The organism is Massilia sp. CT11-137, assembly GCF_047302885.1.
In the GTDB taxonomy this organism is placed as follows: domain Bacteria; phylum Pseudomonadota; class Gammaproteobacteria; order Burkholderiales; family Burkholderiaceae_D; genus Telluria; species Telluria orientalis.
On the sequence record NZ_JBKYMP010000001.1, the window covers coordinates 2345133 to 2457238 of the forward strand.

Consider the following 112106-nt stretch of genomic DNA (forward strand, 5'->3'; position numbering starts at 1 on the left):
TGGTCGACGACCTGGCCGATTCGGGCGTCACCCTGATGCGCGTGCGCGAGCACCTGCAGGAGAACTACCAGGACGTCACGGAAGTGCGTTCGGCCGTCATCTGGGTCAAGGGCACGTCGTCGATCAAGCCGGATTACCACCTGGTCGACCTGCCGCACAATCCGTGGATCCACCAGCCGTTCGAGGATTACGACGGGCTGCGTCCGCACCAGCTGTCGTCGTGGCTGAAGAAGTTCGAGCAGAACTGATTCACGCAGATGCGAAAACAAAAGGGCGGTGCCGTTGGCATCGCCTTTTGCTTTGTGGGGTGGGCACGGGGTGCCCACCCCACGATCCTATGATCGGTTAAGATTCCCTGATCGCAGAACAATAACAATTCATCCATGACCCAGAGCTTCTTCCAGACCTTCATCCTGCTGCTGCTGGTCACCGACCCCTTCGGCAACGTCCCCCTGTTCGTGACGGCGCTGAAGGACGTGGCCCCGGCCCGCCGCCCGCGCATCGTCGTGCGCGAATGCGCCATCGCCTTTCTCCTGCTGCTGCTGTTCATGTTCTTCGGCCGCCACTTCCTCGCGGCGCTGCAACTCACCGACATCTCGCTGCGCATCGGCGGCAGCGTCATCCTGCTGATCATCGCGATCCGCATGATCTTCCCGCATCCGGACGGCGTGCTCGGCCGCAGCGAAGGCGGCGAGCCGTTCATCGTGCCGCTCGCGATTCCCGCGCTGGCCGGGCCGTCCGCGCTGGCCACCGTGCTGCTGTTCACGTCGCAGTCGGTGGAGGAGGTGATGGTGCACGTGGCCGCGCTGGCGGCCGTCGCCATCATCTGGCTCGCCGTCTTCCTCGGCGCCGAACGCCTGCAGAAGGTGCTGGGCACCCAGGTCATGACGGCGTTCGAGCGCCTGATGGGCCTGATCCTGACCGCGATGTCGATCGAGATGCTGCTGGGCGGCGTGCGCGCCTTCGTCAAGACTTTATAACCTCAAGGATTCAACATGACCCCGATGATCCGCGCCGGTTTCCTCGGCCTCGCACTCGCGCTGTCCCTCGCCGCCTGCAAGCGCCGGGAAGAGGCGCCGGCCGCCCCGGTGAAGGCCGACACCTCCACCATCAGCTTCCAGAAGATCGACACGACCGCCGGCACGGGCGCCGAAGCCAGGGCCGGCTCCCACGTCACCGTCAACTACACGGGCTGGCTGTACCTGCCGGACGCGCCCGACCACCATGGCGAGAAATTCGACAGCTCCATCGGCCGCAAGCCGTTCACGTTCCGCCTCGGCAGCGGCATGGTGATTCCGGGCTGGGACCAGGGCGTCGACGGCATGAAGGTGGGCGGCAAGCGCACGCTCGTCATTCCCGCCGCGCTGGGCTATGGCGCGGAAGGCGCGGGCCCGATCCCGCCGAACGCCAACCTGATCTTCGACGTCGAACTGCTCGACGTGCAATAAGCCGCAGCGCATGCACGCGTGGATGCACCATCCGCAGGGCGAGCTGGCCGAGGCCCTGCACGGCATCGGCTTCTATTCGACCGTGGACGAGCCGTGGCCGCCGGCGCAGCCGCAGCTGAACCGGTTCCCGGCGATGGTGTACTGCAGCCTGAACTTTTTCACGGAGGGCGCCGCCGCGCTGCCCGGCGACGACGGCGAATTGCGCGCCATGTCCGACCTGATCGTGTCCGGGCCGCGCACGCGGCCGATCGCGTCGCTCACGCTGGCGCCGCTGCGCACGGTGGGCATCGTGCTGTATCCGGATGCCTTCGCGTTGCTGACGGGGCTCTCCCCGGCGGCACTCCAGGACCGCAACGACCCCGCCGACGGCCTGCTCGACGACACCTGGGCGGACTGGCCGCAGGCATTGCGCGCGTGCGCCGACGACGCCGCGCAGGCGGCGTGGATCGAAGCGCGGCTGGGCGAGCGCTGGCACGCCGTGCGCGGACGCTGGGATGCGGAGCTCGGTGCGAGCCTGCGCAGCATCGCCGCCACCGCGCCCGAGCTGGGCGTCGGCGCGCGCCAGACGCAGCGGCAATACCGGGCCCGCGTGGGCCTGAGCCCCGCGCAGGCGCGCCGCCTGCAGCGCATGAACGCGGCCGTGTACGCGTTGCGCGACCCGCATGCCCCGGCGCGCTCGCTCGCGGACCTGGCCGCGGAACTGGGCTATGCCGACCAGGCCCACATGGCGCGCGAACTGCGCGAGCTGGCCTTCCTGCCGCCGTCGCGGCTGGAAGCGCACATCGAGACCGATCCCGAATACTGGCCCTATCGGCTGTGATGTCGGGTTTATACAAGCCGGGCTGACGTCCGCCGGCGACAATCGTGCCTTTCCGAACGAGGCACGACCATGAAGATCACTTTTCTCACCTACGGCACCGAAGGCGATACCCGGCCGCTGCTGGCGCTGGCGCGCGAAGTCGCCGACCGGGGCCACGAGGCGCACGTGCTGGCCGACGTCGCGGGCGCCCCGCGCGCGCAGGCCCTCGGCATTCCGTTCACCGCACTGGCCGGCGACATGCGCGGCGCGTTCCAGCCGGGCGGCGCGTTCGGCGCGCTGCTGAAGGATGGCGCCAGCATGTCCCGCCTGATGCGCGCCTGCGCGACGCTCGCGCGCGACAACACGCTGCCGTGGATGGAGGCGGCGTGTACGGCCGCGCGCGGCAGCGACCTGATCGTGTATTCGGGACTGGCCGGCTTCGTCGGCCTCGCGGTGGCGGAGGGGCTCGGCATCCCGTGCATCGGCGCCGCGATGTGGCCGATGACGCCCACGCGCGAATTCGCGCCGCCGTTCCTGAACATGCACCGCCTGCCGGGCTGGGCCAATATGCTGGCCCACCGCGCGTTCGAACGGATGGCGTGGTCGATGTTCGGCCCGGAACTGAACCGTGCCCGCGCGCGGGTGTTCGGCACCCCGCCGCGCCAGCAACCCTGGCGCGACATGCCGCTGCTCGTCGGCTGCTCCCCCACGTTGCTGGCGCGCCCGGCCGACTGGCCGCCGAACGTCGCGGTCACGGGCGTCTGGCAGTTGCCGGCGGGGGAGGGCTTTACACCGCCGCGCGCGTTGCTGGACTTCCTGGAGGCCGGGCCCGCGCCCGTCTACATCGGCTTCGGCAGCATGGCGGGCATCGCCCAGGGCACCCTGGTCGATGCGATCGCGGCCGTGGCCAGCGGGCGGCGCGTGCTGTTCCATCCGGGCTGGAGCGGCATCGATTCATCCGGCCTGGCGCCCGACGTGTACGTGCTGGACGACACGCCGCACGACTGGCTGTTCCCGCGCACGGCGCTCGTCGTGCATCACGGCGGCGCGGGCACGAGCCACGCCGCGGCGCGTGCGGGCGTGCCGTCCGTCGTCGTGCCGTTCGCCGGCGACCAGTTCTTCTGGGCGCGGCGCATGGCGCTGCGCGGGATCGCCGCGGCCTGTCCGGCGGCCGGGCTCGACAGCGCGCGCCTCGTGCAGGCCGTGGCCGCGGCATCGCAGCCGGCCATGCGGGAGGAAGCGCGGCGCGTGGGGCAGGCGATGCGGGAAGAGGACGGCGTGCGGACGGCCGTCGATCTGCTGCTGGGGGCGCACATTTGCACAAATGCTAAATAAAATTGCACTTTGGAAATCCGAATGGCTATAATTTCCAGATCAATTATAAAAACCGAGAGAGTCCATGAGCCATTCCCGTGCAGTCGTTTTCATCGATCCCGCCATCGCCGGCTGGGAAGACATCGCCGCCTCCGCAGGCCACGCACGCGTCGTCGTGCTGGATGACGAACAGGATGGCCTGCTCCAGATCGCCGCCGCGCTGGCGGCCGAGCGCGACCTGGCCGCCATCCACATCGTCTCGCACGGCAGCGCCGGCCGGATCGTGCTGGGCAGCACGGTCGTGACCGCCGGCGTGCTCGCGCATCATGCCGGCGCGCTCGCGACGATCGGCCGCAGCCTGGCCGCGGCGGGCGACATCCTGCTGTACGGCTGCGAAGTCGGCCAGGGCGCGGCCGGTGCAGCGTTCCTGGAGCAGCTGTCCGACTACACGGGCAGCGACGTGGCGGCGTCGACCGGCCTGACCGGTGCGGCCGCGCTGGGCGGCGACTGGCATCTGGAAGCGCACGTGGGCACGATCACGGCCCGGCCGCTGGCGGCGCCGGCCTTTGCCGGCACGCTGGCGCTCGTCGGCGGCACCGTCAATAACGACCGCCTGGCCGGCACCGCGGGCGCGGATTCGATGACGGGCGGCGCCGGCGACGACGTCCTCGTCGGCAGCGCCGGCAACGACACGATGGATGGCGGCGCCAATGGCGCGTACGGCGACACCGTCGATTATTCGGCCGGCCCGGCGGGCGTGTCGGTCAACCTGGCAGCGGGCACCGCCAGGGACAACTGGGGCAATACGGACACGCTGACCGGCATCGAGCACATCACCGGCTCCGCATTCGCCGATACGCTGGTCGGCTCGGCCGGCCAGAACTGGTTCCGCCCGGGCAAGGGCAACGACACCGTCAACGGCGGTGGCGGCGACGACGTCGTCATGTACGAGGGCATCACCACCAGCGTCACCATCAACCTGCGGACGGGCGTCGCCACCGGCGCGGACGTCGGCACCGACACGCTGACCGGCATCCGCAACATCCACACGGGCGCGGGCGCGGACATCATCCAGTTGTCGGACCAGGGCGGCTACGTGTTCGCGCGCGGCGGCAACGACAGGATCACGGGCGGCAACGCGAGCGACACCTTCTTCGGCGGCAGCGGCAACGACACGATCGACGGCGGCGCCGGCCGCGACACGGCCAACTACATGGACGATACCTATGACGGCACCGTGAACGTGGCGGTCACGGGGCTGGGCGTCAAGGTCAACCTCGCCACCGGCATCGCGACGGACAACTGGGGCCACACGGATACGCTCCTGAACATCGAAGACGTGTCCGGGTCGCGCTTCGGCGACGCCATCACGGGCAATGCGGTCGACAACAACCTGCGCGGCGAGGATGGCAACGACACGATCTCCGGCGATGCCGGCAGCGACTGGCTCGACGGCGGCAACGGTGCCGACAGCCTGCTGGGCGGCCTCGGCTTCGACCAGCTGACGGGCGGCGCCGGCAACGACACGCTCGACGGCGGCGCCGACCGCGACCGCGTCACCTATTTCAACGACTACGGCACCATCGCGCCGACGGGCAAGGGCGTCATCGTCAACCTGGCGACCGGTAGCGCGACCGACAACTGGGGCAACACGGACAAGCTCGTCAGCATCGAGGACGTGTCCGGTTCGCGCTATGCCGACACGTTGACCGGCAACGCGGCCGACAACAGCCTGAACGGCGACGACGGCAACGACACGATCTCCGGCGATGCCGGCAGCGACTGGCTCGACGGCGGCAACGGTGCCGACAGCCTGCTGGGCGGTCTCGGCATGGACCAACTGTCGGGCGGCGCCGGCAACGATACGATCGACGGCGGCGCCGACCGCGACCGCGTCAACTATTTCAACGACTATGGCACCATCGCGCCGACGGGCAAGGGCGTCGTCGTCAACCTGGCGCTAGGCACCGCGACCGACAACTGGGGCAACACGGACAAGCTCGTCGGCATCGAGGACGTGTCCGGCTCGCGCTACGGCGACGTCCTGACCGGCAACGCGGCCGACAACAGCCTGAACGGCGACGACGGCAACGACACGATCTCCGGCGATGCCGGCAACGACTGGCTCGACGGCGGCAACGGTGCCGACAGCATGACGGGCGGCGCCGGGTTCGACCAGCTGACGGGCGGCGCCGGCAACGACACGCTCGACGGCGGCGCCGACCACGACCGCGTCAACTACAACTACGAGTACCCCGTCACCGGGCTCACCGGCAAGGGCGTGACGGTCAATCTCGCAACGGGTGTCGCCATCGACAACTGGGGCAATACGGACAAGCTCGTCGGCATCGAAGAGGTGACCGGCTCGCGCTTCGCCGACGTCATCACGGGCGATGCGCAGGATAACTACCTGTGGGGCGAAGAAGGCAACGACAGCCTGGCAGGTGCAGGCGGTTCGGACATGCTGACCGGGAACAGCGGCAACGACACGCTGGACGGCGGCGACGGCCGCGACCGCGCCAATTACTCGGACGACTACCGCGGCCCGGCACCCACCGGCAAGGGCGTGGCGGTGAACCTGGTCACGGGCGTGGCGACCGACAACTGGGGCAACACGGACAAGCTCGTCGGCATCGAGGACGTGTCCGGTTCGCGCTATGCCGACACGCTGACCGGCAACGCGGCCGACAACAGCCTGAACGGCGACGACGGCAACGACACGATCTTCGGCGATGCCGGCAGCGACTGGCTCGACGGCGGCAACGGTGCCGACAGCCTGCTGGGCGGCCTCGGGATGGACCAGCTGTCGGGCGGTGCCGGCAACGACACGATCGATGGCGGCGCCGACCGCGACCGCGTCACCTATTTCAACGACTACGGCACCATCGCGCCGACGGGCAAGGGCGTCATCGTCAACCTGGCGACCGGTAGCGCGACCGACAACTGGGGCAACACGGACAAGCTCGTCGGCATCGAGGACGTGTCCGGTTCGCGCTACGGCGACGTCCTGACCGGCGACGCCAACGACAACAGCTTCTACGGCGACGACGGCAACGACACGATCTCCGGCGGCGCGGGCAACGACTGGCTCGACGCCGGCGCCGGCAACGACAGCCTGCTGGGCGGCATCGGTACGGACCAGCTGTCCGGCGGCGCGGGCAACGACACGATCGACGGCGGCGATGGCCGCGACAACGTCACCTACGACAACGACTACGGCAGCATCGCGCCGACCGGGAAGGGCGTCGTCGTCAACCTGGCGACCGGTGTCGCGACCGACAACTGGGGCAACACAGACAAGCTCGTCGGCATCGAAGCCGTCGCCGGTTCGCGCTATGGCGACTTCATCACGGGCAACGCGGGCGACAACGACCTGTTCGGCCAGGACGGCAACGACACGCTGGCGGGCGGCGATGGCAACGACTGGCTCGACGGCGGCAACGGCAGCGACGTCCTGCAGGGCGGCAGCGGCGTCGACGCGTTCGCGGGCGGGACCGGCAACGACACGATCGACGGCGGCGACGGCCGCGACCTCGTCTCGTACACCAACGACTACGGCGCACTCCCGATCAGCGGCGTGGGCGTGAAAGTCAACCTGGCCACCGGCGTCGCGACCGACAACTGGGGCAACACGGATACGCTCGTCAGCATCGAGGACGTGTCGGGTTCGCGCTTCGCCGACAAGCTGACCGGCAATGGCGCCGACAATGCCCTGATGGGCGGCGCCGGCGACGACGTGCTCGCGGGTGGCGGCGGTGCCGACCGGCTCAACGGCGATGCCGGCGACGACACCCTGGACGGCGGCAGCGGCAGCGACACGTTGAGCGGCGGCGACGGCAGCGACACGTACTACGTCGACAATGCCGGCGACATCGTGATCGAGACCAACGCATCCGCAGCGGGCGGGATCGACGAGGTCGTGGCGTCGGCCAGCCATGTGCTGGGTCTCAACGTCGAGAACCTGACCCTGCTGGGCGGGACCATCAACGGCACCGGCAATGCGCTGGGCAACCTGATCATCGCCGGTTCGGGCGTGAACGCGATCGACGGCGGCGCCGGCATCGACACGCTGTCGTTCGAAACGGCCACCACGTCCGGCACGACCGGCGTGGCGCTGGCATTGGGCGCGGCCGGCGTGAAGACGACCGCGGCGGGGATTTCCGGCGCGGACACCGTGGTCAACATCGAAAACCTGATCGGGTCGGACTACAACGACACCTTGTCCGGCAACGCCGGCGTCAACGTCATCCATGGCGGCGAGGGCAACGACGTCCTCAACGGCATGGGCGGCAACGACGTGCTGTTCGGCGGCGCGGGCAGCGACGCGTTCGTCTTCACGACGGCGCTGAGCGCCACGGCCAATGTCGTCCGGATCGAGGACTTCTCGAAAGGGGAGGACAAGCTCCGGCTGGAAAACGCGATCTTCACGAAGCTGGCGGCCACGGGGACGCTCGGGGCCAACAATTTCAGGGTGATCGGTTCGGCGGCCCTCGATGCGGACGACTACATCCAGTACGACAAGGCCACCGGCGCCCTGTACTACGACGCGGACGGTTCGGGCGCGGGCGCGGCCGTCAAGTTCGCCATCGTCGGCGTCAACCTGGCGCTGGCCAGCACCGACTTCATGGTGATCTGAGGCAGGGCAGGCCGGTTCGCGCGGACTTCCTGGGTATATACTGGACCATCGTTGCCCGATGACCAGTCCAGGAACCGTGGGTCCCCAATGAACCAGTCGCTCTCCCGCCCGACGAGGATCAGCTACTACCTGATCATCCTGTTGCTGCTGGCGACGCCGGCGCTGCTGGCCTGGCAGCACTACGGGATGGTCAGGACCATCGAGATCTCGCCCGGCCAGCCGCACGGCGCCCGGGTCGCGGACGACCGGCCCGAATTGGGCGGCAACTCGGTGGGCATCCTGGAGCGCACCCCCGATGCGATCGTCATGCGGTGCGCGCTGGGCACGGTCGCGACTTACGGCTTCTGCAAGCTGCAGTTCCTGCTGGGCCGGCCCGGCAAGGGGATCGATCTGTCCGGGTTCGACTCGATCGATTTCGACCTGCGCTACACGGGGCGGCCGCCGCGTATCATCAAGCTGCACCTGATGAATTTCGAGCCGGAGTTCTCCACCCCCGGCGACTGGAATTCGCAGCGCTTCAACGAGGCGGAAATCGACTTGTCGCGGCAGGCCACCCCGTTCACGATTCCGATGAACGTCCTGCGCACCGCCGACTGGTGGCGCAGCACGCACAGGATCCCGCTGTCCAAGAGCTACCCCCGGCTGGACCGCGTGACGGCCGTGGAATTGTCGACGGGCGCCGTCCCGCAGGGGCAGACCATCACGCTCGAGGTGCGCTCGCTCCGCTTCCACGGCAAGTGGATCTCGAAGACGGCGCTGCTCATGGGCCTGGTGTTCGCCTGGATCGCCTGCGGCATCCTCGGCCTGTCGCTGGGCCTGCTGCATTTCCGGGACAGCCTGTCCGCCACCAAGTCGCGCCTGGAACACCTGGCCGCCGTCGACCGTGAACGCAAGGCGGCCGAGGCGGCGCGCGAGGCGGCGCTGGCCGAGGCCGTCGGCCTCGCGCGCCAGCGCAGCAATTTTCTCGCGCAGATGAGCCATGAATTGCGCACCCCGCTCAATGCCATCATCGGCTATGCGCAATTGCTCAAGCGCGACAGGCACCTGTTGAACGACCGGCAGGCCACCGGCCTCGCCACCATCCACGAAAGCGGCCAGCACCTGCTCACCCTCATCAACGACATCCTGGACCTGGCGCGGGTCGAGGCCGGCAGGATGGTGCTGTATCCGGCCGCCGTCCACCTCGGCACATTCCTGCAGGTGGTCGTCGACATCATGCGCGTGAAGGCCGAGGAGAAGGGCCTGGCGTTCGAGTACGCGCTCGCGCCCGATGTGCCGGCCGCCGTGACGATCGACGAGACGCGCCTGCGCCAGGTGCTGCTCAACCTGCTCGGCAACGCGGTGAAATTCACCGATCGCGGGACGGTCTCGCTGCGGGTGGCGCGCGTGCCGGCGGCAAGCGCGGACGACGCCAGCGTACGGCTGCGCTTCGAGGTGGCCGACACCGGCATCGGCATGAGCGCGCAACAGCTCGGCCGCCTGTTTCGCCCGTTCGAACAGGTGGCCGACGTGCCGCGGCGTGCCGGCGGCACGGGCCTGGGCCTGGCCATCAGCCAGCAACTGGTGCGCCTGATGGGCGGCACCATCGGCGTTTCCAGCGAACCGGACAAGGGCAGCACGTTCTGGTTCGAACTCGCCGCGCCGGTCGCCACCGGCAGCCCGGCCAGCGCGCCGTCGCAGCGCACGATCATCGGCTATGAAGGCGAGCGCAAGCGCGTGCTGATCGTCGACGACGTCCCGCAGAACCGCGCGATGCTCGTCGACCTGCTGCAGGCCGTGGGCTTCGTCGTGGCCGCGGCCGAGAACGGTCTCGAATGCCTCGCCCTGCTCGACAGCTTCAAGCCCGACCTGATCGTGATGGACGTCATGATGCCTGTCATCGACGGCAACGAGACGACGCGGCGGATCCGCCAGATGCCGGCGTGGCGCCGGGTGCCCGTCATCGCCGTGACGGCCGGCGCGAGCCGCGAGGACGAGGCGCGGTGCCGGGAAGCGGGCGCCGACGCCTTCGTGCCCAAGCCGGTCGAGCACGACGTCCTGCTGCGCGCCATCGGCACACAGCTGGGCCTGGCGTGGATCACCGGCCCGGCTGCGCCGGACGCGCCCCCGGAGGAGGACGAGGCCGCGCTCGTCGTCCCGCCCACCGAAGAGATCGAGGTGCTGTGGCAGCTGGTGCGGATCGGGAACATGCGCAAGATCCGCGAGCAGGCCGGCTACCTGCGGACGCTCGACCCGTCCTATGCGCCGTTCGCCGACCACCTCGATGCGCTCGCGCGGGGCTATCACTCGAAGGACCTGGCCGCGTTCGTGGCCCGCTACCGGACCGAGGACGTCGTGCGGCCGGCGGTTTGACGACAAACAAATACACTGTGTCGGAAAAATTTACATCAATGCAATTATTCAGAAACAAAAATTCGGCAAAAACGAAACAAGCGTTTGATTAATTGAAGAAATAACTCTTGGTTACAGTTAATGGCATACCCCTTGCTTGACTGCGGATGAGCCTGCCGGTGCCCGGCGGGATCTTCAACAATCGACAGGGAGTCCGCTTTGAGAACGCTTTCCGCCATTGCTGTAGCCATCGGCGTGCTGACCACGTCGCTGGCGTACGGCGCCACGACCTCCACCCAGTTCCACCTCGACCGCGACGCGCGCATCGTCGACCTGGGCCTCGCGCCCCAGTCGGAAGTGCGCCAGATCACGCTGTCGCTGGCGGTGAAAAACGCCGCCGCGATGGACGCGAACGCGGCGTCGATCGTCGACCCGTCCAGCCCGAACTACCGCAAATTCCTGACGCCGGCGCAGGTCGGCAGCCTGTACGGCCAGGACGCCACGTCCATCGCCCAGGTGGTGAACTTCCTGCAGTCCCAGGGCCTGACGGTCACGAAAGTCTATGCGAACAACCTGCTGATTTCCGCGAAGGGCACGAATGCGCAACTGGCCGCCGTGTTCGGCAGTCCGATCCATGCCTACCAGTCGCTGGGCCGCAAATACGAGGCGCCGGCGGGAACGACTGTCGTGCCCGCCAATTTGTCCGGCATCGTCAAGGCCGTGCACGGCCTGAACGGCCGTCCGCTCTTCCACAGCAATATCGTGCGCCAGCCGGCCTCGGGCGTGGCGACCGGCGAATCGAAGCTCGTGCCGAGCCGTATCCCGACCGCGAACGCCGCGGCCGCATCCTTGCCGGGCGAGTACACGGTACGGGACCTGGCCACCAGATACAACGTGACGCCGCTGTATTCGGCCGGCGTGACGGGCGCCGGCAAGACCATCGGCATCGCCACCCTGGCCGGCTATCGCCAGTCCGATGCGTACGGCTACTGGAATGCGCTGGGGCTGAACGTGGCGCCCAACCGCATCACCGACGTGCTGGTCGACGGCGGCCCGCTGCCGGATGACGGTCCGGGCAGCGACGGCGCCGGCGAGACCACGCTCGACATCGAGCAATCGGGCGGCGTGGCACCGGGCGCGAACATCCGCGTCTACCTGGCGCCGAACCAGGGCAATGGTTTCCTGGACATGTTCGCCACGGCCGTCGACGAGAACATCGTCGACACGCTGTCCGTGAGCTGGGGCGCCGCGGAGGTATTCAATGACCCGGGGGACCTGGCCGTCTTCCACGCCGTGTTCGTCCAGGCCGCGCTGCAGGGCATTCCCGTGATCGCCGCCTCGGGCGACGCCGGCGCCTTCGACATCAACAGCGCGCTGCCGTATCCCGCCTGCACGACCCTGCTGACGACCGATCACCCGGCGTCCGACACGGCCGTGCTGGCCGCCGGCGGCACGACCCTGCCGCACACGCAGGTGCACAAGTACGGCAACATCACGATCCCGACCGAGCGCGCGTGGGCGTGGGACTACCTGCGCAACTACATCACGCAGTACTACGGCCAGACCACGTATTACACGGATTACTTTCCAGTGGGCGGCGGTGGCGGCGTGAGCGTGGACTTCGGCCGGCCGTCGTACCAGAACAACCTGGCCGGCGTCGCGTCGACCTCGGCGGCGCAAAGCCTGTACTGCAAGGCGTCCGTGCTGGGCGATCCGGGCACGGGCTACGAATGGCTGATCGACCTGCCGCCCGCCGTGCCGGGCCGCAACCTGCCGGACGTGTCGCTCAACGCCGACCCGTACAGCGGCTACCTCGTGTACTTCGAAGGGAAGTGGGGTTCGGGCAGCGGCGGCACGAGCTTCGTCGCGCCGCAACTGAACGGTATCTTCACCCTGATCGCGGCCGGCAAGAACGACCGCCTGGGTCTGCTGCATCCGCAACTGTACGGCGCCTTCAAGACCTATGGCTACGGCGCGAAATCGCCGTTCCGCGCGATCACGGCCGGCACCAATCTCTACTACAAGAGCACGAACACGTTCAATCCGGCGACGGGTCTCGGCTCGCTCGACGTGACGAACCTCGCGCGCGCATTCGGCGTGAATTTGTGAACCCTTCAGGAACAACCCAATGAAATCGATCAAGCACATGCTGTTCGGCCTCGTCCTCGCGACCTGCGCCGTCTTCAACGCCTCCGCCACGCCGACGTACAGCGACATGTTCTTCGTCGTGCCCGAGTTCGGCCCGGCCACGACCCAGACCTGGGACTTCGGCATCTCGGCACCCGGCGCCCTGGCCGGCGAGACGTTCGAGTTCGACTTCCTGTTCAACACGCCGCCCGAACCCGCATGGTTCTCGTTCGTCGTGTTCCCGGACCTTGCCGGCTCGATCGCCTTCACCGACCTCGGCTTCTTCGCTGGCGACCTCTTCACGCCGATCGACGCGCTCAGCCTGAGCCTGGCGAGCGAGCTGGCGCAAGGTGCGGGCTGGATCACGAGCGGCACGTATGACCTGCGCCTGGCCGGCACGTTCCTCGTCGACGGCGCCGGCTTCACGGGGCGTGCGGAGTCCGACATTCCGGAACCCGTGAGCCTGGCGCTGGTGGGGCTCGGCCTGGCAGGGATGGCCGGTGTGCGGCGGCGCAAGGCGGTTGCGTAGGTGCGCCGCTAGGAAGCTGAGCCATAACTGTCCAAGTGTTTCTGCTGTGAGACAATTTGGTTGCCCAATGTGACAATTATGTCGGGCATGTAATGCAGTATCTTTGGTGAATGGAGATGTCACTTGGCAATATCGGCTCATGCAGGGAACCAGTCGGCCCAAATTCAGGTGCGTCGCCCTGCATGGGCCGACATGCAGCGGCACTATCCTTCGAAAGCAATTTCGACCCCGACGTTATATGACCAGATGATCGGAGGACGTTTCAAGAAATTGTATGAGCAGCCGGCTTATACAAATACATGTGCCGTGCGCATGTCCTATGCGTTGAATCGCAGCGGACTGAAGCTGGCGAAACATCCTGACGAAGGGGCGAGCGTCGAGGGAGGAGACGGGTATACCTACTGGATTCGGGTCGCTAATCTGAAGGCTTACCTGATCGATCGGTTCAAGGGAGCCGACGAGGAGCTGCATCTCCCCGCGATTCCGTCGTCACTCCTCGATGACAACGCGGCCATGAGCAAGCAGTTCAAGGAACGCGTCCGGCAAGCGGAGGCATGGTTGACTTCGAAGTTGAGTGGACGCAATGGGATTGTAGTGTTCGATGTTTCTGGATGGCGTGATGCAAGTGGCCACTTTACGTTATGGGATGGGACGGCGACGACGCTTGCATACGCAGATCCTCACGACGATCCGACCAATAATCTGTACTATTTTTGGCTTACCGAACTGCGTGAATCGAAGTCCATCGTCCAGACGACGAAAGTGCGGTTTTGGGAGTTGAAATGAGACGGTTATGGGTGATTGCCGCGTTCTTGATGGCTTGCGCGTCAAATGGTTGGGCTGCAGAACTCTGTCCTCGCACGGATCTAAGCACGGAATGGTCGGAAAAATGCTTCCAGGCTCAGGGCGCCGTGCGGAAAGTGAAGGACCAGTTCGTCGATAGACTACGATCGGGCGGCGGTGCAACCAGGATCCTCGTCTCGGAAACGCGAGAACTGCTGGCCATTGACCGCCACGGCCGCGTCATCCTCCCGAACATTGCCTACACGGGAGATTTCGACCTGCCGAACCCCGACGGGATCGGACGGTTTGCTTCAGTGACTTCCCTCAAGCACGGAACGAAAACACAATGCGGATATTTCCGAGAGGAGAATTTCAAAATCATTGTCGCCGCGCAGTTTGATTATTGCGAAGCGTTTGTCGATGGGACGGCACAGGCCTGCGTCGATTGCGTGGCGTATTGTGACGACGAGGAGTGCCATGGCAAGACCCTGGTCGGCGGGCGAGGTGTCGAGTTGGACACCGAGGGCAAGATCCGTCGGCGTTTCGATTTGCCGAACGTGGATGCGGTGTGTGGGCAATCCGGTGGCGCGCATATTGAAAAACTCATCAATGGCATGGCGATGCTGCACTGTTCAACAAAGAAGAGTGGGCCATTCGATCGGCTCCGCTAATTGTTCAGGAATAGAGGATGGCAGGAGAAATCATAAGGAAGGGCGACCCGACAAGCCATGGCGGAACCGTGTTGGAAGGATCGTTGACCGACATTTGCCATGGTATGCCGATAGCGTACATCGGGCATAAGGTGCATTGCCCCAAATGCCGTGGCGATTTTCCTATCGTCGAGGGTGTCATTACGACGACGTTCTACGGAAAGGGTGTGGCGATCGCCGGGATGAAAACCTCCTGCGGTGCAAGCCTCATCCCCACGCAATTTACTGACATTGTGGAATATGGCGGCGGCGCCCAAGTCAATGACATCGGTCGGCAAGCTCGGGAAAACTCTGCTGTGGCCGGGACGCAGAGCAAAACGGCATCGGACACTGGTCACGAGGCGGAGGGCCGGGACAAGGTGGTGAAGCGGTTATTCTGGACTTACGGTATGTCAGAGTTGCCGCTGGAGGATGTGTCCAGGCATTACGTCGATTTGAATCTGCACGTTGAGACCGGAAACTATTCGCCAGGGGAAACTGTCGACATCACGCTAAAAAACGATGACGGATCAGAACTCATGGCGGGTGTGCAATCCCTGAATTTGACAGCAGTTGTCGGACCGGATGGCTCAGCCAAAATACGAGATGTGTTCAAAGGAAAGACGGTTCAGATTGGCGTCATCGGGTAACACGTTATCGACGGCGCTACATGCCTCTGATCGCACATAGCGCCGTCGCGCCCCACTTTACTCGACCCCGCTGCCCGACCCTTCGACGAGCACCGGCGCCCGATAACCCGCCGGCTTGTCGCCGACCCGGGACCCGCCGTACATCATCCCCTGCATCGCGTTCGTGAAGAAATAGTAGGGGAAGGGCGTCACGGGCCTGCTGGCCTCGTCCAGCCGCCTGGCCAGATCGAAGGGGAGTTCGAAGTCGAGCGCCCCGAGGTTTGTGTCGAGCTGCTCCGGCCGCGACGCGCCCACGATCACGCTGGCCACGCCCGGACGGTTCGCCACCCAGTTCAGGGCGACTTGCGCCGGCGGCCGGCCGATTTCATTGGCCACTTGCTCCAGCGTGTCGAGGATCTGGAAGTTGCGTTCCGTGAGGTGCTGGAAGGCCGGGTTGCCATTGCCTTGCATGGCGGCGAGGCGTCCATCGGCGAGCGCATCGCGGCGGTAGCGTCCGGCCAGCAGGCCGCTCGCCAGCGGGCTCCATACGGTGATGCCCATGCCGAGCTCGGTGGCCAGGCGCGTGTATTCGTGTTCGATGTTGCGCTCGACGAGCGAATACTGCAGTTGCAGTGCCGAGACCGGTTCATGGCCGCGCCATTCCGCCAGCGTCTGGGCGCGCGCCGCATACCAGGCGGGCACGTCCGACAGGCCGATGTGGCGAATCTTGCCGGCACGGACGAGATCGTCGAGCGTGCGCATCACTTCTTCCACCGGCGTCAGCTGGTCCCAGGCGTGCACGTAGAACACGTCGAGGTAATCCGTCTGCAGGCGCTTGAGCGAGCCTTCGACCGCGCGCAGCAGGTTCTTGCGGCCGTTGCCGCCGCCATTCGGATTCGCGGCCGCCAGGTTGAACGTGTATTTGCTCGCCAGCACGAGTTCGTCACGCGAGCCGCTGGCCTTGATGAATTCGCCCAGCCACGTTTCGCTCGTGCCGTTCGTGTACACGTCGGCCGTGTCGATGAAATTGCCGCCGCGGTCGCGATAAAGATTGAAGACCGTCTCGGCCGCCGACTTGTCGGCGCCCCAGCCCCATTCCGTTCCGAACGTCATCGCGCCCAGCGACAAACGGCTGACGCGCAGGCCCGTACGGCCAAGGGTGTAGTAGACCGGCTGATTCATTTCGTTCTCCTCGTTGGTGGATGAACAGAAGAATAACGGGCGCGATAAGGGAGAAAAACTGGGATAATCTTCAATCCTTATTAAGTGCTGCTTCATAATGAAACTGACGCAACTGGATGGCCTGCTGGCGTTCGCCACCGTGGCAAAGCAGGGCAATTTCACGGCCGCGGCCGCGCTGCTGGAAGTGACCCCGTCGGCCGTCAGCCAGACGGTGCGGCAACTCGAGGAACGGCTGGGCGTGCGGTTATTGAACCGGACGACGCGCAGCGTGAGCCTGACGGAAGCGGGCGAGCAATTTCTCTCGCGCGTGGGCCCGGCAGTCGCCGAGCTCGCGCAGGCTGCCGCCGAGCTGGACGACTACCGCCGCGGCGCCAGCGGCACCTTGCGGCTGAACATGTCGCACATCGTGTACGTCGCCTGGCTGCGTCCGCTTCTGCCGGGCTTCCTCGCGCGTCACCCCGGTATCAAGGTCGAGCTCGACCTGGACGACGGCTTCGTCGACATCGTGGCCGGCGGATTCGACGCGGGCGTGCGCCTGGGCGAGTCGGTCCAGGTCGACATGGTGACCGTGCCGCTGACGCGGCAGGAGAAGATCTGCATGGTCGCCTCGCCGGACTATGCGGCACGGCGCGGCCTGCCGGCCTCCATCGAGGAATTGCAGCAGCACGACTGCATCCGGTTCCGCTTCCGCAAGAGCAATGCGATCTACCGGTGGGAGTTGATGCGCGACGAGCAAATGATCGAGGTGGAAGTGAACGGGCCGTTGATCGTGACGAGCAGCATCTCGATGGCCAGCTCGGCACTCGACGGCATCGGCATCGCCTACGTGTTCGCCCGGCAAGTGGAAGCGGACATCGCGGCGGGCCGGCTCGTGCCTGTGCTGCCGGCGTGCTGGCCGACGTTCACGGGGTTTCATTTGTATTACCCGACACGAAAACAAATGCCCGCGAAGTTGCGGGCATTTATCGACTACTGCGCGGAGCAATTGCACTAGTTTATTTCCCCAGCTCATTCCATGGAGCGACGGTCCGACGGCTTGCGTGGTGTCAAAAGGCTTATTCGGCCCGTATAGGAGTATCTCATTTCGTGTCATTCCGGGCCATGTAACATTTAATTGTTACTGCGTAATGCAACGCCTGTTTCAGTGCCGTTTGGTAATTCAAGCGAACACGTCCATGTTAAATAGCGTCAGAGTGTTTTTTCAGGGCGAATTCAACCGCAATGTTGTCACCCTGGTGACGGGAACGGGGCTCGCGCAGCTTATTCCGCTTGCGGTCACACCGATCCTGTCGCGCCTTTATCCGCCGGAGCAATTCGGTGTGCTCGCACTCTTTGTCTCGGTCGTGTCAAGCTTGTCCGTGCTGGCCACGGGCCGTTATGAATTCGCGATCATGCTGCCGCGTAAGGATGTCGACGCCACCAATATTGCGGCATTGTCGATCACGATCAGCCTGATTGTCGGCGCCAGCCTGTTTGTAGTCGCCTGCCTATTGCACAAGCCGATATCGACAGCCCTCGAAAACGAATCGATGTCGGTGTGGCTGTATATCGTTCCCTTGGCAGTTTTTCTGAATGGTATTTACTCGACTCTAAAATACTGGAGCAATCGCCACAAACTGTATTTTTTGATGGCGCATCGGCAAGTGCTTCATAGCGCCGGGACCTCGGCCGTGCAGCTCGGCCTCGGGTTGCTCCACGCCGGCGCCGGCGGACTGGTGATCGGAAGCGTGTCCGGCCAGGCCCTGGCGGCGGGCATGATGGCGAGCATGGTGCGGCGCCATTCTCCACGGTTCTGGCGCGGCATTAACAAACGCAAGATGCTGGCGCTGGCGAAGCGTTACCGAAGCTGTCCGCAATACCTGGTCCCGGCCCATACGCTGGGCGCGGTGTCGGTCCAGCTGCCCACGATATTCATCAATGCCGCGTTCGGTCTGGCGGCGTCCGGATATTTCATGCTGGCCGAGCGGGCGGTCGGGATGCCGCTGTCACTGGTATCGGGCTCGATCGGGGATGTTTTCAGACAGGAAATCAGCGAGGCTTTCCTGGCCGGGCAACGTTGCAGAGAAATATTCATTTCGACACTCAAAAAACTTTTGACAGTTGCGACACCTCCTTTTGTACTCCTGTTGTTTTTTGCCCCTTCTTTGTTTGCGCTGGTATTCGGTGAAAAGTGGCGTGTTGCGGGCGAATACGCCCGGTTGATGTGCCCGATGTTTTACCTGCGTTTCATCAGTAATCCTTTGAGCCTGGTTGCGATAATCGCGCAGAAGAATCGATTCGAATTTGTTTGGCAGGTAGGTATGTTGCTATGCCTGATGGTCGTGGCGGCAACACATTATGTCATTCACCTGGACGCGAAAACATACATCGTCGGCTTCGTGATTATCTACAGCGTATTTGATCTCGCGAACCTTTTTGCTTCATATAAATTTGCCTGCGATGGCGACTGGCGGAAGTCCGGCAGCCGAATGCCTTGATCGGCTCCGCAGTTTCAATCGTTGTTTGATGACGGAGGCAAGGCAATGGATGCAGTCATTCAAGAGTTGAACGGGACAAAAGGCGAGAATACGCAACACCGGTCCGCTGCGCTGCTGAACAAAGCCGAGTATCGAAACCTGTGCGCAGCCGAGCCGTCGATCCCGATTTTTTCGAATGCCTGGTGGCTCGACGCGGTGGCGGGGCCGGACGGCTGGGACGTCGCGCTCGCGAAGGTGAATGGGCGGATCGTCGGTGCCATGCCGTTCTGCATGACCCGGCGCTATGGCATGAAGGTGATCCAGCAACCGCCTTTGACACCGGTACTCGGGCCGTGGATACGGAGCGACCAGGGCAGCCCCATTACCCGACTGAGCAACCAGCAAAAAATCATGCAGTCGCTGATCGAGCAGCTGCCCTGGTTCGACCATTTCAGCCAGGCCTGGAACAAGGATTTGTCGAACTGGCTGCCGTTTTACTGGAACGGCTTCAGCCAGTCGACTGAATACACCTACGTCGTTCCCGGGCTGGACGACCTCGATGGCGTCTGGAGCAGGTTCGATCCCACCCGCCGCAAACATTGCAGGACAGCTGTCGAGCGGCACAATCTGCGGGTGCGCGACGACCTGCCGCTCGACGCCTTCCTGGCCCTGCACCGGATGACGATCGAAAGCCGCGGCGTCGCGCAGGCGTTCACCGACGATTGCCTGCGCCGCCTGGATGCCGCGTGCGTCGAACACAAGCGGCGCAAGCTCCACATCGTTGTCGACGAGGCTGGCCGGCATTGCTCCGCGACCTATACGGTCTGGGACAGCAATTGTGCGTACGCGTTGTTAAAGGGTTCCGACCCCGACATGCACCACACCCAGGCGCCCAGTGTCTGCCAATGGGAAGCCATCAAGTTCAGTGCCACGGTTGCCCCGAAATACGATTTTCTCGGGAACATGAACCCGTCGATCGAACCCTATGTCCGCAGCTTCGGGACGGAGCAGACGCCGGTATTCACCATCACCAAAACCCCCTCGCGCCTGCTGCGCCTGCGCCGCGGCCTGATCGCGGCGCTCGCCGGCGGACACCAGGAACGCTTCATTCACCGAAAGCCAGCCCGATGACGACCATCCCGCCCAAGGCGCCTGCACAGGCCACGAGCGACATTGCCTCGCCGAAGGACACGTACCGCCGGTTCTGCGCCCAGGAGCCTTCGCTGCCCCTGTTTTCGCGCGACTGGTGGCTGGACGCGGCAGTGGGTCGGAACGGCTGGGATGTCGCGCTCGTCAAGAAAGGCAGCGAAGTGCTCGCGGCGATGCCGTATGCGATCCGCAGCCGCTATGGCATGAACATCGTCACGCAGCCCGCGCTGACGCCCATGCTCGGCCCCTGGCTGCGGCCGACCGGAGGCAGGCAGGCGGCGCAGCTGAGCAACGACAAGGAAGTCATGCAGGCGCTGATCGATCAGCTGCCCCGTTTCGATCACTTCGCGCAGACCTGGCATCCCGGCGTCAGGAACTGGCAGCCTTTCTTCTGGAACGGCTTCCGGCAAACCACGTACTACACCTTCGTTCTGCCCGAGTTGACGGACATGGACAAATTGTGGGCCGGGTTCGAAGGCAAGACCCGCCGCGCCATCACCAAGGCCCAGAAGCAACACCAACTGCAGGTCCGCAGCGACGTCCCGCTCGACCTGCTTCTCGACCTGAACCGCAAGACCTTTGCGCGCCAGGGCCTGCCCCCGCCGTATCCCGACGACTTCGTCCGGCGCATCGACGCCGCCTGCCGGGAGCGCGGTTGCAGCAGGGTGTTCTGCGCGATCGATCCCGACGGCGCCCCGCATGCGGCCTGCTACATCGTCTGGGACGAGCACAGCGCCTACGGCCTGATCTCGGGCACCGACCCCGCCTACCGCGGGAGCGAGGCCAACAGTCTTTGCGTATGGGAGTCGCTCCTCCACGCCGCCGGCGTGACGCGCGCATACAACTTCGCCGGCTCGATGATCGAGCCTTTCGAAGGCTACCTGCGCGGCTTCGGCGGCAACCATGTCCCGTATTTTCACGTCAGCAAAACCCCGTCGCGGCTGCTGACCCTGCGCCAAGGCCTGCTGTCACTCACGGGGAAACACTGATGCTGCGTATCTCACTGCCGGAAAGCCAGCGTCCTGAGCGTAGCTGGATCTGCGACGTCCTGCTCGGAGAATTCCTGGGGCTCGAGGTCGAACTCGCGTTCGACCACGGGGACACGGTGCGCATCAGCGCGGCCGGCAGGACGCTGCGTTTGCCGGACGTCTTCTTTGCCGGGGCGGCGAGCCCGGACGCAACGCCGCAGCGCTGGATCGTCGCCCGCAGCGGTCTCGATGCGCGCCTGTGCGAGGCCAGCGTCCCGGTGCTGTTCGGCGCTCCCGGGTTCACGATCGACGCCGGCGGCAATGCCGCGCTGGCGCTCGATGTCTTCGGATCGGCATTCTTCATGCTCGCGCGCTACGAGGAATCGGTGAGTCCCGCGCGCGACGGACATGCGCGTTTCCCGGCCAGCCAGTCGCTCGCCGTGCGCCAGGGTTTCCTCGACCGCCCGATCGTGGACGAGTACGTCGAGATCCTGTGGGCGGCCCTCCACCGGCTGTGGCCTACGCTCGTCAGGAAGCGACGCGTCGCGCGCAAGCTGATCAGCTGCGACGTCGACCTGCCGTTCGATCCGGCGTGCGCATCGATCGGGCGTCTCGGCAAGCGGCTGGTTGGGCGCGCGGTACGGGAGCGGTCGCTGAGTGCGTTATGCGCAACCGCCGGCAACTACTGGGCCGTCAGGCGCGGGAACCCGGCACGGGACTCTTACTGGCAGGCGTTGTCGTGGATGATGGATGTGAACGAGAAGGCCGGCAACCAGGTCACGTTCAACTTCATTCCCGAGCGGACCGACGGCGCCATGGACCATGCGCCGGGCATCGACGATGGGCGCATGCGCGCGCTGCTGCGCGCCGTGCACGCGCGCGGCCACCTGGTCGGCATTCACCCCGGCTATCGCACCTACCGGCATCCGGACACGTTTGCGCGCTCGGCCGCGGCCCTGCGGCGCGCCATCGACGAGGAAGGTATTCGCCAGGACGAACTGGGCGGGCGCCAGCACTACCTGCGCTGGGACGTGCGGACCACGCCGCAGTTGTGGGCAGCGAACGGGCTGACGTACGACAGCACCCTGTCTTACCCGACGGTCGCCGGGTTTCGCACGGGAACCTGTCACGAATACACGATGTACGACCTGGTCGGGCGCCGGCCGCTGACTGTGAAGCAGCGGCCGCTGGTCGTCATGGAAAACGCGGTGATCGACGACCCGAACATGGGCCTGGGCCATGGCGACCAGGCACTGGCCGCGATGCGGCGCTACAAACAGAGGTGCGCCCGTGTCGATGGCGACTTCACGCTGCTCTGGCATAACTCATCGTTCGCTGGCGAAGACGACCGGGCGATGTATTGCGACCTCATCCAATAGGCGAGCCGAGCATGTCCGCCACCTGTGCTCCCTCGGCCAGCATCGCCAGCACGCCCGGCAAGGCGGGGCCGGCGCGGCTCGCGTTCCTGCTGCTGTTCCCTGGCTTTTTTTTCTACCAGACGCTGATCGGCATGGGGGTGATGGGGGCCTTCGTGGGCGGGTATTTTTCGGTCGTTTCCATCGGGCTGTTTCCGCCGCTCGCCTATATGTATTGCCTGGCAATCAGGGCGTCCGGCTACCGTATCGCGCCGACGGATCTGCAGTTCGGCTTTTTCCTGTTCTATTTTTTGGTGGTCGTGGCGATCAACGCGGCCTTTGGCGCCAATCCCACGATCGTGAAGACGCACCTGTTGTCGATTCTCTACTTCATCAACATCTACCTGATCTTCAAACACAGCGACTTTTCAGAGCGCAAGACGATCGCGTCGACGCTGGCCGCGCTCCTGCTGATGTCGGCGACCGTATTCTTCTTGTCGCGGGACGGCAGTTTCCAGCCCGGGAAGTTCGGCGATCCGGCGAGTCCGGACAGTGTCGCGACCTACCAGGAGCTCGCCCGCTCCTACGTCCTCACCTTCGTGACGGTCATCTGTTTCACCCGCGTGCTGGCGGCCCGGCTGGTCCTGTATGCCATCGCTGCCGCGGCCCTGTTCCTGAACGGTGCGCGCAGCGAGCTGGTGGCGGCGCTGTCCCTGTTTCCGATGATCGAACTGTATCGCGCGAAGCACTGGCTGCCCTTTCTGTACCTGGTGCTGCTCGTGTCCGGCCTGGCCAGCATCGATCCCAAGTTCCTGGCGACGCATTTTCCTGAAAGCCGGGTGTGGGAATTATTCAACCTCTCCCAGTCGTCGTCAGCGAGCGCCAGGCACGAGCTCACCGAACACGCGCTGCGCACGATCGCGGATAACCCGGTACTGGGCGCATACGCCAGTTATCCGCCTGGCGGGTATTCGCACAACATCCTGTCGGCCTGGGTCGATCTCGGCTTGTTCGGCTTCGTCTACATGCTGTTCATGCTGGGACGCACCGCGGTCGGGCTGTGTTCCCGCGGTTGGCTGGCACGGCCCAGGTCAGGCCAGTTCCTGCTGGCATGGTCACTGATCTGCATCTCGTTGCTCCTGCTGGTGACCGCCAAGACGTTCGACGACATGTTCACCGGCGCCGCCATGGGTGCTTACGCGAACTATCGAAACACCAGGCGGCCGCCGGGAAGCCGCCGATAACGTGGAAGGGGAGAGACCTTGATCAACATTCACCTGTATCCGTCGCCGTTCCTGAACGAGAGCCGGATCCTGCGCGAGGCCTGTACGCTGTCCCGGTTGGCGCTGTTCGACCGCATCGACCTGGTCGGCGTGGGACGGGAGGGCCTACCGGCGCTCGAGCATCTACAGGACAATATCCGGATCGTGCGCGTCGGACAGCGCAGCGGCGACCGCCTGATTGGCAAGCTGAAGCGCACCGGTGACTGGACCCGCGCGGTCTACCTGCGCTATCGCGACGACAAACTCGGGTGCATCAATTGCCACAGCATCGCCACACTGCCCCTCGGCGTCCTGCTGAAGCGCGCCACCGGCGCCAGGCTGGTGTATGACGCCCACGAACTGGAGACGGAGACCAATGGCCTCGGCGGTCTGCGCAAGTGCCTTACCCGGTGGGCCGAACGCGCCCTGATCCGGCACGCCGATCATTGCATCTTCGTCGGGCAAGCGATCGAACAATGGTATGTGCGCAAGTACGCTTTGCGTAACGTTACGGTGCTTTACAACTGCCCGCCGCGCCGCAGCGTGAACCCGGCCGATTATTTCCGCAAGGCGTATCCGATCGACGCCGGCACGCCGATCTTTCTCTACCAGGGCTTCATCGGCGAGGGCCGCGGGATCCGCAACCTGGTCGAAGCGTTTGCCGGCCTGGCCGGACGCGCGGCGCTGGTCGTGATGGGGTACGGCCCGCTGGCGGACTGGATTGCCGGCGAGGCGGCGCGCCATGGGGACATCCATTACCACCCGGCGGTCGCGCCGGAGCGCCTGCTCGATTACACCGCGGCGGCCGATTTCGGGCTGTCCGTGATCGAGGCCACGTCGCTCAGCTACGAGTACTGCATGCCGAACAAGCTGTTCGAGTACGTGATGGCGCGCAAGCCGGTGCTGGTCTCGCCGACCCGCGAGCAGAGCGAGTTCGTGCGCAGGCACGGGATCGGCGAAGTGACGAGCGACGCCTCGGCGGCGGCGATCCGCGACGGCGTGCTGCGTCTGCTCACGCGCGACCAGCGCGACCTGCAGGATGCGCTGGTGCGGACCGCCGACGAATATTGCTGGGAAGGGCAGGAGGCGAAGCTCGAGATCGTTTATCTGCATGCGCTGGGCATGCGTTCGCGCAGGTACGGCCAGGGCCACCAGGGCGAGGTGCGGCATGATCTCTGTCATTGACTACGGCGTCTGCAATCTCGGGTCGATGCTCAACATGCTGCGCAAGGTCGGCGCCGAGGCGGAGCTGGTATCGACCGCCGCGGCGCTCGAGCGGGCCGGGAAGCTCGTCCTGCCTGGCGTGGGCGCCTTCGACAATGGCATCGGCGCCCTGCGGGAGCGCGGGCTGGCCGAAGCACTGCGCAAGCGGGTACTCCAGGACAAAGTCCCCCTGCTGGGCGTGTGCCTCGGCATGCAAATGCTGGGCCGGCGCAGCGAAGAGGGCGGCATGGAGGGCCTGGGCCTGATCGATGCCGAAGTGCGCCGCTTCCGGTTTGCGCCGGACAGCAGGAACAAGGTCCCGCACATGGGCTGGAACCTGTTGGCGCCGCGCCGCGACGGCCCGCTGCTGCGCGAGCTGGCGACCCGCTCACGATTCTACTTCTGCCACTCGTACCACCTGGTCTGCGCCGATCCCGGCGACGTGCTGGCCACCGCCGACTACGGCGGCGAGTTCGTCGCGGTGCTCCAGCACGACAATGTGTACGGAGTGCAGTTTCATCCTGAGAAGAGCCATCGCTTCGGCATGGCGCTGCTGCACAACTTCGCGGAGCTGTGATGTTGCACCCACGCGTGATTCCCTGCCTGCTGATGCGCAACGGCGGCCTCGTCAAGACGGTCAAATTCAAGAACGCCCGCTACGTCGGCGACCCGATCAATGCCGTGCGGATCTTCAACGAGAAGGAAGTCGACGAGGTGGTGTTCCTCGACATCGGCAGCGCCGGCGCGCGCACCGCGCCCGACTTCGATTTGCTGGCCGACATAGCCAGCGAAGCCTTCATGCCGTTTTCCTACGGCGGCGGCATTACCAGCGTCGGGCAGGTGAAACGGCTGTACGCGCTCGGCGTCGAGAAAGTCGTGCTCAACACCGCCGCGGCCGACCAGCCGCGCCTGGTGTCGGAAGCAGCCGCGCTGGCAGGCAGCTCCGGGGTCGTGGTGTCGATGGACGTACGCCGCAGCTGGCTGGGCGCTTATACGGTCTGCGTGGCCGGCGGCACGCGCGACCTGAAGCGCGAACCGGCCGCATATGCGCGCGCCATGGAACAGCTCGGCGCCGGCGAAATCCTCCTCAACGCGATCGACCGCGACGGCATGCGGGAAGGCTACGATCTCGAGCTGGTACGGCGGGTGAGCGAGGCGGTGTCGATCCCGGTGGTGGTCGCCGGCGGCGCGGGAGAGGTGCGGCACTTCCGCGAAGCCACCGAAGCCGGTGCGTCCGCACTGGCAGCCGGCAGCATGTTCGTTTTTCACGGCAAGCACAACGCCGTGTTGATTACGTATCCCGAGTACGAAGAACTGGACAAGGTATTCAAATGACGTCGATTACGGAACACTACAACTATTCGGCCGTGCCGGACCAGGCCCTCCGGGTTTGCACCCGCTGCATCATGAACACGGCGGCGGACCGCAGCATCAGCTTCGATGAAATGGGCCTGTGCAGTCACTGTCAGCGCTACGACCGGCTGGTGAGCGCGCGCCGGCTGCAGGGCGAGCAGGGGCGCGAAGCGTTGCAGGCGCTGATCGAGCGCATCAAGGCAGCCGGCCGCGGACGCGAGTACGACTGTATCGTTGGCGTCAGCGGCGGCGTGGACAGTACCTACGTGGCCTGGCTGGTCAAGCAGCACGGGCTGCGCCCGCTGGCGGTACACTTCGACAATGGCTGGAATTCCGAACTGGCGACCCGGAACATCGAGCTGGTGCTGCGCAATCTCGGCATCGACCTGCATACCCATGTCGTCGACTGGGAAGAGTTTCGCGACCTGCAGCTCGCCTTCCTCAAGGCGTCGACACCGGATGGGGAGATCCCGACCGACCATGCGATCGGTGCCTTGCTGTGGAAACAGGCGGCATCGCGGGGCATCAAGTACATCATATCGGGGATGAATTTCGCCACCGAATCGATCAGCGTGCCGGAATGGTCGTACGGGCATTCCGACTGGCGCTTTATCAAGGACATCCATCGCCGCTTCGGCAGCGTAAAGCTGAAGACCTACCCGCGCTTCAGTCTGTTCTACCTGTTTTACGCCAACATCCTGCGCGGCACGCGCATCGTGTCCATCCTCAACTACGTCGATTACGACAAGGACGAGGCCATGGCTTTGCTGAGCAGCCAGCTTGGCTGGAAGGGCTACGGGGGCAAGCACCACGAATCGATCTACACGCGCTTCTACCAGGGCTATATCCTGCCGCGCAAATTCGGCGTCGACAAACGGTATGGCCACCTGTCGGACCTGATCAATGCCGGACAGATCAGCCGGGCGCAGGCGCTTGCGGAAATGCAGCGGCCGCCCTACCCGGAAGAGCTGCAGCAGCAAGACCTGGCCTATGTGGCGAAGAAGCTGCGCCTGTCGACAGAGCAGTTTGCGAGCATCATGGGTGCGCCGGTCAAGTCGTTCAGGGACTATCGCAACCTGTACGGCGTGGTGCAGTTCCTGCGCAATGCGGTCAATGCGCTGCGCAAGCGCCACCTTTACCCACGCTAGGCAGGGACGGCGCTTGCCACGATGCTTGCAATCGGTGCCCCGACTAGGCGTCGTTGTCGTCGGTCGAGGTTTCCAGCCGAACTTCGCCGAGGCCGATGAGGGCGCCTTTCGGACCCTCGTCACCGTCTACCCGTACAAATGAGACGGAGAGCAGGCCGATCCTGGACGCCGCTCCGGCAAATACGGCGCGTCTGATCCGGTAACGCAACCGGACAGGATTCCCGTGGTGCGCGGCGCCGCTGATTTCGAAGGCGCCGAGGGTACCGATGGCAATGGACTGCGATTTGCTGGAAGCGTCCGGCGAGAGGTTCAGGATGACGCGATAGTAGTAGCCGCCCAGTTTTCCAGCGTCGGTGATCACGACGTTATCGAGAACAACCTGGACGGAACGATAGCGTTGCGGGCTGGCGCGCAGGGAGGTGGCGGCCCCGGTCCCGATTTGCGCCAGGGCCCGCATGTGTTCCGAGTCTACCGGCAACTGCACACTGATCGACCTGTCATCCAGGTTGACATCGAGCGCGCCGCCGATCGCGAACGTCTGATCGCTCGTCTGCCGTGACGGCGATATCCTGAATGAACCGAGCGGCGGCTGCGTTCCCACGGTGTCGTTCGGCGTCGCCTGCACGAGATCGGGGGACGAGAGCGAGGATCGGGCCGACGGCAGCCTGGTCGGGAAGCTCTCGTTCTGGTAGCGGTATCCCAAAGTCGTCCGCGTGCCGTAGGTGGACGACCGCGGCATCGTCAGCGAACTCGTGTAGATATGCGACCCGGACCAGTAAGCGCTGCCGAGGGCCGGCATCTTCCGTCCGTTGCCGGCACTCACCCAGGCCACCCAGAGCCGGTCGACATTGGCATGGTGCAGCCAGAAAATCGGGTCCGTCGGCGACAGCATATCGGACATCACGCCGCCAATGATGTTGTGGACCAGGTTGTGAGGTGCCGATTCGAAACTGGGCTCGAATGCGTTGGCGCTATTCGTCGGGAAGTTAATGAGGCTTGAAGAAAACGGCGCCATGCTCAGGGCTTGCCGTACATTATTGTTGACACGGGAAACGTAGAGTGGATTGCCCCCGTTCGGATTCGTGAATTCGGCTGGCAATGCTGGGTTCGTATAGTAATCCCAATACGGGAGAACAAGTTGAGAGTCGCCCGACACTGCGCGTATCTGGCGCTCGAAATAATAGATGTAGCCACGGTGCCATGCGAAGAAATACGGAATGGAGTGCGGGCAACGGTTCAGGTGAATATTCGTCCAGAAAGACCAGCTCTTGGGATCGGTGGCCGTCGTGTTGCTTTTCATTAGCTTCACCGCTCGCAGGAATGCATCATAATGCGGCGTCGTCTTGAACGCCTGCCATTCCGGGCGAACCATTAATGTCGTCTGGCCAAATGCTTTTGGGAGCATTGCCGATGCGCCGAGCAACATCACGGATCGCTGCATAAAATTTCTTCTGCCCATCAGATCATGCCTCATCATGAGCTCCTTGAAATACCTACCTATCTCGAATTGCCTCGCCCTTTGCAAAATTATTGGCAATCTATTTCCGCCAATTGCATATCATTTCTACTGAAATGCAATCTTTACGTTATTCTCACTATGTGCGGATTTTTTGATTGGCTTCATGTGTTCCAGAAGCGTGATTTGACTTGATGAATTGCGTGCCTGTGCACTTCGAATTCCGATTACACTGACGTTTTTTCGCAATTCACGAAAGCCGTATGAAAACACCCTACGAGCCTGCGCTTCGTAGGGTGTGACAATAGAGCGGTCCCGACAGGTTTAGTTGGCGTTCGTCTCGTAGGCGCCCATATCGATGTGATAGCCGCGAGCCTTGCCGTCGAGGTCGGTCTGGGGCGCGTAGGTGGTCTGGCCCCTGTTGATGGCCGGCGACGTGGTCTTCAGGCGATAGTTGCCGCCACCGTTGGAGAGGTAGCTGACGAACTGCGGATCGGTGCCGATGATGCCGGTCCTGGTGGCGCTGCTCGGGCTGGCCAGGTCGAAGTTCGTGCGGTTCGCATAGACCAGGTTGTTGGCGACGCTGTTGCCTACGTCTTCGGACGCGATCGGACCCTGGATGCCGCCGCCGTTCGCATAGATGATGTTGTTGTGGATCTGGATGCCGCGGGTCGGGCAGCCGTTGTTGTACGCTTCCTTGCAGCCGCCGAAATACACGCCATAGCCGCTGTTGGCGAACAGGGTGTTATTCATGACCAGGATGTTGTGGTCGTCATGGCCCATGTTGATGCCCTGGCTGGTCCCGTTGACCACGTTGTTGATGATCTTGCCCGACGACGAGTGGTAGATGCCCTGGATCCAGCCGCAGCCGCCGCCGACATTGTTCACCCTGTTGCCGATGATGTCATAGTTGCTGTAGGCCTTACCGCGGCCCTGGTCGGCGACGATGCCGCCGCCGCCGCGGTTGTCGCAGCCGGAGGCCATCGCAACGTCGTGGATCCAGCTGTTCTTGACCGACGAATTGCCGCCGTTCAGATAGATGCCGACACGCGCGGTGGTGCTGCCGGCGCCATTGATCTGGAAGCCGTCGATATCCGTATAGCCGCCCCGGGCGGTCCACATCGTATAGGCGCTGCCGGCCGGACGCAGGATCGCGCCGTACTTCGTGTCCGAAACGAAGCGGATGCGCGCGGACGAAGTGCCATTCACGGTCGAGGTGATGGTCTCGGTGTAGGTGCCGGGCGCCACGTGGACCGTATAGCCGGGCCGTGCCAGGTTGGCGGCGCGCTGGATGGTGCGCAGCGGGGCGCTGCTCGACGTGCCGGTGTTCGTGTCCCTGCCTGCGGTCGACACATAGAGGTCGGCGGCCGAGGCGACGGTACAAGTCATCATTGCGACTGCAAAACCAGTCATCAGGGGGGCGGTCAATGCGCTGTTTGCGAACGAAAAAGTTTTCAAGGGAAAGCCACTCATCAATAAACGAAGGAGTAACTTTGACGAGGGGAAACTGCCAAAGTTCAACGTTTCGCGAAATAAATTTCCCTCAGTAATAGTTTTTCTACAGAAGTTTCTGGTGCGTTATATGTGTGGTCTGATCAAAAACTCGGATGGCCCTGACGCCGTGTTCGACAACAGCGGCGTCCTTTTGAACCGGCGAGCATGGCGCTGATTGACAATCGATAAAGGCCGCGCTGGCGAAGCTCGGGAAAATAGATGAGGTTCCCCGCTTCGGATCATTTTTCGGAATATACATGGCTCACCACACTGAATCGACTCGCATTCAATTGCAAGGCAGAATCGCCACCTGGCTGAGACGACCGCTCGCCCATAAGCTGCGTTCGCTTTCGAACAAGACAGCGGGTGGAGTGAGCTGGATGGAGGACCAGCTGTTCGAAAAATGGCACGGCCTCGACTGCAGCGGCTTTATCGATGGGCAAGAACTCGAAACCAGTTATTCGTCGGCGCGCGCGCACTCACGGGCCTACCAGGCCGTTACCTGCGTGGCGATTCGGGCATTGCTCAATGAGGCAATGAAGACCGGCATCGTATTCGACCAGTTCGTCGATCTCGGCTCGGGCAAGGGAAAGGCGTGCTTTTATGCTGCCGCCAACTACCGGTTTCGACGGTTCGTCGGCGTCGAGTTTTCGGAGCCGCTGGTGCAGGCGGCGGACCGTAACGTCAGGAAATTTGGCGCCGATAATATCTGCTTCGTCAATGCTGACGCAGCCAGTTTCTCACTTCCGGCCGGAAATAATCTGGTCTACCTGTTCAACCCATTTGGCGAGGCGATTCTGCTCGAATTCCTGAAAAACAATATGGACAAGTTCAGGCGGAGCCAGTCGATCATCGCGTACGCCAACGACAAGCACCGGTTGTGCCTCGCAAAAGCCGGTTTTGTCACGCTCTTCAGGAACCAGGATTCCCAGAGCTCGCTGCACCAATACCTGTAAAGCAAAAGCGGCCTCGAAGGCCGCTTCTGATTTGTCGTACTGCTTACTTGCCGAGGATAGACACGACGTTGTCCGCCCCCGGCGCCCCGAATGCCTGCTGCTTGAGAACGTGCAACTGGTCGCGCACCTGCGCCGCCTTTTCGAACTCGAGGTTCTTCGCGTGGTCGACCATGAGTTTTTCGAGGCGCTTGATCTCTTTCGAAATCTGCTTCTCGCTCATGCCCTCGACCTTGGCCGCTTCCTCCGACAAGCCGTTGTCGTTCAGCATGGCCTTCTGCGCGGCCGCGCTGTAGACGCCGTCGATCATTTCCTTGATCTTCTTCTGCACGCCCTTCGGGGTGATGCCGTTCGCTTCGTTGAACGCGATCTGCTTGGCACGGCGGCGTTCCGTCTCGTCGATCGCGCGCTTCATCGAATCCGTGATCTGGTCCGCGTACAGGATCGCCACGCCGTTCAGGTTACGTGCCGCGCGGCCGATCGTTTGGATCAGCGAGCGTTCCGAACGCAGGAAGCCTTCCTTGTCGGCGTCCAGCACGGCCACGAGCGACACCTCCGGCAAGTCGAGACCCTCGCGCAGCAGGTTGATGCCGACGACGACGTCGAACGTGCCCAGGCGCAGGTCGCGCAGGATTTCCACCCGCTCCACCGTGTCGATGTCGCTGTGCAAGTAGCGCACCTTGATGCCGTGGTCGGACAGGTATTCCGTCAGCTGCTCGGCCATGCGCTTGGTCAGCGTGGTGACCAGCACGCGCTCGTCCTTCTTGATGCGGTCCGTGATCTCGCCCATCAGGTCGTCCACCTGCGAACGCGCGGGCTTCACGATGACCTGCGGGTCGACGAGGCCCGTTGGGCGCACGACCTGCTCGACGACGTTGTCGGCTTTTTGCTTTTCGTAGTCGGCCGGCGTCGCGGAGACGAAGATACACTGGCGCATCTTGCTCTCGAATTCCGAGAACTTCAAAGGCCGGTTGTCGAGCGCCGAGGGCAGGCGGAAGCCGTAGTCGACGAGGTTCACCTTGCGCGAACGGTCGCCGTTGTACATGGCGTTGAGCTGGCCGATCATCACGTGCGACTCGTCCATGAACATCAGCGCGTCTTTCGGCAGGTAGTCGATCAGCGTCGGCGGCGGTTCGCCCGGCATCGAACCGGACAGGTGGCGCGAGTAGTTCTCGATGCCTTTGGTAAAACCGACTTCGGCCAGCATCTCGAGGTCGAAGCGCGTGCGCTGCTCGAGGCGTTGTTCTTCAAGCAGCTTGCCCTGCTGGCGGAATTCCTCGAGGCGGTCGCGCAGCTCGGCCTTGATGGAATCGACGGCCTTCAGCACGGTGGCGCGGCCGGTGACGTAGTGCGAGCCCGGGTACACCGTGAAGCGAGGGATCTTCTGGCGCACTTTACCCGTCAGCGGATCGAACAGTTGCAGCGATTCGATTTCGTCGTCGAACATCTCGACGCGGATCGCGAGCTCGGCGTGTTCGGCCGGGAAGATGTCGATGGTGTCGCCGCGCACGCGGAACGTGCCGCGCGCGAAGTCCATTTCGTTGCGCGTGTACTGCATCTGGATCAGGCGCGCGATGACGTCGCGCTGCGCGACCTTGTCGCCTGTGCGCAACGTGAGAATCATCTTGTGGTACTCGTTCGGATTACCGATACCGTAGATGGCCGAGACGGTCGCGACGATGACGACGTCGCGCCGCTCCATCAGCGACTTCGTGCACGACAAGCGCATCTGTTCGATGTGCTCGTTGATCGACGAGTCCTTTTCGATGAACAGGTCGCGCTGCGGCACGTACGCTTCCGGCTGGTAATAGTCGTAATACGAGACAAAGTACTCGACGGCATTCTGCGGGAAGAACTCGCGGAACTCCGCGTACAGCTGGGCCGCGAGGGTCTTGTTCGGGGCGAACACGATCGCCGGACGGCCGGCTCTAGCGATCACGTTGGCCATCGTATAAGTCTTGCCGGAACCGGTCACGCCGAGCAGCGTCTGGTACATCAGGCCGTCCTCGATGCCTTCCACCAGGCCATCGATCGCCGTGGGCTGGTCGCCCGCGGGCGGGAAGGGCTGGTGCAGCTTGAACGGGGAATCCGGGAACGTGATGACGGTAGGTGCTGGTGAATTTGCAACCGATAAATCTGCCATTGGATCAGACCTTTGCTAGAATGAGAATCCGCCTGCGACCGAGCAACTCTCGAGGTCGCTGTCTATACAACCGCTGCGAAACCCAGCCGACAAACCAAGTTTATCACGATGAATTCCCCAGCTACTGCCAGCATCTTCAGCGCCATCGCCATGGCTCCCCGCGATCCGATCCTCGGCATCACCGAGGCCTTCAATGCAGACACCAACCCCGCCAAGATCAATCTGGGCGTGGGCGTCTACTACGATGACAACGGGAAAGTGCCGCTGCTGGAATGCGTGCAGAAAGCGGAAGCGAAGTTGATGGAACAACCGACGCCGCGTACCTACCTGCCGATCGAAGGCCTGGGTGCGTACGACAAGGCTGTGCAAGAACTCGTATTTGGTGCCGACAGCGCCGTAATTCAAGAGAAACGTGCAGTCACGGTGCAAGCCCTGGGCGGCACCGGCGCACTGAAGATCGGCGCCGACTTCCTGAAGCGCTTCTCGCCGGAGTCGCAAGTCTACATCAGCGACCCGAGCTGGGAAAACCACCGCGCCCTGTTCGAAAGCGCCGGCTTCACCGTCAACAACTACGCCTACTACGACGCAGCCACGCACGGCGTCAACTTCGAAGGCATGCTGGCTGCGCTGAAAGCGATGCCGGAAGGCGCCATCGTCGTCCTGCACGCCTGCTGCCACAACCCGACCGGCGCCGAGCTGAACGCCGACCAGTGGGGCCAGGTGATCGAGGTCGTGCGCGCCAACAACCTGATCCCGTTCCTCGACATGGCCTACCAGGGCTTCGGCGACGGCATTGCCGAAGACGGCGCCGTTGTCCGCCGCTTCACCGCTACCCCGGGCCCGCTGCTCGTGTCGAACTCGTTCTCGAAGTCGTTCTCGCTGTACGGCGAGCGCGTGGGCGCGCTGTCCGTCGTCGCATCGACCGCGGAAGAGGCTGCCCGCCTGCTGTCGCAGCTGAAGCGCATCGTCCGCACCAACTACTCGAACCCGCCGACGCACGGCGGCAAGGTCGTCGCGACCGTCCTGTCCACGCCGGAACTGCGCCAGCTGTGGGAAGACGAGCTGGCCGGCATGCGCGTCCGCATCAAGCAGATGCGCGACGAGCTGGTCAAGAAGCTGGCCGAAAAGGCACCGGGCTCGGACTTCCAGTTCGTGCGCAAGCAGGTCGGCATGTTCTCGTACTCGGGCCTGACGAAGGAGCAGGTCGAGAAGCTGCGCGCCGAATCGATCTACGCCGTGGACACCGGCCGCATCTGCGTGGCCGCGCTGAACTCGAAGAACATCGATCGCGTCGTTGACGCCATCGCAAAAGTTCTCTAAAATCGCGGCCTTCCGTTAAGCAATTATTGTTAGCGGATCAGGGGCATTGAAGAGCCGTCGCGAGCGGCAGCAGTTCCGGTCGAGAAGCGCAGCCGTACTTACGGTACGGCGAGCATCGCAGACCGGAACTGCAACGCGCAGCAGGCTATTCAAGCCCCCACCAATTCCCTGATAGCTCAGTCGGTAGAGCGACGGACTGTTAATCCGCAGGTCCCTGGTTCGAGTCCAGGTCGGGGAGCCAGATTTTCGCACGGTTGGCCTGCCAACTTTGCAAGCCGTTGGTGAGCGGCTATAATACGAACACCTATTCCCTGATAGCTCAGTCGGTAGAGCGACGGACTGTTAATCCGCAGGTCCCTGGTTCGAGTCCAGGTCGGGGAGCCAGAATTTCGGAAGGGGCATCGAGCGATCGATGCCCCTTTTTCGCTTCAGATAGACCCTGTTGCTGTCGCAATGGGCACGGACCGGAGTTTGTTCATGCCGATCTCGCTTTCGCTCCATATTTGTGCCTACCTCGATGTCCTCGGCGGTACGGATCTTTTCAAATGCGTGGACATCGAGGCATCCGAGAGGTTTGTTTCGATGCTGTCCGAGCTGGAGCGCCGCCTGAACGGAATGCGGCGTGACGGTACCCCGGTGGTCAGGGCGTTTACCGATAACGTGTTCGTCGCCTATCCTTTGCGAACCGCAGGAAAATTTTCGATCGAGCAGCAGGTTGGATACTTCCTGACCGAGATCGCCAATCAAGTCGAACAGATATTTATCCACTGTGAACTGCCCATGCGCGGAGCAATCACGGTTGGCAATCTTCACATCGATGATCAGACGGTGATCGGCGAAGCCATGGTGCGCGCTGTCGAGTTGGAGAAAAAGGCGAACTTTCCCCGCGTGTTGTTGGACGATGATGTGGTCAGGATGCTGCCGACGATGCCGCTAGCTCAAGAAACCCTGGTCTACGAAGCGGCGGACGGCGCCAGGTCTCTCAACTATCTTGGCTTACGTTTCTGGGGGCTCAAGTATCATCGCGAACTGATCGAGCGAAGAATCGGCGAGGTGTCCAAAAATCCGCGCGCGCAGGAAAAGTATCAATGGCTGCTCGACTATCATGGCGATATCGAGCGCCGAGTATCCGACCTCGGGCTCGTGCCTCCGAGGCCAGATCCGGCCTGATCATTGCTTCACGTTGCCTTGAATAGCGCGCGTCGTGGATGCGCGATGTCGTTGGCGCTTATCGGGCGCTGATGGGCTTCACCTTGCCCGCCGCCTCCAGCGCCCGCGCGCGCGCCGTGTCGACGTCGTCGGCCGTCGCCAGCGCCACGCCCATGCGGCGGCGCGCGAAGGACGCCGGCTTGCCGAACAAACGGATGTCGCTGCCCGGCACGCGCAGCGCGTCGGCCACGCCTTCGAACGCGATGCCCGCTTCCTCCAGCTGGCCGTAGATCACGGCGGACGCACCCGGCGCGCGCAGCGCCGTGTTCACGGGCAGGCCGAGGATCGCCTTGGCGTGCAGCTCGAATTCGCTCTGCACCTGCGTCGCCATCGTCACCATGCCGGTGTCGTGCGGGCGCGGGCTCACTTCCGAGAACCACACCATGTCGCCCTTGACGAACAGCTCGACGCCGAACACGCCCTGGCCGCCCAGGTTCGCCGTGACCTTCCCGGCGATCTCCTGCGCGCGCCGCAGCGCGAGCGGAGCCATCGGCTGCGGCTGCCACGATTCGACGTAGTCGCCATGGACCTGCTTGTGGCCGATCGGCTCGCAGAAGCGCGTTTCGACGTTGCCGTCTGCACCGATCGCGCGCACGGTCAGCAAGGTGATCTCGTAATCGAAGTCGATGAAGCCTTCGACGATCACGCGGCCCGCATCCACACGCCCGCCGGACGCGGCGTAGTTCCAGGCGCGCTCGACGTCGGCGGCGCTGTCCAGCTTCGACTGGCCCTTGCCCGAGGACGACATCACGGGTTTCACGACGTTCGGAAAGCCGATCTCGGCGCAGGCGGCCCTGAGCTCGTCGAGGCTGGACGCGAAGCGGTACGGCGACGTGGCCAGGCCCAGCTCCTCGGCGGCGAGGCGGCGGATGCCTTCGCGGTTCATCGTCAGCTGCGCGGCGCGCGCGGTCGGGATGCAGGTGATCGTCCCGGCCGCTTCCAGTTCGGCCAGCTTCGCGGTCGCGATCGCCTCGATCTCCGGCACGACGAGGTCGGGCTGCTCCCGCTCGATCAGCGCGGCGAGGGCGGCGCCGTCCGTCATGTCGATGACGTGCGCGCGGTGCGCGACCTGGTGGCCGGGTGCGTTCGGGTAGCGGTCGACGGCGATCACTTCGATGCCGAGGCGTTGCAGCGCGATGATGACTTCCTTGCCGAGCTCACCGGAGCCGAGCAGCATGACTTTGGTTGCGGAAGGGGAGAGGGGAGTGCCGAGGGTGGTCATTGGTCAGTGGGGGGGCAGGTCGGGAAGAGGGCGACTATAGCAAACAGTATCGCCGGGCGCACGCCGCGGGCGTGATTTGGCAATTCCCGGATTCCTGCTATAATATTGCCTCAATTCCCTGATAGCTCAGTCGGTAGAGCGACGGACTGTTAATCCGCAGGTCCCTGGTTCGAGTCCAGGTCGGGGAGCCAGAATTCGAAAGGCCGCGTACTCATTTTATTGAAGCGCGGCCTTTTTCATTTCCGCCGCACGATGACGAATCAATCCCCGCTCGCCGCCCGCGACGCCGCCCGTATCGACCGCTACGCCGCCACCGCCGACACGGACGGCTGGCTGCACCCCGTCCACCAGGCCCTGATCCACCACCGCCGCTGGCTGCGCATGCTGGCGCCGCGCGCGGTCGGCGGGGAAGAGCGGCCGCTGCCGGACGTCGTGCGGCTGGAAGAAGCGATCGCCCGCGTCGACGGCAGCGTCGGCTGGACCGTCACGCTGTGCGCCGGCGCCGGCTGGTTCGCGGGGTTCCTGCCGCCGCACCTGGCCCGCGCGATCCTGGCCACGCCCCGCGCCTGCCTGGCGGGCAGCGGCGCCCCGACGGGTCACGCGGACCGCGAGGGTGACGGCTGGCGCGTCGAGGGGGAATGGGACTACGCGAGCGGCGCGCCGATGGCCACGCATTTCACGTTCAACGCCTTCCTGCGCGCGGACGGCCGGCCGCTGCTCGCCGCGGACGGCCAGCCGCGCATCCAGGCGTTCGTGGTGCCGAAGGAGATCGTCGAGATCGTGCCCCGCTGGCGCAGCATCGGCCTGCGCGCGACGGCGTCGCACGCCTACCGCATCCGCGGCGCGTGGGTCCATGCCGACCACGGCTTCGTGATCGACCCGGCCGCCGCGCGCGAGCAGGGGCCGCTGTACCGTTTTCCATTTCTCCCGTTCGCCTTCGTCACGCTGGCCGCGAACGTGGCCGGGATGGCGTCCCACTTCGTCGACCTGGCCCATGCCTGCATCGCGCGCCGGCGCAACCGGTTCGGCGCCCGGAACGAGCCGTTGATCGACGTGCCCGCCGTGCGCGCCGTGCTGGATGATGCCCGCGGCAGGCTGGATGACGTGCGTGCGCGCTTCTACGCCTTGCTCGACGCGACGTGGTCCGACGTCGTCGCCGGCGCCGACGTCGCGGACGAGCAGGCCGCGCAAATGCAGGCACTGGCACAGGAGTGGGTCGCCGCGTCGCGCCACGCCGTCGACACGCTGTACCCGTACTGCGGCCTCGTGGCGGCCAGCGCGGACAGCGCCGTCAACCGCGTCTGGCGCGACTTCCATACGGCGTCGCAACACGCGCTATTGCTGCCGCTGAGCTGAGCCGCTATAATGCGGCCTCCTTTCCCTGATAGCTCAGTCGGTAGAGCGACGGACTGTTAATCCGCAGGTCCCTGGTTCGAGTCCAGGTCGGGGAGCCAGAATTCAAAATGGGCGTCGAGAAATCGATGCCCATTTTCGTTTTTGCCCGCCCCAGCAGGAAACAAAAAAACGAGCGAAAATAACGACTTACGTTATCCCGAGATCGTTTCCCAATGTCTACTGCAGCTTCGCCAACATTCCGCCGCGGCGCCGACGTCAACCCGAAACCGCTCGGCGTCGCGTTGTTGCTCATCGTCCTCGGCGCGTGGTATCTCGCGCACACCGTCGGTGCGAAGCACGCCGCGCTGTTCGTCGTCGGCGCGCTGCTCGGCCTCGCGCTGTACCACGCCGCATTCGGCTTCACGTCCGCGTGGCGCGTCTTCATCGCGGACGGCCGCGGCGCCGGCCTGCGCGCGCAGATGATCATGCTCGCCGTCGGCGTCGCGCTGTTCTTCCCGGCGCTGTCCGCCGGCACCCTGTTCGGCAATCCCGTCAATGGGCTCGTGTCGCCGGCGGGCACGTCCGTGATCGTCGGCGCGTTCATGTTCGGCATCGGCATGCAACTGGGCGGCGGTTGCGCGTCCGGCACGCTGTACACGGTCGGCGGCGGCAGCACGCGCATGATCGTGACCCTGCTTGCGTTCATCGCCGGTTCCGTCATCGCGACGGCGCACATGCCGTTCTGGACGTCGCTGCCGCAACTGAAACCGGTCTCGCTCGTGAAGACGCTGGGCCTGGCGCCCGCGCTGCTGCTCAACTGGGCCGTGTTCGCGCTCATCGCGTGCGTCACCGTCGTCGTCGAGAAGCGCCGGCACGGCCGCCTCGTCGATCCGACCGTGCGGCCCGCGCACGCGTCGCCGTGGCTGCACGGGCCGTGGCCGCTGGTGGCCGGCGCCGTCGCGCTCGTCGTGCTGAATTTCGCGACGCTCGCACTGTCGGGCCGCCCGTGGGGCGTGACGTCCGCGTTCGCGCTGTGGGGCGCCAAGGCCGCGCAGGCGGTCGGCATCGACACGGCAAGCTGGACGTACTGGTCGACGAAGGCGAACGCCGCCGCGCTGGCCGCGCCCGTGTCGCACGACGTGACATCCGTGATGGACATCGGCATCGTGCTGGGCGCGATGCTGGCGGCGGCGCTGGCGGGCCGCTATGCGCCCGTGTGGCGCGTGCCGCTGCGCTCGCTCCTCGCGGCCGTCGTCGGCGGACTGATGCTCGGCTATGGCGCGCGCCTCGCGTACGGCTGCAACATCGGCGCCTACTTCAGCGGCATCGTGTCGGGCAGCCTGCACGGCTGGCTGTGGCTCGTGGCCGCCTTCGTCGGCAATGTGTTCGGTACGCGGCTGCGTCCGCTGTTCGGGCTCGACGTGGAACGGGTGCAACAGAGCGGCTGCTGAGTTCGCCATTGCAGTATCATGCAGCCTCGGTACCAATTGTTCCGGGGCTGCTTATGACGTTCTGCGTGCGCAGTAAAAACCTGGTTTCACAGCATATCGAAGTTGCACTCGTCTACAAGGACATGCTGGGGCTGGACGAGGCCCTGGCCTATCTGGCGCGGGAGGGCGTCCCCGGCGACATCGCCGAGCGCGTCCTGCTCACGGACCAGCGGCGCCAGGCCGATCCCGTCCGGTTGCCGCTGTTCCGCTGTCGCCGCAAGAACCACGTGCACGATGCCATCGTCGAGGCCGCCCTCAAGATCGAACGGCGTTTGGGCACGGACTACGCGCTCGCACTGATGCGGCAGGAGAACGTGCCGGACGCCGTCGCCGCCCGCGTCACCGCGCCGCGCCCCCGCCAGATCCGTGCGCGCAAGATCGTCCATTCGACGGCGAGCCCGTAAAGACGGGCGCCGTTCAAATCGGGGGATCGTCTGCAAGCTTCGTCCAGCCGGCCTACAATCGATCCTTTGCCGTCGGGATCGAGCATGCAAGCAGCAGTCAATACAACACCTCTCGAGCAGGACGGATTCCAGGATGGATTACCAGCGGGCCCGCGCGCCTGGGCCATCCTTGCCCTCGCGCTCGGCGTGGGCATGTCATCCCTCGATACCGCCATCGCCAACACCGCATTGCCCGCGATGGCGCAGCAATTGCACGCCACGCCGGCCGACTCCGTGTGGATCGTGAATGCCTACCAGCTGGCCATGGTCGCCACCTTGCTGCCGATCGCGGCGCTGGGCGAAACCATCGGCTACCGCCGCGTCTACGTGGCCGGCATGGCCCTGTTCACGGTGGCCTCGCTCGCGTGCGCGCTCGCGTGGTCGCTGCCCGTGCTGATCGCCGCGCGCCTGTTCCAGGGCCTCGGGGCCAGCGCCATCATGGGCGTCAACACGGCGCTGCTGCGCGCCACGTATCCGGCAAAACTGCTGGGACGCGGCTTCGGCACCAATGCCCTCGTCGTCGCGGTCGGCTTCGCGCTCGGGCCGAGCCTCGCGTCGATCATTCTTGCCGCATCGTCGTGGCAATGGTTATTTGGTATTAACGTCGTGCCCGGCATCGTCGCGTTCTTCATGGCGCGCAAGGTGCTGCCGGAAACGCGCCGCGCGACCCACCGCGTGGACCGGCTCGCCGGCCTCTACAACGTCGTCGCGTTTTCGATGGCCGTGCTGGCGCTGGGCGATGCCGCGCACCGCGTGGACATGAAGACGTTGCTGCCGGAGGCATTGATCGCCCTGGTGTTCTTCGTCCTGCTGCTGCGCCGCGAGCGTGGCCATCCGGCGCCGCTGTTGCCGGTGGACCTGTTCCGCCGTCCGTTGTTCGCGCTGTCGACCATCACCGCCATCTGCACGTTCGCCGCGCAGGCGCTCGCATTCGTCGCGCTGCCGTTCTTTTTCGAGACGACGCTCGGCCGTTCGCCCGTCGAGACGGGCTTCCTGATGACGCCGTGGCCCGTGATGGTCGGCGTGATGGCGCCCGTCGCCGGACGATTGAGCGACCGGTATTCGCCGGGGCTGCTGGGCGGCATCGGCCTGTTGATCCTCGCGGCCGGCCTGGTCACGATGATGAGCCTGCCGGCAGCGCCGTCCGCCTTCGACATCGGCTGGCGCATGGCCCTCTGCGGCATCGGCTTCGGCTTTTTCCAGGCGCCGAACGTGAAGGCGATCATGGGCAGCGCGCCGGGCTCGCGCGCCGGCAGCGCCAGCGGCATGGTCGCCACCGCGCGCCTGACGGGCCAGGCGACGGGCGCCGCGCTCGTCGCGTTCTGCCTTACCATCTCTCACGTACGCGGACCATGGTTCGCGCTCGGCATCGCCGCCGCGTTCTCGTTCGCGGCCAGCGTGGCCAGTTTCTCGCGCCTGGTCGTCGCGGCACCGGCCGTGTGAGCTTCACCATTCAAGAAAGAAAACAGATGACACGACGTTTCAAGATCGCCGCCATCGCGGGCGACGGCATCGGCAAGGAAGTCCTGCCGGAAGGCCTGAAGGTATTGGCGGCCGCGGCCGAGCGCTTCGGCCTGCAGCTCGAGTTCACGCATTTCCCGTGGGCCAGCTGCGACTGGTACATCCAGCACGGCGAGATGATGCCGCCGGACTGGAAAGCGCAATTGTCCGGCATGGACGCCATCTATTTCGGCGCCGTCGGCTGGCCCGCGCTGGTGCCCGACCATATCTCGCTGTGGGGCTCGCTGCTCAAGTTCCGCCGCGAATTCGACCAGTACATCAACCTGCGCCCGGTACGCCTGTTCGAAGGCGTGCCGTGCCCGCTGGCCGGCCGCAAGCCGGGCGACATCGACTTTTTCGTCGTGCGCGAAAACACGGAAGGCGAGTACACGAACCTGGGCGGCGTGATGTTCCCGGACACCGAGCGCGAGATGGTGATCCAGGAATCCGTGTTCACGCGTTACGGCACCGACCGCGTGCTGCAGTATGCGTTCGAGCTCGCGAACGCGCGCCGGCGCAAGCATGTGACGGTGGCGACCAAGTCGAACGGCATCGCCATCAGCATGCCGTGGTGGGACGGCCGCGCGGACGCCATCCACGCCGAGTACCCGGACGTCACCGTCGACAAGCAGCACATCGACATCCTGACGGCCCGCTTCGTGTTGCAGCCCGACCGGTTCGACGTCGTCGTGGCGTCGAACCTGTTCGGCGACATCCTGTCCGACCTCGGCCCCGCGTGCACGGGCACGATCGGCCTGGCGCCGTCTGGCAACCTGAACCCGGACCGCACGTTCCCGTCGCTGTTCGAACCCGTGCACGGCTCTGCGCCGGACATCGCCGGCAAGGGCATCGCCAACCCCATCGCGATGATCTGGTCGGGCGCGATGATGCTGTCGTTCCTCGCCGCCGGCCCCGATCCGGATCCGCGCTGCGGCGAGGCGCACGATGCGATCGTGGCCGCGATCGAAGACGTGCTGAAGAACGGACCGCGCACGGGCGACCTGGGCGGCACGGCGACGACGGTCGAGGTGGGCGACGCCATCGCGGCGCGCGTGCGCGGCTGATCATGCTTTAAACGGGCACGGCCGCCCCGATATACGAAACATGGCGCGCCGTTCCCGCATTCCCGACTTCGATTTTCCTGCCCAGCCCGCCGCGGCGGACAGCCCGTGTCCGCTGTGCGGCCGGCCGCTCGGCACGGTCAACATCGACCGGCATCACCTGATCCCGAAGTCGCTGAAGGGCAGGGAGCAGTTCCCTATCCACAAGATTTGTCATCGCAAGATCCATGCGACGTTTTCCGAGCGCGAGTTGCTGCGTACCTATCACACGTGGGATGTGCTCAAGGAGCACGGCGATATTCGGGCGTTCATCGAGTGGGTGATGAAGAAACCGCCGGCGTTTTATGCGCGGACGTTCACGTCGAATACCAAGAAGAGCCGCTGAGCAAAGTCTTCTATTATCAGGATGACATCGATTGTGTCGCACGATTGAATCGGACCTCTCCCCCGTCGTGCTTGGTGTTACAATCAGTTCTTACTTTTTTGCAATTCTGGTTCCTTTTTCAATGCCGCTATCCCCGCAGTTGCAATGAACCAAGAAGACGCCAACGCCTGCTCGGTTCTCCTGATCGACGACGAACCCTTTGCCGAGGACATCATCTCCCACGGCATGAAGGGATGCGCCTCGTATGCGCTGCGCTATGCCCGCGACCCCGGCATGGCGGTCGAGCTGGCCAAGGAAATCGGCGCGACGGTCGTGCTCGTCGACCTGCGCATGCCCGAGATCGACGGCTTCGAAGTCACGCGCCGCCTGCGCGCGGACAAGGACACCGAGCACATTCCCGTCATCCTGCTGTCGTCCGAAGAAGATCCCGAGATCAAGGCGAAAGCGTTCGCGCTCGGCGCCAACGACTACCTCGTCAAGTGGCCCGATCCGCGCGAACTCGTCGCGCGCGTGCGCTACCACAGCGATGCGTGCATCGCGCGGCGCCAGCGCGATGCGGCGTTCGTGTCGCTGCGTCTCAGCCAGGAGCAGCTGGCCGCCAGCCAGTCGGCGCTGTACCAGGCGCAGAAGATGGAGGCGATCGGCCAGCTGACGGGCGGCGTCGCGCACGATTTCAACAATGTGCTGCAGATCATCGGCGGCAATTTGCAGCTGCTGAAGCTGGTGGGCAACCTGAACGATGCCGGCAAGGCGCGCGTCGACATGGCGCTGGCCGGCGTGGGGCGCGGGGCCAGGCTGTCGTCGCACCTGCTCGCCTTTGCCCGCCGCCAGCCGCTGCAGGCCGTCGTGATCAATCCTGGCCATTTGCTGCGCGAGATGGACGACATGATGCGCCGCGTGCTCGGTCCACGCGCGCGCGTCGTGACCGACATTTCGGCAAGCCTGGGCAGCACGCTCGTCGATCCGAACCAGCTCAACAACGTGCTGCTGAACCTTGCGATCAATGCGCGCGATGCGATGGCGGGCGGCGGCACGCTGACGATCCGCGCGGCCAATGCCGGGCCCGACGGCGTGTTGCCGACCGAAGTGCCGCGCGGCCATTATGTGCTGATCGAAGTGGCGGACACGGGCAAGGGCATGGCACCCGAAGTGCTGGAGCGCGCGTTCGAGCCGTTCTTCACGACCAAGCCGACGGGACAGGGAACGGGCCTGGGCCTGTCGATGGCGTACGGGTTCGTCAAGCAGTCCGGCGGCGAGATCGTGCTGAGGAGCGAGCCGGGCAAGGGCACCAGCGTACGCATCTACCTGCCGCGCAGCGAGGCCGAGCCGCAGCACGCGGAACAGGCGCCGACGGCGCCGCTTCTGGGTGGCATCGAGACGATCCTCGTCGTCGAGGACGAGGAAGACGTGCGCAGCACGACCTGCGGCATCCTGTCCGCGCTCGGCTACAAGGTGCTGGAGGCGCCGGATGCGGCGAAGGCCGTGGAGATCGTGGAGCGCGGCCAGCATATCGACCTCGTGTTCACGGACGTGATCATGCCGGGCCCGGTGAGCAGCCTGCAACTGGGCGAGGTGGTGCGTGCGCGCCTGCCGCAGGCGCAGATTCTATACACGTCGGGCTATGCGGAGGGCGTGCTGGCGCACGAAGGGAAGCTGGAGGCGTCCGTCAACCTGTTGCAGAAGCCTTACCACCCGGACGCGCTCAGCGCGCGCATCCGGCATTTGCTACGCCGTAGGGCGGACACCCCTGTGCCCGCGCGTAACGATGCGTGACGCGAACATTCGCGTGGGCACGGATCGTTACTTGTTGGGCTTGACGTAGCGCTGCGACCCCGGCGGCGGTTCGTTCAGCACGGCCCAGAAAATGCCCAGGTCCGCGATCGCGCGCACGAATTCCGTGAAATCCACCGGCTTGACGACGTAGGCATTCACGCCCAGCTCGTAGCTGCGCACGAGGTCCTGTTCTTCCTTCGACGACGTCAGCATCACCACCGGCAGGGGCTTGAGCCCGTCCGTGCTGCGGACTTCGCGCAGGACTTCCAATCCATCCACTTTCGGCAGCTTCAGGTCGAGCAGGACGACGGCTGGATTGCCGGCCGCGCGCGACGCGTATTCGCCGCGGCGGTGCAGGTAGTCCAGCGCTTCGGCGCCGTCGCGCACGATGATGACCTGGTTGGCGAGCTGGCTCTTGGACAGCGCGATCAGCGTGAGTTCGAGATCGTTCGGGTTGTCTTCGACCAGCAGGATGGGTTTGAGCATGGATGTCTTCGTAAACTTTCAATGAGATGAGTCTGGCTTGGGCAGCGCGAACGAGAACGTCGCGCCTTCGCCCTGCACGGAGTCGGCCCAGACGCGGCCGTTGTGGCGCTCGACGATGCGGCGCACGTTCGCCAGGCCGATGCCCGTCCCCTGGAAATCTTCCATCCGGTGCAGGCGCTGGAACACGCCGAACAGCTTGTGCACGTATTCCATGTTGAAGCCGGCGCCGTTGTCCGCCACGTGGAAGACCGTCTCGTGCGGATGGTCTTCGGCAGAGATGCGGATCACGGCCGGATCGCGCTGGCCCGTGAACTTGACGGCATTGGCCAGCAGGTTGAACAGGGCCAGATGCAGGAACGTCGGGTCGGCCCAGGCTTCCGGCAGCGTGCCGATGTTCCACTCGATGTTGCGGCCGCGCGTTTCCAGCGCCAGCTTGTCGCGGCAGGAGGCGACGAGGTCGTGCATGTCGACCGTCGTCGGGCGCAGCGAGGCGCGGCCCATCTGCGAGAAGGACAGCAGGTCGTCGACGAGCTTGCCGGCCAGGCGCGCGGCTTCCTTGATGTTCTTGAGGAAGCGCTGGCGCTGCTGGGCGTCCTCGTCGCCGGCCGATTCGAGCAGCAGGTCGGCAAAGCCGACGATGTGGCGCAGCGGCGCGCGCAGGTCGTGCGACACGGAGTACGAGAACGCTTCCAGTTCCTTGTTCGCGCGGCCCAGTTCCTCGGCCAGTTCGGCCATCTGCTCCGCGCGTTCGAGCGCGATGCCGAGGAGGGCGGTGCGGAATTCCAGCGCCATCTCGATCTCGCCCTGGTGCCACGGCTGGCTCGTGCCGACGATCGTCTCGCGCCACGCTTTGAAGCTCGTGCGCGGCGACAGCTGCGTGGGCGGGGCGCCGGACCCGGCGCCCCGCGTGGGCACTTTCCCGTGCGGATTGCCCGCCCACTCGATCGTGTGTACCCACTCGGGACGGAACCACAGCAGGTAGTGCTTGTGGATGCGCGAGATCGGCATCGCGAGCAGGCCGCTGGCGTTGCGCGCGATGCGCGCCGCCGGCGGATACTGCGCGGACAGTTTATCGCTGTGGAACACGTCGCCGTGGTCGTGCAGCGTGAGCCAGTCGACGAGGGCGCGGATGTCGTCTTCCTCCGGCGTGTCGCCGTACGTGAGGACGCGGTCGTCGACCATGATCGCCACGCCCGACGCGCGCGCGAAGCGCAGCAGGTCCGGGAACACATTGGCCAGGTTCTCGACGAAGTCGCTGCCCTGCGTGAGGCCGGCCAGCATCGACACCATCGTGCGCCGCACTTCGAGGCGGAACTGCAGGTCGGCCGCGTCCTCGCGCGATTCGATGCACAGCGCGAGGATCTGGCCCAGCTGCTCGCACGCCGTGCGCTTTTCGAAGGTGACCGGGGTCGGTTCTTCGTTATGGCACGAGACCAGGCCCCACAGCTTGCCCTTGACCATCAGCGACACGGACATCGACGCCAGCGTGTTCATGTTGCGCATGTATTGCAGGTGCACGGGCGACACGCTGCGCAGCGCCGCGAACGACAAATCGTTCGGCCGGCCCGTGACGGGGTTCAGCGCCGGCACGAGCGGGGCGGGCACGTAGGTCGCGTCCTGGATCAGGCGGATGCGCGACAGCCTGTACAGCTCGCGCGCCTGCGCCGGGATGTCGGACGCGGGAAAGTGCTGCCCCATGTACGAGCGACAGCGTTCGTCGCGCGCTTCCGCCATCACGTGGCCGTGGCCGTCCGCGTCGAACCGGTAGACGAGCACACGCCCGAAACCCGTCACGGAGCGGATGTGCTGGCACGCCAGGCTCGCCAGCGCTTCGATGCCCGTCGCGTCGTTCACCTTCAGCAGGAAGTCGCCGATCAGCGGGTACAAGTGGCGGAAATCCGCCGCTTCCGCGCGGTCGACGGCTTCGAATTCGGCGATGGTCACGCCATCCCATTTGTGGGCCAGCACGTCGAAGTGGTGGCCGTTGGCCGTCGTGATCGTGCCTGCGTAGTACGGGCGCGGGCCCAGGTCGGCCGCCAGCTCGGGCGCGATACGCTGCGCCGCCGCGGCGCCGATCACGGCCGCCAGCGGCTGCCCGACGGCGTCCCCCGCCGCGACGCCGGTCCAGTCGCCCAGGTTGGCGCTGGCCTGCAGCACGGCCAGGTCGGGCGCGAGCGTCAGCAGGAAACCGTGCGGCTGGATGCTGCCGGGCGTGCGGATCGGTTCCTCGTCGCAGGTCGACAGGTCGAGGACGGTGGCGGCCTGGGTCATGGGTGGTCAACGGCGTCGGAAACGTCGGGTTGCAAGTGCAGCATTTTACATTGAAAAGTTGGGCGTCCGTCCGGCGTTCATACAACGATACCTCATCGATTCGCGCGAATCCGGCGAATTGCGCGGGTGTGTTGATGGCCTTGTCGCCGTAGAAATGGGAAATTCGACGACAGCCGTCATTACCTGGGAGGTAATCGCCGCGCCGCACGCCGCCGGGCACACTGGCTCCAACGTCAACCACCGAAGGAGACCATCATGACCCTGCAGCGACACACCCGCGCCTACACCGCCGCCCCGAACACCATCATCGCCGGCGACGTCAACCTGTACTACCGCGACTGGGGCCGCGGCCGGCCCGTGCTGTTCGTGGCCGGCTGGTCGATGTGCTCCGATTCCTGGGGCTACCAGATGATGGCGTTGTGCCGGCAGGGCCTGCGCTGCATCGCCTTCGACCGGCGCGGCCACGGCCGCTCGTCCGACCCGGGCGGCGGCTACGACCTCGACACGCTGGCCGACGACATCGCGGCCGTCATCGAAGCCCTCGACCTGCGCGACGTCGTGCTGGTCGGGCATTCGATGGGCTGCAACGAGATCGTCCGCTACCTCACGCGCCACGGCAGCGCGCGGGTGACGCAGGTCGCGCTGCTCGGGCCGATGACGCCGGGCATCACATTGTCCGCATCGAATCCGCACGGGGTCGACCCCGCGCTGCTGCAACAGTTCCGCAGCACGCAGCTGCTGCACGACTTCCCGCGCTGGATCGAGGAGAACGTCGAGCCGTTCGTGCCCGGCGCCGGCCCGCGCATGCGCGACTGGCTCGCGCAGATGGCCCTGCAATGCTCGCTCCAGGCGCTGCACGATTGCCACCTCTGTGTGGAGGCGTCAAGCATGGAGGCGGAACTGGAAGCCGTCGACGTGCCCGTGCTCGTGATCGCCGGTGCACTCGACGTCTCCGCGCCGCTGGAGCTGACCGCGCGCCGCACCGCCGCCCTCGTGCCGGACTGCCGCCTCGTCGTCCACGAAGACGCCGCGCACGGCATGTTCCTCACGCACGTGGAGCAGGTCAATGGCGAGTTGCTTGAGTTCATCCGTGCGGAGGTCTAAATTGACGCTTTTACATCAACAGGGGATCACGATGCAGGATGGACACGCGGACGCGCGCGGCGACGGCTACTTCAGCGACTTCGGCTCGGCGCTGCGCTACTGGCGCACGCGGCGCGGCTACAGCCAGCTGCGTCTTGCCGTGGATGGCGGCGTCTCGCAGCGGCACCTGAGTTTCCTGGAGAGCGGACGGGCGCAGCCGAGCCGCGACCTGGTCCTGAAACTCGGCATCGTGCTCGACGTGCCATTGCGCCAGAGAAACGCGATGCTGCTCGCCGCCGGTTTCGCGCCCGCCTACCAGGAGCGCAACCTGTCCGATCCGGAACTGTTGTCCGTGATGCAGGCGCTCGACTTCATGCTGCGCCAGCAGGCGCCGTTTCCGGCCCTCGTCGTGGACCGGCTGTGGAATCTCGTGATGTTCAACGAGCCCGCCGCCGGCTTCATGAAGTGGCTGCTGGGCCTGCCGCCGGACGCGGCCATCCCGCGCGACGGCTCCATCAACGTGCTGCGCCTGATGCTCGACCCGAACGGGCTGCGGCCGCGCCTCGTCAACTGGGAGGCCGTGTGCGCGGACAGCCTGTTGTGGATCCAGCGGGAAGCGATGGCGGACGGGCCGGGCAGCGAGGCGACGGCGCTGCTGGCCGAACTGTCCGCGTTGCCCGGGATGGCGGGACTGTCCGACGGCCACGTGCCGAACCTCGACCGGCGCGCGCTGCCGTTCCTGCCGCTGACGATCGCCCACGAGGGTGTGGAACTGAACCTGTTCACGACGATCACGACGCTCGGCACGCCGCACGACGTCACTGTGCACGAGTTGCGGCTGGAATCGTTTTTTCCGGCCGACGGTACGACGGCGGCATGGTTCCGCGAAAATTTTGCGGTGTAATAACACTCATCAATTCCGGTGATTTTTGGTGAAGATGCATCGTCAATGCAAGTTTTCTTGCCCAATAAAATCCTAAAATTGACAATGTGAAATTCGTTAATCGCAACGCGCGCAAGGCTTTTTCCTGCGGTGTATGATGACCCGGTTTTGACCCTATTCCGAGCGCATTCAGCCGTAGTAAATGAACGACCTGACCCCCACGCAATCCTGGCCCGACGAGCGACGCTACCAGTACCTGATCTCCGGGATCAGCGACTACGCCATCTACATGCTCGATCCGAACGGTTACGTCAGCAGCTGGAATGCCGGCGCCAACCGGTTCAAGGGCTATGTCGCGCAAGAGATCCTGGGCGAGCACTTCTCGCGCTTCTACACGCCGGAGGACCGCGAAGCGGGGAAGCCCGCGCGGGCGCTGGCGCTCGCGCTGGCGGAGGGCAAGTACGAAGCCGAGGGCTGGCGCGTGCGCAAGGACGGCTCGCGGTTCTGGGCCCACGTGGTGATCGATCCGATCTACAACGAGGAGGGCGTCCTGCTCGGCTTCGCGAAGGTGACGCGCGACGTCACCGAGCGCAAGCGCGCCGAGGATGCGCTGCGGGAAAGCGAGCAGCGCTTCCGCCTGCTCGTAAACGGTGTCACCGACTATGCGCTGTTCATGCTGTCGCCGGAAGGCACCGTCACCAACTGGAACCCAGGCGCCGAGCGCATCAAGGGTTATCGCCAGGAAGAGATCGTCGGCAGCCATTTCTCGCGCTTCTATACGCCGGAGGACCAGGCCGAGGGCATCCCGAAGCGCGCGCTGGACACGGCCGCCGCGGTGGGCCGCTACGAGTCCGAGGGCTGGCGCGTGCGCAAGGACGGCTCGCGGTTCTGGGCCCATGCCGTGCTCGACGCCGTCCGCGGCGACGACGGCGAACTGCTCGGCTTCGCCAAGATCACGCGCGACCTGACGGAAAAGAAGAAGGCCGACGAGGCGCTGGAAAAGGCCAGCATCGCGTTGTACCAGGCGCAGAAGATGGAATCCATCGGCCAGCTCACGGGCGGCGTCGCGCACGATTTCAACAACCTGTTGTCGGTGCTGTCCAGCGGCATCGAGGTGCTGAACCTGCAGCGGGGCGAGGGCGATGCGCGCACGCTGGAATCGATGCGGCGCGCGATCGACCGCGGCGCGCGCCTGACGCAGCAACTGCTCGCGTTCGCGCGCCAGCAACCGTTGCAGGCGGAAACGCGCAACCTCAATGCCGTCATTCGCGGCTTCGAGACCGTGCTGCGCCGCGCGGGCAATCCGTCCATCGATTTCGTGATCGACCTCGACCGCAAGGCCCACAATGCGCTGATCGACAGCGCCCGCTTCGAATCGGCGCTGCTGAATCTCGTCGTCAACGCGCGCGACGCGATGCCGGAGGGCGGCCGCCTCGTCATCGCGACGGGCAATATCGTGGCGGACGGCCAGCATCCGGCCGGCCTCGCGCCGGGCGAATACGTGCGCGTGACCGTCAGCGACACGGGCACCGGCATGCCGCCGGACGTCGTGGCGCGCGCCTTCGAACCCTTCTTCACGACGAAGGAAGTGGGCAAGGGCACCGGCCTGGGCCTGTCGCAGGTCTACGGCTTCATCAAGCAGTCGGGCGGCGAGGTTGCCATCGACAGCATGCCGGGCGAAGGCACGACGATCGCGATCTACCTGCCGGCCGTCGTCAATCCCGCCGAGGAGGCCCAGGCCGAGCACACGGAGCGCGTCCTCATCGTCGAGGACGAGCCGGACCTGATGGACGTGGCCGCGTCGCTGTTCACGAGCATGGGCTACGAGGTCGTCACGGCCGCCAGCGGGCAGGAAGCGATCGACGTGATGGAACAGCGCGACATCGACATCCTGTTCACCGACGTCGTGATGCCGAACGGCATGAATGGCATCGAGCTGGCCAGCTACACGCGCGAGCATTATCCGGCCACCAAGATCATGCTCGCGTCCGGCTATCCGCTGCCGGCCCTCAAGCAGCGGCATGGCGTCGACCTCAACGAGTTCGCGTTCGTCAACAAGCCGTATCGGCTGTCGGACCTGGCGCGGACCTTGCGGTCGGCCATGTAAGGTCTACAACCCGAAGATGATGTCGCTGATCCGCTCGTAGACCGGGTCGGCCGACGGCCCGTTGTTCGGCCAGTTCAGGATGTCGAAATGGTCGTAGCCGCGGTAATTGCCGAGGAAATTCCACGTCCCCCTGACGGCCTTGCCGTCGTAGTCGCGCACCGGATGCCCGCTCGGCGCGCGCATGCTCACCGTGTTGACGACGCCATCGTTCGGAAACCAGGCGCTGTCGATGCGCACGCGGCCCGGCGCGTTCTGCGTGTACGACCCCATGCCCGGCTGGGCCAGCGAGCCGACGATCCATTCGCCGGCGAACAGCTTGAAGTACGGGATCATGTCCGCGCGCGGATACTGGAACTGGACGTTCTGTACGGGCGCGAGCACGCGGTCCGTGCCGTTGCAGCACCAGGCGCCGGCTTCGGTCGCCAGCGTCCCCACCGAAAAATAATAGACCGACGGCGACGTCAGCGCCCAGCGGTTGAATTCGCGCGCGCCGTCCGGCGCCAGTTCCCAGTGGGCCAGTTCGTTGTCGAGGATGTCGCGCAATGGACTGCGCAGGTTCGGCAGCACGTCCACTACGGCATCGCGCAACGTGGTGCCGTCGTGTGGCGCGGAGATCGTCACGACGCTCCTGATCCAGCCGACCTTGCCGCCTTGATAAAGTTCGCCGCCGCCCTCGTCGCCGTCGGGCGAGCCGTGTTCCAGCAACTGGACCAGGGCGCGGATCGTCGTGCCGCCCTGGCTGTGGCCGATCATGTGGACCGGGTGCGCGGCATCCCATTGCGGGTAGAACGCGAGCGGGTAGTTTTCCGGATTGTTGGCGGGGTCCGCGGCCCAGCATTTGCCGGCCGGCTTCTGCGCCTGGCCGGGATAGCCGTAGCGCGCCACGTGGTGGGCGCCATAGTCGACGCAGCCCCCCTTGATCTGGGCATACAGCTCGGCGGCGCGGTCCCAGTTCGACGCGATTGCGCCCACCTGGGCCGTGAAGACGGTATGCGGGCCGTGGTAGACGGTCAGGTGCGCGGCGATGTTGCCGTAGCCGCCCCAGTACAGGAAGCTGCCGAGCGGATGCGATTCCGGCCCGAAGCCGAGGACGCCGTGCACGAGCACGACGGGATCGTTGTTGGTGGCGCGCGCGGGCGTGCCCAGCAAGGCGGCAAGCGCCAGCAGCGCGCAGGCGCAGGACTTCGTCAGTCGCAACATGTGACTCTCCATTGGACGTGGCGAGCCCATTGTCGGTTTGATATGCGGCACGGAGTTTGCGCTGCCTCGACCGGGACGGCGAATGGCGTGTTGCAGTGCAACAGAATGGCGCAGGTGTCGTTTGCGCGCTGCGTAGGTGGGCGCCCTGCGCCCACGCGGGCGTATGCGGCTCGTTGACGTTACGCGTGGGCGCGGGGGGGCCCCGCACCCAGCGATCAGTTCGCCGCCGTCATGCCCGCCGCATTGCCCACCGCGCCATCGCCCGGCGTGGCCGGGGCCGGCGTATTGGATGCCGTGACGGCAGCCTTCTCGGCCAGGTCCGGGTTCCACACGACGTGCTCGTCCACCGAATACAGGCGGCACGGCTTGTCGCTCTTGGCCGAGCAGGTGGCCAGGGCGCGGGCTTCCGGATCCTCGCCTTCCTCGGCCCAGCACCAGGCGCCGCTGGGCGACACGGCGAACGCGCGCGGCGTCATCTTGGTCAGGTATTCGCGGTAGGCGCGCTTGCCGTTCTCGGACAGGAACGGCACGGCCTCGACGTCTTCGATAACGGCGAAGTTCGTCGCCTGCGGCTGTGGCGGTTCCGGCACCTTGTACACGACCCTGGTCGGCATGCCGATCTGCTGCAGGAAGTGCATCGTGTCGGCCAGCCATACCTTTTGTCCGTCGCGGCTGGCCAGCATTCCATGCGAATCTCGCTTGAACGGGGCGTACTCGACGAGCTGGGCGCGGCCGCCGGCCTGTTCGAACGCGTCGTGCATGCGCGCCACGAGTTCCGGCGAGAACAGCGAATCGTTCTGGCCGTACATCCACAGGCTCGGCAGCTTGTTCTGCGACCCGTACTCGGCGAAGGCCGACACGAGGGCCGAGCGCCAGCCGCAGCCGTTGCTGTCGTCGCGCAGGCCGCCCGCGAAGTTGATCAGGCCGCGCACGCCCGGCAGGTCCTCGGTGCCGAGCGCCATCGTCGCGAGGCCGCCGTACGACTGGCCGGCGACGACGATATGGTCCGCGTCGACCCACTTCTGCGCACGCGCGTATTCGAGGGTGTCCTTGATGTCCTCGGCCTGGGTGTAGCCGTTGGCCGTCATGTCGCAGCCATGGTCGCGGTAATAGCCCGTCGAGTTGGCGAAGCCCTGGCGCATCGGCACCATCACGGCATAGCCGCGTTCCACGAAGGCGTGGGCCATGTGGTAGAAGCGGTCGCGCGGCTGCAGGTTCGGGTGACCCGGATCCTTGCCGTGGTTGACGATGATGAGCGGGAAGGGCCCTGGGCCGTTCGGCTGGAACACGGTCGTTTCCAGGCGGGCCTGATGGTCCTGGCCGGCCGGGATCAGGACGATGTGCTCGTTGATCCGATAGTCGAGCTGAAGCTCTTGTTCGATGGCGAGACCCGGCAGCAGGGCCAGGGCGGCGATGAAGGCGGACGTCAGTTTGCGAACGGAAGGGCGGACTTTAAGCATGGAAGACTCTGGAGCGACACCGGGTTTGCACTTTTCCCCGAGAACTGATTGCCTCGCGGAATGAATTGATTCTAAGCACGGTGATTTCTCAGAGCAATGTCCAATTAACCAAATCTCGAACTAAATCTTCACGTGTGGCCACATTTGCCATAACAGGCAGATAATCTGGATGGCCAACGATTGGGATACCCATGTTTAACTGACATGACTACCGACGACCCCGACGACCGTTTCCTGCAAGCGCTGCAAGGCAGCGCGCGCGCCTGGCGCCTCGCGCTCGAACGCCACCTGAAGGCGAACGGGCTGACGATGGCCGGCTGGAACGCGCTGACGGCCGTGGCCGACAGCCCCGAACCGCCGTCGCAGCGGGAACTGGCGCGCCGGCTCGGCGTGGACGGCGCCACGCTCGTGACGACCCTCGACCGTCTCGTCGCGGGCGGCCTCGTGCGGCGCGGTTCGGAGCCGGGCGACCGCCGCGTCAAGCGCATCGCGCTCACGCCGCAGGGCGAGGCGGTGGCGCGCCGCGTCCACGCGGAAGCGGATGCGCTGCGGCGCCTGACGGTCGCGCGGCTGGATGCCGGCGCCATGGCGGCGGCGGCGGCCGTGCTGGAAGACCTGCGGCGGCTGCTGGAGAACCCATGAGCGACGCCGACTACGCGCCGCGCCAGTGGCATCCCGACGAGCGCCCCACGCTGCCGGGCGGACCATCGTTTCCGAAGCACTCGACGCCGCGCCGCGTCGCCTATTTCCTGATCGGCACGCTCGTGACCATCACGGGCGGCCTCGGCAACGCGCTCGTCACCGTCAACCTCGTCAACCTGCAGGGCACGCTGGGCGTCTTCGCGGCCGAAGTCAACTGGCTGCCGACGGCCTACGTCATGACCAATGTGTCGATGAACCTGTTGCTGGTGAAATTCCGCCAGCAATTCGGCCTGCGCGCATTCACCGAGTTCTTCCTCGTGCTGTATGCCCTGATCACGTTCGCGCACCTGTTCGTCAACGACCTGGGCTCCGCGATCGCCGTGCGCGCGGCCCACGGCATGGCGGGCGCGGCGCTGTCGACGCTGGGCCTGTACTACAGCCTGCAGGCTTTCAAAAAGGAGTGGCGGCCGCGCGGGATCGTGATCTCGACCGGCATCGCGCAGCTGGCCCAGCCGATCGCCTACATCTTTTCCAGGAGCCTGCTGCAGATCGCGGAATGGCGCGGACTGTATCTGTTCGAGCTCGGGCTCACGCTGGTCACCCTGGCCGCCGTGCTGTGGCTGAAGCTGCCGCCGGGCGACCGCTTCAGGGCGTTCCGGCCGGCGGATTTCCTCACGTTCTCGCTGTTCGCGCCCGGCATGGCGCTGCTGTGCGCGGCGCTCACGTTCGGCCGCGTGCTGTGGTGGACGGAGAATGCATGGGTGGGCATCGCGCTGGCCGTGTCCATCGTGCTGCTGCTGGCCGCGATCTGCGTCGAGCACAACCGCGACAACCCCCTGCTGAATATCCGCTGGCTGACCAACGGCATGATCCTGCGCCTGTCCATCGCGCTGATGCTCGTGCGCGTCGTGCTGTCGGAGCAGAGCGTGGGCGCCGTCGGCTTCCTGCGCCTCGTGGGCCTGAACAACGACGAGATGCAGACGCTGTTCATCGTCATCCTGCTCGCGACCATCCTCGGCATCGTCGTTTCGGTGCTGGTCACCCGGCCGCCGCACCTGATGGCGCCGCAGGTGGTGGCGCTGTTGATCATGGCGCTGGGCGCATGGATCGATTCGAACGCGACCAACGCCACGCGCCCCGCCCAGATGTACGTGAGCCAGGGCCTGCTGGCGTTCGGCGGCGTGATGTTCCTCGGGCCATTGCTGCTTACGCTGCTCGGGTCCGTGATCGCCAATCCCGCGAACCTGATCAGCTTTTCCGTGCTGTTCGGCCTGACGCAGAACCTGGGCGGACTGATCGGCTCGTCGCTGCTGGGCACGTTCCAGGTGATGCGCGAAAAATACCACTCGTCCGTGCTGGCCGAGCAGCTGAGTTCGCTCGATCCGCTCGTCGCCGCGCGCATCCAGCAGTACGGGGCGGCGTACGCGCGCCAGCTCGCGGACCCGTCCGCGCGCACGCGCCAGGGCATCTCCGTGCTGACGCAGACGGCCGCGCGGGAAGCCAACATCCTCGCCTACAACGACGTGTTCCTCCTGATTTCCATCATCGCCACCCTGTTGGCCGCGTGGATCTTCGGCCGCTCGCTGTGGCTGAAATACGTAGCGCCGCCACCGCCGGCGCCGGTGCCGGTGCCGGCGCCGCCCGAGCCGACCGATTCGCCGATCGCCGTCCCGTCCGGCGACCGCCGCACGGCGCCGCGGCCGCCCCAGCCGACGCCGGCCGTCCCAACCTGAACCGAGCCCCGACCATGCCGGAAACGACGCCAACCCAACAAACATCGAACCGCCACGTCATCGCGAGCGGCCTGCTGTTCGCCTTCATCGCGCTGATCGGCGTCCTGATCGTGCTGTATGCCTGGAACCTGCCGCCGTTCCACAGCGCGCTGCAGACGACGGAGAACGCGCTCGTGCGGGGGCAGGTGACGATCATCAGTCCGCAACTGTCCGGCTACATCGTCGAAGTGGACGTGCAGGATTACCAGGTGGTCCACCAGGGCCAGCTGCTGATGCGCATCGACGACCGCATCTACCAGCAGAGACTGGACCAGGCCAAGGCCCAGCTGGCGACCACGCGCGCCGCGCTGGCGAACTTCGCGCAAAGCCGCGGCACGGCCAGCGCCACCATCCAGCAGAACCAGGCCGCCGTCGCCAACGCGGCCGCCCAGGCGCAGCGCGCGAATGCCGACCTGAAACGCGTGGAAGAACTGGCGGCCGACGGTTCGCTGTCCGCGCGCGAACGCGACGCCGCCCGCGCCACCCGCGCGCAGACCGTCGCCGCCGCCGAGCAGGCGCGCGCGGCCCTCGAGATCTCGCGCCAGAACCTGCGCACCGTGGAGGTCAACCGCGCGTCGCTGGAAGCGGCGGTCGCGAACGCGGAGGCGGCCGTGCGGCTGGCCGAGATCGACCTGTCGAATACCCGCATCGTCGCGCCGCGCGACGGCCAGCTGGGGCAGGTCAGCGTGCGCCTCGGCGCGTTCGTCAACGCCGGCGCGCAGCTGACGGCGCTCGTGCCGCAGGCGATGTGGGTCGTCGCCAACATGAAGGAGACGCAGATGGCCGACGTCCGGCTGGGCCAGCCCGTTACGTTCACCGTCGACGCGCTGAATCACGCGAAGCTGCGCGGCCACGTCGAGCAGATCGCGCCGGCCACGGGGTCCGAGTTTTCCGTGATCGTGCCGGACAATGCGACGGGTAACTTCGTCAAGATCGCCCAGCGGATTCCGGTCCGCATCAGCATCGACCCGAACCAGGAACTGGCCACGCGGCTGCGGCCCGGGATGTCGGTGGTGGCCAGCATCGACACGAAGGCCGGTAGGGTGGGCGCCCCTGCGCCCACGCGTACGCCCGGGTCCACGGGGAACGCTCGATGAAGCGGGTGCTCATGCTCGCCACCTGCGCGGCGCTGCTGGCCGGCTGCCGCATCCCCGTGCCGCCGCCGCCGCAGGCGACCTTGAGCGTGCCGCCCGCGTGGCGGGGCCAGGTCGGGCCGGGCGCGCCCGTCGAACGGGACTGGTGGCATGCGTTCGCCGATCCCGCGCTGGACCGCCTCGTCGCGCAGGCGCTGGAGCGCAACAACGACGTGCGCACGGCACAGGCGCGGCTGCAGGAATACCGGGCGCGCGTCCAGGTGGCGCGCGCGGCCGAGCAGCCTGCCTTGTCCGTTGGGTTCACGCCCACGCGGGCGCGCGTGATCGGGCCGTTCGGCACGCCGATCGATACGACGTCGCTGCAGGGCGCGTTCCAGGCCGCCTATGAGCTCGATCCGTTCGGACGCACGGCCAACCTGACGGAAGCGTCGCGGCTGGACTACGCCGCGCAACAGGCGGCGGCGGACGCGACGGCGCTGTCGGTGGCGGCGAACACGGCGTCCGGTTATTTGAATCTGCGCGGCCTCGACGCCCAGCTGGACCTCGCCCGCGCCACCCTGGCATCGCGCCAGCGCTCGCTGGACCTGGCGCGGCGCCAGTTCGAGGTCGGCTACAGCTCGCGCCTGGAATTGTCGCAGGCCGAGGCGGAATACCGTGCGACGGCCGCCGTCGTGCCGCAGCTGGAGCGGGCGATCGCGCAGCAGGAAAACGCGCTCGACATCCTCGCCGGCGCCAATCCCGGCCCCGTCGGACGCGGTACCGAACTGACGCGCCTCAACGCGCCCGCGATCCAGCCGGGGCTGCCGTCCGAACTGCTGCGCCGGCGTCCCGACATCGCGGCGGCCGAACGCGCGCTCGCCGCGGCCGACGCGAGCCTCGCGGCCGCGCGCGACCAGATGCTGCCTTCTCTGCGCCTGACGGCGTCGCTGGGTGCGTACGCGAACGATTTGCCGACGTTGCTGTCGTCCCCGACAAGGTTGTGGAGCGTGGGCGGCAGCGTGCTGGCGCCGCTGTTCGACGCGGGCCGGCTGCGCGCCCAGGCCGAGATCAGCGCCTCGCTGCGCGACCGCGCCGTGTTCGCGTACGAAGCCGCAGTACGCAATGCGTTCGCCGACACGGAGAACGCGCTGACGGCCGTGCGGCGCCTGCGCGAGCAGCTGGACGAGGCCGAGGCGCGCCGGGTGGCCACAAGCGAGGTGCTGAGGATCGCCCACAACCGCTACCGCAACGGCTATTCGTCGTACCTGGAAGAGCTGGACGCCCAGCGCAACGCCTTCGCCGCGGAGAACGCCGCGTTGCAGCTGCGCGCCGCCTGGCTGCAGGCCCACGTCGACCTGTACCGCGCGCTGGGCGGCGGCTGGCATCAATAACGACCATGGAGGAGCGCACATGATCAAGATCGGAATCATCGTCGGGAGCACCCGGCCGGGCCGCAAGGCGCTGGACGTGGCGCGCTGGGTGCTGGACATCGCGGGCATGCGCGCGGACGCCGTGTTCGAGCTGGTCGACATCCAGGATTTCAACCTGCCGCTGCTGGACGAGCCGGTGCCGCCGGCGCTGGGACAGTACACGCAGCCGCACACGCAGGCCTGGGCCGCCGCCATCGCCGGCTTCGACGGCTACGTGTTCGTCACGCCCGAGTACAACCACGGCACGTCCGGCGCGCTGAAGAACGCCATCGATTTCCTGTACAAGGAGTGGAACAACAAGGCCGCGGGCTTCGTCGGCTACGGCAGCGCGGGCGGCGCGCGCGCCATCGAGAGCCTGCGCCTCGTGATGGGCGAGCTGATGGTGGCCGACGTGCGCGCGCAGGTGATGCTGTCGCTGCGCACCGACTTCGAGAATGGCACGACCTTCAATCCGGCCGGGCACCACGAGCAGTCCGTGGATGCCATGCTGGACCAGGTGGTGGCGTGGAGCCGGGCGCTCAGGACCGTGCGGCCGGATGCGCCCGTCACCTCGGACGATGCGCCGCATACCGGCCAGCGCATGGGCAGCCAGTGACGGCCTGGCGGCGGCGTTACAATCGCCGTCCATGACCGCTTCATCCTCTTCCACAAGGCGCGCAACGTGCGCCGCCTGCCTGCGCGCGCAGAGCGCCTGCATCTGCCACTGGGTGCGGCCGCTGTCCAGCCGTGTCGACTTGCTGATCCTGCAACATCCGCTCGAGGTGCGCAACGCCAAGAACAGTGCGCGGCTGCTGCATCTGTGCTTGCCCGGCAGCCGCCTCGAAGTGGGCGAGACGTTCGCTGATCTGCAGGCGCTGCTGCACGCGGATGGGCGGGTGCCCGTGCTGCTGTATCCCGAAACGCCCGGCTTCGTGCCGCCCGTGCTCGCACCGGCGCCGCCCGAACGGCTGCGGCTCGTCGTGCTGGACGCCACCTGGCGCAAGAGCCGCAAGATGCTCCATGTAAATCCCGAACTGCAAAAGCTGCCCCGGTTGGCGCTGCACGACGTGCCCGCGTCGGCTTATCGGATCCGCAAGGCGCATGCGCCGCACCAGTTGTCGACACTGGAAGCGGCCGCGCTGGCACTTGGCCAAATGGAAAGCGACGCCGACGCGTACCGGTCTCTACTGCAAGCGTTTGACGGTTTTGTGCAACAACAAGCTGCTCTTTTTTTGTGCTTGAACCCATCCTGACATCGGCGTACTATACTGTATAAACATACAGTACTTAAGGAGCGCCGTGTGAATCGGGTCAACAAAGCAAACGCAAGTCGGGCGGTCAGCCAGGTGGTGTTGCCGTTCCCGCAAAAGTCCGCCGAGGTCGTGCCCATCCACGGGCCAATCAAAGGTCGTGGCGCCGTTACCAATCTTCAAGGCCGCTACGAAGTGAACGGCCGCGAGCGGTTCGACGACGGCTGGACCGTGCCTGGCGTAAAGGACGAGGCACCGGCGCCCCTCAAGACGACCGTCACTGACGAGATCGCCAAATCGATCCTCAGCCGCAACACGTCGCCGGATATCCCGTTCAGCGTGTCGCTGAACCCGTACCGGGGCTGCGAGCACGGCTGCATCTACTGCTTCGCGCGGCCGACGCACGCCTACCTGGGCCTGTCGCCGGGCCTGGATTTCGAGAGTCGCCTTTACGCGAAGGTGAACGCGGCCGACCTGCTGCGGCGCGAGCTGGCACGGCCGGGCTACGTCCCGGAAAACATTGCCATCGGCGTCAACACCGACGCGTACCAGCCTTGCGAACGCGAGCGCCGCCTCACGCGCGAGGTGCTCGAAGTGCTGGGCGAATGCAACCACCCGTATGGCCTGATCACGAAGTCGTCGCTGATCGAACGCGACATCGACCTGATCGCGCCGATGGCCGAGAAGGGCCTGGCCTGCGCCGCGATCACCCTGACGACGCTGGACGGCGAAATCTCGCGCACGCTCGAGCCCCGTGCGGCCGCGCCCGCCCGCCGCCTGCGCGCGATCCGGACGCTGACGGAAGCCGGCATCCCCGTCAGCGTGAGCGTCGCGCCGATCATCCCGTTCATCACGGAACCGGAAATCGAGCGCATCCTGGAAGCCGCGAAGGACGCCGGCGCCGTCGGCGCGCACTACACGGTGCTGCGCATGCCGTGGGAAGTGAACCCGCTGTTCCAGCAATGGCTGCACGCCCACTTCCCCGACCGCGCCCAGCGCGTGATGAACCGCATCCGCGACATGCGCGGCGGCAAGGACTACGACAGCGACTTCAGCAAACGCATGACGGGCGAGGGCATCTGGGCCGACCTGATTCGCCAGCGCTTCACGAAGGCCATCAAGCGCCTGGGCCTGGATGGCTATATGGGGCGCTTCCACAAGCTGGACGGCTCGCAGTTCAAGCGGCCGCCCGTGGTGCCGAAGACGATCGTCAAGCCTACCAGCGCGGCGGCGGCGCAGTTGGATCTGTTTTAAAGGGCCGGAATCAACGACAGCACGTGCGCCGCGACGGCGCGCCCGTGCAGGTTGAGTCGGTTGCGCGCAAGGCATTCATGGACGGCCCCGGCCTTGCGGGCAACGCCGAGGCTCGGCACGTTGCCGTCGGCGACGACGATTTCGACGCGCGACTGGCCCAGGTGCTCGAACGCATGACGCGACAGTGCCCGGATGGCCGCCAGCGCCGCGCCCTCGCCCTGGGCCGAGGTACGCACCCAGTAGCCGAGGTTGCAGAAGCCGTGCAGGCGATTGAACTGGTTGAGGCCGGCCGCGCCGACGTAGTGCCGGCCGTCCGGCCGGAAAATGCCGAACTCGTGCGCGCTGCCATCGGCACGCGCGGCATCGCAGAACGCGATCCAGGCCAGCGCATCGGCATCGTCGTAAGCGGCATGGGCCCAGGGCATCCACGGTCCGAGGCTCGCCATCGATTCGCGGACGGCCGCCGCCATCGCCGGCGCGTCGTCCGGGACGAGGGGGCGCAGCAGGAAACCGTCGGCGTGGATGGGCTGTGTCATGTCAGCATGATAACCGGTCGGTTGTAGGGATGCGGGGTCTCGGCTACGATTGCGTTCCTTATAGCGGTGGATCGGCAGGCGGGATATGGTGGAGCAGGGCAGCACGGTGCAGCGCATCGTCTTCGTGGGCGCGGAATCGACGGGCAAGTCGACGTTGTCCGAGCACCTGGCACGTGCCTACGACACGGTCGCGGTGCCCGAGATCGGCCGCTTCATCTGGGAAGAAAAACAGGGCAAGCTGGGTCCGGACGACTACGTCGAGATCGCCGTCAGGCACCGCGCCGCCGAGGATGCGGCGATGGCGCAGGCGCGGCGCTGGCTGTTCGTCGACACGAATGCGCTGACGACACTGCTGCTGGGCATCGAGTTCCGACAGGTCGGCGACCCGCCGCCGGCCGAGCTGCTGCGCTGCGCCGACGAATGCCGCGCGCGCTATGCCCACACGTTCGTCTGCGCGGACGACATCCCGTACGAGGAACAGGACGTGCGCGAGAACGAGGCGTGGCGCGGGCGCATCCAGCGACTCGTGCTCAAGGATCTCGACGCCCGCCGCATCCCGTACACGGTTGTGCAAGGCAGCGTGGAAGAACGGGCGCGCCAGGTGCGCCGCGTGCTCGACCAAGCCGCTTAAACGATCGTGCCCGGCAACTCGATGCCGTGCAGGCGCCGGAACAGCTTCAGCGCGAAGCCGTCCGTCATCCCGGAAATATAGTCGGTCGCCCCGAGCAGGCGCGCGTACGGCGTCGTGCCGCGGCTGAATTGCTGCGGGATGATTTGCGCGATCTTGCGGTCGGCCGCCGACCGGACCGCTTCCGGCTTGACGAGCGCCGGCACGATCTTGCCCAGCAGCCCGCCGAGGATCTCGAAACCGGCCGCCTCGATCTGCAGCACGGATGGCGTCGCATAGATCCGCTCGCGCGACAGCGTCGCGATCGCCTTCAGTTCGGGCGCGAAGCGCGATGCCCCGGCGAGGTCTTGCTCGAAGCGGCCGTCCATGATCGCGTCGTAATGCTCGCGGAAGACCTCCAGCGCGGCGCCGATGAGATGGCCGATGGCGCGGGCGCGCAGGTATTCCACCCGGCCCGTGTCGTCGGCCAGTTGCCGGTAGGACGGGCTCGCGGCCGCGCCGTCCGGGAAGGCGAGGGGCCACAGCAGCTGGCGCGCCTCGTCGAAGGACACGCGGCCCAGCCGGTGACCATCCTCCAGGTCGACGATGCCGTAGCAGATGTCGTCCGCCGCTTCCATCACGAAGGCGAGCGGATGGCGCGTCCAGGCGCCCGGGCCCTTGCGCACGAGGCCGACCCGGGTGGCGACCCGTTCGGCCGTTGCCGCGTCGTCCGCGAAGTAGCCGAATTTCTTTTCGCTGATCCTGTCCCTGGCCGACGGCACGTCGGAGGCGCGCGGGTATTTCATGAACGCGGCGAGCACGGCACAGGTGAGCTGGAAGCCGCCGTGGTCGACGGCATTTTGCAGACGCGTGACGAGGCGGAAGCCCTGGGCATTGCCCTCGAAGCGCAGGAAATCCTGGCGTTCGCGCTCGTTGAGGTCGGTCAGCCAGCGTTCCTTGTGCTCGGCGAACCATGACTGGATCGCAGCTTCGCCCGAATGGCCGAATGGCGGGTTGCCGATGTCGTGGGCGAGGCAGGCGGCCGCCACGATGCTGCCGAAGTCCTGCGGCGCCATCGACAACGCCGGCTCGCGCTCCTTGATGAATTCGCCGCACAGCATGCCCAGCGAACGGCCCACCGACGACACTTCGATGCTGTGCGTGAGGCGCGTGCGCACGTAATCGCTGTCCGATAGCGGGAACACCTGCGTCTTGTCCTGCAGGCGCCGGAACGCGCTCGAATACACGAGCCGGTCCCAGTCGCGCATGTATTCGGTACGGCTGCCGCCGTCGCCCCGGTCATCCTCGCGGCCCAGGCGCATCGTCGACACCAGGCGGTCCCATTCCATCGGCATCTTGTCTCCAGAAATTGTTCGATGGTGCAGTGTAGCGCCATCGTGCACAAAATGGTTGACATCATCAACTTCGTTATATATCTTACGATGTATCTTACGATATAGGGAAGCGATCATGCCACACCATCATCCACATCATCACCACCACCATCATCATGACCACGAGCACGCGGGCTTCGCGCCGCACCACCGGCATGGTCCCGGCGGTCCCGGCGGTCACCATGGCCGGGGCCGCGGTCCGGGCGGCTTCGGCTTTTCCGACGACGGCGGGCTGCCGCGCGGCCGCAAGCTGTCGTCGGACGACCTGCAGTTGCTGCTCCTCGCCCTCATCGCCGAACAACCGAGCCATGGCTACGAGCTCATCCGGGCATTGGAAGCCCGCTCGGGCGGCTTCTACGTGCCGAGCCCCGGCATGATGTATCCGGCGCTCGCCGCGATGGAAGACCTGGGCTGGGTGACCATCGAGCTCGAAGGCACGCGCAAGCGCTACGCCCTGTCGGACGACGGCCGCGCCCATCTGGACGCGAACCGCGAACACGTCGACATGCTGCTCGCCCGACTGCAGGAGGCCGCGCGCAAGATGGAATTGATGCGCAGCGCGCTCGCCGAAGGGGAAGAGGGGCCGGGCGGACGCGGTGCGTTCAGTGCCGAGTTGCACGACGCGCGCCACGCACTCAAGCGGGCACTGGCCTCGCGGGCGGGCGCATCCGCCGAGGAGCAGCAGCGCATCGCCGCCATCCTGATGCGCGCGGCGGCCGAGATCGAGCAGGGCGGCGCAGCAGGCTGAAGTTCAGCCCGCGAGTGCACCAGGCAGCCGCCGGGGCGTGCCGCGACGCATTCGCAGCCCCGGACGCTCGACCGCCACGTACAGCAGCGCCGCCATGGCCAGCGACGCCCCGTTGTACAGCACGAATGCGCTGAACGGTGCGTTCGCCGCCAGGTCGCCCGCCACGCCGTCGAGCCACGCAACCACCTGGCGATGCGTCAGGTACAGGCTGAACGCGAGCAGGGCGAGCATGCGGACGCCCGGCAGCGCCCGGGCCAGGTCGCGCAGCACGGGCCACCCGATCAGGTAGCCGCTGAGCACGAAGAACAGGTCGACACCCATCCAGCCATGCTGCCCGGGGCCTGTGACGTCGATGCCGTGGCTGGACAGGTGGTACAGCATGACGACGCCGATGGCGATGGCGCGCAGCAGGTCGAGGCCGGGCGCGCGGGGCGACGACGAAGCCGGAATGGGTGATGGATGCATGGCGCGCAAGTCTACCTGAGCGCAAGGCGTCAAGACTCGGCAATCATCACCGCGTCGTCGGCGCGTGCGTTGGCGGTCGCGACCAGCCTGGCGTATGCTGGCGCCGACTCCATTTCTCCTGTTCACATCATGTCTCGGGATACGATCGTCGACACCAGCAAACTACTGAGCTACGTGCTGCGCCATCGCCCGGACAGCATCGGCCTTCAGCTCGATGCCAACGGCTGGGCCGATGTCGACGCGCTGCTGCAGCGTCTGGCCGAACATGGCAGGCCGGTCGCGCGCGAACTGCTCGATCGCGTCGTCGCGAACAACGACAAGCAGCGTTTCGCGTTCGATGCCACCCGTACCCGCATCCGCGCCAGCCAGGGGCACTCGATCCAGGTCGACCTGGCCCTGCAGCCGGCGCAGCCGCCGGACGTGCTGTACCACGGCACGGCGAGCCGCTTCCTGAAGTCGATCCTCGCGTCGGGCCTGCGTGCCGGCAACCGCCAGCACGTGCACCTGTCGGGCGACGTCGGCACCGCTCGCCGCGTCGGTGCACGCTACGGCTTTCCCGTCATCCTGCGCGTCGACACGGCCCGCCTGCGCGCGGATGGCGCCGTGTTCTACCGCTCGGACAACGGCGTCTGGCTGACTGGTCCCGTGGCGCCGCGCTACCTGCGCGTGCTGGACGGGAACGACCGCGGCGGCGATTGACGAGCGGCTCAGCGCTCGCTGGTCGCCGCCGCCAGCAGTTCGGCCGTGTCGTCCGCCCCCATCCTGCGCGCCGCGTCGAGGATCGCATTGCCGTCCGCGTCCGGGCGGAACGGGTCGGCGCCGCGCGCCAGCAGCAGGCGGACGATATCCCCGCGGTTGAACATCGCGGCGAACATCAGCGCCGTCTTGCCGTTCGGGCCCGCGTGGTCGACCGCCGCGCCGTGGTCCAGCAGCAGGGTCGCGATCGCCAGGTCCCCCTTGAAGGCGGCGCCGGCCAGCGGGGTCTGGCCGGCGTCGTTCATGATTTCCGGATCGGCGCCGTGCTCCAGCAGTACCCGCGCCGCGTCCGCATGGCCGTGGTAGCAGGCCAGCATCAAGAGACTGTCGCCGCGTTCGTTGCGCAGGTTGGGCGGCAGGCCCTGGCCCAGCAGCGCCGCGAGTTCGGCGGCCTCGCCGGTGCGCGCGAAGTGGAAGACCTTGCGCACGAAGGCCAGCGTGTCTTCGTCGAGTTCGCTGGCCGATGGCGGATGCGGCGGTGGTTGCATCATGGTCTCCTGTGCGTGAAAGCTCGACAGGATTAGAACATAAAGCTGCCGCGCGCACCGCGGCGCCGGGTTCGCGCGATATCAAATCCGGCGCTGGAACTCTTCCAGGTGCCGTTCGATCTCAAACACATGCGGGTCGGGCTTGCCGAGTGCGCGCAGGGCCTTGGCCAGTTCCAGCAGGTATTCGCTGTTCGGTCCGCTCGGGCCGCGCGCGGTGGCGATCTGTAGCGCAATGTCGCGCTCACTCGCCGGGCCGAGGTACGCGGCGTTCTCGTGCGTGGCGATGTAGACGAGGCCTTCGGTGGCGCTCCCATCCTCGAAGCGGATGTCGGTCGCCAGGCGCAGGTAGCCGTTCTTTTCGCGGTAGTCGAGGTGCGCGAATTCCTCGGGCGTGACGAGGTAGGCCATGCCGTGGCACGTCGCGTCCGGGTCCGGCACCAGGGTCACGACCCGGCCCGGCGCAGTCTCGGTGCCGCGGTGGTCGTGCGAGCCTTGCCAGAAGCGCCGCGTCCATCCCGTGATGCTGGCGGGGCGCCGCTCGATGTAGGGGAAGTCGGCCTTGAAGATGAGGGAGCCGTAGCCGAACAGCCAGACGCTGGCGTGGTTGTCGAACCTGTCCATGCGCTGGTTGATCGCGATGGTGTTATGGGACATCGATGAAAGGAGGTTGCGTGGAGGAAGCTGCATTCTAGCGCGGCCGTTCGGCGGCGTCAGGCGCGCGGCCGCAATGCGCCCGCGGGATTGTCGGCCGCGCCGACCCAGTCGAACAGGAACGCGATGAAGGCGGCCGCGGCCGGCGACAGCGACCGCTGTTCGCGTGTGTAGACAAAGAAGCGGCGCGTCAGCACGGGCGCGTCGAGCGGCAGCATGCGCAGGCCGTGCAGGCGCACGAGCGGGGCGGCGTAAGGCATGCAGACGGTGACGCCCAGGCCGGATGCCACCAGCGCCAGCGCGGTGGTCATGTACGTGACTTCGTGGGCCGGCCGCAGCGTCAGGTCGCGCAGCGTATCCGCGCCGCCGGCCTTGGCGTCGGCGGCGCCGGTGCTCATGTCCGCCAGCAGCCGCTCCGTGAACTGGCCGCGCAAGGTGATCAGCGGATGCGCGGCCAGGTCGCTCCAGCCGAGCCGGCGGCGCTTCGCCAGCGCATGATCGGGCGGCAGCACCGCTTCGAACGGCATCTCCATCAGCTCGCGTGCTTCCAGTTGCGGGGCGCCGTCGCGTTCCGGGCCGATGCCGAAGTCCGTCTCGCCGGACAGCACGCGCGTCGTGACGGCCTCGACCGGGGAATCGGACAGGCTGATGCGGATGTCCGGGTAGCGCGTGCGCCACGCGGCGATCACCTGCGGGAGCAGGGTGCAGGCCATCAATTGAGGCACGGCCACGCGCACGATGCCCTTCCTGAGTTGCGCCTGGTCCGCAATGTTCGCAAGCGCACGGTCGAGATCGTCGATCATCTGGCTGAATAGGGGGTACAGCTCGTTCCCCGTTTCGGTCAAGGCGATACGCCGCGTGCTGCGGTCGACGACGCGGACGCCGAGCGTCTGTTCCAGCTCTTTGATCAAACCGGACAAGGCCGACTGTGTAACGTGCATGTACTGCGCGGCAAGCGTAAAGTTACCGGTCTTTGCCAGGGCAACGAGAGCGCGCATCTGGCGCAGGGTAGGATTCATCAGAAAATCCGATAAATAGAGCGGAAAATATTGTTTGTATGATAGTCCGTTTTAATTTTTAATGGCGGAAACACTTAATCGTTGAAGGAAACGCCATGAAACTCGCTACCCTGAAGTCGGGCGGGCGCGACGGCACGCTCGTCGTCGTCAGCCGGGACCTGGTCACCTGCCAGGCGGTCCCCAGGATCGCCCGCACCCTGCAGCAGGCGCTGGACGACTGGGACCACGTCGCGCCGAAGCTGCGCCAGGTCTATGAGCAATTGAATGCCGGCACGGCCGCCGGGGCGGAATCCTTCATCGAGGAAGAGTGCGCGTCGCCGCTGCCGCGCGCCTACCAGTGGGCCGACGGCTCCGCCTACATCAACCACGTGGAACTCGTGCGCAAGGCGCGCGGCGCGCAGGTGCCGCCGTCGTTCTATACGGATCCGCTGATGTACCAGGGCGGCTCGGATGCCTTCGTCGGCCCGTGCGACCCGATCGCCGTGCTGTCCGAGGAGTGGGGCGTCGACCTGGAAGCGGAAGTGGCGGTCGTGACGGGCGATGTGCCGATGGGCGCTACCGTGGAGCAGGCGGCCCGGGCCATCCGCCTCGTCATGCTGGTCAACGACGTCTCCCTGCGCAACCTGATTCCGAAGGAGCTGGAAAAGGGCTTCGGCTTCTTCCAGTCCAAGCCGGCCAGCGCGTTCTCCCCGGTGGCCGTGACACCGGACGAGCTCGGCGACGCCTGGCGCGACAGCAAGCTGCACCTCCCGCTGCTGGTGACGTTGAACGATCGGCCGTTCGGCCGTCCCAACGCGGGCGACGACATGACGTTCAGCTTCGCGCAACTGGTCGCGCACGCCGCGAAGACGCGCGAACTGGCAGCCGGTTCCATCATCGGCTCGGGCACGGTGTCGAACAAGCAGGGCAGCCTGCACGGATCGAGCATCGCCAACGGCGGCGTGGGGTATTGCTGCCTGGCGGAGCTGCGTATGTACGAGACGATCGAACAGGGCGCGCCGGCCACGCCTTTCCTGCGCTTCGGCGATACTGTCCGTATCGAGATGCTCGATGCCGACGGCGCCAGCGTGTTCGGCGCCATCGACCAGGAGGTAGCACACTATCACGGGAGGAAGGAATGAAGCTCTATACCTATTTCCGCAGTTCGGCCGCATACCGGGTGCGTATCGCGCTCAACCTGAAGGGGCTGAAGTACGACGCGGTTCCGGTGCACCTTTTGCGTGGCGGCGGCGAGCAGCTGCAAGAGAACTACGTCAAGATGAATCCCAGCGGTCTCGTCCCCACCTTCCAGGACGACTACATCACGCTGACGCAGTCGATGGCCATCCTCGAATACCTCGAGGACGAATACCCGCAGGTGCCGCTGCTGCCGAAGGATGCTTCCGGCCGCGCGCGCGTGCGCGAGCTCGCGCAGATTATTGCCTGCGACATCCATCCTGTGAACAATTTGCGCGTGCTGCGCTACCTCGTCAAGGACCTCGGCCTGTCGGAAGAGACCAAGACGCAGTGGTACCGCCACTGGCTCGTGGGCGGCCTCGACGTGCTGGAGAAACACCTGGCGCGCGACCCGAGCGCGGGCCCGCTGTGCCACGGCTACCTGCCGACGATCGCCGACTGTTTCCTCGTGCCGCAGGTGTTCAATGCGCAGCGCCACGGCATCGACGTTGCCGTCTATCCGAACATCGCGCGCATCAACGCGGCGTGCATCGAACTGCCCGCCTTCGTGGCGGCGCATCCGTCCAACCAGCCGGACGCCGAGTAAAGCGCACCGGCTGATCGAAGACGCGGCGCTGCTCAGTGCCGCGTCTGCGAGCCAAGCGTCGAGCGATCCGGCTCGGCCGGCGTGGAAATCTCTTCCAGCGTGTGGTCGATGCCGGCCGAATGCTTGGCCGCCATGTCGCCAAGGGAAACGATGCCGATCACTTCCTGCGACTGCTCGTCGACGACGGGCACGCGGCGGATCTGCACGTCGCCCATCTGGCCCAGCACCTCGTCCACCGTCTGGTTCGGCGCGCAGGTGCGCACGTCGGTGCTCATCACGTCGCCCACGCGTGTCCGATCCGGGGCCTGGCCGGCCGCCGTCGAGCGGACCGTGATGTCGCGGTCGGTGATCATGCCGACGAGCTTTTGGCCATCGAGCACGGGGATCGACCCCACGTTCAATTCATCCATCATCTGCGCGGCGCGCTGCACGGTTTCCTGTGGCGAAATGCTTTGCACGTCGCGGGTCATCACATCCTGAATGGTCTGCATTTGAACTCCTCCTGATGTTCACACGGCGATGCATGATGCACGCTTTCGCGAAGATCGGACGCTACGTTGACTCGCGGAACAGTCCGTAAATACAGGTCTTGTGCGAAGCCGGCTCGGCTACAATCTGCGGCTCTTTGACTCGCAACGACACCATGCCCATTCCCGCGCCCATCCTCGAAGCCTCGCAGCGCGCCGACGCCTCCTGGCGCCCCCATCTGATCACCGGTCTCGACGCGATGATGCGCGCAACGCCGGATTACCTGCCGGACCTCGCCAACGATCAATATCTGCCGACCGGCGGCCGCCTGTTCGCGGCGTTCGCACTGCCGCTGCCGAACGTGCGCTACGTGCTCGTGGGGGAGGGGCCGTATCCGCGCGAGGAGAGCGCGACCGGCGTGTGCTTCATGGATGGTGCCGTCGGACCATTGTGGTCGGAGACGGGCCTGTCGAAGCCCGTCAACCGCGCGACGTCGCTGCGCAACTTCATGAAGATGCTGCTCGTGGCCGAGGGCCGCCTGAGCGAGGACGACACGGGCGGCGCGGCATTGGCCCCGGTCGCGAAGGCGGCGCAAACGGATGGCTCGATCCAGACCCTGGCCGAGCTGCAGGACAACCTGCTCGGCCACGGGTTCCTGTTATTGAATGCGGCCCTCGTGTTCCGCAAGCACGTGCCGCCGGTCCAGGAAGCGCGTGCGTGGGTACCGTTCCAGCGCGCCGTGTTCGCCGCACTGGCGGAACGGGCCGACAAGCCGACGCTGGTCCTGTGGGGCAAGATCGCGGAGCAATTGAACAAGGTGCCGGAGACGGCCGGCCTCCCGCAGATCCACGCCGAGCACCCGTACAACCTGTCGTTCATCCGCCACGAAGGCATGCAGACATTGTTCGGCCCGATGCATTTGCTGCACCGCCGTTAAATTCGGGGTCAGAGCACATTTTTGCGCAATTGATCCAATGCCATTCGACTGGATGAGGGCAGCCACGATTTCGAGGCAGCTACCATGTCGTCCGCTGACCGAAGCGCCAATGGCCGGCGCGAATCTTGGCGGGAAGCCATTGCCAAAAAAAGGGCTCTGACCCCGAATTGTCGTTGCGTTTGCTGCACTGCGGCTAAAAAAGAGGGGGCCAAGCAAAGGCTGGCGAAATACGCTATACTTGACTAAATCGATCAACTAATCAGGTTTTTCTCAACGTCCCGCAGGACAGGTGAAAACGTGACGGGTTGAAGAGAAGCAAGATTTTAACACTGTCTGGAAAACCAACCGGGGTTCTGATGCGTCTGACCACCAAAGGCCGTTTTGCCGTTACCGCGATGATCGACCTCGCCCTGCGCCAGGGCAATGGTCCGGTCACGCTGTCGGGCATCAGCCAGCGCCAGGCTATTTCGCTGTCGTACCTGGAGCAATTGTTCGGCAAGCTGCGCCGCCACGAGATCGTCGAGTCGGTGCGCGGCCCGGGCGGCGGCTACAGCCTCGCGCGCAGCGCCGACAAGGTCACTGTCGCCGACATCATCATCGCCGTCGACGAGCCGATCGATGCGACCCAGTGCGGCGGCAAGGAAAACTGTCATGGCGCCGATGCCTCCAGCGGCACGCGCTGCATGACCCACGAACTGTGGGCCACGCTGAATGCGAAGATGGTCGATTTCCTCGACTCGGTGACCTTGCAGGATCTCGTCGACCAGCAGAAGCAGAAAGAACAGAACGTCGTGGTGATGCACCGCCACGCGCCGTCGGACAATACTGAAGCTAAGCATATTGGAGTGAACTGATGAACGCGCCCTTGGACAAAAAAATCGAGCAGAGCTTCGTGACTGCGCCGCATTTCCCGATCTACATGGATTACTCGGCCACGACGCCGATCGATCCGCGCGTGGCGGACAAGATGATTCCGTACCTGCGCGAGCAGTTCGGCAACCCGGCGTCGCGCAGCCACGCTTACGGCTGGAGCGCCGAGGCGGCCGTCGAAGAGGCGCGCGCGCAAGTCGCGGCGCTCGTCGGCGCCGATCCGCGCGAGATCATCTGGACCTCGGGCGCGACCGAATCGAACAACCTCGCAATCAAGGGCGCGGCGCAGTTCTACAAGTCGAAGGGCAAGCACATCATCACGGTCAAGACCGAGCACAAGGCCGTGCTGGACACCGTGCGCGAACTGGAACGCCAGGGCTTCGAGGCGACTTACCTGGAACCGCAGGACAATGGCCTGATCACGCTGGAGCAGCTGGAAGCGGCGATGCGTCCGGACACGATCCTCGTCTCCGTCATGCTCGTGAATAACGAGATCGGCGTGGTCCAGCCGATCAGGGAAATCGGCGAGCTGTGCCGCAAGAAGGGCATCATCTTCCACAGCGACGCGGCGCAGGCCACCGGCAAGGTCGAGATCAACCTGGAAGAGCTGAAGGTCGACCTGATGAGCTTCAGTGCGCACAAGACCTACGGTCCGAAGGGCATCGGCGCGCTGTACGTGCGCCGCAAGCCGCGCGTGCGCCTGGAAGCGCAGATGCACGGCGGCGGCCACGAGCGCGGCCTGCGTTCGGGCACGCTGGCGCCGCACCAGATCGTCGGCATGGGCGAGGCCTTCCGCATCGCCAAGGAAGAGATGGACACCGAGCTCGCGCGCATCAAGGCGCTGCGCGACCGCCTGGCCAAGGGCCTGCTGGAGATCGAAGAGGTCTACATCAACGGCGACATGGAACACCGCGTCCCGCACAACCTGAACGTCTCCTTCAACTTCGTCGAAGGCGAATCGCTGATCATGGCCGTCAAGGACATCGCCGTTTCGTCGGGTTCGGCCTGCACGTCGGCGTCGCTGGAGCCGTCGTACGTGCTGCGCGCCCTGGGCCGCAGCGACGAACTGGCACACAGCTCGATCCGCTTCACGATCGGCCGTTTCACGACCGAGGAAGACATCGACTTCGCCGTCAAGCTGCTGAAGGAAAAAGTCGGCAAGCTGCGCGAACTGTCGCCGCTGTGGGAAATGCACAAGGACGGCATCGACCTGAACTCGATCCAGTGGGCCGCCCACTAATTCACTGAACAGACACGAAGGAGCACTACCATGGCATATTCCGACAAGGTCCTGGACCACTACGAAAACCCGCGCAACGTCGGCTCGTTCGACAAGAATTCCGACGACGTCGGCACCGGCATGGTCGGCGCACCGGCCTGCGGCGACGTGATGAAGCTGCAGATCAAGGTGAACGAAGCCGGCGTGATCGAAGACGCGAAATTCAAGACGTACGGCTGCGGCTCGGCGATCGCATCGAGCTCGCTCGTGACCGAGTGGGTGAAAGGCAAGTCGCTGGACGAAGCACTGGCCATCAAGAACACGCAGATCGCCGAGGAACTGGCGCTGCCGCCGGTGAAGATCCACTGCTCGATCCTGGCCGAAGACGCCATCAAGGCGGCCGTCGCCGACTACAAGCAGAAGCACGGCGCCGAAGAAAAAGCCGCGTGATCGGTGCGGTGGGCACGGGGTGCCCACCCTACGGCCCCGCCATCGTAGGGTGGGCTCCCCGAGCCCACCAAATGACGTAGCAACACACGAAGCTGGAGATTTTTGAAATGGCTGTGACCCTGACCGAAAAAGCCGCAAAGCACATCAACCGTTACCTCGAACGCCGGGGCAAGGGCGTGGGCCTGCGTTTCGGCGTGCGCACGACCGGCTGCTCCGGCCTGGCCTACAAGCTGGAATACGTCGACGAAGCCAGCCCCGAAGACGCCGTCTTCGAATCGCACGGCGTGAAGGTCTTCGTCGATCCGAAGAGCCTGGCGTATATCGACGGCACCGAGCTCGATTTCGCCCGCGAGGGCCTGAACGAAGGCTTCCGCTTCAACAACCCCAACGTCAAGGACAATTGCGGTTGCGGCGAAAGCTTCCGCGTCTGACCGGGAGCGCCGGAACGTGCAAAACCATTTCGAGCTGTTCCAGCTGCCGGCCAGGTTCGACGTCGACATGGACGCGCTGGACGCGGCTTACCGCGAGGTCCAGGGCCGCGTCCATCCGGACCGCTTCGTGAACGCGAGCGACGCGGAAAAACGCGTCGCGATGCAATGGGCGACGCGCGCCAACGAGGCCTATCAAACGCTGAAGAGTCCCATGCTCCGCGCGCGCTACCTGTGCGAGCTGAATGGCGTCGACCTGCAGACCGAGTCGAACACCGCGATGCCGATGGACTTCCTGATGGAGCAGATGGAGCTGCGCGAAGCGCTGTCCGACGCGCGCGACGCGAAGGATGCCGGCGCGCTCGACGAGCTCGATGCGCGCATCCGCGGCGAGCGCAAGCAGCGCCTGGCGCAGGTCGGCAAGCTGCTCGACGCCGGGGACTACCCGCAGGCGGCGCAGGGCGTGCGGGCGCTGATGTTCCTCGATAAATTCGGCGACGAATTGCACTACGCGTTCGAGGCATTGGAGAGTTGAATATGAACACGGCGCGATGGATATCCTTGTCGTGCCGTCGAACGAGTTCCGTAGGGTGGGCACCCCTGTGCCCACGCGAACGCCCGCAATACGCTGGCATCCGCGTGGGCATGGGATGCCCACCCTACGCAATTTGCGACAGTATCTAACAAGAAGATTAGGTAACACGACCATGGCACTACTGCAGATCTCCGAACCCGGCATGTCGACCGCGCCGCACCAGCACCGGCTGGCGGTGGGCATCGACCTGGGCACCACCAATTCCCTCGTCGCGACCGTGCGTCATTCGATCCCGGAAGTGCTGACCGACGAGGACGGCCGCTCGCTGCTGCCGTCGATCGTGCGCTACCTCCCGAACGGCCACGCCAACATCGGCTACAAGGCCATGGCGGCCCGCACCACCGATCCGAAGAACACCATCGTCTCCGTCAAGCGCTTCATGGGCCGCGGCCTGAAGGATATCGCCCACGTCGAGAACCTGCCCTACGATTTCGTCGATGGTGGCCGCGAAGGCGGTCACGGGATGGTCCAAGTGAAAACCGTCGCGGGCGTGAAGTCGCCGGTGGAGGTCTCCGCGCAGATCCTGGCCACGTTGCGCCAGACCGCGGAAGATGCGCTGGGCGATGAACTCGTCGGCGCCGTCATCACCGTCCCCGCGTACTTCGACGACGCGCAGCGCCAGGCGACGAAGGACGCGGCCCAGCTGGCCGGCCTGAACGTGCTGCGTTTGCTGTCCGAGCCGACGGCCGCCGCCATCGCGTATGGCCTCGACCACGGCAAGGAAGGCGTGTTCGCCGTGTACGACCTGGGCGGCGGCACGTTCGACATCTCGATCCTCAAGCTGTCGAAAGGCGTGTTCGAAGTGCTGTCCACGGGCGGCGATTCCGCGCTCGGCGGCGACGACTTCGACCAGCGCCTGTTCTGCTACATCACCCAGCAGGCCGGCCTCGCGCCGCTGTCGGAAGTCGACACCGCCACGCTGATGGTCAAGGCGCGCCAGGCCAAGGAACTGCTGTCGACGAACGAAGAGACGACCGTCGAGGCGATCCTGAAATCGGGCGAGGTCGTGCAGGTGACGATCACCGCGAAGACCTTCGCCGAGATCACGCAGCCGCTCGTCGCGAAGACGATGAACGCCGTGCGCAAGGCGATGCGCGACGCGAACGTGTCCGTGGAAGACGTCGATGGCGTCGTGCTCGTCGGCGGCGCCACGCGCATGCCGCACATCCGCCGTGCCGTCGGCGACTTCTTTAAGACGATCCCGCACGCGAACATCGACCCGGACAAGGTCGTCGCGCTGGGCGCCGCCATCCAGGCGAACCTCCTCGCGGGCAACCGCGCGGCCGGCGACGACTGGCTGCTGCTGGACGTGATCCCGCTGTCGCTGGGCATCGAGACGATGGGAGGCCTGGTCGAGAAGATCATCCCGCGCAATTCCACGATCCCGTGCGCCCGTGCGCAGGAATTCACGACCTTCAAGGATGGCCAGACGGCCCTGGCCGTGCACGTGGTGCAGGGCGAGCGCGAGCTGGTGTCCGACTGCCGTTCGCTGGCGCGCTTCGAACTGCGCGGCATCCCGCCGATGGCGGCCGGCGCGGCGCGCATCCGCGTCACGTACCAGGTCGATGCGGACGGATTGCTGTCCGTCGCGGCGCGCGAGATGCGCTCCGGCGTGGAAGCGTCGATCACCGTGAAGCCGTCGTACGGCCTCGGCGACGACGAGGTCGCGCGCATGCTGCAGGATTCGTACAACTCGGCGCAAGTGGACATGGTCGCGCGCGCGCTGCGCGAGGAACAGGTCGAGGCCGAGCGCATCCTGCTGGCCACGCAATCCGCGCTCGACACCGACGTCGAACTGCTGAACGCCGAAGAGCAGGACACGATCGCGCAACTGATGCAGGACGTGCGTGACGCGGCGGCGCGCTCGAACGATACGTCCATCGACGCGGACTCGCGTCAGAACGTACTGCACGACGCGGTGCAGGCGCTGGCGCGCGGCACCGAGGAATTCGCCGCGCGGCGCATGGACAAGAGCGTGCGCAAGGTATTGGCGGGTAAATCGCTCGACCAGGTTTAAACTCGAACGGTAATACAACGTCGTTCCCGGACTGGCCGTCCGCCTTGACGGGAACCCAAGCTGAGCATCAGGAATCGCAACGTGTGCGGTATCGCGGGTGCACCGACTTCGGTAACTCAACTTGGATCCCCGCCTACGCGGGGATGACGGTTTTAGGGGGGCGGACCGAGATCGGTACCCCAGAACAAACAAACACAAGAGGTCAAGAAGTGCCACAAATCGTCATCCTCCCCCATCCCGTCTTCTGCCCCGAAGGCGCCGTGCTCGAAGGCCAGAGCGGCAAGTCGATCTGCGACACGCTGCTCGAGCACGACATCGAGATCGAACACGCCTGCGACCGCGTGTGCGCATGCACCACGTGCCACGTGATCGTGCGCGAAGGCTTCGATTCGCTGAACGAGCAGGAGGAAAAGGAAGAGGACATGCTCGACAAGGCCTGGGGCCTCGAGCCGAATTCGCGCCTGTCCTGCCAGGCCATCATCGCCGACGAAGACCTCGTCGTCGAGATCCCGAAGTACACGATCAACCACGCAGCCGAGAACCACTGATCACGACGGGGGACACATGAAGTGGACCGATGTCACGGCCATCGCCGAGGCCTTGTACGAACAGCACCCGGACGTCGATCCGGCCACCGTGCGCTTCGTCGACCTGCATAACTGGGTCGTCGCGCTGGACGGCTTCGACGACGACCGCACGCGCGGCGGCGAGCGCGTATTGGAAGCCATACAGGCAGCCTGGATAGATGAAGCCCGCTAAAAAAGAAGCCCCCACGATTTACCAACAAGCCCCGGAAATCAAGCCGGGGCAGTCGATCGAACTGCTGAAGGAACTGCACATCCTCACGCGCGACGGCAAGCTGAACCAGGACAGCCGCCGCAAGCTGAAGCAGGTCTACCACCTCGTCCAGTTCATCGAGCCCTTGCTGAAGGATGTCGGGGAAAGTGCGACCGTGGTCGACCACGGCGCCGGCAAGTCCTACCTCGGCTTCATCCTGTACGACCTGTTCTTCAAGGGCAGGGAGAACGGCGGCCATATCTACGGCATCGAGACGCGCGAGGAACTCGTGCAGAAGTCGACGGAACTGGCCGCACGCCTGGGCTTCCCGGGCATGTCGTTCCTGAACCTGTCCGTCGCGGAGTCCACCGGGTCCGACAAGCTGCCGGCCACGATCGACGTGGTGACGGCGCTCCACGCCTGCAACACGGCGACGGACGACGCCATCGATTTCGCACTGAAGAAGCACGCGAAGCACATCGTACTGGTGCCGTGCTGCCAGGCCGAAGTCGCATCCGTGCTGCGCAAGAATAAAGGCAAGGACCTGGGCCGCAGCGCGCTGACGGAAATCTGGCGCCATCCGATCCACACGCGCGAATTCGGCAGCCAGATCACGAACGTGCTGCGCTGCCTGCAGCTGGAGGCGCACGGCTACCAGGTCACCGTCACGGAACTGGTGGGCTGGGAGCACTCGATGAAGAACGAGCTGATCGTCGCCACGTACAAGAACCTGCCGCGCCGCCGGCCGGCCGAGCGCCTGCAGCAGGTGCTGGCCGAAGTCGGCCTCGAGGAACTCTCTTCGCGTTTCTATACCGGACCAACGACAGGCGGGCCAACGACAAGCGGACCAACGACAAGCGGGCCAACGACATGAGCGACCACCACGACCGCTGGATCGACCTGCGCAGCGACACCGTCACCCAACCGTCCGCCGCGATGCGCGCCGCGATGGCCGATGCAGCCGTCGGCGACGACGTCTACGCCGACGACCCCACCGTCAACCGCCTGCAGGACTTCGCGGCCGAACTGTTCGGCTTCGAAGCCGGCCTGTTCGCGCCGAGCGGCACGCAAACGAACCTCATCGCGCTGATGACGCATTGCAGCCGCGGCGACGAATACCTCGTCGGCCAGGAAGCCCACACGTACAAGTACGAAGGCGGCGGCGCCGCGGTGCTGGGTTCGATCCAGCCGCAGCCGATCGCCAACCAGCCGGACGGTTCGATCGCAATCTCCGACATCGCCGCGTACATCAAGCCGGACGACATGCACTTCGCGCGCACCCGCGTGCTGGCGCTGGAAAACACGATCGGCGGCCGCGTGCTGCCGCGCGACTACGTGAAGGCGGCGACGGACCTCGCGCATGCGAAGGGCCTGGTCACGCACCTGGACGGCGCCCGCGTCTGCAACGCCGCAGTCAAGCAGGGCATCTCGCTGCGCGAAGCGGCGGCCGGTTTCGACACCGTGTCCGTGTGCCTGTCGAAGGGCCTCGGCGCGCCGGTCGGTTCCGTGCTGCTCGGACCCAGGGCGTTCATCGAGCAGGGCAAGCGCTGGCGCAAGATGCTGGGCGGCGGCATGCGCCAGGCCGGCGTCATCGCGGCCGCGGCGCATTACGCGCTGGAGCACAATGTCGAGCGCCTCGCCGAGGACCATCAACATGCGGCCGACCTGTCCGCCGGCCTCGCGCGCATCGAGCAGCTCACGGTGACGACGCCGCAGACGAACATTTTTTATGTGGAGATCCCGCAAGCCGCGTGCGCGCAGCTGGCAGAGGCGTTGAGCCGCCAGGGCATCCGCGCCTCGATCGGCCCGCACACGCGCCTCGTGACACACCTGGACGTGACGGCTGTGGATGTGAAGACGACCATCGCCGCGTTCGAAGCGTTCTTCCGCGACTGGAAAGCATAATGAGTGACGAAGGAATCCGCCTCGCCAAGCGCGTGGCCGAAACGGTGCCGTGCTCGCGCGGCGAAGCCGAACGCTATATCGCAGGCGGCTGGGTGACGGTCGACGGGGACGTCGTCGAAGATCCCGCGACGCGCGTGACCTCGGCGCAGACGGTGGCGCTGCTGCCGGGCGCCGAACCCGTCGAACCGGCGCCGGTGACGATCCTGCTGCACAAGCCGGCCGGCGTCGATGCGGCCGGGGCGCTCGCGCTGATCGCGCCCGAGACGCTGGCCGCAATGCCCAACGCACCGGGTTTGCGTTATCTGCGCCGGCATTTGTCGCGGCTGACGATCGTCACGCCGCTGGAACCGGAAGCGAGCGGCCTGCTCGTGTTGAGCCAGGATTGGCGCGTGACGCGCAAGCTGGTCGAGGACGGCGCGCGCGTCGAACAGGAGTACGTGGCCGAAGTGACGGGCGCCATCGCCGACGATGGGCTCGCCCGGCTGAACGCGAGCATGCGCGTGCAGGGCCGGGCGACCGTGCCGCTGAAGGCGAGCTGGCAAAGCGAGGCGCGGCTGCGCCTGGCCGGCAAGGACGTCCGCCCCGGGCAGGTCGTTGCGATGTGCGCGGAGGTCGGCTTGACCGTCACATCGCTGCGCCGGCTGCGCATCGGGCGCGTGGCGCTGGGCCAGCTGCCGGTTGGCCGCTGGCGGTATCTGCACGAGGCCGAACGGTTCTGACTTGCCGGAAAGGCAACCCCTCCTGTACACTGCGTCGCGCGCGCCTGGCGCTACAGAGAGGATCAATGGATGAAGTTCGGTAAGCTGCTTCTGCCCGTGCTGTCGCTATGGACGGGCGTCGTCCTGGCCGCGGGCGTCGATCCGCTGACGGTCGACATCGACGCGCGCGACGCGCTGCGTTTCGCGAGTCTCATGCAGGATGGCGCCGTGCCGACGGCCGATGCGTTGCAGCGCGGTTATCTGGATGGGGCTGGGCCCGGCGTCAAGGTCTTCACGCCGGCGCCGCGGATCATCGACGCGCAGCGCCTGGCAAAGACGGTCGCCGCGCATCCCGACAGCTACCGCTACGCGATTCGCGAGTGCCTGCCTCGGTTGCCGGCGTTGCGTAGCGACCTGCGGGCGATCTATCTCGCGTTTGCGGGCCTGGTGCCGGAACGCCCGCTGCCCGCCATCGACGTCGTCTTCGGCGCCCGCACGTCGGGCGGCACCGCCAGCAACGACAGGCAGGTGCTCGGCCTCGAAGTGATCTGTGCGCCGGGGACCACGCCCGAGCAGTTCCGCACCGTGATGCGCGGCTTCTTTGCGCACGAAACGGTCCACACCTGGCAGGACGGCGACACACCGGCGAAACTGGCCGATTTCCTTCTGGGCCAGGCCTTGACGGAGGGCGTCGCCGACTATCTCGCGACGCTCGTCACGGGCGCGATTCCCCATCAGGACCGCGACGCCTGGGCACGTCCGCAGGAAGCCTGGCTATGGCAGGAATTCGAGCGCGACCGCGAAGCCATCCGGGGCGGTGGCGATGTCAACAGGCTGGTCGCGAGTCCCCATTTCCGCCGCTGGTTCGCGAACTGCGGTTCCGCGCCCGAGGGCTGGCCGTGCGAGGCCGGCTACTGGGTCGGCATGCGCATCGCCGAAGCGTACGTGGCGCGCGCGGCCGACAAGCGCGCCGCGATCCGTGAGCTCATCGAATTGCGCGATCCGGGCGCGATCCTCAAGGCCAGCGGCTACGGCAGGTAAGCCGTTCAGGCGACGAATCCGCCATCGATCGTCAACGACGCCCCGTTGACATACCCCGCCTCGTTCCCGACGAGGTAAGCCACCAGCCCCGCGATCTCGGCATCCTGCCCCATCCTCCCCACCGGGATCTGCGCGCGCAGGTACGCGCGTACGGATTCGTCCGCGACGATCTCCGTCTCCGTCGGCCCCGGCTGCACATTGTTCACCGTGATGCCGCGCGGACCGAGGTCGCGCGCGAGCCCGCGCGTGAGGCCGGCCACGGCCGCCTTGCTCATCGCGTACAACGCCACGCCCGGGCTGCCCGCGCGGTCCGCCACCATGCTGCCGATGTTGACGATACGGCCGCCTTGTCCCATGTGTGGCGCGGCCACCTGCGTGGCGACGAACAGGGCGCGCACGTTGACGGCGGCGATGCGGTCGTAGTCCGAAAGCGTGGTCTCGCCGAGGTCCTTGTGGACGAGGATGCCCGCGCTGTTGACGAGGATGTCGATGCGGCCGAACTGTGCCGCGACGCCCGCGATGGCCTGCCGCAGCGCCTGCGCGTCGGCGCTGTCCGCGCGCAGGGGCAGGGCGCGGCCCCCCGCCGCGTCGATGTCGGCCGCCAGTTGCAGCGCGCGGTCGTGCGCGCTGACGTAGGTGAACGCTACCGTGGCGCCGTCGGCCGCGAGGCGGCGGACGATGGCGGCGCCGATGCCGCGCGAGCCGCCCGTGACGAATGCGATCTTGCCGGTGAGGGAGGTCATGGTGAGCCTTTCTTGACTGATTGGTCCAAAATGGAGAATCGATTATACTTCCATTCTGGACTGACTAGTCAAGATTAAAAAACATGGCGAGAACGAAGGTATTCGATCCGGCCGCGGCGCTCGATGCGGCGGTGCGGGTGTTCTGGGAGCAGGGGTACGAGGCGACGTCCACGGACGACCTGGTGCGCGCGATGGGCATCGGCCGCCAGAGCATGTACGACACGTTCGGCGACAAGAAGCAGCTCTATCTGGCCGCGCTCGCGCATTACACGGACACGGGTGGCGCGGCGCTGAAGCACCGTCTTGCGGCGGGACGGTCGCCGTTGGGCGCACTGGAAGCGTTCCTGCGCGAGATCGCCGGCGCGGATGCGGCCTTGCGCGCACGCGGCTGCCTCAGCGTCAACGCCATCGCGGAATTCGGGCAAGCCGACGCCGACGTGCAGGCACTCGTCGAGCGCTCGCAGCGGGTGGCGGAAGACATCTTCGCGGAGGTGCTGACGCGCGCGCGCCAGGCGGGCGAACTGGCGGCCGGGCTCGATCCGGCGGCGGCCGCGCACTTCATCCACACGGCCATCCGCGGCATGCGCATCAGCGCGAAGGCAGGCGCCGACGCCGCGCAACTCGCCACGACGGTCGATTTCGTCATCGCCGCACTGAAAGCGCGCGCGGCACCCGTCGCGGAAGTCTGAGCGTCAGCTGTCCGTCCGGCCCGCCGCGTCGATCAGGTTGTCGCGCAATTGCACGATGGCCTTCTGCAGCTGCGGGAATTCTTCCGGACCGAGGCCGGACGCGGCGACCGTCTGCTTGCCGAATCCCAATCCCTTCTCGCGCAGCGCGCGGCCCGCGTCCGTGAGCGAGATGCGGACGTTGCGCTCGTCTTCCTTGTCGCGCTCGCGGCGCACATAGCCCATTGCTTCCAGCCGCTTGAGCATCGGCGTTACCGTGCTCGGCTCGAGGAACAGCTTTTCGCTCAAGGCCTTGACCGTCTGCCGGTCCTGTTCCCACAGCGCGATGATCGTCAGGTATTGCGGATAGGTGAGGCCCAGCGCGTCCAGCACGGGCTTGTACACGCGCGAGTAAGCCAGATTGGTCGAGTAGATGGCAAAGCACATGAAGTCCGCCATGCGGGCAGCTTGGGCGCGGGCGTCTTTATCGTCAGGCATGATTATCCAGGAAATTATCGCGATAACGATTATCGTACTTGAAATCCACCAATCGTGCAGGTCACGGCAGGGTCAGCCGCGCCTCCAGCCCGCCCTCCGGCCGGTTGTGCAAGGTGAGCGTCCCGCCGAGACTCCCCGCGAGCTGGCGCGCGATCGCCAGGCCGAGCCCGGTGCCGCCCGTGTCGCGGTTGCGCGATGCCTCCAGCCGGAAGAACGGCTCGAACACCGCTTCCAGCTGCCCGGCGGGGATGCCGGGACCGTCGTCCAGCACGCGGATGAGGACTGCGCCCTGGCTGTCGCGCCCGACGACGATGTCGGCCCCGCCGCCGTAGCGCAGCGCGTTGTCGACGAGGTTGCCGATGATCCGGCGAAGCGCTTTCGGGCGCGTGTGCACCGGTGCGCCGATGCGGCCTTCGAGGTTCACGGCGCTGCCCGCGTCGCGGTAATCCAGCACGAGGCTGTCGAGCTGGGCGTCGAGGTCGATGGCGCGCGCCGGCTCGCGTTCGCCGTGCATCGCGCGCGCGTAGCCGATGCCGTCCTTGACGAGGCCTTGCAGCTCTTCCAGGTCGGCACGCAGGCGCGGCTGCTGGGCTTCGTCGTCCATCATGTCCACGCGCAGGCGCATGCGCGTGATCGGCGTCTGCAGGTCGTGCGAGATGGCGGCCAGGATGCGCACGCGCTCGTCCACGTACGCGGCGATACGCTTCTGCATGGCGTTGAACGCGCGCGCGGAACGCAGCACTTCCGACGGGCCGCGTTCCGGCAGCTCGACGGGGCGCAGGTCCGGGCCGAGCGCGTCGGCCGCCTCGGCCAGCACGCGCAGCGGACGCACGGCCTGGCGCACCGCGAACCAGCAGCACGCGGCGAGGATCGCCAGCTGCGCCGCGAGCATGTACGGCAGCCATGGCGACAGCGGCACGCCGCGCATCGGCAGCACGTCGATGGTCAGCGGCGCACCGTCCGACAGGCGCAGGTGCACCTGCATGCGGCCCTCGTTCCCGAGGCCGTTCACGGACAGCGGATAGCTGCGGCCGATGCCCTGTTCGATCGAGTGCGCGATCTGCGCCGACAGCTTCTCGTCCGGCATCGCGCCCACCGTTTCGCCCGGCCCGAGGATGAAGCGGTAGCTGCGCCGCGCGAGCCGCGGCAGCCAGGCCGGACGCTCGGCCGCCGGCAGCAGGTCGAGCAGGGCGACGGAGCTTGCGACTTCGCGTTCCACATACCCCATCATCAGGTTCGTCGTCGCCTGGTCGCGTTCCGTGAACGTGAGCGCGACGGACAGGCCCTGCGCGACTGCGAGGCCCGCGAACAGGATCAATGCGAGGCGTGCGTACAGGCTCCGTGGCCAAGGGATGGCCGACCGCGGTTTCATGTCCTGCCTTCCAGGATCGTCACCTCGGCCGAGAACACATAGCCCTCGTTGCGCAGGGTCTTGATGTAACGAGGCTCGCGCGCGCCGTCGCCCAGGCGCTGGCGCAGGCGGCTCACGAGCAGGTCGATCGAGCGGTCGAAGAATTCCGCGTCGTTGCCGTGCGTGAGGCCCATCAGCTGGTCGCGCGACAGCACGCGCTGCGGGTGGTCGAGGAACACGCGCAGCAGGCGGTATTCCGCGCCGCTCATCGCGACTTCGACGCCGTCCGCATCGAGCAAATGGCGGCCGACCGTGTCGAGGCGCCAGTCGCCGAACGCGATCAGTTTCGCGGCCTCCGTCACCTGCAGGTTCGGCGGCAGCATGCGCGTGCGGCGCAGCACGGCGCGGATGCGGGCCAGCAGTTCGCGCACGGCGAACGGCTTCGGCACGTAGTCGTCGGCGCCGAGTTCCAGGCCGACGACGCGGTCGGTCTCGTCGTCGCGCGCCGTCAGCATCACGATCGGAACCGCGCGGTGCTTCCCCGCGCGCAGTTCGCGGCACAAAGTGAGGCCGTCCTCGCCGGGCATCATGATGTCGAGCAGGATCAGGTCGGGCGTCGCCTGCATCAGCGCGTTTCTCATCTCGCGGCCGTTGGCGGCCAGCGTGACGCGCAGCCCCTGCTTTTCCAGATAGGCGCCGACCAGTTCGCGGATGCCGCGGTCGTCGTCGACGACCAGGACGTGATCGGACTCGTTCATGGGTTCTCCTCCGTTGGTTGCAGGGCTACTGTAGCGCGACGTCGCGGCGTCATTATGTCCGAATGTGTCGGTGGCCGGACAGGACACATGGCCTGACAAAAATGGGAGGTTGCGGACACATCGCGTACACACCGCGGGCGTCCAATGGCGTCTCACACAACAAGGAGGCTCCCATGACCAACCCGATCGAATCCCCGCTTGCCTTGCTGGCCGGCCTGGCCACGGTGGCGTCGCCGTGCGTGCTGCCCGTGCTGCCGTTTCTGCTCGGCGCGACCGTGGAACAGTCGAGCCGCCGCCGTCCGCTCATGATCGTGGCCGGCTTCGTACTGTCGTTTTCCGCGTTCGCGCTGGCGCTGAGCGCCGTGTCGAGCGCGGCGCAGCTGGCGCAGGAGACGCTGCGGAATATCGCGATCGTGCTGCTGGGTGTGTCGGGCCTGCTGCGCATCTGGCCGCGGCCATGGGACCTGCTCGTCGACGCCGTCCGCCCGCTGTGGGCGAAGCTGCGCGGCACCGGCGCCGTCCCGAAGCAGAGCGGCGCGTTCGTGCTGGGCCTGTCATTGGGCGCCGTGTGGACGCCGTGCGCCGGTCCCGTCCTCGCCTCGATCCTCGCCCTCGTCGTGCGGGCGCACGATCCCGGGAAAGCCGCGCAGCTCGTCGGCCTGTACGCGCTCGGTGCCGCGCTGCCGATGCTGGCGCTGATCCACGGCGGCCAGGCCATCGTCCAGCGGGTGCGCGGCGTGGCCCGCCATGCGGTGGCCCTGCAGCGCGCGTTCGGCGTGCTCGTGCTGGCCAGCGCGGCCGCGATCTGGTTCCAGGTCGACACGCAGATCGCCGCGCACGTCCCGTCCATCTTCCCAACCCTGTAAGGAGTTCTCCATGAAAATCCGTTCGCTCATCCTCGCTGCCGCTGTCATCGCCGGCGGCGCACATGCAGCACCCGCACCGGAATTCGCGGGCATCGACAACTGGATCAACAGCGCGCCTTTGAGCATGCGGCAGCTGCGCGGCAAGGTGGTGCTCGTGGATTTCTGGACCTACGACTGCATCAACTGCCAGCACGTGCTGCCGTACGTGAAAGGCTGGCACCAGAAGTACAAGGACCAGGGACTGGTCGTCGTCGGCGTGCACACGCCGGAATACGGTTTCGAGCGCAACCTGAACAACCTCAAGACGGCCGTGCAACGCAACGCGATTTCTTTCCCGGTCGCGCAGGACAACCGGTATGCCACCTGGAGCGCGTACAACAACCAGTTCTGGCCGGCGTTCTACCTCGTCGACAAGAAGGGCGAAGTCGTCTACACGCACTTCGGCGAAGGGGATTATGCGCAGACCGAGGCGACGATCCGCAAGCTGCTGGCGCAGCAGTGATTACGCCGCTTCGACGGGGGCGCCGGTCTTCACCGGCTTCGGCAGCTGCACCAGGCGGGTGCCGGCCAGGCGGTCGTGCAGGAACTGGCGGTCGCGGTCGAAGAAGGCTGTCAGACCCCACGCCAGCACGCCGACCGCGATGGCCGTGCCGATCTGGGCCTTGTCCTTCAGGCCCAGTGCCGTGCAGGCGAGGAGGGCGGGCAGGAACCAGCCCCAGGCCAGCAGGTAGCGCACGATGGCCGTCGTCAGCGGCAGGCGCGCGCCGCCGGCGGTGACGACCTGCATGCGCCACGTCTTCATCGCGAGGGTGTGGCCGCTGTTGGTCCAGCCCCAGGTGAAATACGCGCCGGTGACGATGAACAGCCAGACCTTCATCGCGTACTGGAACACGGGCGCGTGATTGTTGCGCGTGACGATGAGGAACAGCGCCACCGCCAGCATCTCCACCGCCAGCAACAGGAAGGTCTCGTAGACCATCGCGGTCAGGCGGCGCTTTATGGTCGGAGTCATGCTAGGGGTGTCGTGCATGGCGATCCTGTCTAGGCGTTGTTCGGCGTGATGCCCCAGTTGGCCGGGACCTGCTTTTCCGGCTCCGGTGCGGGCTGGGGATTGGCGGGCGGCTGCACCGGCGCGGGCTGCACGGGCGCCGGGGGCGGCGGCGGCGTCACGCACGGCGGGGCGGCCGAGACGGTGTTCTTGATCATGCCGGCCGGGCACGACGTCGCGCCCTGGCCCAGCGGTGCGACGACCTTGCCGTTGGCCTGGGACGGCACGACGCGGGGCGTCTTGCGGGCCGTGGCCGAGGCGGCCAGTTTCTTTTTCTGTTCTTCCGGCAGTTGCAGGTAGCTTTCCCACGTGGCGTTCTTTTGCTCGGGGGCGATCTTGCGGGTGCGCGTATAGGTTTCGCGCGCCAGCTCGCGCTGCTCGGGCGTCAGCTTGGCCCATGCGCGCATGCGTTCGTGCACGCGCTGCTGTTCTTCCGGTTTCAGCGTGGCGAAGCGGTTCGCGAGCTGCAGCCATTTCTGCTTGCGCACGCCATCCATCTGGTCCCATTCGCCCTGCAGCGGCTGCAGGGCCACCTGCTGGGCCGGCGTCAGGCTGCGCCACAGGGACTTGTCGCCGCCTTTGTGGCTGCCGGTGGCCGGTTTGGCGGGCTGGGCAGGCGCAGCGTCGGCCGCCGCGTCACGCGTGGCCGGGCCTGATGCGGGAAGGAAGCCGCCTTGCTGATGGAGGGTCAGTGCGGCCGCGCCAACGAGCACGACGGCGGCGGCGGCGCCGGCAACCTTGAGCTTGTTAGCCGTCATCCTTTACTGGGCTCGCTGCGGCTGTTGCTGTGCTTGCTGCTGTTGCGCCAGGTAAGCGTTGAAGCCGTGGTCGGTGTAAGCGGTCAGGGGCAGGTCGTCGGACAGCACGGCCGCATCCAGCTCGGCCAGCTCGGCCGCACGCTGCTCGCGTTCGTACTGGTACACGCCGACCATGCCGGCCGCCATCAGCAGCAGCGGCGCGACGACGGCGGCACGCGCCATCCACTGCATCGAGAACAGCGCGCCCAGGTCGAACGACGCACGCTGCTGTTGCTTGGCGCGCACGGATGCATCGGCGGCATGCGCTTTTTTTCGTGCGAGCGCGGCCGCGCGCGCGGCGGCCAGGCGGTCGGTCGTCGAGGCCGGCAGGTTGTCGAGGTTCTCGTTCAGGGCATGGCGGATCTTGTACGCCAGGTTGATGTCGTCGGTGTTCATAATTTAATTCCCTTGGCCTCCAGGGCTTTCTGCAGAGAATGCGTAGCGCGAGAGCAATGCGTCTTTACACTGCCCTCGGAGCATCCCATCGCTTCGGCCGTCTCGGCCACATCCATGTCCTGCCAGTAACGCATGAGGAACGCTTCCCGTTGACGCGCCGGGAGCTTTTGTATCTCTTCCTCGATCAGGCGCAGGGTTTCCGCACGTTCGACCTGATCCGCGCTCGACTCCGCGGCGGACGTTCCTTCTTCGGCCTCATAAGATGCCAGTATATCAAAATCCTCGTCGTCGTCGTCCCGGCGGCCGAGGCCTCCGAAGAGGCTGACCCAGGTATTCCTGACCTTTTCGCGGCGGAAGTAATCGAGGATGGTGTTCTGCAGGATGCGCTGGAAAAGCATCGGCAATTCGGCCAGGGGCTTGTCGCCGTATTTCTCCGCGAGCTTGATCATGGCGTCCTGAACGATGTCGAGCGCTGCCTCGTCCTTGCGGACCGCGTACGCCGCCTGCTTGAAGGCGCGCCGCTCGACACTCTCGAGGAAGTCGTTGAGTTCTTTATCAGTGGCCATGCGATAAGTGGTGGGCGCCACAGGTACGTTGCCTGTGGCTTTTCGGAAAACTGTCGAATGCTAGCAAAAATTATGGATGACCGCACCCGAAACCGGCAGGCTGGCATGTACGTAGTTTCCCGGGGTGTCTGCAAACAAAGTTGCCATTTTGCTTTTAAAATGGCTGAATCGACATCGTGACGGAGGCAATCGGATGATGCGCATCCTCGGCAAGGCAGGCTCGATCAACGTCCGCAAGGTCTTGTGGACCGCCAGCGAACTCGGCATCGCGTTCGAGCGCGAAGACTGGGGCAGCGGCTTCCGCTCCACGGAGGAACCGGAATTCCTCGCGCTGAATCCGAACGCGATGGTGCCGGTGCTGGTCGATGGCGACGTCGTGCTGTGGGAGTCGAACACGATCTGCCGCTACCTGGCCACGCGCCATGGCGATGGCCGCCTGCTGCCGGCCGAGGCGCTCGCCCGCGCGAAGGTGGAGCAGTGGATGGACTGGCAGGCGACGGAATTGAACAATGCGTGGCGTTACGCGTTCATGGGCCTGCTGCGGGGCAGCCCCGCGCACCAGGATCCGGTGCAGATCGCCGCCGGCATCGCCGGCTGGAATCGCCAGATGGGCCTGCTCGAGCGGCACCTGGAAACGGCCGGCGACTATGTGGCGGGCGGGGCGTTCTCGCTGGCCGACGTCGTGCTGGGCCTGTCCGCGCACCGCTGGCGCAAGACGCCGATGAGCGAGCGTCCCGCTTATCCCGCCATCGCCGCGTGGATGGCGCGGCTGGAAGCGCGCCCCGCCGCCCGCGCGTGGCTGCCGGACGATACCGCTTGAGCCGGCGTCTGGTGTCGATCGGTCGGGTGGGCACCCTGTGCCCACCATGCGGCCCCAAACGCGGGCAAATGTCGTGAAAAAATAATTATTTATCTTGACCAGAATGGTGCAACGCAGTAAGGTATGGAACGCTTTGCACCCCCGAAGCTTATTGTCAAGCCAGCTTGTCACACAAAGTCAACCTCGGCATGACGCGCTTTCACAATGTAGGCAGTTTGCTCCAACCCGTGCCACAAGCGCGAGAGATTCGCATTCCGCTACAGTAACTCAAGCTGAACGAGTTGCGTCCAGCGCCGGTTCGTAAGGATCCTACGGCATCCTGAAAGATCGACGTGACCGCAGAGAGAAGGGAAGCATGAGCACTGTTGCGTGACACGTATCTCGTCAGGGACGAGCATCCGATCAATCTCCCTATGGGTTTTGAAAGGAACGTATCATGAGTAACGACGCAGCAGCTCCCATCACGGGCGCTGAGATCGTAGTCCGTTGCCTGGCGGAAGAGGGCGTGAAACACGTCTTCGGTTACCCCGGCGGTGCGGTTCTCTACATCTACGACGCCATCTTCAAGCAGGACAAATTCCAGCACATCCTGGTACGCCACGAGCAGGCAGCCGTGCACGCGGCCGACGCGTATTCGCGCAGCTCGAATGAAGTGGGCGTATGCCTGGTCACGTCCGGTCCGGGCGTCACCAATGCCGTCACCGGCCTCTCCACCGCATACATGGATTCGATTCCGATGGTCGTGATTTCCGGCCAGGTGCCGACCAATGCGATCGGCCAGGACGCATTCCAGGAATGCGACACCGTGGGCATCACGCGCCCGGTGGTGAAACACAATTTCCTCGTCAAGGACGTCAAAGACCTTGCCGATACCATCAAGAAAGCCTTCTATATCGCACGCACCGGCCGTCCGGGCCCGGTCCTCGTCGATATCCCGAAGGACGTGAGCATGCAGAAGGCGACGTATTCGTACCCGAAAGAGGTCGAGATGCGTTCCTACCGCCCCGTCGACAAGGGCCACGCCGGCCAGATCCGCAAGGCAGTGCAGCTGCTGCTGACGGCCGAGCGTCCGATGATCTACACGGGCGGCGGCGTCATTCTCGCCAATGCGTCGAACGAACTGAACAAGCTGGTCGACAAGCTCGGCTTCCCGGTCACGAACACGCTGATGGGCCTGGGCGCCTACCGCGCCACCGACAGGAAGTTCGTCGGCATGCCGGGCATGCACGGCACCTACGAAGCGAACATGGCGATGCAGCACTGCGACGTCCTGATCGCCATCGGCGCCCGCTTCGACGACCGCGTGATCGGCAACCCGAAGCACTTCGCGTCGAACCCGCGCAAGATCATCCACATCGACATCGACCCGTCGTCGATCTCGAAGCGCGTGAAAGTGGACATCCCGATCGTCGGCAACGTCAAGGACGTGCTGGTCGAGCTGCTGTCGCAGCTGGATGCCGCCGAGCAGCGTCCGAACCCGGCCGTGCAGAAGTGGTGGCAGCAGATCGAGGACTGGCGCGGCCGCGAGTGCCTGCGCTATGCGACCTCGGATGAGCTGATCAAGCCGCAGTCCGTCGTCGAGAAGGTCTGGGAAGTCACCGGCGGCGACGCGTTCATCACGTCGGACGTGGGCCAGCACCAGATGTGGGCCGCGCAATACTACCCGTTCGACAAGCCGCGCCGCTGGATCAATTCCGGTGGCCTGGGCACGATGGGCGTGGGCCTGCCGTACGCGATGGGCGTGCAGATGGCGAATCCGGGTGCGACCGTGGCCTGCATCACGGGCGAGGGTTCGATCCAGATGAACATCCAGGAACTCGCGACCTGCAAGCAGTATCATCTGACGCCGAAGATCATCCTCCTGAACAACCGCTTCCTGGGCATGGTGCGCCAGTGGCAGGAACTCGACTACGGCTCGCGTTATTCCGAGTCGTACATGGATTCCCTGCCGGACTTCGAGAAGCTGGCCGAGGCCTATGGCCACGTCGGCATGCGCATCGAGAAACCGGGCGACGTCGACGGCGCGCTGCGCGAAGCGTTCGCCATGAAGGACCGCCTGGTGTTCATGAACTTCATTACCGACCGCAGCGAAAACGTCTGGCCGATGGTCAAGACGGGTAAAGGCCTGTCGGAAATGCTGCTCGGATCGGAGGACCTGTAATGCGACACATCATCTCCGTCCTGCTGGAAAACGAAGCCGGCGCGCTGTCGCGCGTGGTGGGCCTGTTCTCGGCACGCGGCTACAACATCGAGACGCTGACCGTGGCGCCGACCGAAGACGCTACCCTGTCGCGCATGACCATCGTGACGACGGGTTCGGACGACATCATCGAGCAGATCACCAAGCACCTGAACCGCCTCATCGAGGTGGTGAAGGTGGTCGACCTGACCGAAGGCCAGCACATCGAGCGCGAGCTCATGCTGATCAAGGTGAGGGCAGTCGGCAAGGAACGCGAAGAAATGAAGCGCACCGCCGACATCTTCCGCGGCCGCATCATCGACGTGACGGAAAAAACGTACACGATCGAACTGACGGGCGCGAAGACGAAGCTGGATGCCTTCATCGACGCCATTGACCGCGCCTCGATCCTCGAAACCGTCCGCACGGGCGGTTCCGGCATCGGCCGCGGCGAGCGCATCCTCAAGGTTTGACGCCGGTGGTGCGTGGGCACGTTTCATTTGAGGCCGCTGGCCTCAAATGCCCACCCTACGCCGATCAATGAACGTAGGGTGGGCTCCCCGAGCCCACCAAACGAATAAACGATATATATAAAAGCACAGGATTAAAAAATGAAAGTTTTCTACGACAAAGACTGCGACCTCTCCCTCATCAAAGGCAAGAATGTCGCCATCATCGGCTACGGCTCGCAAGGCCACGCACACGCCCAGAACCTGACGGAATCGGGCGTCAACGTCACCGTCGGCCTGCGCCGCGGCGGCGCGTCGTGGGGCAAGGTCGAACAGGCCGGCATCAAGGTCGCCGAAGTCAATGAGGCCGTCAAAGCCGCCGACGTCGTCATGATCCTGCTGCCGGACGAAAACATCGCCGACGTGTACAAGAACAACGTCGAGCCGAACATCAAGCAGGGCGCCGTGCTGGCGTTCGCGCACGGCTTCAACGTGCACTACGGCCAGGTCGTGCCGCGCGCCGACCTCGACGTGATCATGGTCGCACCGAAGGCCCCGGGCCACACCGTGCGCGGTACCTACCGCCAGGGTGGCGGCGTGCCGCACCTGGTCGCCGTCTACCAGGACAAGTCCGGCGCAGCCCGCGACATCGCCCTGTCGTACGCAATGGCCAACGGTGGCGGCAAGGCCGGCATCATCGAAACCAACTTCCGTGAAGAAACCGAAACCGACCTGTTCGGCGAGCAGGCCGTGCTGTGCGGCGGTGCCGTCGAGCTGATCAAGGCCGGCTTCGAGACGCTGGTGGAAGCCGGCTACGCGCCGGAAATGGCTTACTTCGAGTGCCTGCACGAGCTGAAGCTGATCGTCGACCTGATCTACGAAGGCGGCATCGCCAACATGAACTACTCGATCTCGAACAACGCGGAATACGGCGAATACGTCACCGGCCCGCGCGTCGTGACCGAAGACACCAAGAACGCGATGCGCGCTGTCCTGAAGGACATCCAGACCGGCGAATACGCCAAGTCGTTCATCCTGGAAAACAAGGCCGGCGCCCCGACCCTGATCTCGCGTCGTCGCCTGAACGCCGAGCACCAGATCGAGCAGGTCGGCGCACAGCTGCGCGCGATGATGCCGTGGATCGCCAAGAACAAGCTGGTCGACCAGTCGAAGAACTGATCGTCTTTGCCGACTTGAAAAACGCTCCCGCTTGCGGGGGCGTTTTTTTTTGCCGAAATTCGGGGTCAGAGCACAATTCTGAACAATGGCTGCGTTGTAATGTTTTTCCAAGCCGGGGTCGGGACGTCGACGTGGCGCTGCCGCCAATGCGATAGCCCGGCACGAATCCGCCCGCGGCGCTTGCTTGAGGGCTTTTGCGCCAAAATGTGCTCTGACCCCGAATTTGTGCAACGCCGAAGGTTTGCACTGGTTTGCAATCATTTGCAACTTTTCATTACATAAACTCGACTTTCGCGCCAGACCGGTTATCGTTCTCCTGCCGCGGCAATGCGCCGTGAAGAATCGAAGGAGAACAACAATGTCCATCAAAAAACTCGTCCTGTTGACCGCGCTGAGCGCCGCACTGTCCGCGCAAGCCCAGTCCGCGCCCGCCACGAGCGGCACCCTCGTCATCGTGCCCGCGTTCGGCGAAGTGAAGCATGCCAACGACGAGGCGACCGTCACCTTCGCCGTCGAGGAGCAGGACAAGGACCGCGCGGCGGCCACCGCCCGCGTCAACCAGAAGATGAAGCAGGGCACGGACATCGTGCGCCGCGAAGATCCGCAGGCGGAACTGAAAACGGTCGGCTATTACACCTATCCCGTCTATCCGGAAGTGCCGGACGGCCCGCGTCCGCTGGCGAACCCCGCCGCGCGCCGCGTCCCGATCGGCTGGCGCGTGGGCCAGTACCTGGAAGTGAAGACGCGCAACCTGCAGGCGCTGCCGAAGACGGCCGCCGCCGCGCAGAAAGTCGTCAACCTGAACGGCATCGACTACCACCTGAGCCCGGAGCTGCAGAAACGCCTGGACGACGAGCGCATCGCCGCCACGTACCGCAACCTCAATGAGCGCATTGCCTCCATCGCGCGCGCGATGGGCCGCAACGTGAACGACGCCGTCATCGACACGGTCGATTTCGAAGGCAGCGGCAACTACGCGGGCGGCCAGGCCGAGGCCGCGGCACCGCAGATGATGCGCATGTCGGCCAAGCGCGCGGACATGGCCGAGATGCCCGAGCCGAGCTTCGAGCCGGGCGAGACGACCTTGCAGATGCGCCTGGTCGGCAAGGTGAAATTCCGCTGACGGTAGCCGTTCGCTAACAGAGGTGCGCGGACACTATAATGGCGGGGTCCGCGCCTCCTCGGTGCATTGTTGAGAAAAAGAAACCTATGCCGACACTACCCCGACGCCGCAAACCCGGCGCCATCAAGGCGCCCCGCTTCGCCCGCTTCAGCCGCGTCCGCAAGACGGATGCCGCCGCATCCCGCCCGCGCCGGGGCATCTACCTGCTGCCGAACGCCTTCACGACGGCGGCGCTGTTCGGCGGCTTTTACGCAATCGTGATGGCGATGAACCAGCGCTTCGACCACGCCTGCTGGGCCGTGTTCATCGCGATGGTGCTGGACAGCCTCGACGGCCGCGTCGCCCGCCTGACGAACACGCAGTCCGAGTTCGGCGCGCAGTACGACAGCCTGTCCGACATGGTCTCGTTCGGCGCCGCGCCGGCCCTCGTCATCTACGAATGGTCGCTGCGCGGCCTGGGCAAGCTCGGCTGGATCGCCGCGTTCGTCTACTGCGCCGGCGCCGCATTGCGCCTGGCCCGCTTCAACACGAACATCGAGGTCGTCGACAAGCGCTTCTTCCAGGGCTTGCCGAGCCCGGCCGCGGCCGCGTTGGTCGTCGGCTTCGTGATGATGATGACGGACCCGGACATCAACGTCAGCGCGCGCAAGGTCGACTGGATCTCGTGGGGCATCGCGCTGTTCGCGGGCCTGACGATGGTGACCAATGTCCCGTTCTACAGTTTCAAGGACGTCAATTTCCGCAAGTCGGTGCCGTTCATCGTCGTGTTCCTGATCGCGCTCGCGCTGGCACTGCTGGCGATCGACCCGCCGAAGGTGTTGTGGCCGCTGTTCGTGGTGTATGGCCTGTCGGGTTATGCCGTGTACCTGTACCGGCTCGCGAAAGGCAAGCCCGTCAGCATCATCCAGACGGATGAAGAGACGCTCGATCCGAGCGAGCGCCGCTGAGTCTCGTCGCTCTCGGCGCCCCCTTGGCGGGAGCCTGATTTCTCCAGCTGCGGCCGCAAACTTGGGTCCCCGCCTGCGCGGGGACGACGTGCATATGTTGTTGCCTCAGCCGGCTTTCGCGGCCGACTTGCCCTGCTGACCCACGTGCGCGTCCGCCTGCACACTGCCGCGGAACGTGTCGTCATGTGCGCCGTTGCCTGCGCTCTGCAGGTTGCCACGGTGGACGCTGCCGTTCTGGAACGGGTCGCGGAAATTCTTCAGCGTGTCCTGCTGCGCGCGCAGGCTGCTTTGCGTTTCTTCGGACGCGGCGCGCGCCACCTCGTCGGCCAACGTGCGTGCGGTGCGCGACGTCTCCTGCACGTGCTGCTCGGCCACGCGGGCCAGGTCGACCTGGGAATCGGCGACGACGCGCGACAGGTGCTGCTGGTAAGCGCGCAGCTTGTCCGCGGCCGGCTGGGCGCGCGACGCGGCGGCCGAGATGACGTCGGTCGGGTGGTTCGTCGTCAGCAGCTGCTGGCCGGCGATGTTGCTTTCTTCGAGCAGGGTCTGGCTCAACTGGATGTTGGCGTCGATGAGATGCTGGATCGAACGCGACATCGATTTCGACATGTCGTTGAGGAACGCAACCTGTGCGTCCAGGTGCGAGCGAACGGCGGGCGTGACGGACTGGGAAAACAGGAACATGGGTGACCTCGTGAAAGTGGATCCGCTTCGGAAAGTGCGCTTCGGGAGCGCGACGTCAGGCTCGCCGATTTCGATGACATTCCGATGACAGGTCCAATCGTGCGCGTGGCGCACAAGCCACTTCAGTCGCGCGCCGTGCGCCATTCCTGCGAGCTGGGCGTCGATTCGTGCTCCGGGCAATTGGTCTGCCTCCACTTGCCGTGTTTCTCGATCATGTCGATGCTCGTCGTCGGGGCGCGCTCCGTCATGCAATAGGTGCCGCCGCCCGAGATCACGCGCTCGCGGCGTGCGCCGTCGCCCGTGTTGTTGACGAGTTCCGCCACCTTCGGCGCCTGGTACCACGCGTTCGGCGCCATGTCGGCCGCGGCCTGGATGCCCCTGCGCAGGCGGATCTGCGGGCTGTCGGGCGGGGCGACGATATACGGATTGTTTTCCTTGCGCAGCGCGCGGTCGATGGCGCCGACGTCGCGCCGGGCGCGTTCCAGCATGGCGGCGCCGGCGGAGGACGCCGGCGGTGCGCGGGCGTGCTCGCGGCGGCGGGCGTGTCGGCCGCCGGCGGCGCGGCGGCGGGTGCGGCCGGCACGGTCACGCGGGGCAGGGTGGTCGCACCTGCGCGCGGCGCCACCTGCGGGCGCGCGGGCGCCTGTTCCTCTTGTTCGCGCCGCGGCTGGGGCGCGGCGGGCGCCGGCAGCCGTATCCACTGGATCGTCGAGCGCGGCGGTTCGGGCGTGACGGCGGGCGGACGGCGCGTCATCTGCCAGCCCAGGACCAGGACGGCATGCACGACGAGGGTGACCGCGATGCCGACGTGGCGGCGGTCGCGCGGCGGGAGCAGGGCGGGTGCGGTGGCGATCATGTCGGCCCAGTATAGCCAGCGCCGATCGCCACATCCTCACACATTGTTGCGCTGCCGGCGCGGATCAGCGGCGGCGGAAACGGTCGTCGTACAGCGGGTCGGGCCCGTTGAGCATCTGGCGCACGACGCCCTGCGCATCGAAGTGCACGTTCATCATCGAGTTCCACACGCCCGCTTCCTTGTAGCGGTACGACCACACTTCGTAGTCGTGCGCGTACACCCGCGACACCTCGGCGGGGCGGCCGAAATTGCGCAGGATGTCGTCCTTGGTCCACCGGTCGACTTTGACCTTGCCGAAGTTCTCGCTCGTGAGAACCTGGTCGTACGAGACGAGACGGCCGTCCGGGCCGATGCGCGCCATGTACTGGAACTGGCCCATCGGCTGGCCACGGTATTCGAGTACCTGGCCGCCGGCGGGATCCGGATAGACGGCGTTCGGCTGCCCGAGCTGCGCGGTGACGGCGGTCAGCGGCGCCCCAATCGGCGGCGGCTGGCGCAATATCGTCGTGCAGCCTGACAGGACCAGCGCCAGGGCGGTCGCGCACAGGGTCGAACGGAGCGGGGTCATCATCGCGATCTCCTGGTTACAGGCCCTTCGAACGGTCGTCGAGCAGCGGATCCGGTGTGTCGTCCGTGCGCCGTACTTCGCCGCGGACGTTGAAATAGATGTTCCTGTACGAGTTCCAGATGCCGTCCTGCTTGTAGCGGTACGACCAGACTTCGTCACCCGTCGCGCGGTCGCGCGAGACTTCGGCGGGGCGGCCGAAGGTGCGCAGGACGTCGTCCTTCGTCCAGCGCGCCGGCTGCACCTTGGCGAAGTTCGCGCTGGTGAGCGCCTGCTCGTACGCCACGAGGCGGCCGTCGGCGCCGATGTGTGCCATGTGGTTGTACTGGCCCATCGGCTGGCCGCGGTATTCCAGCACCTGGCCGCCGGCGGGATCGGGGTAGACGGCGTCCGGCTTGCCCAGCTTCGCGGTCACGTCGGCCAGCGGCGTGCCGGCCGGCGGCGTGCGGTTGAAGGTCGAGCAGGCGGACAGGGACAGGGCGATGCCAAGGACGGCGGCGGTGCGGATGAGAGTGATTTTCATGTGTTTACGGTTCAGCGGGCATGCCATTGTGGCATCGCCAACCTCCCGATTTTAACGGAAGCGGCGGAAAAACTGGCCTCGCCCGCGCTTTTCCCATATACTTCCCGGTCTTGGCCTTCGGGCCAGGTTTTTTATCAATTCACGGTGCGCTGGGTTCCGACTCTTGCACCGCATGTGAAAGGCAACATCATGACCGTAGAAAACATCAACAAGGCCGCGATCATCGCGGACAACGCACGCGGCGACAAAGACACCGGTTCGCCGGAAGTCCAGGTTGCACTGCTGACCGCCCGCATCAACGAACTGAACGGCCACTTCAAGGAACACCAGAAGGATCACCACTCCCGTCGTGGCCTGATCATGATGGTCAACCGTCGTAAGAGCCTGCTGGCTTACCTGAAGGCCAAGGATCTGAACCGTTACCGCGACCTGATCGCCAAACTCGGCCTGCGTAAGTAATCAGCAGTTTCCGAGCATTGCGCCAGACGGCCCAAGCTTTGAAATGCCTGCGTCAGTTTCACTGTCGCGGGCATTTTTCGTTTCGGCCGTCGGTGAGTTTTTCTTTGAAGTAAGTCGGGGTAAGAGCACAACCGTGAACACCGTAAGCCGGGGTCAGAGCACAACCGTGAACACCGTGCTCTGACCCGAAGGAAAAAAATGTAGTTGAGGTGAACGACAGCGCCTGAAAATCTGTCGGCAAATAGAAAGGGATTACCCATGTTTAACAAAGTTACGAAAACCTTCCAGTACGGCGACCATACCGTCACCCTCGAGACCGGCGAAATCGCCCGTCAAGCCAGTGGCGCCGTCCTCGTGTCGGTCGAAGACACCGTCGTCCTTGCGACCGTCGTGGCCAAGAAGGATGCCAAGCCAGGCCAGGATTTCTTCCCGCTGACCGTCGACTACATCGAGAAGAGCTACGCCGCGGGCAAGATCCCGGGCGGCTTCTTCAAGCGTGAAGGCCGTCCGTCGGAGAAGGAAACGCTGACGTCGCGCCTGATCGACCGTCCGATCCGTCCGCTGTTCCCGGAAGGCTATCTGAACGAAGTCCAGGTAATCATCCACGTCCTGTCCGTCAATCCGGAAATCGATCCGGACATCCCGTCGATGATCGGTGCCTCGGCCGCCCTGTGCGTGGCCGGCATCCCGTTCAACGGCCCGATCGGCGCCGCCCGCGTCGGTTACGCGAACGGCCAGTACATCCTGAACCCGACCACCACCCAGCTCAAGACCTCGCAGATGGACCTGGTCGTCGCCGGTACCGAGCACGCCGTGCTGATGGTCGAATCCGAAGCGCAGCAACTGTCGGAAGAAATCATGCTGGGCGCGGTCGTCTACGGCCACGAGCAGATGAAGGCCGTCATCGACGCGATCCACGCGCTGGTCGAAGAAGGCGGCAAGCCGGAAGTCGAATGGGCGCCGGCACCGAAGAACGAAGAGCTGATCGCCCGCGTCACCGCGATTGCGGAAGGCAAGATCCGCGAAGCCTACCAGGTCCGCGACAAGCAGGCCCGTACGCAGAAGCTGAAGGAAACGACCGCGCTGGTGCTGGCCGAGCTGGGCGAAGGCGTCGACAGCGTCGAAGTCGGCAACATCCTGTTCGACATGGAAGCCAAGGTCGTGCGTTCGCAGATCCTGGACGGCGAGCCGCGCATCGACGGCCGCGACACCCGCACCGTGCGTCCGATCTCGATCCGCACGAGCGTCCTGCCGCGCACCCACGGTTCCGCGCTGTTCACCCGCGGCGAAACCCAGGCCCTCGTGATCGCCACGCTGGGCACCGGCCGCGACAGCCAGAAGATCGACGCGCTGATGGGCGAGTACACCGACGACTTCATGATGCACTACAACATGCCCCCGTTCGCCACCGGTGAAACCGGCCGCGTGGGCACGCCGAAGCGCCGCGAAATCGGCCACGGCCGCCTGGCCAAGCGCGCGCTGGTCGCCGCGCTGCCGTCGCCGGAAGAGTTCAGCTACTCGGTCCGCCTGGTGTCGGAAATCACCGAGTCGAACGGTTCCTCGTCGATGGCCTCCGTCTGCGGCGGCTGCCTGGCACTGATGGACGCGGGCGTCCCGATGAAGGCCCACGTGGCCGGCATCGCGATGGGCCTGATCAAGGAAGGCGGCAAGTTCGCCGTCCTGACCGACATCCTGGGCGATGAAGACCACCTGGGCGACATGGACTTCAAGGTCGCCGGCACCACTGCGGGCATCACCGCGCTGCAGATGGACATCAAGATCCAGGGCATCACCAAGGAAATCATGCAGGTGGCACTGGCGCAAGCCAAGGAAGCGCGCCAGCACATCCTGGTCGAGATGCAGAAGGCCGTGCCGTCCGTGAAGACGGAACTGTCCGACTTCGCCCCGCGCCTGATCACCATCAAGATCAATCCGGAGAAGATCCGTGACGTGATCGGCAAGGGCGGCGCCGTCATCCGCGCGCTGACCGAAGAAACCGGCACGCAAATCGACATCACCGACGAAGGCATCGTGACCATCGCGTCGGTCGACGCCGCCGCCGGCCAGGAAGCCAAGCGCCGCATCGAAGAGCTGACCGCATCGGTCGAAGTGGGCAAGACCTACGACGGTACCGTGCTGAAGCTGCTGGACTTCGGCGCCATCGTCCAGGTCATGCCGGGCAAGGACGGCCTGCTGCACATCTCGCAGATCGCCAACGAGCGTGTGAACGCCGTCGCCGACTACCTGAAGGAAGGCCAGCAAGTGCGCGTGAAGGTCCTCGAGACCGACGAGCGCGGCCGCCTGAAGCTGTCGATGAAGGCAGCGGCTGCGGATGACGCGGCGGCAGCGGCGCAGTAAGCCTCTGTCGGCTGTTCAGCCAACTAAAACCGCCAGTGCGTGAGCCTGGCGGTTTTTTTTATGCGGATCGCAAGCATGGTGGATGGTGCCAAATTCGGTACTGGATTCAGGTATGCCGTGTCGATGCCGTCATCGACTGTGGAGGCCTCATGAACGTTGTGCAAAATATTCAACCCATCAGCTTCCTGAAAACGAACACGAGCGATGTCGTCAAGCAGGTGCAGGAGACGCGCGAGCCGGTGCTGATCACCGTGAACGGCAAGGTACAGGCCGTTATCCAGGATCCCTTGAGCTACCAGACAATGCAGGACCAGCTGACGATGCTCCGCATTCTTGCGCATGGCCAGAAGCAAATCGAACAGGGCAAAGTGACCGATCATGATGATCTGTTCGCGCAGTTCGAGGCGGAAGACGGGGAAAGCTGAACGACCTCATGCAAATTATCTGGACCGATGCCGCGCGCGACGATCTTCTCGGGATCCGCGAATACCTGAAGCGTTCCCAGTCTCCGGCATTCGTCAAAAAGGTAACGGAACAGATCCGCGATGACGTCGGGTCACTCAAGGAGTGGCCTTCCAGGCGCATCCTTGTGCGGGAACTGGAGGAGCTCCAACTGGATCAGTATCGCGAGCTTCTCGCGGGGCAGCATCGCATCATCTTCGAGCGCGCGAGCGCAGCGTTGTACGTTCACATCGCCTGCCATGCGAGGCGCGGTCTCGAGGCGCTGCTGCGGCGCCGGCTGTTGGCGGGGTAAGTGGTTCGTCAGCCGGTAAAAAAAAACGCCAGTGCGTGCGCCTGGCGTTTTTTTCGTCCGGTGCGGGCGCTTTGCGCATCAGGCCGCCAGCTTGGCTTTCTGCGCAGCGGTCAGGCGCTTGCCGACGATGACGATCGTGATGGCCGGGCCGGTCGGCGCGGTCGGGGCGGCGGCGCGGGCCGCCACTTGCAGCGGCGCGACGGGGGCGGCGAAGGTGTTCGAGACGCTCACGGCCACGACCAGGGCTGCGAGGAAGATGGCTTCCATGTTTTTAGCGATGTTCATTCTCTGTTCTCCGTTTCGTTTGACTGTAAGCACATTATCGGAACCGATGAGATATAAATCCAATTTCAAGTTCAAATACTCGGCATTACTTCTGGAAATATCTTGCCGGGCGAACACAGGTTAGATATCACGATAGCGAATAATTTGATCGAAGTTCATGAATAAACAGATGGCCACGGAACCGTCGGCCCGCGCCCATGCACATATGCCCAGTGCCGACCAGGCAAGCAACGACTGGACATCATGGACAAACTCTTCTTCATCCAACACTTTTTCTCCAAGAACCCGCCGGGGAAGCCCGACCGGCATCCGGCCTTCGCGTCGTTGAGCGACGGGCAGGTGGTGGCGACATCGCGCGGTCCGGCCGCGCGTCGCCATGAGGACGATGTCGATTGGGGCCGCATGCGGGGCCTGCCCAGAAAAGGCGGAGAGACGCCATAACCACACATCCGAGGGGCGCAAACTTGCAAGATGACGCCGGCACTGCCCGGATCACCGCGCTGCTGCGCGAACTGGTCGCGCTGACCGGCCAGGACGAGGGCGGCGTGCCGGTCCTCGAGCTCCGGTTCGGCGACATCCTGACCCGTACCGCCCTGCATGCGCGGGACAAGAGTCACCTCGTGGTCACGGCAATGTTGCCGCCATGCGGTGACGGGGGATACCCGCCGCCGCATGTGGGGGACCTGGAAATCCTGCGGGATGCGGACGACGGCCGCTACATCGGCTTGCGCATGGTGCCCGTCGGCGCGCTGCCGGACGAATGCAGCGTGATGGATGCGATCCTCGCGACGTCCGACATGGCATCGGCCTGGATGGCGGCGTGGCGCCGGCGCGCCTAGTCGGCGGGGGCGGCCAGGCGGTTCGCGAATAGGACGCGCGCCTCCAGTCCGGTGACCGCGCCCGCCATACCGCAGTTGCACAGGGTGAGTTCCGCGTGCATCGAGTCGGCGATTTCGGCGCAGATCGCGAGGCCCAGGCCGCCGCCTTTCGAACTGTGGGCGGCGGCGAACGGTTCGAACACGCGCATCTCCTGCTGGTCGGGGATGCCGGGACCGGAATCCCAGACGCACAGCAGGGCGCCGTCGTCGCGGGGCGCCACACGAATGCCGAGGCGGGACTCGGCCGGCGTGTGGCGGATCGCGTTGTGCAACAGGTTCGACACCATTTCGGCGGCCATCCAGTGACGGCCCTCGACCCAGACGTCGCCGGCATCCAGCTCGAAATCGAGGTTCTTGTCCGAGATCAGCGGCGACAGGTCGATCGCCACGTCGCGCGCCACGTCCGCCAGGTTGCACCGCTCGCGCGTGGACTTGCCCCGCAATTGCTCGATCCGGGCGAGCGACAGCAGCTGGTTCGCCAGCTTGGTCGCGCGCTCGACCGTCGAACGCATTTCGCGCAGCGCGAGTTCCGGCTCGATGTCGCCGCTCAGCCCCGATTGCAGCTGCGTCTGCAGCACGGCCAGCGGCGTGCGCAGCTGGTGCGACGCGTTCGCCACGAAGTGCTGCTGCAGGTCGACGGTCCGGTGCAGCCGGCCCATCAACTGGTTCAGGGCCGCCACCACCGGCCGCAGTTCGCGCGGCGCGGACGCGCAGTGGAGTGCCGACAGGTCGTCCTCATGGCGCGCATCGAGTTGCGTGCGCAGGCTGTCGAGCGGGCGCAAGGCCAGCGTGACGACGGCCATCGTCACGCCGGCCACGACCGCAAGCAACAGCGTCTGCCCAAGCACCGCACTCCACAGAATGTCGCGCGCCACCTCGCGGCGATACGACAGCGGTTCGGCGATCTGGATGATCAGATCGTCTTCCGGGTGCTGCAGTTTCGATGGTTGCGCCAGCGCGGCCACGCGCACCGGGGCGCTGCCATAGATGCTCTCGTACACCTTCAGCAGGGTGGGCGCTTTGGGCCACCGCGCGCCGCTGGGGCGGAACGTCGGCAAGTCCTGATCGCCGGCGATATACCTGCCGTTCCGGTCGCTGATCTTGTAAATCATCCGGGTGGAAAACCCGGCTTCGTAGACTTCCAGGGAGGCGAAGGCCACGTTGGTGAGCAGGTGACCATCCTCCACCGCGATATTGTTGCCGATCGAATACGCGGTGGTCACCAGCATGCGGTCGTAGGCGGTGTTGGCCGAATCGAGCGCATGCAAGTACAAATGAATGGCGTTGAGGACGATGAACAGGGCGATCGGCGCCAGGATGCCGGCCAGCAGATAGCGGCGCAGCGAGCGGTCGCGCAGCGCGAACTTCATGCGGGCCGCGCGGTTTCGGGGCGCAGGAGGTAGCCGACGCCGCGCAACGTCATGATCTCGGTCTGGGTCGCCATCAGCTTCTTGCGCAGGCGGTGGATGACGACCTCGATGGCCTCGACCTGGACGTTGGCGTCGTCGGGAAAGACCACCTGCAGCAGGCGTTCGCGATTGACGGCGTGGCCCGGGCGCGCGATCAACGCCTTCAGCAGGGCCTGCTCGCGGGGCGTGAATTCGAGCGGGGCCTCGCCGTTGTAGAACGCGCCCGAACTGCGTTCGAAGCGCAGCCTCCCGCACTTCTGCATCGACTCTTCCCCATTTCCCTTGCGCCGCAGCTGAGCGTGGATCCGCGCCTCCAGCTCTTCCAGGTCGAACGGCTTGGCGAGGTAGTCGTCGGCGCCGGCGTTCAGGCCCGCGACCCGGTCGCCCACGGCGCCCCGCGCGGTCAGCACGATGATCGGGACGCCGATCGACAGGGCGCGGGTGCGCTGGAGGATGTGCAGGCCGTCCAGGTTGGGAATGTTCAGGTCGAGGATGACCAGGTCGTTCGTTTCTTCGCGGATCTGGCGGAAGGCATGCGTGCCGTCGGCGCAGGTGGTGACCTGGAAACCGCGTTTGTCGAGTGCGCGGGCCAGCGCTTTCGACATGTCGGCGTCGTCTTCCACAAGCAGGATTTTCATAGATCGTCGGGTCGTTGAGTAGTCGGAATGCCGCGAACACTGCTGTTACATCCCGGAATTTACTTGTGCACGAGAAAAAATGGAAGGCGAATGAACTTTCCGGGCGGAAAAAGGTACTTACTGAAAGCCAATTGAAAGGAGGCTGAAAGCCAGCCGCAAGATTGGCGCCGTTTTGCGGCACTGCAATATCGCAATTTAAAAATTGCTTCAATACACTGCGTCCAAGTCGAGCGTCACGCCGTCCCCCCCGGCGGGCACATCGATGCAGGGCCGGCCGTGCGAAGGTCCGCACAGCCGGCTTCCATAACGAGGGATGGGCGCTTACCCGAGCGCCTTACAGGAGATGAAATGAAAAAAAATATGATCAGTGGTATCGCCCTGGCGGCGTCGATGGTGTGCATGTCGGCGGCGTACGCCGAGCCGATCATGGCGGCGGGTCCGGTGCATTTTGCGGTCTCCGGCGTGGGCGATGCCCAGTTCGAGTACGTCGACGCGGTCGACGCCGCGGTGCCGGCCCAGGACAAGCGCGGCCGCTTCCGGGTCAGCAACGTCAGTTCCGAGCTGGCCTTCCGCGCCTCGGTGGACCTGGGCAACGGCATGACCGGCCTGGCCAACTTCACCACCGGTATTGCCGCCGACAACGGCAACGCCAGCGCCACCGCCGGCATGTTCGGCAGCGCGAAGGACGTCTATGTCGGCATCGCGTTCGCCAACGTCGGTACCGTGAAGCTGGGCCGGATGACGGCGGCGGCACGCTGGAACAGCGGCACCGCCGACTTCTCGCCGATGGGCGCGGGCCTGCAGGACGACCAGGGCATGCTGTCCGGCGCCAGCGGCCAGTCGGCCGTCGGTCCGCAGTTCAACGTCCGCTTCGACAACACGCTCGCGTTCGAATCGGCCAGTTTCGGCGGCCTGTCGGCGCGCGTCTATTACAGCGCCAACGAAGGCAAGAGCGCCGCGGGCACGACCAACAGCCCGCACCTGAATGACGGCAGCTTCAGCCTCGGCCTGCAGTACGTCCACGGCCCGCTCGAGCTGCGCGTGTCGGGCGAACAGCGCAACGACAAGGGCACGCTGAACGGCACCAACGACCACAACACGCGTGACCGCGACTTCCGCTTCGGCATGCGCTACACCCTGCCGGACGGCACCATCCTCGGCCTGGGCCACGACCGCATGCGCCTGTCGGACGCCAACGCCACCGGCACGGCGAAAAGCCTGCTGACCAAGCACGGCACCGTCATCTCCGCCAAGCACGCCTTCGGCAAGCACGTCGTGTACGGCGGCTACGGCGTGGGCAGCGACGTCCACTGCGAGTACGGCAATGGCACCGCCTGCAACGGCAACGATACCGGCGCGCGCAACGCCGTCATCGCGTACCAGTACGTGTTCAACAAACAAATGATGTTCGAAACCTTCGCCGCCATCGTCAAGAACGAGGCGCGCGGCCGTTACGACTTCGATGCCGGCGGCGTCGGCGTCGCCACCGGTGGGCAGTCGCGCGCGATCGGCGCCGGCCTGCGCTACGCCTTCTAAGCCATTCCCGGCAATACTTAAAACGGAGACGACATGAAACGATTTATCGCGGGTGCCCTCGGGGCGCCCCTGCTGGCGCTCGCCGCCGGCCCGGCCAGCGCCGCTGGCGGTACCCTGAATCTGATCTGCGGCGTGCAGGTCGAATGGTGCAACCTGGTGCAGACCACGTTCTCGCGCGAGACCGGCATCAAGGTCAACATGGTGCAAAAGGGCGCGGGTGAAGCGCTGGCGCAGATCGCCGCCGAAAGCGCCAATCCGAAAACCGACGTGTGGTTCGGCGGCACGGGCGATCCGCACCTGCAGGCGGCCGAGAAGGACCTGACCCTGGCCTACCAGTCCCCCAACATCAACCTGCTGCGCGACTGGGCGGTGGAGCAGGCCAAGCAGGCCAAGTACAAGACGGTCGGCCTGTATTCCGGTCCGCTCGGGTTCGCCTACAACACCGAGTTGATGGCGAAGAAAAAGCTGCCGGTCCCGATGTGCTGGATGGACCTGATCCAGCCGCAGTACAAGGGCGAGATCCAGATGGCCAATCCGAACTCCTCGGGGACCGCCTACATGGCGATCGCCACCCTCGTCCAGCTCACGGGCGAAGACAAGGCATTCGAGTACCTGAAGAAGCTGCACAAGAACATCAGCCAGTACCCGCGCTCCGGCACCGGGCCGCTGAAGAACGTGTCGCATGGCGAGAACACGATCTCGATCAGTTTCGTGCACGACGTGCCGGGCGAAGTCATCCAGGGTTTCCCGGTGAAGAGCGTGACGCCGTGCGAAGGGACCGGCTACGAAATCGGATCGATGTCGATCGTCAAGGGCGCGCGCAATCTCGCCAACGCCAAGCGGTTCTACGACTGGGCGCTGACCGCGAAGGCGCAGGAACTCGGTGCGGCGGCCAAGCAGTTCCAGCTCCCCTCGAACAAGGCCGCGAAAGTCGATCCGCGGGTGCCGGACGTCTCGCACATCAAGTTGATCAACTACGACTTCGCGAAGTACGGCAAGGCGACCGAACGCAAGCGCCTGCTCGAGCGCTGGGAAAAGGAAGTCAACGGCGACTGACGCCGGTGTCACCGAGGGAGCGGTGCCCCACCGGCACCGCTCCGATTGCAATATTTGGCCCCGGCCTGGGGATCGGAAAACAATCATGAAACAAAAAACCTGGTTTGGCGGTGTCCCGGGATGCTGGGCCATGCTCGCCATCGCGGCGTCGGGACTACTGCCCTGGTACGGTGTGCCTGACGATTTCAAGTGGCTGCGCGACTTCGGCGCGATCTTCAGCGACGTCGGCGCGGCCAACGCCTGGCTGCAGGCCGCTGCATTCCAGCGTCCGTGGCTGTTCCTGCCCCTGGTCGCGCCCGTCGTCGCGCTGGGCGGCCTGCTCCTCCGTGCGCGGCGCGCCCAGGCGTTCGTCCTGCTGGGCAGCGCCGGGGTGGGGCTGGCCGGCATGCTCGGCGCGGGCTACGCGATCGGCGTGCAAGGCTGGGTGTGGCCGTCGCTGCAGGCGGGCGCGCTCGAGCTCGCGGTCGGCCAGTTCGGATTCGGCTGGGGCGCGGCGATCGTGCTGGTGTCGCTGCTGGTGCTGCTGGGGGTGGGACTCGCCCGCCTCGGCTATTTCCAGGGTAACGAATTCGTCGCCGGCGCCGTCGTCCTGTGCGCCGCCGCGTTGATCCTGTTCATCGCCGAGCCGGTGCTCAAATCGCTGAGCGGCGCCCTGTTCGACGAAGCCGGGCAGCTCAGCGCGACCGAGGGCTGGGCGCGCCTGTCCAGTTCGCGCGTGTGGAGCCTGCGCTGCGTCAGCGGGGCGCAAAGCTGCGGCGTGGCGTGGAATACGCTGGGCCTGGCATTGGCCACCGCCACCGGCACCACGGTCCTGGGCACCTTGCTGGCGCTGCTGACCGAGCGCGCGCTGGTACGCGCCAGGCCGCTGGTGCGCGTGATGTCGATCCTGCCCATCGTGACGCCGCCGTTCGTGGTGGGCCTGGGCCTGATCCTGCTGTTCGGACGCGCCGGACTCGTCAACGAGGCGCTGGAACAATTGTTTGGGCTGGAGCCCTCGCGCTGGTTCTACAGCGCCAAAGGGGTGTGGCTGGCCCAGATGATCGCGTTCACGCCGATCTCGTACCTGATGATGCGCGGCGTCACGCAAGCCATCGCGCCCACGCTCGAGGAGGCGGCGCAAACCCTGCGCGCCAAGCCGATGTACGCGTTCATCTCGATCACGCTGCCGCTGCTCGGGCCCGGCCTGGCCAACGCCTTCCTGGTCGGCTTCATCGAGTCGATGAGCGACTTCGGCAATCCGATCGTCGTGGGCGGGCAGTTCTCCGTGCTCTCGACCGAGATCTTCTTCGCCATCGTCGGCGCGCAGATCGATCCGGGGCGCGCCGCGTCGCTCGCGCTGATCCTCAGCGCGTTCGCGCTCGCCGTATTCGTCCTCCAGCGCAAGGCGCTCGGCAAGGGCAGCTATACCAGCATGTCGGGCAAGGGCGACAACGGCATTCCGCCCGCGCTGCCCACGCCGGTCCGCCGCGTCGCCATGGGCGTGGCCGTGCCTTGGCTCGGCTTCACCGCCATCATCTACCTGTTCGCGTTCGCCGGCGGTTTCGTCAAGCTGTGGGGACGCGACTTCAGCCTGACGTTCCAGCACTTCCACACCGCGTTCGGCATCGACTGGAACGGCGGCTTCGCGCTGACCGGCGCCGCGTGGCAATCGCTGCTGACGACGTTGCGCCTCGCCGGCGCGGCCGCGCCGGTGACGGCCCTGTTCGGCCTGCTCGTCGCCTACCTGCTGGCCCGCGTCAAGTTCCGCGGCCAGAACGCGTTCGAGTTCGGCGCCTTGCTGGCCTTCGCGGTCCCGGGCACCGTGCTGGGCGTGGCGTACGTCACGGCCTTCAACGTGCCGCCGTTCGAGCTGACCGGCACCGGCCTGATCATCATGGTGTGCTTCGTGTTCCGTAACCTGCCGGTCAGCATCCGCGCCGGCACGGCCGCGTTCAAGCAGATCGACAAGAGCCTCGACGAGGCGTCGAGCATGCTGGGCGCGTCGACGCCGACCACCCTGCGCCGCGTCATTCTTCCGCTGCTGCGCCCGGCGCTGGTCACGTCGCTCGTGTATTCCTTCGTGCGCGCCATGACGACCGTGTCGTCCGTGATCTTCCTGGTGAGCGCCGAGAACGAGCTGGCCACCACCTTCATCATCGGCCGGGTCGGCAACGGCGAGTACGGCGTGGCGCTGGCCTATTGCACGGTGCTGACGCTCTTGATGCTCGCCGCCACCGGGCTCATCCAATGGATGGTCGGGGAGCGCTCGCTGGGACGCCGCAAGCGCCAGCAGGAACAGCAGGAAGACACGGCGCAGGCAGCGCCGGTGATCTCATAACGAACAAAAACGAGGAGCCATCATGAAGCCCGGAATCGAATTCAAGAACATCACCAAGGCCTACACCAAGAACGGCGCCCTGGCGGTCAAAGGCATCAACTTCACGGTGCCGAAGGGCACCCTGACGACCCTGCTCGGCCCCTCGGGCTGCGGCAAGACCACGACCCTGCGCATGATCGCCGGCCTGGAAAGCCCGACCGGCGGCCAGATCCTGATCGACGGCGTCGACGTGACCACCCTGTCGGCGGCGGAGCGCAACGTCAGCCTGGTCTTCCAGAGCTACGCGCTGTTCCCGCACATGAATATTTTCAATAACGTCGCGTACGGCCTGACGGTGGCCGGCGTGGACCGCGAGCGCACGAAGGAACGCGTCGACGCCGCGCTCGACACGGTGGGGTTGAAAGGTTTCGGCACGCGCTGGCCGGGCGAGTTGTCCGGCGGGCAGCAGCAGCGCGTGGCGCTGGCGCGCGCTCTCGTGCTGGAGCCGGCCGTGCTGCTGTTCGACGAACCGCTGTCGAACCTTGACGCGCGGCTGCGGCGCCAGATGCGCGATGAAATCCGCGCGTTGCAGCAGCGCCTGCAGCTGACCGTGGCCTACGTCACGCACGACCAGAGCGAAGCGCTGGCGGTGTCGGATCAGATCATCGTCATGCGCGACGGGCTGATCGCGCAGGCGGGCTCGCCATCGGACCTGTACGAACGCCCCAACAGCGAATTCGTGGCCGGCTTCATGGGCGAGGCCCTGCTGTTGCCGGCCAATGTGACCCATGGCGGCGAGGTGCAACTGGGGCCGCTCTCCTGGCGCGCGCCGGATGCCGTTCCCACTGGACGGGCGCTCGTGGCGGTGCGGCCCGAGGCGTGGATCGTCGGCGATCTCGGCCAGTACGGGCTGGCGGCCAGGGTGTGCAAGGCCACCTATCTCGGCGGCTTCTACGAGTACACGCTGGATACCGAAATCGGCGAGCTGTTCGTCGTCTGCCCCCACGTCGACCGGGCGCGCAACGTGGCCGACCCGGTCAGCCTGGGCATACACCAACGCGGCGTGTCGGTGCTGCGCGCGTGACGGCCTGTTGACATCCACCGCCACCGGGAGAGCTCTCATGCGCGCAATCGTCAATCTTCATATCGGCGCGAGGCTCGCGCTGGGTTTCGGCCTCGTCCTGTTGTGTGCAAGTGCCTTGCTCGGCATCGGGCTCGGCAACATGGGCGTATTGCAGAGCGATACCGAGCACATCGTCGGCAGCCGCCTGGTCAGCCTGAACGGCGCGCTGCGGATGCGGCATGCCGGCGCGGAGATCGCGCTGGCCATGCGCCGGATCGCCGCGCCCACGGATGGGAAAGAGGGCACCGACGCGGCCGCCGCGCTGGTGCGCCTGCTGGGCGACTACGACGAGGCCGAGCGGGCCTTGCAGCATGGCGCGGTCGACGCGGACGCCCTGGCCGAGGTGCGCCGGCGCAAGCAGGCGTTGATGCCGGCGCTGCGGAATATCCAGTCCACCGCCGCGTCGGGCAATCTGTTCGATGCGGCCGTGATGCT

The 112106-nt window shown here is 65.6% G+C and carries 111 protein-coding genes and 4 tRNA genes (2 of these 115 cut by a window edge); 84 read left to right on the forward strand and 31 right to left on the reverse strand.

The genetic code is table 11. The features are described 5' to 3' along the window. From ACEN98_RS10550 to ACEN98_RS10605, 12 genes are all read left to right on the forward strand, one after another. On the forward strand, positions 1-248 hold the final stretch of the coding sequence (locus ACEN98_RS10550; RefSeq protein ID WP_413342888.1) for a phosphoribosyltransferase. Its footprint begins 295 nt before the window's first position; 248 of the gene's 543 nt are visible here — the last part of the coding sequence; the start codon falls outside the window, past its left edge; the stop codon is at positions 246-248. A gap of 135 nt (positions 249-383) precedes the next feature. Then, positions 384-980 (forward strand): MarC family protein, encoded by a 597-nt coding sequence (locus tag ACEN98_RS10555; RefSeq protein ID WP_371766855.1) that lies wholly within the window; start codon positions 384-386, stop codon positions 978-980. Between the two features lie 15 nt (positions 981-995). After that, positions 996-1448, forward strand: a complete 453-nt coding sequence (locus ACEN98_RS10560) for an FKBP-type peptidyl-prolyl cis-trans isomerase (RefSeq protein WP_413384111.1) — start codon at positions 996-998, stop codon at positions 1446-1448. A gap of 10 nt (positions 1449-1458) precedes the next feature. Continuing rightward, positions 1459-2268: a helix-turn-helix domain-containing protein gene (locus ACEN98_RS10565; protein ID WP_413384112.1), complete on the forward strand. Its 810-nt coding sequence runs from the start codon at positions 1459-1461 to the stop codon at positions 2266-2268. A 69-nt stretch (positions 2269-2337) separates the two neighbouring features. Next, positions 2338-3582 carry a glycosyltransferase gene (locus tag ACEN98_RS10570; protein ID WP_413384114.1) on the forward strand — a complete coding sequence of 415 codons (1245 nt, stop codon included), beginning with the start codon at positions 2338-2340 and terminating at the stop codon, positions 3580-3582. Positions 3583-3646: 64 nt separating this feature from the next. Then, positions 3647-8197, forward strand: coding sequence for a DUF4347 domain-containing protein (locus tag ACEN98_RS10575; protein ID WP_413384116.1), 4551 nt, complete (start codon positions 3647-3649; stop codon positions 8195-8197). A gap of 87 nt (positions 8198-8284) precedes the next feature. Then, entirely contained in the window at positions 8285-10549 is a 2265-nt protein-coding gene (locus ACEN98_RS10580) for an ATP-binding protein (protein WP_413384117.1), read from the forward strand. Positions 10550-10747: 198 nt separating this feature from the next. Further along, positions 10748-12637 carry a protease pro-enzyme activation domain-containing protein gene (locus ACEN98_RS10585; protein WP_413384119.1) on the forward strand — a complete coding sequence of 630 codons (1890 nt, stop codon included), beginning with the start codon at positions 10748-10750 and terminating at the stop codon, positions 12635-12637. Between the two features lie 19 nt (positions 12638-12656). After that, positions 12657-13184 carry a PEP-CTERM sorting domain-containing protein gene (locus ACEN98_RS10590; protein ID WP_413384121.1) on the forward strand — a complete coding sequence of 176 codons (528 nt, stop codon included), beginning with the start codon at positions 12657-12659 and terminating at the stop codon, positions 13182-13184. A 123-nt stretch (positions 13185-13307) separates the two neighbouring features. Then, a complete protein-coding gene (locus ACEN98_RS10595; RefSeq protein WP_413384122.1) occupies positions 13308-13970 on the forward strand; it encodes a T6SS effector amidase Tae4 family protein in 663 nt (220 codons plus the stop codon). An 11-nt stretch (positions 13971-13981) separates the two neighbouring features. After that, positions 13982-14638, forward strand: coding sequence for a hypothetical protein (locus tag ACEN98_RS10600; protein WP_413384123.1), 657 nt, complete (start codon positions 13982-13984; stop codon positions 14636-14638). A gap of 17 nt (positions 14639-14655) precedes the next feature. Next, positions 14656-15306 carry a PAAR domain-containing protein gene (locus tag ACEN98_RS10605; RefSeq protein WP_413384124.1) on the forward strand — a complete coding sequence of 217 codons (651 nt, stop codon included), beginning with the start codon at positions 14656-14658 and terminating at the stop codon, positions 15304-15306. A gap of 57 nt (positions 15307-15363) precedes the next feature. Here ACEN98_RS10605 and ACEN98_RS10610 read toward each other — a convergent pair whose 3' ends face one another. Continuing rightward, a complete protein-coding gene (locus ACEN98_RS10610) occupies positions 15364-16467 on the reverse strand; it encodes an aldo/keto reductase (protein WP_413384125.1) in 1104 nt (367 codons plus the stop codon). 97 nt (positions 16468-16564) lie between these two features. Between ACEN98_RS10610 and ACEN98_RS10615 the strand changes: the two genes are divergently transcribed. From ACEN98_RS10615 to ACEN98_RS10660, 10 genes are all read left to right on the forward strand, one after another. Beyond that, positions 16565-17461: a LysR family transcriptional regulator gene (locus ACEN98_RS10615; protein ID WP_413384126.1), complete on the forward strand. Its 897-nt coding sequence runs from the start codon at positions 16565-16567 to the stop codon at positions 17459-17461. 181 nt (positions 17462-17642) lie between these two features. Next, positions 17643-18944: a lipopolysaccharide biosynthesis protein gene (locus ACEN98_RS10620; RefSeq protein WP_413384127.1), complete on the forward strand. Its 1302-nt coding sequence runs from the start codon at positions 17643-17645 to the stop codon at positions 18942-18944. Between the two features lie 45 nt (positions 18945-18989). After that, positions 18990-20054 (forward strand): GNAT family N-acetyltransferase, encoded by a 1065-nt coding sequence (locus tag ACEN98_RS10625; protein ID WP_413384128.1) that lies wholly within the window; start codon positions 18990-18992, stop codon positions 20052-20054. Beyond that, positions 20051-21061 carry a GNAT family N-acetyltransferase gene (locus ACEN98_RS10630; RefSeq protein ID WP_413384129.1) on the forward strand — a complete coding sequence of 337 codons (1011 nt, stop codon included), beginning with the start codon at positions 20051-20053 and terminating at the stop codon, positions 21059-21061. The genes ACEN98_RS10625 and ACEN98_RS10630 overlap by 4 nt, the downstream gene beginning before the upstream one ends. Further along, a complete protein-coding gene (locus ACEN98_RS10635) occupies positions 21061-22419 on the forward strand; it encodes a polysaccharide deacetylase family protein (RefSeq protein WP_413384130.1) in 1359 nt (452 codons plus the stop codon). Before ACEN98_RS10630 ends, ACEN98_RS10635 begins: the two co-directional genes overlap by 1 nt. Before the next feature lie 11 nt (positions 22420-22430). Next, positions 22431-23639: an O-antigen ligase family protein gene (locus ACEN98_RS10640; protein WP_413384131.1), complete on the forward strand. Its 1209-nt coding sequence runs from the start codon at positions 22431-22433 to the stop codon at positions 23637-23639. A gap of 18 nt (positions 23640-23657) precedes the next feature. Next, positions 23658-24842 carry a glycosyltransferase gene (locus ACEN98_RS10645; RefSeq protein ID WP_413384132.1) on the forward strand — a complete coding sequence of 395 codons (1185 nt, stop codon included), beginning with the start codon at positions 23658-23660 and terminating at the stop codon, positions 24840-24842. Further along, positions 24826-25437, forward strand: coding sequence for an imidazole glycerol phosphate synthase subunit HisH (gene hisH / locus ACEN98_RS10650; RefSeq protein ID WP_413384133.1), 612 nt, complete (start codon positions 24826-24828; stop codon positions 25435-25437). The genes ACEN98_RS10645 and hisH overlap by 17 nt, the downstream gene beginning before the upstream one ends. After that, positions 25437-26195 (forward strand): AglZ/HisF2 family acetamidino modification protein, encoded by a 759-nt coding sequence (locus ACEN98_RS10655; protein ID WP_413384134.1) that lies wholly within the window; start codon positions 25437-25439, stop codon positions 26193-26195. Before hisH ends, ACEN98_RS10655 begins: the two co-directional genes overlap by 1 nt. Further along, positions 26192-27361 (forward strand): N-acetyl sugar amidotransferase, encoded by a 1170-nt coding sequence (locus tag ACEN98_RS10660; RefSeq protein ID WP_413384135.1) that lies wholly within the window; start codon positions 26192-26194, stop codon positions 27359-27361. The genes ACEN98_RS10655 and ACEN98_RS10660 overlap by 4 nt, the downstream gene beginning before the upstream one ends. Before the next feature lie 43 nt (positions 27362-27404). Here the strand turns inward: ACEN98_RS10660 and ACEN98_RS10665 are convergent, their stop codons facing one another. Together ACEN98_RS10665 and ACEN98_RS10670 are read right to left on the reverse strand one after the other, a co-directional pair. Continuing rightward, positions 27405-28802: a tyrosinase family protein gene (locus ACEN98_RS10665; protein WP_413384136.1), complete on the reverse strand. Its 1398-nt coding sequence runs from the start codon at positions 28800-28802 to the stop codon at positions 27405-27407. A 339-nt stretch (positions 28803-29141) separates the two neighbouring features. Beyond that, a complete protein-coding gene (locus tag ACEN98_RS10670) occupies positions 29142-30209 on the reverse strand; it encodes a choice-of-anchor Q domain-containing protein (protein ID WP_413384137.1) in 1068 nt (355 codons plus the stop codon). 359 nt (positions 30210-30568) lie between these two features. Here ACEN98_RS10670 and ACEN98_RS10675 point away from each other — a divergent pair, with 359 nt between their 5' ends. Further along, the gene (locus ACEN98_RS10675) at positions 30569-31267 is read left to right on the forward strand and encodes a methyltransferase domain-containing protein (protein WP_413384138.1); all 699 of its coding nucleotides are present in this window, start codon (positions 30569-30571) and stop codon (positions 31265-31267) included. 43 nt (positions 31268-31310) lie between these two features. On the opposite strand, the gene uvrB is transcribed toward ACEN98_RS10675, so the two are convergent. After that, positions 31311-33407, reverse strand: coding sequence for an excinuclease ABC subunit UvrB (uvrB, locus tag ACEN98_RS10680; protein ID WP_413384139.1), 2097 nt, complete (start codon positions 33405-33407; stop codon positions 31311-31313). A 108-nt stretch (positions 33408-33515) separates the two neighbouring features. On the opposite strand from uvrB, the gene ACEN98_RS10685 reads away from it, so the two are divergent. The 4 genes from ACEN98_RS10685 (at position 33516) to ACEN98_RS10700 (ending at position 35897) form a co-directional block, all read left to right on the forward strand. After that, entirely contained in the window at positions 33516-34727 is a 1212-nt protein-coding gene (locus ACEN98_RS10685) for an aromatic amino acid transaminase (protein WP_413384141.1), read from the forward strand. Between the two features lie 165 nt (positions 34728-34892). Further along, positions 34893-34968 (forward strand) — tRNA-Asn (locus ACEN98_RS10690). Between the two features lie 67 nt (positions 34969-35035). Then, positions 35036-35111 (forward strand) — tRNA-Asn (locus ACEN98_RS10695). A 93-nt stretch (positions 35112-35204) separates the two neighbouring features. Beyond that, positions 35205-35897, forward strand: coding sequence for a hypothetical protein (locus ACEN98_RS10700; protein WP_413384143.1), 693 nt, complete (start codon positions 35205-35207; stop codon positions 35895-35897). Between the two features lie 58 nt (positions 35898-35955). Here ACEN98_RS10700 and purT read toward each other — a convergent pair whose 3' ends face one another. Then, on the reverse strand, positions 35956-37158 hold the full coding sequence (purT, locus tag ACEN98_RS10705) for a formate-dependent phosphoribosylglycinamide formyltransferase (RefSeq protein ID WP_413384145.1): 1203 nt from the start codon (positions 37156-37158) through the stop codon (positions 35956-35958). 115 nt (positions 37159-37273) lie between these two features. Between purT and ACEN98_RS10710 the strand changes: the two genes are divergently transcribed. From ACEN98_RS10710 to ACEN98_RS10750, 9 genes are all read left to right on the forward strand, one after another. Beyond that, positions 37274-37349 (forward strand) — tRNA-Asn (locus ACEN98_RS10710). Between the two features lie 61 nt (positions 37350-37410). After that, entirely contained in the window at positions 37411-38514 is a 1104-nt protein-coding gene (locus ACEN98_RS10715) for an acyl-CoA dehydrogenase (RefSeq protein ID WP_413384147.1), read from the forward strand. Between the two features lie 22 nt (positions 38515-38536). Next, positions 38537-38612: transfer RNA gene (locus tag ACEN98_RS10720), tRNA-Asn, on the forward strand. Positions 38613-38726: 114 nt separating this feature from the next. After that, positions 38727-39944 (forward strand): YeeE/YedE family protein, encoded by a 1218-nt coding sequence (locus ACEN98_RS10725; RefSeq protein WP_413384148.1) that lies wholly within the window; start codon positions 38727-38729, stop codon positions 39942-39944. A 65-nt stretch (positions 39945-40009) separates the two neighbouring features. Then, on the forward strand, positions 40010-40387 hold the full coding sequence (locus tag ACEN98_RS10730) for a hypothetical protein (protein ID WP_413384150.1): 378 nt from the start codon (positions 40010-40012) through the stop codon (positions 40385-40387). An 84-nt stretch (positions 40388-40471) separates the two neighbouring features. Then, the gene (locus ACEN98_RS10735; protein ID WP_413384153.1) at positions 40472-41869 is read left to right on the forward strand and encodes an MFS transporter; all 1398 of its coding nucleotides are present in this window, start codon (positions 40472-40474) and stop codon (positions 41867-41869) included. Positions 41870-41895: 26 nt separating this feature from the next. Further along, the gene (locus ACEN98_RS10740) at positions 41896-42990 is read left to right on the forward strand and encodes a tartrate dehydrogenase (RefSeq protein WP_413384154.1); all 1095 of its coding nucleotides are present in this window, start codon (positions 41896-41898) and stop codon (positions 42988-42990) included. Positions 42991-43030: 40 nt separating this feature from the next. Beyond that, positions 43031-43372 (forward strand): HNH endonuclease, encoded by a 342-nt coding sequence (locus ACEN98_RS10745; RefSeq protein ID WP_413384155.1) that lies wholly within the window; start codon positions 43031-43033, stop codon positions 43370-43372. A gap of 144 nt (positions 43373-43516) precedes the next feature. Further along, complete coding sequence (locus ACEN98_RS10750; RefSeq protein ID WP_413384156.1) at positions 43517-45145, forward strand: response regulator; 1629 nt, start codon at positions 43517-43519, stop codon at positions 45143-45145. Between the two features lie 27 nt (positions 45146-45172). On the opposite strand, the gene ACEN98_RS10755 is transcribed toward ACEN98_RS10750, so the two are convergent. Both ACEN98_RS10755 and ACEN98_RS10760 read right to left on the reverse strand, forming a co-directional pair. Continuing rightward, positions 45173-45631, reverse strand: coding sequence for a response regulator (locus ACEN98_RS10755; protein ID WP_413384158.1), 459 nt, complete (start codon positions 45629-45631; stop codon positions 45173-45175). Positions 45632-45649: 18 nt separating this feature from the next. Next, the gene (locus tag ACEN98_RS10760; RefSeq protein WP_413384159.1) at positions 45650-47902 is read right to left on the reverse strand and encodes an ATP-binding protein; all 2253 of its coding nucleotides are present in this window, start codon (positions 47900-47902) and stop codon (positions 45650-45652) included. A gap of 255 nt (positions 47903-48157) precedes the next feature. On the opposite strand from ACEN98_RS10760, the gene ACEN98_RS10765 reads away from it, so the two are divergent. The 3 genes from ACEN98_RS10765 to ACEN98_RS10775 all read left to right on the forward strand — a co-directional run bounded on the left by ACEN98_RS10765 (position 48158) and on the right by ACEN98_RS10775 (position 51975). Then, positions 48158-49006 carry an alpha/beta fold hydrolase gene (locus tag ACEN98_RS10765; protein WP_413384161.1) on the forward strand — a complete coding sequence of 283 codons (849 nt, stop codon included), beginning with the start codon at positions 48158-48160 and terminating at the stop codon, positions 49004-49006. 31 nt (positions 49007-49037) lie between these two features. Then, positions 49038-49889: a helix-turn-helix domain-containing protein gene (locus ACEN98_RS10770; protein ID WP_413342544.1), complete on the forward strand. Its 852-nt coding sequence runs from the start codon at positions 49038-49040 to the stop codon at positions 49887-49889. 181 nt (positions 49890-50070) lie between these two features. Further along, the gene (locus tag ACEN98_RS10775) at positions 50071-51975 is read left to right on the forward strand and encodes a PAS domain S-box protein (RefSeq protein WP_413384163.1); all 1905 of its coding nucleotides are present in this window, start codon (positions 50071-50073) and stop codon (positions 51973-51975) included. A 3-nt stretch (positions 51976-51978) separates the two neighbouring features. On the opposite strand, the gene ACEN98_RS10780 is transcribed toward ACEN98_RS10775, so the two are convergent. Continuing rightward, on the reverse strand, positions 51979-53175 hold the full coding sequence (locus tag ACEN98_RS10780; protein ID WP_413384165.1) for an esterase/lipase family protein: 1197 nt from the start codon (positions 53173-53175) through the stop codon (positions 51979-51981). Between the two features lie 215 nt (positions 53176-53390). Continuing rightward, on the reverse strand, positions 53391-54635 hold the full coding sequence (locus ACEN98_RS10785; RefSeq protein ID WP_413384167.1) for a dienelactone hydrolase family protein: 1245 nt from the start codon (positions 54633-54635) through the stop codon (positions 53391-53393). Positions 54636-54839: 204 nt separating this feature from the next. Between ACEN98_RS10785 and ACEN98_RS10790 the strand changes: the two genes are divergently transcribed. The 7 genes from ACEN98_RS10790 to ACEN98_RS10820 all read left to right on the forward strand — a co-directional run bounded on the left by ACEN98_RS10790 (position 54840) and on the right by ACEN98_RS10820 (position 62035). Further along, entirely contained in the window at positions 54840-55277 is a 438-nt protein-coding gene (locus tag ACEN98_RS10790) for a MarR family winged helix-turn-helix transcriptional regulator (RefSeq protein ID WP_413384169.1), read from the forward strand. Next, positions 55274-57010 (forward strand): MFS transporter, encoded by a 1737-nt coding sequence (locus tag ACEN98_RS10795; protein ID WP_413384171.1) that lies wholly within the window; start codon positions 55274-55276, stop codon positions 57008-57010. Before ACEN98_RS10790 ends, ACEN98_RS10795 begins: the two co-directional genes overlap by 4 nt. Positions 57011-57024: 14 nt before the next feature. Beyond that, on the forward strand, positions 57025-58146 hold the full coding sequence (locus ACEN98_RS10800; RefSeq protein WP_413384173.1) for an HlyD family secretion protein: 1122 nt from the start codon (positions 57025-57027) through the stop codon (positions 58144-58146). After that, positions 58143-59513: an efflux transporter outer membrane subunit gene (locus ACEN98_RS10805; protein ID WP_413384175.1), complete on the forward strand. Its 1371-nt coding sequence runs from the start codon at positions 58143-58145 to the stop codon at positions 59511-59513. The genes ACEN98_RS10800 and ACEN98_RS10805 overlap by 4 nt, the downstream gene beginning before the upstream one ends. A gap of 19 nt (positions 59514-59532) precedes the next feature. Further along, on the forward strand, positions 59533-60147 hold the full coding sequence (locus ACEN98_RS10810; RefSeq protein WP_413384177.1) for an NADPH-dependent FMN reductase: 615 nt from the start codon (positions 59533-59535) through the stop codon (positions 60145-60147). A gap of 31 nt (positions 60148-60178) precedes the next feature. After that, on the forward strand, positions 60179-60784 hold the full coding sequence (locus ACEN98_RS10815; RefSeq protein ID WP_413384179.1) for a tRNA-uridine aminocarboxypropyltransferase: 606 nt from the start codon (positions 60179-60181) through the stop codon (positions 60782-60784). 99 nt (positions 60785-60883) lie between these two features. Beyond that, positions 60884-62035, forward strand: coding sequence for a PA0069 family radical SAM protein (locus tag ACEN98_RS10820; protein WP_413385975.1), 1152 nt, complete (start codon positions 60884-60886; stop codon positions 62033-62035). Here ACEN98_RS10820 and ACEN98_RS10825 read toward each other — a convergent pair. Continuing rightward, positions 62032-62571, reverse strand: a complete 540-nt coding sequence (locus tag ACEN98_RS10825) for a GNAT family N-acetyltransferase (protein WP_413384181.1) — start codon at positions 62569-62571, stop codon at positions 62032-62034. The genes ACEN98_RS10820 and ACEN98_RS10825 overlap by 4 nt on opposite strands. 85 nt (positions 62572-62656) lie before the next feature. Here ACEN98_RS10825 and ACEN98_RS10830 point away from each other — a divergent pair, with 85 nt between their 5' ends. Then, positions 62657-63202: an AAA family ATPase gene (locus ACEN98_RS10830; RefSeq protein WP_413384183.1), complete on the forward strand. Its 546-nt coding sequence runs from the start codon at positions 62657-62659 to the stop codon at positions 63200-63202. Here the strand turns inward: ACEN98_RS10830 and ACEN98_RS10835 are convergent. Next, a complete protein-coding gene (locus tag ACEN98_RS10835) occupies positions 63199-64533 on the reverse strand; it encodes a deoxyguanosinetriphosphate triphosphohydrolase (RefSeq protein ID WP_413384185.1) in 1335 nt (444 codons plus the stop codon). The genes ACEN98_RS10830 and ACEN98_RS10835 overlap by 4 nt on opposite strands. Positions 64534-64648: 115 nt before the next feature. Here ACEN98_RS10835 and ACEN98_RS10840 point away from each other — a divergent pair, with 115 nt between their 5' ends. Beyond that, positions 64649-65320 carry a PadR family transcriptional regulator gene (locus ACEN98_RS10840; RefSeq protein WP_413384187.1) on the forward strand — a complete coding sequence of 224 codons (672 nt, stop codon included), beginning with the start codon at positions 64649-64651 and terminating at the stop codon, positions 65318-65320. A 3-nt stretch (positions 65321-65323) separates the two neighbouring features. On the opposite strand, the gene ACEN98_RS10845 is transcribed toward ACEN98_RS10840, so the two are convergent. Next, positions 65324-65785 (reverse strand): acyltransferase family protein, encoded by a 462-nt coding sequence (locus ACEN98_RS10845; protein WP_413384189.1) that lies wholly within the window; start codon positions 65783-65785, stop codon positions 65324-65326. A gap of 129 nt (positions 65786-65914) precedes the next feature. On the opposite strand from ACEN98_RS10845, the gene ACEN98_RS10850 reads away from it, so the two are divergent. Beyond that, positions 65915-66484, forward strand: coding sequence for an RNA 2'-phosphotransferase (locus tag ACEN98_RS10850; RefSeq protein WP_413384191.1), 570 nt, complete (start codon positions 65915-65917; stop codon positions 66482-66484). Between the two features lie 8 nt (positions 66485-66492). Here the strand turns inward: ACEN98_RS10850 and ACEN98_RS10855 are convergent, their stop codons facing one another. The 3 genes from ACEN98_RS10855 to ACEN98_RS10865 form a co-directional block, all read right to left on the reverse strand. Next, entirely contained in the window at positions 66493-67032 is a 540-nt protein-coding gene (locus ACEN98_RS10855) for an ankyrin repeat domain-containing protein (RefSeq protein ID WP_413384193.1), read from the reverse strand. 78 nt (positions 67033-67110) lie between these two features. After that, positions 67111-67683 carry a gamma-glutamylcyclotransferase gene (locus ACEN98_RS10860; RefSeq protein WP_413337694.1) on the reverse strand — a complete coding sequence of 191 codons (573 nt, stop codon included), beginning with the start codon at positions 67681-67683 and terminating at the stop codon, positions 67111-67113. A 56-nt stretch (positions 67684-67739) separates the two neighbouring features. Further along, a complete protein-coding gene (locus ACEN98_RS10865; RefSeq protein WP_413384195.1) occupies positions 67740-68699 on the reverse strand; it encodes a LysR family transcriptional regulator in 960 nt (319 codons plus the stop codon). A gap of 95 nt (positions 68700-68794) precedes the next feature. Here ACEN98_RS10865 and ACEN98_RS10870 point away from each other — a divergent pair, with 95 nt between their 5' ends. Together ACEN98_RS10870 and maiA are read left to right on the forward strand one after the other, a co-directional pair. Further along, complete coding sequence (locus ACEN98_RS10870; RefSeq protein ID WP_413384198.1) at positions 68795-69820, forward strand: fumarylacetoacetate hydrolase family protein; 1026 nt, start codon at positions 68795-68797, stop codon at positions 69818-69820. Then, entirely contained in the window at positions 69817-70461 is a 645-nt protein-coding gene (maiA, locus tag ACEN98_RS10875; RefSeq protein WP_413384200.1) for a maleylacetoacetate isomerase, read from the forward strand. Before ACEN98_RS10870 ends, maiA begins: the two co-directional genes overlap by 4 nt. Positions 70462-70493: 32 nt before the next feature. Here the strand turns inward: maiA and ACEN98_RS10880 are convergent, their stop codons facing one another. Then, a complete protein-coding gene (locus ACEN98_RS10880; RefSeq protein ID WP_413384202.1) occupies positions 70494-70952 on the reverse strand; it encodes a CBS domain-containing protein in 459 nt (152 codons plus the stop codon). Between the two features lie 152 nt (positions 70953-71104). Here ACEN98_RS10880 and ACEN98_RS10885 point away from each other — a divergent pair, with 152 nt between their 5' ends. The 13 genes from ACEN98_RS10885 to ACEN98_RS10945 all read left to right on the forward strand — a co-directional run bounded on the left by ACEN98_RS10885 (position 71105) and on the right by ACEN98_RS10945 (position 81866). Further along, positions 71105-71866, forward strand: a complete 762-nt coding sequence (locus ACEN98_RS10885; protein ID WP_413384204.1) for a uracil-DNA glycosylase — start codon at positions 71105-71107, stop codon at positions 71864-71866. A gap of 356 nt (positions 71867-72222) precedes the next feature. Next, complete coding sequence (iscR, locus tag ACEN98_RS10890) at positions 72223-72720, forward strand: Fe-S cluster assembly transcriptional regulator IscR (RefSeq protein WP_413384206.1); 498 nt, start codon at positions 72223-72225, stop codon at positions 72718-72720. Then, a complete protein-coding gene (locus ACEN98_RS10895; RefSeq protein WP_413384208.1) occupies positions 72720-73976 on the forward strand; it encodes an IscS subfamily cysteine desulfurase in 1257 nt (418 codons plus the stop codon). The genes iscR and ACEN98_RS10895 overlap by 1 nt, the downstream gene beginning before the upstream one ends. Positions 73977-74006: 30 nt before the next feature. After that, positions 74007-74405, forward strand: a complete 399-nt coding sequence (gene iscU, locus ACEN98_RS10900) for a Fe-S cluster assembly scaffold IscU (protein ID WP_413384210.1) — start codon at positions 74007-74009, stop codon at positions 74403-74405. A gap of 107 nt (positions 74406-74512) precedes the next feature. Continuing rightward, positions 74513-74836 carry an iron-sulfur cluster assembly protein IscA gene (gene iscA / locus ACEN98_RS10905; protein ID WP_025511908.1) on the forward strand — a complete coding sequence of 108 codons (324 nt, stop codon included), beginning with the start codon at positions 74513-74515 and terminating at the stop codon, positions 74834-74836. Positions 74837-74852: 16 nt separating this feature from the next. Further along, positions 74853-75368, forward strand: a complete 516-nt coding sequence (gene hscB / locus ACEN98_RS10910; RefSeq protein ID WP_036230761.1) for a Fe-S protein assembly co-chaperone HscB — start codon at positions 74853-74855, stop codon at positions 75366-75368. 172 nt (positions 75369-75540) lie between these two features. Continuing rightward, entirely contained in the window at positions 75541-77445 is a 1905-nt protein-coding gene (gene hscA / locus ACEN98_RS10915; protein WP_413384212.1) for a Fe-S protein assembly chaperone HscA, read from the forward strand. A 209-nt stretch (positions 77446-77654) separates the two neighbouring features. Beyond that, positions 77655-77993, forward strand: coding sequence for an ISC system 2Fe-2S type ferredoxin (fdx, locus tag ACEN98_RS10920; RefSeq protein WP_413337702.1), 339 nt, complete (start codon positions 77655-77657; stop codon positions 77991-77993). A gap of 16 nt (positions 77994-78009) precedes the next feature. Further along, a complete protein-coding gene (gene iscX / locus ACEN98_RS10925) occupies positions 78010-78204 on the forward strand; it encodes a Fe-S cluster assembly protein IscX (protein WP_036230754.1) in 195 nt (64 codons plus the stop codon). Continuing rightward, positions 78191-79096: a class I SAM-dependent methyltransferase gene (locus ACEN98_RS10930; RefSeq protein ID WP_413384214.1), complete on the forward strand. Its 906-nt coding sequence runs from the start codon at positions 78191-78193 to the stop codon at positions 79094-79096. The genes iscX and ACEN98_RS10930 overlap by 14 nt, the downstream gene beginning before the upstream one ends. Beyond that, the gene (gene ltaE, locus ACEN98_RS10935) at positions 79093-80127 is read left to right on the forward strand and encodes a low-specificity L-threonine aldolase (RefSeq protein WP_413384216.1); all 1035 of its coding nucleotides are present in this window, start codon (positions 79093-79095) and stop codon (positions 80125-80127) included. The genes ACEN98_RS10930 and ltaE overlap by 4 nt, the downstream gene beginning before the upstream one ends. After that, complete coding sequence (locus ACEN98_RS10940; protein ID WP_413384218.1) at positions 80127-80846, forward strand: RNA pseudouridine synthase; 720 nt, start codon at positions 80127-80129, stop codon at positions 80844-80846. The genes ltaE and ACEN98_RS10940 overlap by 1 nt, the downstream gene beginning before the upstream one ends. A gap of 69 nt (positions 80847-80915) precedes the next feature. Continuing rightward, on the forward strand, positions 80916-81866 hold the full coding sequence (locus ACEN98_RS10945) for a hypothetical protein (protein ID WP_413384220.1): 951 nt from the start codon (positions 80916-80918) through the stop codon (positions 81864-81866). Positions 81867-81871: 5 nt separating this feature from the next. Here the strand turns inward: ACEN98_RS10945 and ACEN98_RS10950 are convergent, their stop codons facing one another. Continuing rightward, complete coding sequence (locus ACEN98_RS10950) at positions 81872-82609, reverse strand: 3-oxoacyl-ACP reductase family protein (RefSeq protein WP_413384222.1); 738 nt, start codon at positions 82607-82609, stop codon at positions 81872-81874. Between the two features lie 83 nt (positions 82610-82692). Here ACEN98_RS10950 and ACEN98_RS10955 point away from each other — a divergent pair, with 83 nt between their 5' ends. Next, the gene (locus tag ACEN98_RS10955) at positions 82693-83298 is read left to right on the forward strand and encodes a TetR/AcrR family transcriptional regulator (protein WP_413384224.1); all 606 of its coding nucleotides are present in this window, start codon (positions 82693-82695) and stop codon (positions 83296-83298) included. Between the two features lie 3 nt (positions 83299-83301). Here the strand turns inward: ACEN98_RS10955 and ACEN98_RS10960 are convergent, their stop codons facing one another. From ACEN98_RS10960 to ACEN98_RS10970, 3 genes are all read right to left on the reverse strand, one after another. Continuing rightward, entirely contained in the window at positions 83302-83772 is a 471-nt protein-coding gene (locus ACEN98_RS10960) for a MarR family winged helix-turn-helix transcriptional regulator (protein ID WP_413384226.1), read from the reverse strand. 61 nt (positions 83773-83833) lie between these two features. Continuing rightward, positions 83834-85144: an ATP-binding protein gene (locus ACEN98_RS10965; protein ID WP_413384228.1), complete on the reverse strand. Its 1311-nt coding sequence runs from the start codon at positions 85142-85144 to the stop codon at positions 83834-83836. Next, a complete protein-coding gene (locus ACEN98_RS10970; protein WP_413344763.1) occupies positions 85141-85881 on the reverse strand; it encodes a response regulator in 741 nt (246 codons plus the stop codon). The genes ACEN98_RS10965 and ACEN98_RS10970 overlap by 4 nt, the downstream gene beginning before the upstream one ends. Before the next feature lie 173 nt (positions 85882-86054). On the opposite strand from ACEN98_RS10970, the gene ACEN98_RS10975 reads away from it, so the two are divergent. Together ACEN98_RS10975 and ACEN98_RS10980 are read left to right on the forward strand one after the other, a co-directional pair. Then, positions 86055-86747, forward strand: coding sequence for a cytochrome c biogenesis CcdA family protein (locus ACEN98_RS10975; protein WP_413384230.1), 693 nt, complete (start codon positions 86055-86057; stop codon positions 86745-86747). Between the two features lie 10 nt (positions 86748-86757). Beyond that, positions 86758-87249: a thioredoxin family protein gene (locus ACEN98_RS10980; protein ID WP_413384232.1), complete on the forward strand. Its 492-nt coding sequence runs from the start codon at positions 86758-86760 to the stop codon at positions 87247-87249. Here the strand turns inward: ACEN98_RS10980 and ACEN98_RS10985 are convergent, their stop codons facing one another. From ACEN98_RS10985 to ACEN98_RS11000, 4 genes are read right to left on the reverse strand one after another with little or no spacing between them, the layout of a single operon-like run. Next, positions 87250-87759 carry an RDD family protein gene (locus ACEN98_RS10985; protein WP_413384234.1) on the reverse strand — a complete coding sequence of 170 codons (510 nt, stop codon included), beginning with the start codon at positions 87757-87759 and terminating at the stop codon, positions 87250-87252. It lies immediately after the preceding gene. A gap of 29 nt (positions 87760-87788) precedes the next feature. Beyond that, positions 87789-88553 carry a DUF3106 domain-containing protein gene (locus ACEN98_RS10990; protein WP_413384236.1) on the reverse strand — a complete coding sequence of 255 codons (765 nt, stop codon included), beginning with the start codon at positions 88551-88553 and terminating at the stop codon, positions 87789-87791. A gap of 3 nt (positions 88554-88556) precedes the next feature. Continuing rightward, complete coding sequence (locus ACEN98_RS10995) at positions 88557-88988, reverse strand: DUF3619 family protein (RefSeq protein ID WP_413384238.1); 432 nt, start codon at positions 88986-88988, stop codon at positions 88557-88559. Beyond that, positions 88985-89554: an RNA polymerase sigma factor gene (locus ACEN98_RS11000; RefSeq protein ID WP_413384240.1), complete on the reverse strand. Its 570-nt coding sequence runs from the start codon at positions 89552-89554 to the stop codon at positions 88985-88987. Before ACEN98_RS11000 ends, ACEN98_RS10995 begins: the two co-directional genes overlap by 4 nt. A 193-nt stretch (positions 89555-89747) precedes the next feature. Here ACEN98_RS11000 and ACEN98_RS11005 point away from each other — a divergent pair, with 193 nt between their 5' ends. The 6 genes from ACEN98_RS11005 (at position 89748) to pssA (ending at position 96251) form a co-directional block, all read left to right on the forward strand. After that, entirely contained in the window at positions 89748-90374 is a 627-nt protein-coding gene (locus tag ACEN98_RS11005; protein WP_413384242.1) for a glutathione S-transferase family protein, read from the forward strand. A gap of 436 nt (positions 90375-90810) precedes the next feature. Continuing rightward, a complete protein-coding gene (locus ACEN98_RS11010; protein ID WP_413384244.1) occupies positions 90811-92535 on the forward strand; it encodes an acetolactate synthase 3 catalytic subunit in 1725 nt (574 codons plus the stop codon). Then, on the forward strand, positions 92535-93026 hold the full coding sequence (ilvN, locus tag ACEN98_RS11015; protein ID WP_056136997.1) for an acetolactate synthase small subunit: 492 nt from the start codon (positions 92535-92537) through the stop codon (positions 93024-93026). Before ACEN98_RS11010 ends, ilvN begins: the two co-directional genes overlap by 1 nt. A 138-nt stretch (positions 93027-93164) precedes the next feature. Next, complete coding sequence (gene ilvC / locus ACEN98_RS11020; protein WP_036230707.1) at positions 93165-94181, forward strand: ketol-acid reductoisomerase; 1017 nt, start codon at positions 93165-93167, stop codon at positions 94179-94181. A 358-nt stretch (positions 94182-94539) separates the two neighbouring features. After that, positions 94540-95304, forward strand: coding sequence for an SIMPL domain-containing protein (locus ACEN98_RS11025; protein ID WP_413384246.1), 765 nt, complete (start codon positions 94540-94542; stop codon positions 95302-95304). Between the two features lie 86 nt (positions 95305-95390). Further along, the gene (pssA, locus tag ACEN98_RS11030) at positions 95391-96251 is read left to right on the forward strand and encodes a CDP-diacylglycerol--serine O-phosphatidyltransferase (RefSeq protein WP_371757968.1); all 861 of its coding nucleotides are present in this window, start codon (positions 95391-95393) and stop codon (positions 96249-96251) included. 105 nt (positions 96252-96356) lie between these two features. On the opposite strand, the gene ACEN98_RS11035 is transcribed toward pssA, so the two are convergent. The 4 genes from ACEN98_RS11035 to ACEN98_RS11050 all read right to left on the reverse strand — a co-directional run bounded on the left by ACEN98_RS11035 (position 96357) and on the right by ACEN98_RS11050 (position 98879). After that, a complete protein-coding gene (locus tag ACEN98_RS11035) occupies positions 96357-96935 on the reverse strand; it encodes a phasin family protein (protein ID WP_413384248.1) in 579 nt (192 codons plus the stop codon). Between the two features lie 122 nt (positions 96936-97057). Beyond that, positions 97058-97636, reverse strand: coding sequence for a hypothetical protein (locus ACEN98_RS11040; protein ID WP_413384251.1), 579 nt, complete (start codon positions 97634-97636; stop codon positions 97058-97060). A 219-nt stretch (positions 97637-97855) separates the two neighbouring features. Next, positions 97856-98362, reverse strand: coding sequence for a hypothetical protein (locus ACEN98_RS11045; protein WP_413338712.1), 507 nt, complete (start codon positions 98360-98362; stop codon positions 97856-97858). A gap of 13 nt (positions 98363-98375) precedes the next feature. Continuing rightward, the gene (locus tag ACEN98_RS11050) at positions 98376-98879 is read right to left on the reverse strand and encodes a hypothetical protein (protein ID WP_413384253.1); all 504 of its coding nucleotides are present in this window, start codon (positions 98877-98879) and stop codon (positions 98376-98378) included. Positions 98880-99068: 189 nt separating this feature from the next. Between ACEN98_RS11050 and rpsO the strand changes: the two genes are divergently transcribed. The 4 genes from rpsO to ACEN98_RS11070 all read left to right on the forward strand — a co-directional run bounded on the left by rpsO (position 99069) and on the right by ACEN98_RS11070 (position 102450). Then, entirely contained in the window at positions 99069-99338 is a 270-nt protein-coding gene (gene rpsO, locus ACEN98_RS11055; protein ID WP_056137414.1) for a 30S ribosomal protein S15, read from the forward strand. A gap of 258 nt (positions 99339-99596) precedes the next feature. Continuing rightward, positions 99597-101696 carry a polyribonucleotide nucleotidyltransferase gene (gene pnp / locus ACEN98_RS11060; protein ID WP_413384255.1) on the forward strand — a complete coding sequence of 700 codons (2100 nt, stop codon included), beginning with the start codon at positions 99597-99599 and terminating at the stop codon, positions 101694-101696. 149 nt (positions 101697-101845) lie between these two features. Beyond that, complete coding sequence (locus ACEN98_RS11065; RefSeq protein ID WP_413384257.1) at positions 101846-102121, forward strand: type II toxin-antitoxin system Phd/YefM family antitoxin; 276 nt, start codon at positions 101846-101848, stop codon at positions 102119-102121. 8 nt (positions 102122-102129) lie between these two features. After that, positions 102130-102450, forward strand: a complete 321-nt coding sequence (locus ACEN98_RS11070; protein WP_413384259.1) for a type II toxin-antitoxin system RelE/ParE family toxin — start codon at positions 102130-102132, stop codon at positions 102448-102450. Positions 102451-102528: 78 nt separating this feature from the next. Here ACEN98_RS11070 and ACEN98_RS11075 read toward each other — a convergent pair whose 3' ends face one another. Next, complete coding sequence (locus ACEN98_RS11075; RefSeq protein ID WP_413338723.1) at positions 102529-102735, reverse strand: hypothetical protein; 207 nt, start codon at positions 102733-102735, stop codon at positions 102529-102531. Positions 102736-102978: 243 nt separating this feature from the next. Here ACEN98_RS11075 and ACEN98_RS11080 point away from each other — a divergent pair, with 243 nt between their 5' ends. Further along, positions 102979-103176 (forward strand): hypothetical protein, encoded by a 198-nt coding sequence (locus ACEN98_RS11080; RefSeq protein ID WP_413384261.1) that lies wholly within the window; start codon positions 102979-102981, stop codon positions 103174-103176. A 23-nt stretch (positions 103177-103199) separates the two neighbouring features. Further along, entirely contained in the window at positions 103200-103574 is a 375-nt protein-coding gene (locus tag ACEN98_RS11085; RefSeq protein ID WP_413338727.1) for a hypothetical protein, read from the forward strand. Here ACEN98_RS11085 and ACEN98_RS11090 read toward each other — a convergent pair. Both ACEN98_RS11090 and ACEN98_RS11095 read right to left on the reverse strand, forming a co-directional pair. Beyond that, the gene (locus ACEN98_RS11090; RefSeq protein WP_413384263.1) at positions 103571-104983 is read right to left on the reverse strand and encodes a sensor histidine kinase; all 1413 of its coding nucleotides are present in this window, start codon (positions 104981-104983) and stop codon (positions 103571-103573) included. The two genes, ACEN98_RS11085 and ACEN98_RS11090, sit on opposite strands and share 4 nt — an antisense overlap. Continuing rightward, a complete protein-coding gene (locus tag ACEN98_RS11095; protein WP_413338731.1) occupies positions 104980-105660 on the reverse strand; it encodes a response regulator in 681 nt (226 codons plus the stop codon). Before ACEN98_RS11095 ends, ACEN98_RS11090 begins: the two co-directional genes overlap by 4 nt. Positions 105661-106008: 348 nt before the next feature. On the opposite strand from ACEN98_RS11095, the gene ACEN98_RS11100 reads away from it, so the two are divergent. From ACEN98_RS11100 to ACEN98_RS11120, 5 genes are all read left to right on the forward strand, one after another. Further along, entirely contained in the window at positions 106009-107196 is a 1188-nt protein-coding gene (locus ACEN98_RS11100) for a porin (RefSeq protein ID WP_413384265.1), read from the forward strand. A 33-nt stretch (positions 107197-107229) separates the two neighbouring features. Beyond that, complete coding sequence (locus ACEN98_RS11105; protein ID WP_413384267.1) at positions 107230-108252, forward strand: ABC transporter substrate-binding protein; 1023 nt, start codon at positions 107230-107232, stop codon at positions 108250-108252. An 85-nt stretch (positions 108253-108337) separates the two neighbouring features. Beyond that, entirely contained in the window at positions 108338-110569 is a 2232-nt protein-coding gene (locus ACEN98_RS11110) for an ABC transporter permease (protein ID WP_413384269.1), read from the forward strand. A gap of 22 nt (positions 110570-110591) precedes the next feature. Next, on the forward strand, positions 110592-111632 hold the full coding sequence (locus tag ACEN98_RS11115; protein WP_413384272.1) for an ABC transporter ATP-binding protein: 1041 nt from the start codon (positions 110592-110594) through the stop codon (positions 111630-111632). A gap of 37 nt (positions 111633-111669) precedes the next feature. Beyond that, on the forward strand, positions 111670-112106 hold the 5' portion of the coding sequence (locus ACEN98_RS11120) for a methyl-accepting chemotaxis protein (RefSeq protein WP_413384274.1). Its footprint extends 1189 nt past the window's final position; the window shows 437 of its 1626 coding nt (coding positions 1-437); its start codon is at positions 111670-111672; the stop codon falls past the right edge of the window.

Coding starts and splice junctions, on each gene's coding strand:
- ACEN98_RS10555 (WP_371766855.1), top strand. CDS start 384: ATGACCCAGAGCTTCTTCCAGACCTTCATCCTGCTGCTGCTGGTCACC.
- ACEN98_RS10560 (WP_413384111.1), top strand. CDS start 996: ATGACCCCGATGATCCGCGCCGGTTTCCTCGGCCTCGCACTCGCGCTG.
- ACEN98_RS10565 (WP_413384112.1), top strand. CDS start 1,459: ATGCACGCGTGGATGCACCATCCGCAGGGCGAGCTGGCCGAGGCCCTG.
- ACEN98_RS10570 (WP_413384114.1), top strand. CDS start 2,338: ATGAAGATCACTTTTCTCACCTACGGCACCGAAGGCGATACCCGGCCG.
- ACEN98_RS10575 (WP_413384116.1), top strand. CDS start 3,647: ATGAGCCATTCCCGTGCAGTCGTTTTCATCGATCCCGCCATCGCCGGC.
- ACEN98_RS10580 (WP_413384117.1), top strand. CDS start 8,285: ATGAACCAGTCGCTCTCCCGCCCGACGAGGATCAGCTACTACCTGATC.
- ACEN98_RS10590 (WP_413384121.1), top strand. CDS start 12,657: ATGAAATCGATCAAGCACATGCTGTTCGGCCTCGTCCTCGCGACCTGC.
- ACEN98_RS10605 (WP_413384124.1), top strand. CDS start 14,656: ATGGCAGGAGAAATCATAAGGAAGGGCGACCCGACAAGCCATGGCGGA.
- ACEN98_RS10610 (WP_413384125.1), bottom strand. CDS start 16,467: ATGAATCAGCCGGTCTACTACACCCTTGGCCGTACGGGCCTGCGCGTC.
- ACEN98_RS10615 (WP_413384126.1), top strand. CDS start 16,565: ATGAAACTGACGCAACTGGATGGCCTGCTGGCGTTCGCCACCGTGGCA.
- ACEN98_RS10620 (WP_413384127.1), top strand. CDS start 17,643: ATGTTAAATAGCGTCAGAGTGTTTTTTCAGGGCGAATTCAACCGCAAT.
- ACEN98_RS10625 (WP_413384128.1), top strand. CDS start 18,990: ATGGATGCAGTCATTCAAGAGTTGAACGGGACAAAAGGCGAGAATACG.
- ACEN98_RS10630 (WP_413384129.1), top strand. CDS start 20,051: ATGACGACCATCCCGCCCAAGGCGCCTGCACAGGCCACGAGCGACATT.
- ACEN98_RS10635 (WP_413384130.1), top strand. CDS start 21,061: ATGCTGCGTATCTCACTGCCGGAAAGCCAGCGTCCTGAGCGTAGCTGG.
- ACEN98_RS10640 (WP_413384131.1), top strand. CDS start 22,431: ATGTCCGCCACCTGTGCTCCCTCGGCCAGCATCGCCAGCACGCCCGGC.
- hisH (WP_413384133.1), top strand. CDS start 24,826: ATGATCTCTGTCATTGACTACGGCGTCTGCAATCTCGGGTCGATGCTC.
- ACEN98_RS10655 (WP_413384134.1), top strand. CDS start 25,437: ATGTTGCACCCACGCGTGATTCCCTGCCTGCTGATGCGCAACGGCGGC.
- ACEN98_RS10660 (WP_413384135.1), top strand. CDS start 26,192: ATGACGTCGATTACGGAACACTACAACTATTCGGCCGTGCCGGACCAG.
- ACEN98_RS10665 (WP_413384136.1), bottom strand. CDS start 28,802: ATGCAGCGATCCGTGATGTTGCTCGGCGCATCGGCAATGCTCCCAAAA.
- ACEN98_RS10670 (WP_413384137.1), bottom strand. CDS start 30,209: ATGATGACTTGTACCGTCGCCTCGGCCGCCGACCTCTATGTGTCGACC.
- ACEN98_RS10675 (WP_413384138.1), top strand. CDS start 30,569: ATGGCTCACCACACTGAATCGACTCGCATTCAATTGCAAGGCAGAATC.
- uvrB (WP_413384139.1), bottom strand. CDS start 33,407: ATGGCAGATTTATCGGTTGCAAATTCACCAGCACCTACCGTCATCACG.
- ACEN98_RS10685 (WP_413384141.1), top strand. CDS start 33,516: ATGAATTCCCCAGCTACTGCCAGCATCTTCAGCGCCATCGCCATGGCT.
- ACEN98_RS10700 (WP_413384143.1), top strand. CDS start 35,205: ATGCCGATCTCGCTTTCGCTCCATATTTGTGCCTACCTCGATGTCCTC.
- purT (WP_413384145.1), bottom strand. CDS start 37,158: ATGACCACCCTCGGCACTCCCCTCTCCCCTTCCGCAACCAAAGTCATG.
- ACEN98_RS10715 (WP_413384147.1), top strand. CDS start 37,411: ATGACGAATCAATCCCCGCTCGCCGCCCGCGACGCCGCCCGTATCGAC.
- ACEN98_RS10725 (WP_413384148.1), top strand. CDS start 38,727: ATGTCTACTGCAGCTTCGCCAACATTCCGCCGCGGCGCCGACGTCAAC.
- ACEN98_RS10735 (WP_413384153.1), top strand. CDS start 40,472: ATGCAAGCAGCAGTCAATACAACACCTCTCGAGCAGGACGGATTCCAG.
- ACEN98_RS10740 (WP_413384154.1), top strand. CDS start 41,896: ATGACACGACGTTTCAAGATCGCCGCCATCGCGGGCGACGGCATCGGC.
- ACEN98_RS10745 (WP_413384155.1), top strand. CDS start 43,031: ATGGCGCGCCGTTCCCGCATTCCCGACTTCGATTTTCCTGCCCAGCCC.
- ACEN98_RS10750 (WP_413384156.1), top strand. CDS start 43,517: ATGAACCAAGAAGACGCCAACGCCTGCTCGGTTCTCCTGATCGACGAC.
- ACEN98_RS10755 (WP_413384158.1), bottom strand. CDS start 45,631: ATGCTCAAACCCATCCTGCTGGTCGAAGACAACCCGAACGATCTCGAA.
- ACEN98_RS10760 (WP_413384159.1), bottom strand. CDS start 47,902: ATGACCCAGGCCGCCACCGTCCTCGACCTGTCGACCTGCGACGAGGAA.
- ACEN98_RS10765 (WP_413384161.1), top strand. CDS start 48,158: ATGACCCTGCAGCGACACACCCGCGCCTACACCGCCGCCCCGAACACC.
- ACEN98_RS10770 (WP_413342544.1), top strand. CDS start 49,038: ATGCAGGATGGACACGCGGACGCGCGCGGCGACGGCTACTTCAGCGAC.
- ACEN98_RS10775 (WP_413384163.1), top strand. CDS start 50,071: ATGAACGACCTGACCCCCACGCAATCCTGGCCCGACGAGCGACGCTAC.
- ACEN98_RS10780 (WP_413384165.1), bottom strand. CDS start 53,175: ATGTTGCGACTGACGAAGTCCTGCGCCTGCGCGCTGCTGGCGCTTGCC.
- ACEN98_RS10785 (WP_413384167.1), bottom strand. CDS start 54,635: ATGCTTAAAGTCCGCCCTTCCGTTCGCAAACTGACGTCCGCCTTCATC.
- ACEN98_RS10790 (WP_413384169.1), top strand. CDS start 54,840: ATGACTACCGACGACCCCGACGACCGTTTCCTGCAAGCGCTGCAAGGC.
- ACEN98_RS10795 (WP_413384171.1), top strand. CDS start 55,274: ATGAGCGACGCCGACTACGCGCCGCGCCAGTGGCATCCCGACGAGCGC.
- ACEN98_RS10800 (WP_413384173.1), top strand. CDS start 57,025: ATGCCGGAAACGACGCCAACCCAACAAACATCGAACCGCCACGTCATC.
- ACEN98_RS10805 (WP_413384175.1), top strand. CDS start 58,143: ATGAAGCGGGTGCTCATGCTCGCCACCTGCGCGGCGCTGCTGGCCGGC.
- ACEN98_RS10810 (WP_413384177.1), top strand. CDS start 59,533: ATGATCAAGATCGGAATCATCGTCGGGAGCACCCGGCCGGGCCGCAAG.
- ACEN98_RS10815 (WP_413384179.1), top strand. CDS start 60,179: ATGACCGCTTCATCCTCTTCCACAAGGCGCGCAACGTGCGCCGCCTGC.
- ACEN98_RS10825 (WP_413384181.1), bottom strand. CDS start 62,571: ATGACACAGCCCATCCACGCCGACGGTTTCCTGCTGCGCCCCCTCGTC.
- ACEN98_RS10830 (WP_413384183.1), top strand. CDS start 62,657: ATGGTGGAGCAGGGCAGCACGGTGCAGCGCATCGTCTTCGTGGGCGCG.
- ACEN98_RS10835 (WP_413384185.1), bottom strand. CDS start 64,533: ATGCCGATGGAATGGGACCGCCTGGTGTCGACGATGCGCCTGGGCCGC.
- ACEN98_RS10840 (WP_413384187.1), top strand. CDS start 64,649: ATGCCACACCATCATCCACATCATCACCACCACCATCATCATGACCAC.
- ACEN98_RS10845 (WP_413384189.1), bottom strand. CDS start 65,785: ATGCATCCATCACCCATTCCGGCTTCGTCGTCGCCCCGCGCGCCCGGC.
- ACEN98_RS10850 (WP_413384191.1), top strand. CDS start 65,915: ATGTCTCGGGATACGATCGTCGACACCAGCAAACTACTGAGCTACGTG.
- ACEN98_RS10855 (WP_413384193.1), bottom strand. CDS start 67,032: ATGATGCAACCACCGCCGCATCCGCCATCGGCCAGCGAACTCGACGAA.
- ACEN98_RS10860 (WP_413337694.1), bottom strand. CDS start 67,683: ATGTCCCATAACACCATCGCGATCAACCAGCGCATGGACAGGTTCGAC.
- ACEN98_RS10865 (WP_413384195.1), bottom strand. CDS start 68,699: ATGAATCCTACCCTGCGCCAGATGCGCGCTCTCGTTGCCCTGGCAAAG.
- ACEN98_RS10870 (WP_413384198.1), top strand. CDS start 68,795: ATGAAACTCGCTACCCTGAAGTCGGGCGGGCGCGACGGCACGCTCGTC.
- maiA (WP_413384200.1), top strand. CDS start 69,817: ATGAAGCTCTATACCTATTTCCGCAGTTCGGCCGCATACCGGGTGCGT.
- ACEN98_RS10880 (WP_413384202.1), bottom strand. CDS start 70,952: ATGCAGACCATTCAGGATGTGATGACCCGCGACGTGCAAAGCATTTCG.
- ACEN98_RS10885 (WP_413384204.1), top strand. CDS start 71,105: ATGCCCATTCCCGCGCCCATCCTCGAAGCCTCGCAGCGCGCCGACGCC.
- iscR (WP_413384206.1), top strand. CDS start 72,223: ATGCGTCTGACCACCAAAGGCCGTTTTGCCGTTACCGCGATGATCGAC.
- ACEN98_RS10895 (WP_413384208.1), top strand. CDS start 72,720: ATGAACGCGCCCTTGGACAAAAAAATCGAGCAGAGCTTCGTGACTGCG.
- iscU (WP_413384210.1), top strand. CDS start 74,007: ATGGCATATTCCGACAAGGTCCTGGACCACTACGAAAACCCGCGCAAC.
- iscA (WP_025511908.1), top strand. CDS start 74,513: ATGGCTGTGACCCTGACCGAAAAAGCCGCAAAGCACATCAACCGTTAC.
- hscA (WP_413384212.1), top strand. CDS start 75,541: ATGGCACTACTGCAGATCTCCGAACCCGGCATGTCGACCGCGCCGCAC.
- iscX (WP_036230754.1), top strand. CDS start 78,010: ATGAAGTGGACCGATGTCACGGCCATCGCCGAGGCCTTGTACGAACAG.
- ACEN98_RS10930 (WP_413384214.1), top strand. CDS start 78,191: ATGAAGCCCGCTAAAAAAGAAGCCCCCACGATTTACCAACAAGCCCCG.
- ltaE (WP_413384216.1), top strand. CDS start 79,093: ATGAGCGACCACCACGACCGCTGGATCGACCTGCGCAGCGACACCGTC.
- ACEN98_RS10940 (WP_413384218.1), top strand. CDS start 80,127: ATGAGTGACGAAGGAATCCGCCTCGCCAAGCGCGTGGCCGAAACGGTG.
- ACEN98_RS10945 (WP_413384220.1), top strand. CDS start 80,916: ATGAAGTTCGGTAAGCTGCTTCTGCCCGTGCTGTCGCTATGGACGGGC.
- ACEN98_RS10950 (WP_413384222.1), bottom strand. CDS start 82,609: ATGACCTCCCTCACCGGCAAGATCGCATTCGTCACGGGCGGCTCGCGC.
- ACEN98_RS10955 (WP_413384224.1), top strand. CDS start 82,693: ATGGCGAGAACGAAGGTATTCGATCCGGCCGCGGCGCTCGATGCGGCG.
- ACEN98_RS10960 (WP_413384226.1), bottom strand. CDS start 83,772: ATGCCTGACGATAAAGACGCCCGCGCCCAAGCTGCCCGCATGGCGGAC.
- ACEN98_RS10965 (WP_413384228.1), bottom strand. CDS start 85,144: ATGAAACCGCGGTCGGCCATCCCTTGGCCACGGAGCCTGTACGCACGC.
- ACEN98_RS10970 (WP_413344763.1), bottom strand. CDS start 85,881: ATGAACGAGTCCGATCACGTCCTGGTCGTCGACGACGACCGCGGCATC.
- ACEN98_RS10975 (WP_413384230.1), top strand. CDS start 86,055: ATGACCAACCCGATCGAATCCCCGCTTGCCTTGCTGGCCGGCCTGGCC.
- ACEN98_RS10980 (WP_413384232.1), top strand. CDS start 86,758: ATGAAAATCCGTTCGCTCATCCTCGCTGCCGCTGTCATCGCCGGCGGC.
- ACEN98_RS10985 (WP_413384234.1), bottom strand. CDS start 87,759: ATGACTCCGACCATAAAGCGCCGCCTGACCGCGATGGTCTACGAGACC.
- ACEN98_RS10990 (WP_413384236.1), bottom strand. CDS start 88,553: ATGACGGCTAACAAGCTCAAGGTTGCCGGCGCCGCCGCCGCCGTCGTG.
- ACEN98_RS10995 (WP_413384238.1), bottom strand. CDS start 88,988: ATGAACACCGACGACATCAACCTGGCGTACAAGATCCGCCATGCCCTG.
- ACEN98_RS11000 (WP_413384240.1), bottom strand. CDS start 89,554: ATGGCCACTGATAAAGAACTCAACGACTTCCTCGAGAGTGTCGAGCGG.
- ACEN98_RS11005 (WP_413384242.1), top strand. CDS start 89,748: ATGATGCGCATCCTCGGCAAGGCAGGCTCGATCAACGTCCGCAAGGTC.
- ACEN98_RS11010 (WP_413384244.1), top strand. CDS start 90,811: ATGAGTAACGACGCAGCAGCTCCCATCACGGGCGCTGAGATCGTAGTC.
- ilvN (WP_056136997.1), top strand. CDS start 92,535: ATGCGACACATCATCTCCGTCCTGCTGGAAAACGAAGCCGGCGCGCTG.
- ilvC (WP_036230707.1), top strand. CDS start 93,165: ATGAAAGTTTTCTACGACAAAGACTGCGACCTCTCCCTCATCAAAGGC.
- ACEN98_RS11025 (WP_413384246.1), top strand. CDS start 94,540: ATGTCCATCAAAAAACTCGTCCTGTTGACCGCGCTGAGCGCCGCACTG.
- pssA (WP_371757968.1), top strand. CDS start 95,391: ATGCCGACACTACCCCGACGCCGCAAACCCGGCGCCATCAAGGCGCCC.
- ACEN98_RS11035 (WP_413384248.1), bottom strand. CDS start 96,935: ATGTTCCTGTTTTCCCAGTCCGTCACGCCCGCCGTTCGCTCGCACCTG.
- ACEN98_RS11045 (WP_413338712.1), bottom strand. CDS start 98,362: ATGATGACCCCGCTCCGTTCGACCCTGTGCGCGACCGCCCTGGCGCTG.
- ACEN98_RS11050 (WP_413384253.1), bottom strand. CDS start 98,879: ATGAAAATCACTCTCATCCGCACCGCCGCCGTCCTTGGCATCGCCCTG.
- rpsO (WP_056137414.1), top strand. CDS start 99,069: ATGACCGTAGAAAACATCAACAAGGCCGCGATCATCGCGGACAACGCA.
- pnp (WP_413384255.1), top strand. CDS start 99,597: ATGTTTAACAAAGTTACGAAAACCTTCCAGTACGGCGACCATACCGTC.
- ACEN98_RS11065 (WP_413384257.1), top strand. CDS start 101,846: ATGAACGTTGTGCAAAATATTCAACCCATCAGCTTCCTGAAAACGAAC.
- ACEN98_RS11070 (WP_413384259.1), top strand. CDS start 102,130: ATGCAAATTATCTGGACCGATGCCGCGCGCGACGATCTTCTCGGGATC.
- ACEN98_RS11075 (WP_413338723.1), bottom strand. CDS start 102,735: ATGAACATCGCTAAAAACATGGAAGCCATCTTCCTCGCAGCCCTGGTC.
- ACEN98_RS11080 (WP_413384261.1), top strand. CDS start 102,979: ATGGACAAACTCTTCTTCATCCAACACTTTTTCTCCAAGAACCCGCCG.
- ACEN98_RS11090 (WP_413384263.1), bottom strand. CDS start 104,983: ATGAAGTTCGCGCTGCGCGACCGCTCGCTGCGCCGCTATCTGCTGGCC.
- ACEN98_RS11095 (WP_413338731.1), bottom strand. CDS start 105,660: ATGAAAATCCTGCTTGTGGAAGACGACGCCGACATGTCGAAAGCGCTG.
- ACEN98_RS11100 (WP_413384265.1), top strand. CDS start 106,009: ATGAAAAAAAATATGATCAGTGGTATCGCCCTGGCGGCGTCGATGGTG.
- ACEN98_RS11105 (WP_413384267.1), top strand. CDS start 107,230: ATGAAACGATTTATCGCGGGTGCCCTCGGGGCGCCCCTGCTGGCGCTC.
- ACEN98_RS11110 (WP_413384269.1), top strand. CDS start 108,338: ATGAAACAAAAAACCTGGTTTGGCGGTGTCCCGGGATGCTGGGCCATG.
- ACEN98_RS11115 (WP_413384272.1), top strand. CDS start 110,592: ATGAAGCCCGGAATCGAATTCAAGAACATCACCAAGGCCTACACCAAG.